The organism is Brevundimonas sp. (genome assembly GCF_036400995.1).
Classification (GTDB): Bacteria; Pseudomonadota; Alphaproteobacteria; order Caulobacterales; family Caulobacteraceae; genus Brevundimonas.
The window spans coordinates 1-115,343 of sequence record NZ_DASWWG010000055.1; the positions used below are offsets into that span (position 1 = coordinate 1).

Consider the following 115,343-nt stretch of genomic DNA (forward strand, 5'->3'; position numbering starts at 1 on the left):
GCAGGCGGCGGCTGATGTCCAGGTTCTCGCGCCCGGTCAGGTTGCCGTAGAAGCCGTGCGCCTCCAACAAGGCCCCGACCTTGCGCGCCGCGCCGATGCGGTCGCGCGCCACGTCGACGCCGCCGACGCGCGCGGCGCCCGCCGACGGCCGGATCAGGCCCAACAGCATCTTCAACGTCGTCGTCTTGCCCGCGCCGTTCCGGCCCAGAAAGCCATAGACCGCCTGATCCGGCACGATCATCGACACCCCGTCCACCGCCGTTCGCGCGCCGAAGCGCCGCGACAGCCCCTCCGTCTCCACCATTCCGGCCATCGCCGCCTCCGTTTAACTCTTAGATAAAGTTGCGAAGCGCGGATCTTTAAGTCAAGATTAAAGAAACGTCAGAATCGGAACCCGTCATGACCCGAGACCTCGACCGCTTCCGCCGCCTGTGCGGCCAGTACCGCTGGCTGGCGATCTTCATGGTGGCCAGCGTTGGGCTGCTGTTGGCCCTGGCCAACCTGATCGCCCCGCTCGCCCTTTGGGCGCGCGCCCCGGCGTTGGTCAGCGGGCGCGAGGTCGCCGCCTCCGTGATCTGGATCACCCCGGCGCTTTGCTATCTGTTCGGCGTCTGGTCGATCGGCGCCGGCATGGGGCAACTGGCCAAGGGGCGGTTGATCCAACCCACCCTGGCCGCGACCCTGCGCCGGGTCGGGCTGGCCCTCGGCTTCGGCGGCGTCATCAGCGTCTTCGTCGTCACCAACCTGCTGCGCCTGATCGGCTCCACCAAGGGCGGCTATCTGCATTTCGACGTCGCGGGGATGACCCTGGGCATGATCGGCGGCGCCCTTTTCCTGCTGGGTCGGGTCGTGGATCAGGCCGGCGCCGTCCAGGCTGAACTGGACGAAATGATCTGATGGCCGTCCGCGTAACCCTCGACGCCCTGATCGTGGCCAAGGGCATCAAGGCCCGCGACCTGGCCGCCCAGGTCGGACTCAGCGAAACCCAACTGTCCCTGTTCCGGTCCGGCAAGGTGAAGGGCATCCGCTTCCGGACCCTGGCCAAGCTGTGCGCGGCGCTGGAGTGCAGGCCGGGCGACCTGCTGGACTACGACTTCGACGCGGCGGACCTGCTGGGGGATGAGGAGGAGTAGGGCGCTAGACCCACCCCAGCCTCTGCCCCCACCGCAGCACCAGTTCCGGCCAGACCGCCGCCGGCTTGCCCGCGATCAGCCGTATCCCGAACCCGTGGCCGCCCTCCTGGAACAGGTGCGCTTCCACCGGCACGCCCGCGGCACGGATCGCCGGCAGCAGTTGCAGGCTGTTGTCCACCGGCACGGCCTCGTCATCCATGGCGTGCAGCAGGAAAACCGGCGGGCGGCCGGTCCAGTCCATCCGCTCCAGCGAATAGCGCGTGATCGCCTCCGCCGACGGCGTCTCGCCCAGCATCTCCTTGCGTGAGCCCGCGTGGACGTGCGGGTCGGCCATGGTCGCCACCGGATAGAGCAGGATCGACAGGTCGGGCCGCATGGAGACGGTGTCGATCTCGTCGACCGCCGCGTAGGTCTGGTCCGTCCGTGCCGTCAGCATCCCGGCCAGATGTCCGCCCGCCGAGGCGCCCAGCACCGCCACCCGTGCCGGGTCGAGGCCGTCTGCGGCGGCGCGGGCGCGTACGATCCGCAAGGCGCGCTGCGCATCCTGCAGGGGCGCGTCCGGCCCCGCCGCCCAGCCGTCGGCGGGCAGGCGGTAGCGCAGTACGAAACAGGTGATCCCCGCCGCCGCGAACACCCGCGCGCAGTCCAGCCCCTCCTTGTCCACCACCGCCCATTTGTAGCCCCCGCCGGGGATCAGCAGCAGGCTGGCCCCGTTCGGCCGCTCGGGCCGCAGGACGGTCAGGATCGGATCGGTGGTGTAGCGGGCGAACCGGTCATGGAAGCCCGGATCGGTCGAGCGCTCGGTCACCACCGGCGTGACCGTCACCCGCTCCCCGCCCGGCGCCGCGCCGGGCCACAGACGGATCGTCTCGGTCGGATCCGGCGGCGCGAGCGCCTGAGATACGGATTGCGACACCGGTGTCATGGCGAGCGCCGGAAGGGGCGTCGCGGCGGCTGCGGCGAGGCCCAGCGCGCCTCTGCGAGTGGTGATCATGAGGGTGCCTCCGGGAGGGGAGGCTAGGGCGGATGGGGGTGAAGGTACAGGCGTTCTCCCTCCCCGGGACGGGGAGGGTGGCTGAGCCGAAGGCGAAGCCGGGTGGGGAGGGCTAGGCAAGACAGCGCCTGTCTCGCCGAAGCGTCCCCACCCTGTCGTCGCTTCGCGCCGACATCCCTCCCCGGGACGGGGAGGGAGAGGCCGAGCTCAACTCAAGCCAGCTCCACCGCCATCGCCACGGCTTCGCCGCCGCCAATGCACAGGCTGGCCACGCCCTTCGTCCCGCCCCGCGTCTTCAGCGCCGCCAGCAGGGTCGCCAGCACCCGCGCGCCCGAGGCGCCGATCGGGTGGCCCAGCGCCGTCGCGCCGCCGTTGACGTTCAGCTTGTCGTGCGGGATGCCCAGCTCGCGCATGGCGATCATCGGCACCACGGCGAAGGCCTCGTTGACCTCCCACAGGTCCACGTCCTCGACCGACCAGCCCGCTTTCGCCAGCGCCTTCTGCATCGCGGGCACCGGGGCGGTGGTGAACCTGGCCGGCTCATGGGCGTGGGCGGCCTGGCCGACGATGCGGGCCAGAACCGGCAGGCCCAGCGCCTTGGCGACGCTCTCGCGCGTCACGACCACGGCGGCCGCGCCGTCCGAGATCGAGGCCGAGGAGGCGGCGGTGATGGTGCCGTCCCTGGCGAAGGCGGGCTTCAGGTTCGGGATCTTCGACGGATCGGCCTTGGCGGGCTGTTCGTCCTCGCTGACCGTGACCGGCCCCTTGCGGGTCTGGACCTCGACCGGAACCACCTCGCCGCCGAAGGCGCCGCCGCTGACCGCCGCATTGGCGCGGCTCAGGCTCTCGATCGCGTAGGCGTCCTGGTCCTCGCGGGTGAACTGGTACTCATTGGCCGTGTCCTGGGCGAAGCTGCCCATCGGCTTGCCGGGCGAATAGGCGTCTTCCAGCCCGTCCATCATCATCGAGTCGATGATGACGTCGTGGCCGATGCGGGCGCCGCCGCGGTGCTTGTTCATCAGGTAGGGGGCGCCGGTCATCGACTCCATGCCGCCCGCCACGATGATGTCGGCCGACCCGGCCTTGATCGCGTCGGCGGCCATCATCACGGCCTGCAGGCCCGAGCCGCACATCTTGTTCACGGTCGTCGCCTCGACGTGCTGGCCGAGGCCGGCGCCCAGCGCCGCCTGACGGGCCGGGGCCTGACCCAGGCCGGCGGGCAGGACGCAGCCCATGTAGATCTGCTCGACCTTCTCCGGCGCGACGCCCGCGCGCGCGACGGCGGCCTTGACCGCGACGGCGCCCAGTTCGGTGGCCTTCACGCCCGACAGCGCGCCCTGGAAGCCGCCCATGGGCGTGCGGGCGAAGGAACAGATGACGACGGGATCGGACATCGAGAGCATCCTCTAAAAAAACTTACGACGGCTAGATCGGCGCTTTCGTCGCTGGACGCAAGTCCGGTCCCTAGCCTTCGGACGGCGCCCACTCGGGCAGCCAGTCGGGGCGGCGCACCCGTACAGCACGCCCGTCCACGGTCAACTCTCCGTCCAGCCGGTCGACCCGCACCAGCGCCATGGCGATCCCGTCGCGTCCGCTCAGCACCTCGCCGGCGCGCAGTTCGCCGTTCAGCACCTCCGCGCCGAACGCCGGGGCGGGGCCGTCGAATTCCAGCGGCATCATCCGGTTCTTGATGGTCCCGCGCCGCTTCATGCGCGAGGTTGTCTCCTGGCCGACGAAACAGCCCTTCCGGAAGTCGATGCCGTTCAGCACGTCGAAATTGGCCTCGATCGGATAGGTCTTGTCGGCGGGCGCGTCGGCCGTCGGATCCGGTGCCCCGACCTGCAGGCGATGGGCCTGCCAGTCATCCTCGGTCGCATTGACCTCGACCTCGCCGCCATAGCGCCGCCCGCCCAGCGCCGGTTCGCGCGGATCGACCGCGAACCCCTCGACGGCGCCGTTCCAGCCGACGAGGACCGGGCGCTCGTCGGCCTCGACGGCGACATCGGCCCTGAGTTTGTACATCGACAGCCGCTGGATCAGGGCGTCCCGCCGGTCGGCCGCCACGTCCAGCAGCACGCCGTCGGCCTCGCCGAGGAGGAACAGGTCGAACAACAGCCGCCCGGGCGGAGAGAGCAGGGCGCCGAACCGCAGTTCGCCCTCGGCCAGCGTCTCCACATCCTGCGTCAGCAGATTGTGCAGGAAGGGCTTGGCGTCCGGCCCGCTGACCCGGATCAGGGCGCGGGAAGTCAGGCGGGCGATACGGGTGGTCATGGGTGGTAGATAGGTAATTCCCTCTCCCTTGGGGAGAGGGAGGGGCCCGCCGACGCAGTCGGTGGGAGGGTGTGGGGCTTGGGGGTGTGAAGGATTGAAGCGGAGTCAGGCGCGGCCAGCCGCGTGACCCCACTCCCTCCCACGCCTTGCGGCGTGGGCCCCTCCCTCTCCCGACGGGAGAGGGCTAAACCTCCCCCACCGCATACCGCGCCGTGATCCCGTCCGGCTGCCAGTCGTGCTGGTCCAGCTTGTCCAGCGACCGCACCACCCGCCCGACGAACCCTTCAAAATCCCCTGCCTCGACCGCCGGCCTCAACCACTCGGTCACCACCGCCCGCGCGGGATAGGTCCCGACCGGTCCCGGCACGCTCAGCGCCACCTCGATGCCCTCGGCCAGCCAGCCGGCGACCACGGCGAAGAAGTCCTCCGACGCCAAGAACTCGCTGCGCCGGATGACGAACAGGGTGATCACCCCCTCGTCGATCCCGTCGGGGCGGACGATCACGCCGCTGCGGTCCGGCCGCCAGCCGTCGTCCAGCTCGATGACCCGCCACAGGCAGAACCACACCCGGCAGGTCTGAGGCCGGATGGCGTGCACCGAGCAGCCCGCGCCGTTGACGCAGTAGCCGCACAGCTCGCCCGTCGGCTTGGCCAGTTCGGGCAGGTCCAGCGGGATGACGCGGCAGCACTCGACGCAGCCGCCGCACTCGCGGCCGGGCAGAAGGGGAAGGCTCATGCGGACCTCCTCGCCGGAAAACGCCCGTCCGTCCACAACTTGCTGACATCACACGCCGATGTCCCGATGACGTGACGAGAATCCGTATACAACCGGCTCATGGCGGGCCGTTTCCCCATTCTCTACATCGCTGAAGCCGGCGCGGAAGACGCCGTGATGTCGTCGGGCGTCCTGGCCTATCTGGTCGACGCCATGCCGCAGGCGACCTTCACCATCGTCGGCTCGCCCAAGAGCGCGCCCCTGTTTGCGGACACTCCCCGGCTCGACAAGCTGATCGTGCTGGAGAAGGAGGGCCGCCTGGACTGGCTGGGCCTGTGGAACCAGGTCCGCGCCATCAAGTGGGGGCTGGTCGTCGACATGCGCGGCACCACCTTCTCGGGCAAGCTCAGCCGCCAGAAGCGGGCCGTGCGCGGCAAGGACGAGGCGGGCTTTCACAAGGTCGAGCTGGCCGCCCGGGTTCTGCATCTGGATGAGGTTCCGCCGCCGCGTCTGTTCGTCTCCGACGCCACCCGCGCCTCGGTCGACGCCCTGCTGCCGAGCGACGGCGCGCCCCTGCTGGTCATCGCGCCCGGCGCGGAGTGGATGGGCCGCGAGTGGCCGTCCGAACGCTATGCGACCCTGGCCTCGACCCTGACCAATGACGGCCCCCTGGCCGGCGGCCGGGTGGTCGTCCTCGGCGGCGAGACCGACAAGGACGCCAGCCACACCATCCGTCTGGCCATGCCGCGCAATCGCACCTCGGAATTGCCGGGCAAGCTGACGCCGGTGCAGGCGCTGGCGGTGCTGGAGCGCGCGAAGCTCTATCTGGGCGGCGACTCCCTGTGGACCCAGCTGGCCGTGGCGGCGGGCGCGCCGGTCGTGGCGGCCTACGGCCCCTCGGACGAGACGGTGCGGGGCCCGTGGGGCGGCGTCGTGGTGCGCGGCCCGCGCTCGGTCGACGAGTTCCGCAAGATCGACCCCGGCCTTAACCAGGCCATCCTGCACATGAACGAGGTCCCCGCCGACCGCATGCTGAAGGCCGCGAAGAAGGTGCTGGCGGAGCGGGCGGGGTAGCTTTTTTCCGGCGCGCCCCCTGCCTTCCGTCGCGTTTGCGACTATTCAGGCAGCCCATGACCTACGACCTGATCGTTCGCGGCGGCGAAGTCGCCAATCACGCCGGACGCGGCCTCGCCGACGTCGGCATCATCGACGGCAAGATCGCCTTCATCGGGGACCTGTCGCAGGCCTCGGCGGGCGAGGTGTTCGACGCCACGGGACTGACGGTCCTGCCGGGCGTGATCGACACCCAGGTCCATTTCCGCGAGCCCGGCCTCGAGTGGAAGGAAGATCTGGAGACCGGTTCACGCGCCGCGGCCCTGGGCGGGGTCACCGCCGTGTTCGAGATGCCGAACACCGAGCCGAACACCACCGATCCGGTCACGCTGGAAGACAAGCTGGCCCGCGCCCGCGACCGCATGTGGACCGACCACGCCTTCTACATCGGCGGCACCCACGAGAACGCGAAGTTCCTCGGCGATCTGGAGCGCCTGCCGGGCTGCTGCGGGGTCAAAGTCTTCATGGGCGCCTCGACCGGCACGCTTCTGGTCGCCGACGATGACGGCGTGCGCGAGGTGCTGCGCCATGTGAAGCGCCGCGCCACCTTCCACTCCGAGGACGAATACCGTCTGGTCGAGCGCCGTCCGCTGGCCCGCACCGGCGACTGGACCAGCCACCCGGAGGTCCGCGACCCCGAGAGCGCCATCATGTCCACCCGCCGCCTCGTCGGGCTGGCGAAGGAGACCGGCGCCCGCATCCACGTGCTGCACGTCACCACGGCGGAGGAGATCGAGTTCCTGGCGGGCCACAAGGACGTCGCCACCGTCGAGGTCACGCCCCAGCACCTGACGCTGGACGGGGACGAGGCCTATGACCGCCTCAAGGGTCTGGCGCAGATGAACCCGCCGATCCGCAACAACTATCACATCGCCGGCCTGTGGCGCGGGGTGGGGCAGGGCGTCGCCGACGTGCTGGGCTCGGACCACGCCCCCCATACGCTGGAGGAGAAGGCCCGTCCGTATCCGGCCTCGCCCTCGGGCATGCCGGGTGTGCAGACCCTGGTGCCGGTCATGCTGACCCACGTCGCCAACGGCCGCCTGACGCTGGACCGCTTCATCGACCTGACCAGCCACGGCGCCAACCGCGTCTTCGGCATCGCCGGCAAGGGCCGGATGGCCGAGGGCTATGACGGCGACCTCACCATCGTCGACCTGAAGGCGAAGCATGTGTTGAAGCACGCGGACATGGCCACCCGCTCGGGCTGGACCCCGTTCGACGGCTTCGAGGCCACCGGCAAGGCCGTGGCCACCATCGTGCGCGGCCGCATCGTCATGCGCGACAGCGAGCTGCAGGGGACCGCCCACGGCCGCCCGGTCCGCTTCCAGGAGACCCTCGCCTGATGCAACTGTCGGAACAGATCGTCCTCGTCACCGGCGGGGCGCGCGGCGTCGGCGCCGCCGTGATCCGGGCCTTCGCGGCGCAGGGCGCGCGGGTGGTCATCAATTTCCGCGCCAGCGAGGACGCTGCCCGCGAGCTGGTCGATGAGTTCCCTGAACAGGCCGTCGCCTTCCGCGCCGACGTCACCGACCGCGAGGCGGTGTACGAAATGGTCGCCATGGCCGAGGACGTGTTCGGCGCGCCGGTGACCACCGTGGTCAACAATGCGCTGGACTACAGCTTCAACGGCGACGCCCGCTCGAAGTTCGAGGACCTCGACTGGTCCGAGATCGACGACCAGTTCGCCACCGTCGTGCGCGGCGCCCTGAACGTCATCCAGGCCGCGACGCCGGCCATGGCCGCCAACGGCTTCGGCCGGGTGATCAACATCGGCACCAACCTGTTCCAGAACCCGGTGGTGCCCTACCACGACTACACCGCCGCCAAGGCCGCCCTGCTCAGCCTGACCCGCACGGCCTCGGCCGACCTCGGCCCGCAGGGGATCACGGTCAACATGGTCTCCGGCGGCCTGCTGCGCACCACCGACGCCAGCAAGGCGACCCCGGAAGCGGTCTTCGACCTGATCGCCGGCATGACCCCGCTGCGCTCGGTCACGACGCCGCAGGAGTTCGCCGACGCCGTCCTCTTCTTCGCCTCGCCCTGGAGCCGGGCGGTGACCGGCCAGAACCTCGTCGTCGACGGCGGGCTGGTCAGGGACTGAGCCTCCGGCCCCTTGTCATCCCGGACAGCGCGCAGCGCTGATCCGGGACGGGCGGAGCGCTAAAGAGAAAGGCCCGGAGACTGCGCATGCAGTCATCCGGGCCTCGGGTCGCTTTAGTCTGTCGTGTTGGAAATTATTGTTTAGTTTCCAGAGTTTGTTTTGACCGATCAGGCCGCCCGCGCCATCGCCTGACGGGGCGAGCCGCCGGCGATGCGGAAGCGCTGGATCAGGCCGGCCAGCTGTTCGGCCTCGTAGCTCAGGGCCTGGTTGGCGGCGGTGGTCTGTTCGACCATCGCGGCGTTCTGCTGGGTGGTCTGGTCCATCTGGTTGACGGCGGTGTTGATCTCGACCAGCCCCACGGCCTGCTCGTTGGCCGAGGCGGCGATCTCGCCGGCCAGCTGGTTGATCTTCGCCACCTGCCCGATCAGGGCGGTCAGGGCGCCGCCGGTGCGGGCGACCAACTGGGCGCCTTCGCCGACGCTGGCGCTGGAGGCGGCGATCAGCTCCTTGATCTCCTTGGCCGCGTCGGCCGAGCGCTGGGCCAGGGCCCGGACCTCCGAGGCGACGACGGCGAAGCCGCGACCGGCCTCGCCGGCGCGGGCGGCCTCAACCCCGGCGTTCAGGGCCAGAAGATTGGTCTGGAAGGCGATCTCGTCGATGACGCCGATGATCTCGCCGATCCGGCCCGAGGTGCTCTCGATCTGCGCCATGGCGGCGGTGGTGTCGGCGATGATCTGCTCGCGCTCCGCGGCCCCCTTCTGGGCGCCGTTGGTGATGTCGGCGGCGGCGCGCGCGCCCTCGGCGGTCTTCTTCACCGTGACGGTGATCTCGTCCAGGGCGGCGGCGGTCTCCTCCAGGGCGGCGGCCTGACGCTCGGTGCGGCGCGACAGGTCGTCGGTGGCGGTGCTGACCTCGGCCGTGCCCGAGCGCATGGCGCCGGTCAGGGTGATGATCTCGCCCATGGTGTCGGACAGGGCGTCCATGGCGGCGTTGTAGTCGTCCTTCAGCTGGCGGCTGCGCTCGGCGAAGGTCACGTCGATGCGATGGGTCAGGTCGCCTTGCGCCAGGGCCGACAGGCCCTTGCCCAGGGCGTCGACGACCACGGCGTCCTCCTCGGCCAGACGGGCGCGCTCGGCTTCGGAGGCGATGCGGGACGCCCGGGCCGTCTCGCGCATGCCTTCGGCCTCGCCCTCGACCTCGCGCTGGCGGACGGCGGCGTCGCGGAAGGCCAGCACGGCGCGGGCGATGTGGCCGATGTCGTCGCCCCGGGCCGCCCACGGCGCCTCGAAATCGGTGTCGCCCTGGCGCAGGCTCTCCATGCGGTCGCACAGGGCCTTCAGCGGCGAGAACATCCGGCGCGACAGCAGCAGGGCGACGCCGAGGATCAGCAGGGCCACAACCGTGCCGCTGATGAACAGGGCGATCATGACCTGGTTCACCGAGGCCATGAAGTCGGCCTTGGGGACCCCGACATACAGCACGCCGATGGTCTCGCCGGCGGCGTTCTTGATCGGGTCGTAGGCGACGAAATAGGGCTTGCCGAGGATGTCGGCGCTGCCGCGATACGGCTTGCCGTCGCGCAGGACGGCGTCGTGCACCGGGCCGGCCTTCAGTTTGGTTCCGACGGCGCGGGAGCCGTCATCCTTCACGACATTGGTCGTGACCCGCATGTCGCCCATGAAGACCGTCGCGGTGCCCCCGACCAGCGCCTTGATGCGGTCCACCGGCTCGACGAAGTCGTTCAGCGGAAACTCGCCGACCATCAGGGTGTCGCCCTGGACGCTGAAGTCCTCGCCGTAGTCGGCCAGCACGTCCCAGGCGACGCGCATGTTGGTTTCCTGCCGCTCGGCGGCCCGTTCGGCCGCGTCCCGCGACAGCAGGATCGAGGCGACGCCCATCAGGGAGAGGGTCAGCACGCCGAGGGCGGCGATGACCATCAGGGCCGTCTTCGTGGAGAGCGACAGGGAGCTGATCTTCATTGTCGTACCGGGAACAAGGCCAGGAAAGCGGCGCTTGTGACCCCTCAAGCACGACAGGCCTGACCGTGAGGTTCACGGGCGTTTACGGTGAATCACGTAACTGCGGTCGATCGCCGCAGAGCTTTGTTTCAGATGGAGAAGCTGACGCCGCAGCCGCAGCTGGAGGCCGCGTTCGGGTTGCGCACCACGAACTGCGCGCCGGCCAGATCATCGACGAAGGCGATCTCGGAGCCCTTGAGGAAGGGCAGGGAGACGGGGTCGACGACCGCCGCCTGACCGTCGGTCTCGATGCGGATGTCGTCGGCGTCGCCCGCCTCGATCAGCTCGAAACGGTACTGGAAGCCCGAGCAGCCGCCGCCGTCGACGGCGACCCGCAGCACCACCGCGCGCCCTTCGGCCTCGCCCAGTTTCGCCAACCGGCGGGCGGCGCTTTCGGACAGGGTCAGGCCATGCCCGCCCGTGGGGGCGGAGACGGTGAAGGTCGGGGCGGATTGGACGGTGCTCACGCGGGCCTATATGAGGCGCGGACGGTCGTTCGCAAAGGGCGCACGAGCGAATGAGCAGCCGAACTTGATCCCTGACCGCGCGCCTTACGCCGAATATCCCGAGCACAGCCGTGGCCGGCTGTCGCCCGAGCCCATCAGCCGCACCCGCAACGCCTTCGCCCGCGACCGGGACCGCATCATCCATGCGACCGCCTTCCGCCGCCTGAAGGAAAAGACCCAGGTCTTCGTCGCGCACGAGGGCGACCACTACCGCACCCGGCTGACCCACAGCCTCGAGGTGGCGCAGATCGCCCGGTCGCTGGCCCATGCCCTGCGGCTGGATACCGATCTGGCCGAGACGGTGGCCCTGGCCCACGATCTGGGCCATCCGCCCTTCGGTCACGCGGGCGAGGACGAGCTCCAGGCCTGCATGGCCGCGTGGGGCGGGTTCGACCACAACGTCCAGACCTTCCGCGTGGTGACCAAGCTGGAGCACCGCTATCCGCAGTTCGACGGCCTCAACCTGAGCTGGGAAACCGTCGAGGGGGTGGTCAAGCACAACGGCCCCGTCAGCCACCGCCTGGATGAGCCGGCGTGGAAGGCCATCGCCGACTATGCCCCGGGCTGGGACCTGCGGCTGGACAGCTTCGCCTCGCTGGAGGCGCAGGCGGCGGCGATCGCGGACGACATCGCCTACAACAACCACGACGTCGACGACGGGGTACAGGCCGGCCTGTTCACCCTGGCCGATTTGATGGAGGTGCCGCTGATCGGACCGGTCCTGCACGGCGTTCGCGCCGACTGGCCCGATATCGACGAGCGCATGGTCCGCATCGAGGCCGTGCGCCGGATGATCGGCGTCATGGTCGAGGACGTGCTGGCCGAGACGGGGCGTCGGATCGAGGCGGACAACATCCGCTCGACCGAAGACGTGCGCACCGCCTCGCGGACGCTGGTCGCCTTCTCGCCGGCCATGCTGGCCGATCTCGGCGTGCTGCGGAAATTCCTGTTCGAGCGGATGTACCGCCACTACCGGGTCAACCGCACCCGCAGCCAGGCGCGGCGCATCCTGTCCGAGATGTTCCACCTGTTCATGGCCGAGCCGGAGACCATGCCCCCGGAGTGGTCGAAACCGGCTCGCGGCGGCGACGAGACGCGGCGCGCCCGCGCCGTCTGCGACTACATCGCCGGCATGACCGACCGCTATGCGATCGAGGAGCACAGGAAGCTGTTCAGCCTCGACCTCGCGCTGGATCTGTGATTCGTAAGGTCCGCTGGGACGGGTAGAGTAGTTGGCCGACGCGGGCGATTCGCTGTCGGCGAGGTTCCTGAGGCGCGGCCATGTCCCACGAAGATCCCTATCGTCCCAACCCGGGTCGCGACCGCGGCGCCTATACGCCGCCGACCGAGGATGATCTGCCGTTCGATCGCGGCGGCTACGACGCGCGCCGGGGCGGCGGGCACGGCCCCGTGGGCGGAGGCGGCAAGACGCCGCCGCTGACCCTGATCATCAGCATCGCCGTCCTGCTGGCCATCATCGTCGCGGTGCTGGTGCTGCGGCCGTGGGATTCGGCCAATCCCGACAAGGCGCCGCCTGCCGTCGGCACGCCGGTCGGCGAGATGAAGGGCGATGTGCCGGTCGACGCCCAGCCGGTCGATCCGGAAGCGGGCATCGACGTCTATTCGGACGCCGAAAACCCGACCACGCCCCCGACCTTCGTGCCGCCGCCCGAGACGGTCCAGCCGCGCCCGCTGCCGCAGCCGGTCGAGACCCCGACGGCGCCGCCCGCCGCGACCACGCCGCCGCCCGCGAAGACCGAGCCCGCCCCGACGCCCGCGCCCGCCGCCGGCGGAACCTCGGGCGTCCAGATCGGCGCCTTCTCGACCCCTGCCATCGCCGAGCGCGAGTACAACCAGGTCGTCGGCCGCTACCCCTCGCTGACCCGTGGAGGCAGCCGCCGGGTTCAGGAAGTGACCTCGTCGTCGGGCTCCACCCTGTACCGCACCACCGTGACCGGCCTGAGCCGTGAACAGGCGACCAGCCTGTGCACCGCCATCAAGTCGGGCGGCGGCGACTGCATCGTGCGCTGACGCCCGGTGACGTCCGCGGCGATCTACGGCTGTCACGGCCATCGGCTGACGGCGGAGGAGAAGGCCTTCTTCGCCGACACCCGGCCGTGGGGCTTCATCCTGTTCCGCCGCAACGTGGACAGCCCGGACCAGCTGCGCGCCCTGACCGATGAGCTGCGCGACTGCATCGGCGGTGACGACAAGACCCCGATCCTGATCGATCAGGAGGGCGGCCGGGTCCAGCGGATGGGGCCGCCGCACTGGCCGAAATATCCGCCCGCCGAAGCCTATCTGAAGGCGACCAATGATCCGCTGGCGGCCCGCGAACTGGTCCGGCTGGGCGGCCGCCTGATGGCGCACGAGCTGAAGGCGGTCGGGATCAACATCGACTGCGCCCCGGTGCTGGACGTGCCGGTGCCCGGCGCCCACGACATCATCGGCGACCGCGCCTGGGCCCGCGGCCCGGAGACGGTGGCCCAGCTGGGCCGCGCGGCGGCCGAGGGGCTGCTGGCGGGCGGGGTCCTGCCGGTGATCAAGCACATGCCCGGCCACGGCCGCGCCTTCGCCGACACCCACAAGGAACTGCCGACGGTCCACGCCGATCTGGAGACGCTGGACGCGTGGGACTTCGCGCCGTTCAGGGCGCTGTCCGACATGCCGATCGGCATGACGGCCCACATCGTCTTCACCGCCATCGACCGGAAGCATCCGGCGACCCAGTCGAGGAAGGCGATCAGGCTGATCCGCGAGCGACTGGGCTTCAACGGCCTGCTGCTGTCGGACGATCTGGTCATGAACGCCCTGTCGGGCACCCTGACCGAACGGGCCGAGAAGTCGCTGAAGGCCGGATGCGATCTGGTGATCCACTGGAACGGCGTTCTGGACGAGATGCGTCAGGTCGCCGAGGGGACCGGCAAGCTGAAGGGCGGCGCCAAGCGCCGCGCCGACGCGGCCCTGGCCCGGATCGTCCATACGCCCGAGCCGCTGGACTATCGCGAGGCCCGCGACCGCTTCGACGCGGCGCTGACCGGACGGCTGGATGCGGCCAAGGGGCCGGATGTGGCGGAGGCCTGACGGGTGACGGACGCCTTCCAGCCCAACCTCGACTTCGCGGCGGCCGAGCAGGTCGACACCCGCGACGCCTTCGTGGTCGATCTGGAGGGCTATGAAGGTCCGCTGCACGTCCTGCTGGCGCTGGCCCGGACGCAGAAGGTGGACCTGCTGAAGCTGTCCATCACCCGTCTGGCGGAACAGTATCTGGCCTTCGTGCACGAGGCCCGCCGTCGCAACTTCTCGCTGGCCGCCGACTATCTCGTGATGGCGTCCTGGCTGGCCTACCTGAAGTCGCGGCTGCTGCTGCCCCGCAACGAGAAGGGCAAGGCGGACGAGGTCCCGGCGGAGGAAATGGCGGCGGCGCTGGCCTTCCGGCTGCAGAAGCTGGAGGCCATGCGGCGGGCGGTGGAGGCGATCCAGTCGCGCCCCCAACTGAAGCGCGATGTCTTCACCCGCGGCGACCCCGAGGCCACCGTCATCATCCCGTCCGACCGTATCGACGCCAGCCTGTACGAGCTGATGGCCGCCTATGTGACCCAGCGGCGGCGCGAGGAACTGCGGCGCTACAATCCCGGCCAGCGGGTCGAGGCCTTCCAGCTGGAGGCCGCGCGCGACTGGCTGCGCGAGATCCTGCCGCGCATGGAGGAGTGGACCCCGCTCCATCGCGTCGCGCCCGAGAAGTACGAGGACGAGGAGGGGCCGACACAGGCCAGCTATACAGCCTCGACCCTGTCGGCCAGTCTGGAGCTGGTGAAGGAGGGGGCCATGGATGTGAAACAGGCCGAGGCCTTCGCTGAAATCTTCCTCAAGCGCCGTGGCAAGGGATTGCCGCTGGAACTGACCCCGAACTGATCCGATGAGCCTGACCTTCGCCCCTGACGATCTGGAGATCGAACGCCGCGTCGAGGCGCTTCTGTTCGCCGCCGCCGGACCGCTGTCGGCGGCCGAGATCGCGCGCCGCCTGCCCGAGGGCGCGGATGTGGGCGGGGCCATCTCGGCGCTGCGCGAGCGGTATCAGAACCGGGGCGTGGAGCTGGAGTGCGTGGCCGACCGCTGGCGCTTCCGCACCGCCGCCGACCTCAGCTTCATGATGACCGAGGAGCGCGAGGAGCCGCGCCGCCTGTCCAAGGCCGCGCTCGAGACCCTCGCCATCATCGCCTACCACCAGCCCTGCACCCGCGCCGAGATCGAGAGCGTGCGCGGCGTCTCCCTGTCCAAGGGGACGCTGGACCTGCTGCTGGAGATGGGCTTCGTGAAGCTGAAGGGTCGGCGCCGCACGCCGGGTCGTCCGGTGACCTATGCGACCGCCGACAGGTTCCTGGAGCACTTCAGCCTGGCCAGCCTCTACGACCTGCCGGGCGTGCAGGAGATGAAGGCCGCGGGCCTGCTGGACCTGTCCATCCCCGTCGGCTTCGAGGTGCCCGATCCGACCCGCTCGGGCGACGGCGACGACGAAACGCCCCTGCTGCCGGGGGACGAGGACTCGCCGGAGTTCGCGCAGGACTTCGTGTCGGAGGACTGAGGGCGGGATTGGCGGCGGCGCTTGGCTATTCGGCGTCGGCGCGGCCAAGTGGCTAGTGGCTAGTGGCTAGTGGCTAGTGGCTAGTGGCTAGTGGCTAGTGATTAGTGATTAGTGGGTGGCGGCGTCACGCACGGCTGTGGTCTCGCAACGCTGGTGGCGGCATCGAACCACCAATCACTAACCACTAGCCACTTTCCCGGCTCGCCGTCCGAAGGTGATGCATTCCGCCCAAACCCCTGCTAACCCGCTTCGATGATCGCTCGCCTTCGCCCCGTTCCGTTCGACCTCGGTCCTGTCCACTTCGTCGGTATCGGCGGCATCGGCATGAGCGGCATCGCCGAGATCATGCTGAAGATCGGCTATTCGGTGCAGGGCTCGGACGCCAAGGCCTCGGCCAATACCGAGCGGCTGGAGAAGCTGGGCGCCAAGATCTTCATCGGCCATGACGCCGCCCATGTGGGCGAGGGCGTGTCGGCGGTGGTCTATTCGACGGCGGTGAAGGCCTCGAACCCGGAGATGATGGCCGCCCGCGAGCGCCGCATCCCGCTGGTCCGCCGGGCCGAGATGCTGGCCGAGCTGATGCGGCTGCAGTTCTCGATCGCGGTCGGGGGCACCCACGGCAAGACGACGACGACCTCGATGGTCGCGGCCCTGCTGGACGCCGCCGGTCTGGACCCGACGGTGGTCAACGGCGGGATCATCAACGCCTACGGCACCAACGCCAAGGTCGGCGACGGCGACTGGATCGTGGTCGAGGCCGACGAGAGCGACGGCAGCTTCCTGCGCCTGAAGTCGACGGTGGCCATCGTAACCAACATCGATCCCGAGCATCTGGATCACTACGGCGACTTCGACGGCGTCCGGAAGGCCTTCGTGGACTTCGTCGAGAACATCCCCTTCTACGGCTTCGCGGCGGTCTGTCTGGACCACCCCGAGGTCCAGCGCCTCGTGGCCTCCATCGATAACCGGCGTCTGGTCACCTACGGCCTGAACCCGCAGGCCATGGTCCGCGCCGAGAACTGCGACATGGGCCCGGACGGCTGCCGCTTCGACGTGGTGATCCAGCAGCAGGGCCTGGCCGCGCTGGACGAGCCCGTCCGTATCGAGGGCCTGCACCTGCCGATGGCCGGCTGGCACAATGTCTCCAACGCCCTGGCCGCCATCGCCGTGGCGCGCGAGCTGGACGTGTCGGACGAGGCGATCAAGGCCGGTCTGGCCGGGTTCGGCGGGGTGAAGCGCCGCTTCACCACCACGGGCGTGGCCGGCGGCGTGCGGGTCATCGACGACTACGGTCACCACCCGGTCGAGATCGCCGCCGTGCTGAAGGCCGCCCGTCAGGTGGCCGAGGGCCGGGTCATCGCGGTGGTCCAGCCGCACCGCTACACCCGCCTCCGCGACCTGATGGAGGAGTTCTCCACCTGCTTCTCGGACGCGGACGCCGTCATCGTCGCCGACGTCTATCCGGCGGGCGAAAGCCCCATCGAGGGCGTGGATAAGCATGCGCTGGTCGACGGCATCCGCCGCTTCGGGCATCGGCATGTCCAGCCGCTGGAGAACGCCGCCGTCCTGCCGCGCGCCATCAAGGAAGAGGCGAAGCCGGGCGACCTGGTTGTCCTGCTGGGCGCCGGCGACATCACCAGCTGGGCCTACGCCCTGCCGGCGCAGCTGGAGGCGCTGTCTTGAGCCAGTACCCCGAAGTCCGCGGCAAGCTGCTGCTGAACGAGCCGCTGGGGCCGTACACCTGGTTCCGGGTCGGCGGGACGGCGGATGCGCTGTTCATCCCGGCGGACGCCGATGATCTGGCCGACTTCCTGAAAGCGCTGGACCCGGCTGTGCCGGTGACCGTTCTCGGCGTCGGCTCCAACGTCATCGTGCGGGACGGCGGGGTCGAGGGCGTGGTGATCCGGCTGGCGGGGCGTCCGTGGGCCCAGATCACGACCGAGGGCGACACCATCACGGCGGGCGCGGGCGCGCTGGACAGCATGGTCGCCAAGGCCAGCGCGAAAGCGGGCATCGGCGGGCTGGAGTTCTATGCGGGCATTCCGGGCACCATCGGCGGCGCCCTGACCATGAACGCGGGCTGCTACGGCGCGGAGACCAAGGATGTGCTGGTCTCGGCCTGGGGCCTGACCCGGTCGGGCGAGCGCGTGGACTATGCGTTGGCCGACTTCGGCTACACCTATCGGCACTCGGTCGTGCCGGAGAACGAGATCATCTGGGTCGAGGCCGTCTATCGCGGGACGCCCGCCGATCCCGAGGCCGTCACGGCGAAGATCAACGAGATCACCAGCCGCCGCGAGACCACCCAGCCGATCCGCGAGAAGACCGGCGGCTCGACCTTCAAGAATCCCGAAGGCCACTCCTCGTGGAAGCTGGTCGATGAAGCGGGCTGGCGCGGCAAGCTGCACGTCGTGAACGGCGGCGGGGCCATGTTCAGCGACCTGCACTCCAACTTCATGATCAACCCCGGCGAGGCGACCGCCGCCGACATCGAGGGGCTGGGCGAGGCCGTCCGCGCCGACGTGAAGGCCAAGACCGGCGTCCAGCTGGACTGGGAGATCAAGCGGATCGGCCGGAAGGCCTGACGCCGCTCACCCCCAATTTATCTCGCACAGGCCGGGTTCTGGTTAAGGCTTCTTAACCGTCCTCGCGGCAATCGGTTGGAGGGCGCTGAAGATGCCCGGAGCCGATCATGACCCGTCCCCTTTCCGACCTTCACGTCGCCGTCCTGATGGGTGGTCTGTCGTCAGAGCGGGAGGTGTCGCTCAGTTCCGGCAAGGGTTGCGCCGACGCCCTGGAAGGGCAGGTGGCCAGGGTCAGCCGCGTGGATGCGGGGCGCGATCTGGCCCAGGTGCTGACCGAGCTGAAGCCCGACGTGGTCCTGAACGCCCTGCACGGCGAATGGGGCGAGGACGGCTGCGTCCAGGGCATCCTCGAGACCCTGCAGATCCCTTACACCCACTCCGGCCTGCTGGCCTCGGCCCTGACCATGGACAAGGACAAGACCAAGTCCGTCCTGCGCGCCGCGGGCGTCGAGGTTCCCGGCGGCGGCCTGTACGACCGGCACGAGGTGGCCAGCCGCCACGTCATCCCGCCCCCCTATGTGATCAAGCCGAACGCCGAGGGCTCGTCCGTCGGGGTCTATCTGGTGCCGGAAGGCGCCAACGGCCCTCAGACGGAGGTCGGGGCGCCCGACTGGACCTATGGCGAGGAGGTGATGGTCGAGCCCTACATCCCCGGCAAGGAACTGTGCGTCACCGTCCTGGGCGAGGCCGCGGGCCCGCGCGCCCTGACCGTGACCGACATCACGCCGGTGAAGGGCTTCTATGACTACGAAGCCAAGTACGCGCCCGGCGGATCGGTCCACAAGCTGCCGGCCGAGCTGCCCGCCCATGTGTTCGAGGCGGCGATGCGCGAGGCGGAACTCGCCCACAAGGCGCTTGGTTGCCGGGGCGTTAGCCGATCCGACTTCCGTTATGACGATGTTAAGGACGTTCTGGTCCTCTTGGAGGTCAACACCCAGCCCGGCATGACGCCGACTTCGCTCGTCCCCGAGCAGGCCGCGTACTGCGGGCTGGAATACAAAGACCTTGTCCGGTGGATGGTGGAGGACGCCTCATGCCCGCGGTAGTTCGCGGCGGTCGGCGACAGAATTCGAGCCAGACCGCAAAACGCGGCGCGGCGCCCCGGAACGGAGGGCGCGGTCGCGCGCCCCGCAACGCTTCGCCCATCCCGGGCAAGGTGGCGGCCATCGGTCGTCTGGACCTGTCGCCCCGCGCGGTCATCATCTCCATCACGGCGGGCGTCCTGCTGCTCGGCGGCGTTCTGGCGACCGGCGCCCGCGCCGAGCGCATCGGCGCGTCGTTCGGACGGGGAATTGACGGCGTCACCGTCGGCATGGGCTTCAAGCTGGAGAAGGTCTTCATCGAGGGCGAGAGCGCCGAGGCCACGGCCTCGATCCAGCGCGCCGTCCAACTGCAGTCCGGCCAGCCGATCACCTCCATCGACCTGGACGCCGTGCGCGAGCGGGTCGAGGGCGTGGGCTGGGTCAAGTCGGCCCGCGTCGTGCGCCTGCTTCCCAACACCCTGATCGTGCACGTGGTCGAGCATGACCGGATGGCGATCTGGCAGGTCGCCGGGCGCAACCAGGTGATCGACGGGCAGGGGCGGGTGATCCCGGGCGCTGATCCGGGCCGCTATCCCGCCCTGCCGCTGGTCGTCGGCGTGGGCGCCGAACAGGCCGCCGCCGAAATCCTGCCTCTGGTCGCCCAGCGCCCCCGGCTGATGAGCCGCCTCGACGCGCTGGTCCGTGTCGACGAGCGGCGCTGGGACCTGCGCCTCAAGGACGGCAGCCTGATCCAGCTGCCGGCCACCAACCAGGACGCCGCCCTGATCCAGCTCGACGAGATGGACCAGCGCCGCCGCCTGCTGGAACTGGGCTTCGCCCGGATCGACCTGAGAACTCCGGAAGAGGTCGCCGTCCGGCCCTCGTCCGGCGACGCCTGAGTGATGAGAGGACGACGCATGGCCGGACGGTCTGTGGACAAAACTGTGGATGGTCGCGGCGGCGCGGGACGGGTTCCCGTGGTGGCGGCGCTCGATCTCGGCCAGTCCAAGGTCGGCTGCTTCATCATGAAGCCGGAAGGCGTGCGCCACGCGGACCGCACTGTGCGGGTCGCCGGGGCCGGGCACGTCCAGTCGCGCGGCGTGAAGGGCGGCGGCATCATCAGCATGGAAGAGGCCGCCCAGGCCATCGGCCACGCGGTCGAGCGCGCCGAGCGCGCCGCCGGCTCGCCGGTCTCGGGCGTGGTCGTGACCACGGCCATCGGCCAGATGGCCAGCCATCGCGTCCAGTCGCGGGTTTCGCTGGGACAGCACCCGGTCGGCGATTCCGACCTGGCGCGCGCGATCGCCCTCGCCCTGGCCCAGATCCGCCTGCCGAACCGTCGCCCGATCCACGTCCTGCCGATCAGCTGGTCGGTGGACGGCGCGCGCGGCGTGCACGATCCGCGCTCGATGCGGGGACAGTCGCTCGGGCTCGACCTGCTGGTCGTGTCCATGGCCGAAAGCGCCTTCAACGCCCTAAGCCACTGTCTGGAGCTGGCCCACCTCGACCTGCAGGGCGTGGTGGCCGCGCCGGTGGCGTCGTCTCTGGCCGCGCTGGAAGACGACGAGATGGACCTCGGCTGCGTCTGCATCGACATGGGCGGCGGCGCGACCTCGGCCGCGGTCTGGGGCGGCCGCAGCCTGCTGCACATCGAATCCCTGAACATCGGCGGCGATCACGTCACCGCGGACATCGCCCGGGGGCTGTCGACCTCGCGCGCCGGCGCCGAGCGGCTCAAGACCCTGCACGGATCGGCGATGGCCAGCGCCAACGAGGACCGCGAGATGCTGGAGGCCCCGCCGCGCGGCGAGGACGCCTCGGCAGGTCCGGTCATCGTGCCGCGCGCCATGCTGAAGACCGTCATCGCGCCGCGGGTCGAGGAGACCCTCGAGCTGCTGCGCGACCGCCTGCGCAACGCCGGCGTCGGGCTCGAGCCCGGGGCGGGCCTGGTGCTGACCGGCGGCGCCAGCCAGCTGAATGGTGTCCGTGAACTGGCGGTTCGGGTGTTCGACCGCCCGGTGCGCCTGGGCAAGCCGCAACGCGCGCCTCACCTCGCCGACGCCGCTTCCGGCCCCGCATTCTGCTCGGCGGCGGGCGTGCTTCTGCGCGCCGCCTACGGTCCGCGCGAGGCGGTTTCGGCCCGGAAACTGATGAGTCGCCAGATCACCGCGGCGGACGCGCCGCGCGCCCACGCGGGCGGCCTTCTGGGCCGCGCGGCGGGCTGGCTGCGCGAAAATCTCTAGCCTTCAGGGCCGCGCCAGCGCCCCAATTTCGCGGAGATAACGGCGAGAGTTTTGCCGTTATCCGGCCTCAAGGGGCCGTTTTTCTCGCCTGCGTGGCGAGACTGTGTCCGGATTGTAACAACCCGGGTCTCGATTGGTCGCCAAGCGGCCACAATCCCTTGTGGCAGCCGCCTTTGCTGCTAGCGTGCAATCCGAAACAGTGTTCCCCCTCCGGGTGGAGCGCTGCGTCTTGCATCCTTTATCGGTTGGGGCCCAACACATGCTAATCAAGCGCAAGTATCTCTTTGGCACTACGATCCTGGCCGGGGTCATGGCTGTGGCGGCTCCGGCCTTCGCTCAGAGCCAGCTCCCGGGCGTGACCGTTCAGGGCCAGGCTGCTCAGGACGAAACCGACCTGGGCGAAGTCGTCGTCACCGGTTCGCGTATCCGTCGTGACCCGACCAACTCGCCGACCCCGCTGATCACCGTCTCGGGGGAAGAGCTGCAGCAAACCGGTCAGTCGACCATCATCGACTACCTGGCCACCATCCCGGCCCTGTCGAACTCGGTCGTCCCGTCGGACACCACCGGTTCGAACCTGGGTGACGGCGGTCTGTCGCTGGCCAACCTGCGCTCGCTGGGCTCGGGCCGCACCCTGACCCTGATCGACGGCCGTCGTCAGGTCGGTTCGAACGGCGGCTCGCTGGCCGTCGACGTCGACACCATCCCGCGCCTGCTGATCGAGAACGTCGAAATCGTCACCGGCGGCGCCTCGTCGGTTTACGGCGCTGACGCCGTCTCGGGCGTGCTGAACTTCGTCCTGCGCAAGGACTTCGAAGGTCTGGAAATCGACGCCAACTACGGCCAGATCAACCAGGGCGGTGAAGCCAACAAGCGCGTTTCGGCGCTGATCGGCACCAACCTGCTGGACGACCGTCTGAACCTGTGGGCCTTCGCTGAATACGAAGACATCGACGACGTCGACGTCCTCGACATCGACTGGCTGGCCGCCGCGTCGGTCCTGACGACCACCGACGTCGATCCGAGCACGTCGCCGAACGACGGCATCATCGACTCGACGCTCTTCATGAACCGTCGCACGCTGCAGCTCATCAGCTGGGGTCAAACCACCCTGGCCAACGCCCAGCAGCCCAGCGCCCTGAACGATCCGGACATCCCGTACGGCCAGTGCACCAGCTTCACCTCGGCGAACTGCTACGGCGTGACCCCGGGCAAGACCTGGATCTACGAAGGCTCGACCGCCCGTCTGGCCGACTTCGGCACCCGCATCGGCACCGGCGCCATCAACCGCCCGAACAACATCGGCGGCGACGGTGAAAACGCCGCCACGTTCGGTCAGAAGTCGCGCGTTCCGTCGTCGGAGTCGCAGCGCTTCGCCGCCGGCCTGAACTTCGCGATCACGCCGCACATCAACCTGTCGCTGGAAGCGAAGTATATCGACGAGAACACCTTCGATATCTCGCAGCCGACCTTCTTCGACATCAACCTGGTCAACTCGTACGCGGCGACCAGCACCAACATCGCCCGCAGCGGTTCGCAGTTCGACATCCGTTGGTCGGACAACGCCTATCTGCCGGCGGTCGTGAAGACGGCCATCCAGAACAACACCGTCACCAACTTCCTGGCTCCGACGACGACCGCTCCGGGCGCGCCGGGCGCCACCTCGGTGGCCCAGTACGCCCGTCACTCCATGTGGGGTCCGGACCGTACCCAGGACAACAACCGCCAGCTGCAGCGCTACCTGTTCGACATCAACGGTGACCTGGGCGACATCTTCTTCCTGAAGAACGTGGCCTGGGATCTGTCGTACGTCTACGGCGTCGCCGAGATGGACAACACCGAGCGCGGCATCGACACCCACCGCTTCACCCTGGCCGCCGACGCCGTGGTCGACACCGCCGGTCTGGTCAACGGCCGTCCGGGCGAAGTCGTCTGCCGCGCCAAGCTGCTGCAAGCGCAAGGCCTGCCGGTCTTCGACAACAACTGGGGTGGCAACATTGGGCCGACGTCGGCGGGCGGCAACGGCCGCGCCTCGTCGATCGCCGCCCTGAACGAGTGCGTTCCGATCAACGTCTTCGGCGCCGGCAACCAGAGCCAAGCGGCCCTGGACTACATCGACGCCGCGATCACCGTGCACGAGCGCAACGAGCAGGAGCAGGCGATCGCCTTCGTCTCCGGCGAGCTGTGGGACTTCTTCGGCGCCGGCCCGATCGGCGTCGCGGTGGGTGCTGAATACCGCCGTGAATACACCGAAGCGATCGGCCGTGACGCCGACACCGGCGACCGCTGGCTGTTCCTGAACACCGGTCCGGACTTCCCGGGCGCCGAGTATGAGTCGGAAGAACTGTTCGCCGAACTGTCGATCCCGCTGTTCCGCGACACCTGGCTAGGCAAGTACGCCGAAATCAGCGGTTCGTACCGCTACTTCGACTACACCACGGCCGGCACCGGCGACGTGTACGGCGTGAACTTCGTGTACCGTCCGATCCAGGACATCGCGTTCAAGGCCTCGTACAACACCTCGTTCCGGGCCCCGAACCTCGGCGAAAACTTCTCGCCGAACACGGAAACCTTCGCCAACGCGTTCACCGATCCGTGCGCGACCAACCAGATCATCAACCAGTCGGCTGATGTCCGCGCCAACCGCGTGGCCAACTGTAACGCTCTGCTGGTGCTGCAAGGTCGTCCGGTCGGCTTCTACGACTTCAACGGCAACACCGCGACCAACGTCGACGACTATGCTCCGAACTACTCCTCGGGCATCAGCGGCGTGGCCGGCGGCAACCCGCTGCTCCGTCCGGAAACCTCGGAATCGTTCACCTTCTCGACGGTGATCGAGCCGCGCTTCTTCCCGAACTTCTCGCTGGTCCTCGACTACTACGAGATCACCATCAACGACGTGATCGCGACCCCGACCCTGAACTCGCTGGCCAACCAGTGCGTCGACGGCACCACGCTGTCGAACATCTGCGACGGCTCGGGCGTCGAGCTGATCTGGCGTGACGCGACGGACAGCTGGGACGGCGTCACCATGGACCCGACCTCGCGTTCGACGGGCTTCATGGTCGGCGGCGCCGGCGGCGCTCCGGGCTTCGTCCTGGCTTCGCTGAACTACGCCAAGCTGCAAACCCGCGGCCTGGACTTCACCGCGCGCTACTCGCTCGACACCGAAGAAATGTTCGGCAAGGCCTGGGGCCGCTTCGACTACTCGATCCGCGGCCTGTGGCTGATCGAGCAGAAGCAGTTCGTCGATCCGCTGAGCCCGACCGTGTTCAACGACCTGACCACCGGTCTGGTTTACCCGCGCGTTCGCTTCAGCTCGTCGCTGACCTGGACCCCGAACGACACCTTCAGCGTCAACTGGACCGCTGACTGGCAAGCGGGTCAGGACTCGTCGATGATCCGTGACCTGGTTCAGTCGGGCAACGTCGACGCCCGTCTGCCGGAGTACATGAACACGGGTGACTTCACCCGCCATGACTTCACGGTCCGCATCAACGTGAACGACCAGCTGAGCCTGCGTACCGGCGTGGTCAACGCGTTCGACGCCGAACAGCCGGCCTACCTGGGTCAAACCCTGGTGGACAGCATGGACCCGTACGGCACCCGCTTCTTCATCGGCCTGAACTACCGTCCCTGGTAAGTTCCGGTTCGATCCAGAACAGGGAAAGGGCGGCTCGAAAGAGCCGCCCTTTTTCGTTGTCCGGAGGGGGCAGGCAGCAGGCAGCAGGCAGCAGGCAGCAGGGGGCGTTAGCTCGGAGGAGGGCAGGGCCGCGTGTCGGCCGGACGCCGTGATTCCACCTTCCTTGGCTCCATTGCGTTGCGAGGCCCCGGCGCCGACCTGCTGCCTACTGCCTGCTGCCTTCGCGCCCGCAGCCGGTCAGATCCCGCATCCGCCCGTCATGGTTAACGGCCAAGCTGGAGCGGACCCCGCAAAACGGGGACTTTCTGTGGTGCAGGTTAACGAAAATGATGGCCGGCGCTCCGACTCAGCCTATCCGGTAACACTCCCTTAAGCAGTTCGGGCGCTTCCTTAACGCGCTCATAACCAATGCGATTCGGCGGGGATCTCGCATTGGGACTGGTTGGGCAGGGTCGGAATTAGGGTCGGAAAAATGTCTCTCTCGCTGGTGCGTCCGCAAGCCACGGAACTGAAGCCCCGGATCGTCGTCTTCGGCGTCGGCGGCGCAGGCGGCAACGCCGTCAACAACATGATCGACGCCGGCCTTGAAGGGGTCGAGTTCGTCGTCGCCAACACCGACGCCCAGCATCTCAGCTTCGCCAAGACGGATCGCCGCATCCAGCTGGGCGAGACCATCACCCAGGGTCTGGGCGCCGGCGCGCACCCGGAAGTCGGCATGAACGCCGCCGAGGAATCGGCCGAGGAGATCTTCGGCCATCTGGACGGCGCCCACATGGTCTTCATCACCTGCGGCATGGGCGGCGGCACCGGCACCGGCGCCGCGCCGGTCATCGCCAAATGCGCCCGTGATCGCGGCATCCTGACCGTCGGCGTCGTCACCAAGCCCTTCACCTTCGAAGGCCGTCACCGCATGCGCCTGGCCGAGGCCGGCATCGCGGAGCTGCAACGCTACGTCGACACCCTGATCGTCATCCCGAACCAGAACCTGTTCCGCGTCGCCAACGAGCGCACGACCTTCGCCGACGCCTTCGGCATGGCCGACCAGGTCCTGCACTCGGGCGTGCGCTCGATCACCGACCTGATGATCCTGCCGGGCCTGATCAACCTCGACTTCGCCGACGTCCGCGCCGTGATGAGCGAGATGGGCAAGGCGATGATGGGCACCGGCGAAGCCACGGGCGACGACCGCGCCCTGCTGGCCGCCCAGAACGCCATCGCCAACCCGCTGCTGGACGAGACCTCGCTGAAGGGCGCCAAGGCCGTGCTGGTGAACATCACCGGCGGCATGGACATGACCCTGCTGGAAGTCGACGAGGCCGCCAACGCCATCGCCGGCGAAGTGGACGCCGACGCCAACATCATCTTCGGCGCCGCCTTCGACCCGGCCCTGGACGGCAAGATCCGCGTCTCGGTCGTGGCCACCGGCATGGAAGACATGTCGGCCGCCAAGGCTCCGCCGTCGACCGGCGCCTCGACCTTCGACACCCGCCGTCCGACCCCGGCGTTCGCGCCGCGCGCTTCGGAGCCGGTGCGTTCGGAGCCGGTCCGCGCCGCTGAGCCGGTGCGCGCCCGCGTCGAGGAAGCCCCCATCGTCCCCTCCTTTCAGCCCGCTCAACCGGCGTACGGTGCGGTAGCCGAGGCTCCCGAGCCGAAGCCCGAGCCGGTCATCCACGTCGCCGAGGAGCGCACGCTGGAGCCGATCGTCGACCCGTGGGTCGAGGAGTTCGAGTCCCGTCCGCGTCCGGCCGCCGCCGAGGCTGCCCCGCAGGCCCAGGGCGAGCTGTATCTGGACCGCCAGCCGGAGCCGCAGCCGCGCCCCGAGCCGGCCTATGACGACGGCTACGACGACCGCGACCACCGCAAGAGCGGCTGGAGCCTGTTCGGCAAGAAGCGCCAGCAGCAACCGACCTATCCGTCCGGCAACCCGCGCCAGACGGAAATGCGCCACACCAGCCAGGTCCAGCCGAGCCTCGAGCCGGAACTCGGACAGGCCGAGGACGATCTGGAAATCCCGTCCTTCCTGCGCCGGCTGGCCAACTAGGGTCGAGGTTCGAGGGTAGAGGTTCGAGGGGGCGGTCCGCAGGGGCCGCCCCTTCTGCTTTTGCCTCGACCCTCGCCCCTCAGGCCTCGACCCTTCCCTGTTTCAGACCGAAACAATCCGAAACCCGACTTTCATTTCGCGCTTGCGAAGACATCGCTAACCAACACGTGGGGCGAACTCCGCACGCAGAGGCGGGGCGCAATTGAGAAGAGAGTTCGAGTTTGTCGGTCCGTAACGACCATCTGCAGAAGACGACCGTCGCGCCCGCGATCATCGCCGGCGTGGGCGTGCACACGGGCGACCGCGTGCGTCTGGCCGTGCGCCCGGCGCCGGTCGGCACGGGCATCGTCTTCGTCCGCACCGACATCACCGACCGCGACAACCGTATTCCGGTCTCGGGCGAGGCCGTCGTCGACGCCCGCCTGAACACCATGATCGAGAACGCGGCGGGCGTGCGCCTGTCGACGATCGAGCACCTGATGGCCGCCTTCGCCGCGCTCGGCGTGTCGAACGCCGTGGTCGAGGTGGACGGCCCCGAGCTGCCGATCCTGGACGGCTCGGCCCTGCAGTTCGTCCAGCTGCTGGACCGCGCCGGCTTCCGCAAGCAGGAGGCCCCGGTCGAGTACATCGAGATCCTGGAGCCGATCCGCGTGCAGGAAGGCGACAAGAGCGCCGTCCTGCTGCCCTGCGACCGCTATGAGATGCGGTTCGAGATCGACTTCCCGACGCCGGTCATCGGCAATCAGGTCGTGGACTTCGTCGTCGACGAGAAGACCTTCCGCGACGAGATCATGGCCGCCCGCACCTTCGGCTTCGCCCATGAGGTCGAGGCGCTGCGCAAGGCCGGTCTGGCCCGCGGCGGCAGCCTCGAGAACGCCGTGGTCATCGACGGCGACCAGATCCTGAACCCGGGCGGGCTGCGCATGGAGCGCGAGTTCGTGAAGCACAAGGCGCTGGACGCCATCGGCGACCTGTACGTCCTCGGCGCGCCCCTGCTGGGCCGCTACGAGGGCGTGAAGGCCGGTCACGCGATCAACAACCTGCTGGTCCGCGAACTGCTGGCCAACCCGCAGGCCTGGCGCGTGGTCACCCGCGTGCCGCAAATGGCGATGGCGGGCTGAAGCCCCAGTATCAGCCCAGGCTGATCGCGCTCATCAGCCGCCCGAAGTCCGGCTCTCCATTCAGGAACGCGCGGCGGTTCGAAAAGAACTGCGCCTCGTCCGCCCGCGTGTCATGGCCGGTCCACGCCGCCTGACCCACGTTCGCCTGTTCCAGGCGCCAAAGGACAAAACCGGGCAGGTCGAACAGCCTCTTGTCCGGGGCGGAGCCGGGGACGAAGAAGCGCTCGCTGCCCGGATCATGGTGGGCGAAACGTTCCTCGAAGTCGGCGCCGACCTCATAGGACGCCTGCGCGATGCAGGGGCCGACGACGGCGACGATGCGCGAGGGGTCGGCGCCCAGAGCCTGCATTGAGGCGACGGTGGAGTGGACCACGCCGCCCAGCGCGCCCTTCCAGCCCGCATGGGCCGCGCCGACGATGCCGGCCTCGGGGTCCGCCAGCAGGACCGGGGCGCAGTCGGCGGTCAGGACGCCGCAGACGACGCCGGGCGCGGCGGTGGCGACGGCGTCGCCCTCGGGCCGCTCCCCCTTCCAGCCCGCCTCGGCGACGCGGCAGACGGCGGAGTGGATCTGGTAGCAAGCGGCGATGTCGTCCGGCGTCCCGCCCATGTGGGCGGCGATGCGACGGCGGTTCTCGGCCACGGCGGCGGGATCGTCGGTGGAGCCCAGGCCGGTGTTCAGGCTGTCATAGAGGCCGCCCGATACGCCGCCGCGGCGGGTGAAGAAGCCGTGGCGGACGCCCGCGCGCTCCAGCAGGGGGTGGGTGATCGGCTCCAGCGACATGGCTATTCCTCGAAGCCCGGCACGACCAGGGTGTGCGGAGAGAAGATCGCGCAGGCCTTGAACAGGGTTCCCATCTGGTCGTCGTCGGTCAGGCGCGCCAGTTGCCGGTCGATGACGGGGGCGGCGTCGGGGCGGCCGGACTTCAGCCGGTCGGCCCGGGCCTCGATGCCCAGCCGCGTCAGGAACTCGCCCTGGCCGAGACAGCCGGTGACGCCGGCGCCGGCGTGGACCGCCGCCTCCTGCACGGTGGGGAAGTCGGCCCACTGGGTCAGGTCGGCCTCGCCGGGTTCGGCCAGCGGATCGACCTTCTGATGGCGTTTCAGGGCCTGCAGGGTGTCTCCGGCCTCCGGCTTCGACCGGCCGTAGTCGATCATCAGGGCGGCGCCGCCCGAGGCTGTGAGCAGGGTCGCCAGATCGCGGCCGAAGACGGCCTGCTGGTCGGAAATCTCGACCGTCTGGCCCGGCTCGACCTCGTAGTCCGGGCGGCGGAAGCCGCCGGTGATCCGCACCAGACCGAACTGCAGCTCGCCGCCGCCGCTGTCGGCGTCGCTGACGCCCACGCAGCGCTCGGCCCAGCCGTCCTCGGTCTTCACGAACTGACGGGCGGGCAGGCAGTCCAGCACCTCATTGGCGATCAGGATCACCGGGGCGTCGGTCTCGATCTGCTGCAGGGACGACACCCAGCGGGGGTGGACGTCGCTGTCGGCGAGCATACGGGCCTGGGCCGCGCGCAGGGGGGCGCTGGGCTCGATCAGGATCAGGTCGACCGCCTGCAGGAAGTCCGGCGCCAGCCGGGCGGCGCGCAGGGCGTCGGCCATCAGGGTGCCGTCGCCGGGGCCGACCTCGACCAGCCGGACCCGCTCGGGCGCGCCCAGCCGATGCCAAAGCTCGACCGCCCACAGGCCGATCAGTTCGCCGAACATCTGGCTGATCATCGGCGCGGTGATGAAGTCGCCGGTCGCGCCGAGGGCGGGGCGGGTCGCATAGTAGCCGTCCTGCGGATCGTGCAGGCAGCGGGTCATGAAATCGGCGACCGTCATCGGTCCCGTCAGGGCGATCTCACGCGCCAGCCGGTCCTTCAGGCTCATGACGTCAGGCCGAGACCGGCGGGCGGCTCCAGGCGCGCCAGATCAGCCACAGGCCGATCAGCATCATCGGCGTGGACAGGATCATGCCCATGGTGAGGCCGAAGGGCAGGTGGTCGAGGCCGACGTCAGGCTGGCGCACCGTCTCCAGCAGGGCCCGGATCAGGCCGTAGCCGAGCAGGAACAGGCCGGTGACGTAGCCCGGCTTGCGCAGCAGGCCGCATTTCCAGACGGCGAAAGCCAGAAGACCCAGCAGGAAGACGCCCTCGAGGCCCGCCTCATACAGCTGGCTGGGGTGGCGCACGACGTCGCCCGGACCCTGGCCCAGGTATTCGCAGGTCGCGCCGTAGATGTCGCGGGCCCGCTGGTTGCAGAAGTTCACGCCCCACGGGACGGTTGTCTCGCGGCCCCACAGCTCGCCGTTGATGAAGTTGGCCAGGCGGCCGAACATCAGGCCGAAGGGGGCGGCGGCCAGGGCGATGTCGCCGATGGTCAGGATGCGCACCTTCGAGCGCAGGGCGAACAGCACGACCGCCAGGGTGCAGCCCAGCAAGCCGCCGTGGAAGGACATGCCGCCGTCCCACAGACGGAAGAGGGCGAAGTTGTCCGGCCCCGCGAACAACTGGGCGTACAGGTGCGGCTGGTAGAACAGGGCGAAGCCGAGACGGCCGCCCAGGATGATGCCCAGGGTGACCCACAGCACCAGGTCGTCCAACTGCTGGGTAGAGATCGGCGGCTTGCCCGGCGCCCACAGGCGCTCGGTCTTGATGATCCGGGCGGCGTACCACCAGCCCAGGACGATGCCCGCGACATAGGCGAGGGCGTACCAGCGGATGTCCAGCGGACCGATGCTGAACCACACCGGATTGAACTCGGGAAATTGCACGGGCGCTCCTGACGGCGTTTCCTCGGAGGCGAGGTTTAGCAAGCGTCGCCGATCCCGTCCCCGAATTTTCGGTAACGCCGTCGCGGCGCTTTCGCCGCATCCATGACAAGGTTTCGTTCACCATATCGGGTCAACCTTCGTTAACCCTGCTCACCTGTCCGAGTCGGAGCGTCAGAGACCCATGCAAAGCCGCAATCCCTTCCTCGACGAGTTCTCGAAACTGGCCACCGGCGCCATGGGCCTGGCCCAGACGGCGGGGGAGGAAGCCAGGACCGCCATGCGCGCCCAGGCGGACCGCTTCGTCGCCGAAATGGACCTGGTCCGGCGCGACGAGTTCGATGCCCTGAAGGCGGAAGTGTCGGCTTTGCGTGAGGAAATCGCCGCGCTGAAGGCCGCCAAGACGCCTCGCAAGGGAACGTCCACAGCGACTGTTCCCCCTCAGGACGCAGCCGGTTGAGCCGAATCTGCGAACCCGCCTACGGTTCCTTAACAGGGCGTGAGTCGCGCCCGAGGAAGAGTTGATGGACGCCGTTCGGCCCGAAGAAATCGATACCCCCTTCGATCCGCTGGACGTGGTCGAGCATGTGCTGGTGGCGGAAAACCTTCCGTTCGACCGCACTGACGAAGGCGACCTGGCCTTCTCGCTGGCCGGGGACTGGAAGGACTACGAACTGTGGTTCGCCTGGCGTCCCGAGGGCGACTGCCTGCAGCTGTGCTGCGCGCTGGACCTGCAGGCCTCCAAGGCCCGTCGCGGCGCCGCCTATGAACTGGTCGGCCTGATCAACCAGCGCACCTGGATGGGCCATTTCGAGGTCTGGGCCGAGGACGGCGAGATCGTCTTCCGCCATTCACTGGCCCTGCCGCTGGGCGAGCGTCCGACCCTGGCGCAGGCCGCGTCGATGATCGACGCCGCCGTCGAGGCCGCCGACCGCTACTACCCGGCGTTCGACTTCATGATCCGCGGATCGAAGAAGCCGCAGGAGGCGATCGACGCCTGCCTGTTCGAGACCGTCGGCACCGCCTGATCCGATGACCGGCTATGCCGACAGGCCCGTGGTTCTGGTGGGCTGCGGGCGGCTGGGGTCGGCCCTCGTCGAGGGCTGGCTGGCCACCGGCGCGGTCGATCCGAAGGACCTGATCATCCTGACCCCGTCGGAGAAGCCCGTGGCGGAAGCCGCGCGGGCGCGCGGCGCGCGGGTCAATCCGCCGATGGAGGCCCTGCACAGGCCGCGGGCCGTGGTGCTGGCGGTCAAGCCGGCCATCTGGCGGGCGGCGGTGCAGCCGCTGATCGCTGCGTTCGATCATCCGGGCGTGACCGTCTCCCTGATGGCGGGGGTTCGGGCGGCGGATATCGGCGGCGTCATGCCGGGCGTGATCACCCGGGTCATGCCGACCACGGGGATCGCCCAGGCGCGCGGCGTGGCCGCCCTGTGGGCCGACGCGGATCAATGGCGGGACGAGGTGCGGCCGCTGTTCGCCCCGATCGCCGACGTCGTCGAGCTGGAGCATGAGGCGTTGATGGACGCGGCGACGGCCGTGGCCGGATCGGCGCCGGCCTTCATCTACGCCTTCGTCCAGGCGATGGCGGAGGCCGGCGTGGGGCAGGGGCTGTCAGAGGAAGCCGCGATGCGGCTGGCGCGCGGCGCCCTGCGGTCCGCGGGCGCGGGGCTGGAGACAGGGGAGGGGCTGGACGCCCTCATCGCCCGCATCGCCTCTCCGGGCGGCACGACGCGGGCGGGGCTGGACGCCATGAGCGAGGGGGGCGACGCCGCCCGCGCGGCCGAAGCCGCCGTCAGCGCCGCCGTGGCCCGCGCGCGGGCGCTCAGCGGCTGACGTAGCGTCCGGCGGCCAGGTTCGAGCCCAGACGGCGATAGGCGCGATCAGCGTCCTGCCAGACCGAATAGCCGCGCACGTCGCCCAGATTGGTCGAGAACCAGCGGTAACGGACCGGCTGCACCGTGCCGTCGGCCAGGGTGATCTGTCCCTCGATCTCGGCGCCGCCGATGGAGATGCTGCGGATCGGGTCGAGGCCCGGACGGTCCAGCGCCTGCTGGAAGGTGGGGCGGTTGGGCTTCAGGTCGGTCAGGACCAGATCGATGCGGGCGCCGGCCAGCTCGGCGTCGCCTGCAATGGCGCGCGACACCACCTCGGCCAGGCGATCAACCTGGGCCCGCACCTCGCGGTCGCCGAGCCCGGCGGTCTTTTCCTGAAGCTCGCTGCCGAGAGTGACGTTGACGGTCGGCTGGGCCGCCGCGACGCCGGCGAGGGCCGCCGTGACGGCGAAGGGCACGAGAAAGGCGAGTTTGCGCATGACAGTCTCCGGATCTACCCCGATCTGACCGGAAAGATGGGCGCTCCGGTGGGGCTTGGCAACGGCTAGCCCGGCATGCGGATCAGGGCGCGCAGGCCGCCCAGATCGCTGCGCTCCAGCAGGATGTCGCCGCCGTGGCCGCGGGCGACGTCGCGGGCGATGGCCAGGCCCAGCCCGACGCCCTTGCGGTTCTGGTTGCGGCTCTCGTCCAGCCGCGAGAAGGGCCGGAAGGCCTCCTCATGCATGTCGTCCGGAATGCCGGGGCCATCGTCCTCGATGGCGATCTCGAAGCCCCCGGAGGGCAGGGGGCGGGCGGTCAGGCGGACGTGCTCGCCGTGGGCGGCGGCGTTGCCGGCCAGATTGATCACCGCCCGCTTGAAGGCCAGCGGCCGGACGGCGGCGGTCAGGGTTTCGGGCGCGACGACCTCGACCTCGGCCCCGGCGCGGCGGGCGTCTTCCGCGGCGGCGGCCAGCAATTCGGGGATGGAGACGTCCTGCGCCGCCTCTCCGGCCTCGCCGCGGGCGAAGGCCAGATACTCGTCGATCATGTGCTCCATCTCGTCCATGTCGCCGCTCATGGCCTCGGCGCGCTTGAACGGCGGGGCGAGGGCCAGCTCCAGACGCAGGCGCGTCAGGGGCGTGCGCAGATCATGGCTGACCGAGGCCAGCAGGGCGGTGCGCTGGTCGATGTGGCGCTGGATGCGGTCGCGCATATCCATGAAGGCGCGGGCGGCGGCGCGGACTTCGCGGGCGCCCGAGGGCTTGAACCGCTCGCGCGGCTCACCCCGGCCGAAGGCCTCGGCCGCCTCGGCCAGCCGCTCGATGGCGCGGACCTGATTGCGGATGAACAGGATGGCCACGCCCATCAGCAGGACGGTGGCGATCAGCAGCCACAGCACGAAGATGTGGGCCTGGGTCGCCACGGCGCGCTCGCGCGGGGCGATGATGCGCAGCACGCCCTGCGGCTGCTGCACGCGGATGTCGACGTAGGCGGGGTAGCGGGTGGTGTCGAACCAGACCGGCTGGTCCACCCGGGCCTTCAGCGCGCGTTCCAGCGTGCGGTCCACCACGCCCAGCGCGCCGCGACGGGTCTCGCTGGGCAGGGTCTCGCCCTCCTGCAGGGCGATGGACAGGGACATGGAGCGCTGGGCCCGCTCGGCGATCACCTCGAGGTTCCGGGGCGTCGGGTCGTCGGCATAGCTTTCGGCCGCCCAGGCGATGTCGCCCGCCAGCCCGTCGGACAGGCGCGCGGTCACCGTCTGCCAGTGCATGTCGAAGAAGGCCCAGGTGACGGCCACCTGCATGACCAGAACCGGCAGGACGATGATCAGCAGCGACCGGCCCCACAGCGAGGTCGGCAGACGCCGCTTCAGGAAGCGCGGCCAGAGGGCGGCGGGCAGAAGCCTCAATGTCCTTCCCCCCTTGCGGGGGAAGGTGGCAGGCGGAGCCTGGCGGATGGGGGGTGAAACACCGCCCTGTCCTGTTTCCCGGAGACCGCCGAGCGGTGTCGGCCAGCCCCCCCATCCGAGCCGCTCCGCGGCCCACCTTCCCCCGCGAGGGGGGAAGGAAGATGGAGCGCGGCCGTCATCAATCCGGCGCCAGCATGTAGCCCACGCCGCGCACCGTCTGCAGGTAGCGCGGGTTCTTGGGGTCGGCCTCCAGCTTGCGGCGCAGGCGGGTGACCTGGACGTCGACCGCGCGGCCGGTGATGTCGGCGGTGTCCGGCGACAGGCTCATGCGCTCGACCGGGGCGTGGGCGTGGATGGCCAGGGTCTTCAGCAACTGGGCCTCGGCCTCGGTCAGGCGCTGGGGCTTGCCGTCCTTCAGCAGTTCCAGCCGCTCCATGTCGAACACCGCCGGCCCCAGCTTGATCTCGCGCGGGGTCAGGGGCTTGCCGCCGGTGCGACGCAGGATGGCGTCGATGCGCAGCGCCAGCTCGCGCGGGTCGAAAGGCTTGGACATGTAGTCGTCGGCGCCGCGGGACAGGCCCTCGATGCGGTCGTCCGGATCGCCCTTGGCGGTCAGCAGCAGGACCGGGGTCCTGGACGTCTCGGCCTTGGAGCGGATCCAGGTCGTCAGGTCGAAGCCGCTTTCGCCCGGCATCATCACGTCCAGCACGATCAGGTCGAACTCGATCAGCTCGACAAGGCGTTTGGCGGCGGCCGCGTGGGCGGCGCCGGTGACGCGATAGCCCTCGCGGGTCAGGAATTCCTTGAGCAGTTCACGGATGCGGTCGTCGTCGTCGACGACCAGCAGGTGACGACCCGCGCCGGGGCCCGCGATAGGGCCTGAACGGCCGTAAGGACGCACGTCCGTCATGCGGATGCGACCTTGTACGCGCGACAGGCGTTGACCTGAGCGATTCCGGCGGGTCTAACCCGGGGAGTTTCGCGGGAGACGTTATTCAATGGCCTTCGTTCCTTTCGACGATCGTGACGGCTGGATCTGGATGGACGGGCATTTCGTGCCCTGGCGGGACGCGAAAACGCACGTTTTGACCCATGCCCTCCACTACGGCTCGTCGGTGTTCGAGGGTGAGCGTATGTATGGCGGCGAAATCTTCAAGCTGACGCCGCATTCGGAGCGTCTGAAGCGCTCCGCGAACCTGCTGGATTTTGATCTTCCCTACAGCGTGGCCGAGATTGACGCCGCCTGCAAGGAAACCTGTGAAAAGATGGGGCTTTCGGACTGCTATGTGCGTCCGGTGGCCTACCGCGGTCCGGAGCAGGTCAGCGTCTCGACCATCAACAACAAGACCCACGTCGCCATCGCCGTGTGGGACTGGCCCAGCTATTTCGATCCGGAGACCAAGGCGAAGGGGATTCGCCTGGAGTGGGCCAAGTGGCGCCGGCCGGACCCGATGACCGCCCCGTCGGCGGCCAAGGCCGCGGGCCTGTACATGATCTGCACCATGTCCAAGACCGCCGCCGAGAAGCGCGGCTACTCGGACGCGATGATGCTGGACTGGCGCGGCTATGTGGCCGAGGCCACCGGCGCCAACGTCTTCTTCGTGCAGGACGGCGTGCTGCACACCCCGCCGGTCGACGCGATCCTGGACGGCATCACCCGCCAGACCGTGATCGAAATGGCCAAGGCCAAGGGCATCGAGGTCGTGGTGCGTCACATCCGTCCGGAAGAGCTGGCCACGTTCAGCGAGTGCTTCCTGACCGGCACGGCCGCCGAGGTGACCCCGGTCAGCGAGATCGGCGAGTACCGCTTCACCCCGGGCGCGCTGAGCCTCGGCCTGATGGAAGACTACGGCCGGCTGGTCCGCGGCCAGCTCTGATCAGGGCGTCGGGGCGGTCTCCGGTTCGGGGGCGGGTTCGGCCTCCAGCCGGCTGGCCATGCCTTCGGCGACACGACCGGACGTGCCGCCCGCGACGACGGTGCTGACGGCGTACAGGCTTTCCAGATAGGCGCGGTCCCAGCGGGTCAGGGACGGCTCCTGCGCGCGCGTCGTGTCGAACAGATGCAGGATCGACGGCGTCGGCGGCGAGGTCTCGGGATCGATCTGGGCCAGGGCCGCCATCGAGACGTAGTCCGACACCTGATTGAAGTTCGCTTCGTCGAAGGCGGCCATCTCCACGATGATGATGACCTGCATCAGGTCGTCGCGAGATCGCTCATTGATGCGTGACGGCTCCACCTGGTTGCCGTAAGCCCCGAGGTCCGCAGGGCTTCGAATTGGACGACCGGCGGAAAACGGGAACTGTCCGGGCAGTCGGATGATCGGCATGCCGGTGTCGGAGTTCACCGGCAGGCTGATATGCCACCAGCGGATGCGGGCGCCGGAGCTTTGGAAGGCCTCCAATGCCGTTTCACCGGCATCGACGCCACTGGCTCCGATACGAAACTCCCTTGAGCGTGACCGAACCAACGCGCGCGCCGTGGCGTCGCCGTCATCGGTGGCGATGACGAAAATGTTGGGCGCGCAACCGGGGTTGCCGGTCTGGAGGCCGAGACTGTGGCCCCAATCCAGCACGCGGTCGGCCATGGCCTGCGCGGCGTCGGGCCGGATGCCGCTGACGCCCACGCAGATCGGGTCGCGCCAAGCCGCCGCCTTGCGGCCCGGCGCGGGGGCCGAGACCGATTCCACGAAGGCGCGGCTGGTGCGCTGCAACGGCGTGGCCGCGACGGTCACGTCCTCCAGCTGCGTCGGCTCCTGCGCCTGAGGCGTCGAGGGCGGAGTCTGGGCGTAGGCGGAGGCGCCGGCGAGAAGGATGGACGCCACAAGGAGGGGAAGGCGGAGGCCGGAAAACGTCACTGACATCGACTGCGTACTCCAAGGGTGCGTCCACTATGGAGAGCAATCCAGCGTTGTGGCAAGGCCGAGCTTGGCGGCGCGCGTCGTCGTCGAAGGAGGGCGCCTCCGGCCGCCCATGCGTGCGCCCCGCTTGCCAGATGCGACAACCTGTCGTTCAAGGGCTGCGGTGACCGGCGACGCGCCGGTCGGGGAAGCGTTGATGTTCAGCCTGTTGAATCTGCAGAGCCTGCTGGGGCTCCTTGTCATCCTCGGCGCCTGTTGGGGCCTGTCGGAGAACCGTCGCGCCTTTCCGTGGAAGCTGGCCATCGGCGCGGTGGTCGTGCAGGCCGCTCTGGTGCTGGTGCTGTTCAACCCGGCCTCGCGCGGGGTGCTGGAAGCGATCAACGGCGCCGTCGACGGCCTGGCCGAGGCGACGGCCAAGGGCACCAACTTCGTCTTCGGCTATCTGGCGGGCAAGCAGTTCGACCAGCCGTACGCCGTGCAGAACGAACAGGGGCTGTTCACCTTCGCCTTCAACGTCCTGCCGCTGATCCTGGTGATCTCGGCCCTGTCGGCCCTGCTGTGGCACTGGAAGGTGCTGAAGTGGATCACCTACGGCTTCGGCATCCTGTTCCAGAAGACGATGGGGCTGGGCGGCGCCTCGGCCCTGGCGGTGGCGGCCAACATCTTCCTGGGCATGATCGAAAGCCCGATCGTGATCCGCGCCTACCTGGACAAGCTGACCCGGTCCGAGCTGTTCCTGATGATGGTGGTCGGTCTGGCCACCGTGGCGGGCTCCACCATGGTCGCCTACGCCCTGATGCTGGAGGCGACCCTGCCGAACGCGGCCGGGCACGTGCTGGTGGCTTCGATCATCTCGGCCCCGGCGGGCATCCTGCTGGCCCGGGTGATGATCCCCGAGAAGCCGGGCGAGGGCGGCGCCTACGCCGAGTATGACTCGGCCCTGAAATACGACAGCGCCATCGACGCCATCGTGAAGGGCACGTCGGACGGCCTGATGGTGGTGCTGAACATCTCGGCCGTGCTGATCGTCTTCGTGGCGCTGGTGGCGCTGGTGAACATCATGATCGGGGCGGTCTTCCCCGGCATCAGCGTGGAATGGCTGTTGAGCTGGGCCTTCGCCCCGGTCGCCTGGCTGACGGGGGTGGAGTGGGCCGATGCGCGCGAGGCGGGCCTGCTGCTGGGCACCAAGCTGACCCAGACCGAGTTCAAGGCCTTCATGGATCTGGGCGCCGTGCCCGCGGCCGAACTGAGCCAGCGGTCGCGGATGCTGATGACCTACGCCCTGTGCGGCTTCGCCAACATCGGTTCGGTGGGCATCACCGTCACCGGCCTGTCGGTGCTGATCCCCGAACGGCGCGAGGAGGTGCTGGGCATGGTCTGGAAGGCCCTGTTCGCAGGCTTCCTGTCGACCCTGATGACGGCGGCCATTGTCGGAGCCATGCCGGGCTCCATATTCGGCTGAACCGAAGGGCCGACCTGATGAAGCTGTACACCTCGCACCGCGCGCCCAATCCCCGCCGGGTCCGCTGGGTCCTGGCCGAGAAGGGCGTCGAGGACGTCGAACTGGTCGAGCTGGACATCATGGTCGGCGAGCACCGGACGGCGGAGTACCGGGCGAAGGTCGGGGTGCCGCACGTGCCGGCGCTCGAACTGGCCGACGGCACGACCATCTCGGAGTCCGTCGCCATCTGTCGCTATCTGGAGTCCGTCTATCCGGAGCCCAACCTGTTCGGTCGCGACGCGGCGGAGCAGGCGGTGATCGAGATGTGGACACGCCGCTGCGAGTTCTATCTGGCCAATCCGATCATGCTGAACGTGCGCCATTCCCACCCGGCTCTCGCCGCGCTGGAGGCGACCCAGCTGCCGCAGGTGGCCGAGTACAACCGGCTCTCGGCCGAGAAATTCATGAAGACCTTGGACCGCCGTCTGGCCGACCATGAGTTCATCGCCGCCGACCGTTTCACCATCGCCGACGTGGTGGCGGTGGTCGGGCTCGATTTCGCGCGCCTGATCAAATACCGGCCGCCCGAGGAGTTCACCCATCTGGCCCGCTGGCTGGACGCCGGTCGCGCCCGCCCGGCGGCAAAGGCGGGCGTCTAGTTCCGCGCCGCCAGCAACGGCGCGACCTCAAGCGCCGTCTGGACCGCGTCGTACTCGGGCTCATAGCCGATCAGCCGCTTCGCGCCGCTGAGGTCGAAGGTCTGGGACCAGGCCAGGGTCGCCAGCGTATAGGGCGTCAGCACCGGCTCGGGCTGCCCCGGCAGCAGGCGGTTGAGGTTCTCGGACACTACGGACAGGGTCTGACCGAGGATCAGGGGCAGGGGAACGATCCTCACCGGGGTCCCCAGCGTGTCCGCCAGCTTGCGGACCAGTTCATTCAGCGGGATGGCCCGGCCGGAGGTCACGTTGACCACCTGTCCACCGGCCGTCTGGCGGTGCGCGTCGGCCAGCAGGAAGGCGCGGGCGGCGTCGCGGTGGTCGGTCATCTCCACCAGCGCCCGGCCCTTGCGGAACAGGGGGAAGCGCCCCTGTTTCACCAGCCTGAGCAGGCGCGGCAGCAGGACCGCATCGTCCGGCCCGACGATGGCGCGGGGGCGCAGGGACACGGTGCGGAAGCCCGGCGCGTCGGCGGCGCGCACCAGCCGCTCGGCCTCGCCCTTGGTGCGGGCGTAGGCGTTCAGCGGGCGCGGATTGGGCAGGCTGGCCTCGGTCAGGTCGGTCTGGTCGCCCCAGCGGGCGAAGATCGAGGGCGAGGAGACGAAGATGAAGCCGTCGGCCCCGCCGCGCCGGGCGGCGCCCAGCAGGCGGCGGGTCAGCTCGACATTGGCGCGGTCGAAGTCGGCGTCGGGGCCCCAGGGGCTGGACAGGCCCGCGGCGTGGAAGACCACGTCGATGTCGCGACAGGCCGCGTCCGTCTGCTCCAGCAGATCGCCGCCGAACGGCTCGGCGCCCATGGCCCGCAACCGCTCCAGCGCCTCCGGTTTGCGGCCCGAGCCGCGCACCGCATAGCCGGCGTCCAGCAGGGCGCGGACCAGCGACAGGCCGAGACCTCCGGTGGCTCCGGTGACCAGCGCCCGCCGGGTCACGGCTTCGTCGCCCGCGCCGTCAGCACGTCCAGCACGTCCTGCAGTTTCAGCCCCCGCGCATGCAGCAGGACCAGCAGGTGGTAGATCAGGTCGGCGGCCTCGGACGCGACTTCCTCGTCCGGACCGGCGGCGCCCGCCAGTGCGGTCTCGACCCCTTCCTCGCCCACCTTCTGGGCCACCCGCTTGGGCCCCTCGGCCAGAAGGCGGGCGGTCCAGCTCTCGGTCGGATCGGCGGCGGCGCGGACGGCGATGGTCTGTTCCAGACGCGCAAGACGGCCCAAGCCGGGCGCATCCTCGTCACCGAAGCAGCTGACGCGGTTCAGGTGGCAGGCGTTGCCGACGGGGCGGACCTTCAGCACCAGGGCGTCGCTGTCGCAGTCGGGAGTGATCGAGACGACGTGCAGCCGGTCACCCGAGGTCTCGCCCTTGCGCCAGCGCCCGCCCCGCGAGCGCGAGAAGAAGGTCGCCTCGCCGCTGTCCACCGTCTCGTCGAAGGCGGCGCGGTCCATATAGGCTAGGGTCAGCACCTGCAGGGTCGCGGCGTCCTGCACCACGACCGGGATCAGGCCGTCGCCCTTGGCGAAGTCGAGGGTGTTCGGATCGATCATGGTCTCACCTCGATCCCTGACCGGATCAGGAAACTCTTGAGCTCGGGGATGGGCAGGGTCCCGGTGTGGAAGACGCTGGCGGCCAGCGCCCCGGACACGTCGGCCTGTTCGAACACGTCGCGGAAATGCCCGGCGGCCCCCGCGCCGCCCGAGGCGACCAGCGGGATGGTCAGGCGAGACCGGGCCTCGGCCAACTGGGCCACGTCGTAGCCCTTGCGGACCCCGTCCTCGTCCATGCAGTTCAGCACGATCTCGCCGGCGCCGAGCCTTTGCGCCTCGACGATCCAGTCCAGGGTCCGGCGGCCCGAGCCCCGGCTGGCGGCGGCGTCGCCGGTGTACTGGTGCACCACCCAGTCGTCGCCCGAGCGCTTGGAATCCACGCCGACCACCACGCATTGCGAGCCCAGCCGGTCGGCCATCTCGGCGATCAGTTCGGGGCGCTCCAACGCCGGGGAGTTGATCGACACCTTGTCCGCGCCGTGATCGAGGCATAGCGCCGCCTGTTCGACCGAACGAATGCCGCCCGCGACGCAGAAGGGGATGTCCAGCAGCCGGGCGATGTCGCGCACCCAGCCGTAGTCCAGCGTCCGGCCCTGCGGGCTGGCGGTGATGTCGTAGAAGACCAGCTCGTCGGCGCCCTGATCCCGATAGCGGGCGGCCAGTTCGGCGGCGTCGCCCATGTCGCGGTGCCCCTCGAAGCGCACGCCCTTCACAACCCGGCCGTCCTTCACGTCCAGGCAGGGGATAATACGGCGGGCCGTCATGCGCGGGCGGTCTCCAGCGCCTGCTCCAGCGTGAAGCGACCCTCGTACAGCGCCCGGCCGATGATGGCGCCGGACGAGCCGACCGAGCGGGCGCCGGTCAGGTCGGTCAGGTCGGCGACCCCGCCCGAGGCCTGCAGCCACAGGTCGGGCCGGCGCTGGTGGATCTCGGCCAGCAGGTCGAGGTTCGGCCCGGTCAGGGCGCCGTCGCGGCCGACGTCTGTGACCAGCAGGTGTTTGGCGCTGCCGGCCGGATAGCGATCCAGCGCTGCCCACAGGTCCACGTCCGCCGCCTCGGTCCAGCCCTTCAGGGCCGGGATGTAACGGTCGCCGTCCGCCTTCACGTCGATGGCCAGGGTGATGCGGTCGGCGCCGAACCGCTCCAGCCAGCCCAGCACCTCGTCCGGCTTCGTCACCGCGAGCGATCCCACCACCACCCGGCTGACCCCGGCGTCCAGCAGGCGGGCGACGTCGTCTGCGCTGCGCACCCCGCCGCCGGACTGGATGCGGATGTCGATGGCGGAGGCCAGTTCGCCGATCAGCTCATGCTGCATGGCCCGACCCGCCTCGGCGCCGTCCAGATCGACGATGTGCGCCCAGGTCGCGCCCGCCGCGCGGAAGGCGGCCAGCCGCTTGGCCGGGGCGTCATCGTAGTGGGTCACCTGATCGAACTTGCCGTGCATCAGTCGGACGCAGACGCCGTCCCGCAGGTCGATGGCCGGATAGACGATCATGCGTCCAGCTCCAGGAAGTTCTTGAGAATACGGGCGCCGGCCTTGGCCGATCGCTCGGGGTGGAACTGGCAGCCCCAGCGGTTGGCCTGTCGCACGACCGCCGGGACCACGCCGCCGTAGTCGGCCCGCGCAAGGGTCGCCGGACCGTCGGGGCAGACGAAGCCGTGGACGAAATAGGCCCAATCGTCCTCGCCCAGCCCCTCCAGCAATGGATCGGGCTGAACGACGTCGAGCCGCGACCAGCCCATGTGCGGGACAGGCAGGGCCGGCCCGGGCTCAAGCGCGCGGACGCGACCGGGGATGAAGTCGAGCAGGGGCGTGCCCCCGCCCTCGTCACTGTCTGCGAACAGTAACTGCTGCCCCAGACAGACGCCCAGCAGGGGGCGAGGGAAGGCGCGGATCGCGTCCGTCAGGCCGAGTGTGTCCAGACGGCTCATCGCATAGCCCGCCTGACCGACGCCGGGCAGGATCAGCCGCTCGGCTTCGGCGACATCGACCGGATCGCTGGTCAGGCGCACGGCGGCGCCCAGTCGCTCCAGCGCGAACTGGACCGAGGCGACATTGCCCGCGCCGTAGGTGAGGACGGTGACCGACTTCACAGCACCCCCTTGGTCGACGGCACGGCTTCGCCCTCGACGCGGATGGCCTGTCGCAGGGCCCGGCCGAAGCCCTTGTAGGCGGCCTCGGTCTTGTGGTGGTCGTCGTCGCCCGTGACCTTGATGTGGACCGCCGCGCCCATGGCCTCGGCCAGCGAGCGGAAGACGTGGGCGGTCAGATCGGTGCGGTACTCGCCGATGAAGGGGGTGGCGAAGGTTCCCTCGAACAGGGGATAGGGGCGCCCCGACAGGTCGATGGCGACATGGGCCTCGGCCTCGTCCATCGCCAGGACGAAGCCGTAGCGGGCGATGCCGCGCCGTTCACCCAGCGCCTGCTTCAGCGCCTGACCGAGCGCGATGGCGCTGTCCTCAATCGTGTGGTGCGGGTCGGTGTGCAGGTCGCCCTCGCACGACAGGGTCAGCGAGAAGCCGCCGTGGGCCGCGATCTGCTCCAGCATGTGATCGAAGAAGCCGACGCCGGTCGAGATGATCACGGGGCCGGTCGCATCTAGATCGACCGCGCAGACAATGCGGGTCTCCTTGGTGTCGCGCACGGCCTGACCGGTGCGGTTGGCGCGCGCCTTGGCGGGGGCGAGGTCCAGCGCGATCAGCAGCCGGTCGTTGATTTCCGCCTTGGCCGAGACCGGCAGGCGCAGCCGCTCTCCCGCCTTCTCGGCGACGACGCCGTAGCGGGTCAGGGCGGTCAGGACGGCCTCGGGGTCTGAGGGGCGGGCCATCAGCACCGGGCCGAAGCCGGGCTCGATGGTCATCTCACGCGACAGGGCCTTGGCCAGCCGCTCGCGTTCACGACGCACGGCGGCCAGCCGTTCCCTCGTCTCGATCAGGCGCGACGGATCGAGCGCCTGCAGGGCCAGCCGCACCGACACTTCCGGCAGGGCGTAGGGCTCCAGCACGGAGGCCAGCCGTGCCAGCGCCTCCGGCTGTCCCAGCGCCGCGCCGACGCGGGCGCCGGCCAGACCATAGGCCATGGACAGGCTGCGCAGGACGATCAGGTTCGGCTGGCCGGCAATGGCTTCGACGGCCGAGGCGGCGTCGGCGTACTCGGCCATGCCCTCGTCCACGACCAGCAGGGCCGGAGCGACCCGCGCGGCCATCTCGGCCACCGCTTCCGGCGACCCGAGCGCGCGCAGGATGACCGCGCCGGTCTCACCGTCTCCCGAACGATAGAGGGCGGCCAGGGCGCGGTATGGCTCGGCGTCCGGCGCCTCGACGGTCAGGCCGTCACGGGCGGCCAGCCGGAAGACCAGCTCCAGCCCGTGGGTCAGGCCGCGCACCGGCAGCACCTGATCGGTGGGCAGGCCATAGACCTCGCCCATGCGGGCCGCGAGGACGGCGGGCGCGGCGGGATAGCGGTCCAGACCCTCACCGCCCGCGACCAGCGGAGGGAAAGGCGCGGGAAGGTTCTTCATTGGCCCGACCTCAGGTCCGCCGCGCGGGCGTGGGCCTCAAGCCCCTCCATCCGCGCCAGTTGGGCGGCCACCGGGGCCAGGGCGGCGGCGCCCGCGGCGGTGACGCACTGCACCGACATCGAGGTCATGAAGCTGGCGGTGGTGATCCCGCCCACGGTCCGGGCCGCGCCGTCGGTCGGCAGGACGTGGCTGGGTCCGGCGGCGTAGTCGCCCAGGGTCTCGGCGGCGAAGGGGCCGACGAAGACGGCGCCGGCGGCGTTGATCCGGGGAACCCACTGGTCGGCGTCCAGAGTCTGGATGGCCAGGTGTTCGGGGCCGTAGAGGTTCGACACCTCGCAGGCCTCGGCGATGGTCTTCACGCGGATGACGCGGCCCTCGGCCAGGGCGGCGCGGGCGATGTCGGCGCGCGGGAGGGTCTCCAGCTGAAGCTCGATCTCCTCCAGCACGCCGTCGATCAGGCCCCGGCTCTCCGAGACGAGAACCACCTGGGCGTCGGCGTCGTGCTCGGCCTGGCTCAGCAGGTCGGCGGCCGCGGCCACCACGTCGGCGTCGCGGTCGGCGATGACCAGCAGCTCCGACGGACCCGCGGGCATGTCGACGGCCGGGCCGCCGGGCAGGGCGGCCGCCTGCTTCTTGGCCTCGGCCACCCAGGCGTTGCCGGGACCGAACAGCTTGGCGACAGGCTCGATCTCGCCGTCGTCGAAGGTCGCGCCGAAGGTCAGGGCCGCGATGGCCTGGGCCCCGCCGATCAGCCACAGGTCTTCGAGGCCCGCCTCGGCGGCGGCGACGATCATGGCGGGGTGCGGCCGGCCGTCCTTCGACGGCGGGGTGACGGCCACGCGCCGTCCGACCCCCGCCACCTCCGCCGGAATGGCCAGCATCAGCAGGGACGAGAACAGGGGCGCGGTCCCGCCCGGCACATAGAGGCCCGCCGAGCCCAGCGGCCGCCAGGCGATGCGCGAGCGGACGCCGGGCCGGGTCTCGACCCAGTCGCTGTCCTCGGGGCGGGTGGCCTGATGGAAGATGCGCACATTCTCCGCCGCGATCTTCAGCGCGCGGGTGGCGGCGGGAGGCAGGGCGGCGCGGGCGTCGGCCACCCCCTGATCGGTGATGGCGATCCGGCGGGGCGCGGCGCCGTCCAGCTTAAGGCTCCACTCCGTGACGGCGGCGCCGCCGCGCGCCTGCACGTCCTCGAAGATGGCGCGCACGCCGTTGGTGACCTGCGCGTCGTTGCGCCGGGCCGGGCGAGCCAGGGCCTCGCGGCGTCCGGCGGCGTCGAGGGAAGACCAGTCGATGAGGCGCATCACATCATCTTCTCGATGGGGAGGACCAGAATGGCCGAGGCGCCGGCGCCCTTCAGCCTCTCCAGCGTTTCCCAGAACACGGCTTCCTGACAGACAGCGTGCACGGCGACGGCGTCGTCGCGGCCGGACAGCGGCATGACCGTCGGCGCGCCCGCGCCCGGCAGGATGGCGGTGATCTCATCCAGCGCGGCGCGCGGGGCGTTCAGCATCACGTATTTGGCGCCCTGCGAGGCGACGACGCCGCTCATCCGCTCGATGATGCTGTCCAGCAGTTCGGCCAGTTGCGGCTCGGGCGCGACGGGCGAGCGGATCAGCACCGCCTGCGATTCCAGCACCGTGTCGCGGGCGGCCAGTCCGTTGGCCTCGATGGTCGCTCCGGTGGACACCAGATCGCAGATGGCGTGCGCCAGCTTCAGGCGGGGGGCCACCTCGACCGCGCCGCGCATGGTGACGATGTCCGCGCTGACGCCCTGCGCCTCCAGATAGCGGCGCAGCACGCGCGGATAGGAGGTTGCGATCCGCTTGCCGTCCAGCGAGGCCGGTCCGGCGTAGTCCAGCGTCGGCGGCACGGCGATCTTCAGCGTGCAGCGGCCGAAGCCCAGCGGCATGACCACTTCGGCCGTCGGGCCGCCGTTGCGGCCTTCCTCCAGCACGTTCTCGCCGACGATGCCCAGATCGCAGACGCCGTCGGCGACGAAGGTGGGGATGTCATCGTCACGCACCCGCAGAAGGTCGATGGGATAGTTCTCGACCCGGTAGAGCAGGTCGTTGTTGCCCTTCACGACGCGCAGGCCGGCGTCACGCACCAGATCGAGGCTGCGTTCGGACAGGCGGCCGGATTTCTGGACGGCGATGCGAAGCCGTCCCTCGACAGTACTCATGATCTCAACTCAGGCTTTCAGTCTGTCCAACACCAGGCGGTAGCCCTGATGCGGCATCTCTTTGAGGAAACGGGCGACCCGCACGACGGTGGTCGGGCTGGCCTGGGCTTCGGCGGCGATCTCGCGGTACGACTTGCCCCCGGCGTCCAGCAGGCGGGCCACGGCCCAACGCTCCGTGAAGGCCCGCAGTTCGGCAGGGGTGCAGAGGTCCGCCAGGAAAGCCGCCACTTCCTCACGCGTTTCCAGCGTCAGGAGGGCGTCATGGAGGGCGTCACGGTTCGCGGGAGCGGTCATCCGCGTTCCAATATGATGTAACAGTGAAACAGGCAAGGCCATTTTGTCACGGACGGGATCGATGCTGTGACTTGCCAACACAGCCTTTCGTCGCCGATAGTTAGCGCTAACATTCGCCCGGCTTCGGGACGGATAACGCGGCCGCTATGGTCGCGACAAACAAGAAAGTTCCGGGGAGGAACCCAATGCTGCGCACCGTTTCCGTTCTCGCGCTGACGCTCGCCATCGCTCAGCCGGCCTACGCCCAGGACCATCGTCCGGACGTTCCCGCGGCCGCCCGCGCCAATCCGGCGAACTGGCCGCACGCCTCGTCGCCCGACGCGATGAGCGACGCCCGGACCGAGGCCTTCGTCGCCGAGCTGCTGGCCCGGATGACGGTTGAGGAAAAGGTGGGGCAGACGATCCAGGCCGACATCGCCTCGATCAGGCCCGAGGACCTGCTGACCTATCCGCTGGGCTCGATCCTGGCGGGCGGCAACTCGTCGCCGGGCGGAGATGAGCGCGCCTCGCCGCAGGCCTGGGTCGATCTGGCCCGCTCGTTCCGCGCCGCCGCCGCCGCCCGTCCGGGCGCGCGCGTGCCTCTGATCTACGGCATCGACGCCGTGCACGGGCACAACAACGTCGTCGGCGCCACCATCTTCCCGCACAACATCGGCCTCGGCGCCGCGCGGAATCCGGAGCTGATCCGCCAGATCGGCGAGGCGACCGCGCTGGAAGTCGCCGTCACCGGCGCTGACTGGACCTTCGGCCCGACGCTGGCGGTGCCGCGCGATGACCGTTGGGGCCGCGCCTATGAAGGCTATGCCGAGGACCCGGAAGTCCAGCGCAGCTACGCCGGCCCGATGACCCTGGGCCTGCAGGGCGAACTGTCGCCGGATCATCCGCTGGCCCCGGGCCGCATCGCCGGTTCGGCCAAGCACTTCCTCGCCGACGGCGGCACCCATAACGGCAAGGACCAGGGCGACTTCATCGGCTCCGAGCAGGAACTGGTCGACATCCATCTGGGCGGCTACGTCCAGGCGATCGACGCGGGCGTGCTGTCGGTCATGGCCAGCTTCTCGAGCTGGAACGGCTTCAAGCACTCGGGCAATCCGACCATCCTGCAGGACGTTCTGCACGGCCCGCTGGGCTTCGACGGCTTCGTGGTCTCGGACTGGAACGCCCACGGCCAGCTGCCGGGCTGCTCGAACGAGAGCTGCGCCGCCGCCTTCAACGCCGGCATCGACATGTTCATGGCGCCGGACAGCTGGAAGCCGCTGTACGAGAACACCCTGGCCCAGGTCCGCTCGGGCGAGATCAGCATGGCCCGTCTGGACGAGGCCGTGACCCGCATCCTGCGCGCCAAGGTCAAGGCGGGCCTGTTCGGGTCGACCTACGAGGTGGAAGGTCATTTCGAGCACCTCGGCTCGCCGGCCCACCGCGCCCTGGCCCGTCAGGCCGTGCGCGAGTCGCTGGTGCTGCTGAAGAACGAGGGCTCGGTCCTGCCGATCCGCTCGGGCGCGCGCGTGCTGGTCGCCGGGACGGCCGCCGATGACATCGGTCAGGCCTCGGGCGGCTGGACCCTGACCTGGCAGGGCACGGGCAACGCCAACAGCGACTTCCCCAACGGCCAGTCGATCTGGAGCGGCATCAACGAGGCCGTCACCGAGGGAGGCGGCACGGCGGTGCTGAGCGCCGACGGCGCCTTCACCGACAAGCCGGACGTGGCCATCGTGGTCTTCGGCGAGACGCCCTATGCCGAGTTCCAGGGCGACGTGGACACGCTGGACTTCGTCCCGACCGAACCGCTCGAGACCCTGCGCCGCCTGAAGGCCGCGGGCATTCCGACCGTGGCGGTCTTCCTGTCGGGCCGTCCGATGTGGGTGAACCCGGAGCTGAACCAGTCGGACGCCTTCGTCGCCGCCTGGCTGCCGGGCACCGAGGGCGCGGGCGTCGCCGATGTTCTGGTCGGCGACCGGGACGGCAAGCCGCGCCACGACTTCCGCGGGACCCTGTCGTTCTCCTGGCCGAAGGACGCTACCGGCGCGACCCTGAACCGCGGCCAGCCCGGCTATGATCCGCAGTTCGCCTACGGCTACGGCCTGACCTACGCGCGCGGCGGCGCCGTCCCGACCCTGTCGGAGAACTCCGGCGTGACCGGCGAAACCTCGGTGGTCGATCGCTACTTCGTCGGCGGTCAGTTCGTCTCGCCCTGGGCCCTGCTGCTGAACGACGCCGGTGGTCAGGCGAAGCCGACCCTGGGTATGGGCGGCGTCAGCCCGCGCGGCGCCATCGAAGCCTTCGTGGTCGATGACCGCGCCCAGGAAAGCGCCCGCCAGTTCCGCTGGAACGGCTCGGGCCACGGCGACGCCCAGGTCTGGGGCAGCGCCGTCGATCTGACCCGCCAGTCCAACGGCGAAATGGCGCTGAGCTTCCGCTACCGCGTCGATGCGCGTCCGTCCTCGGCGGTGTCGCTGAACCTGCAGGGCGGTTCGGTCGACATGACTTCGATCTTCAACGGCGCGCCGGTCGGGGAATGGCAGTCGGTGAAGATCCGCCTGTCCTGCTTCGGCGAGGCCGGCGCCAATCTGGGCGGCGTCGAGACCCCGTTCCAGTTGGGCACCTCGGGGACCTTCACCGTCTCGGTGTCGGAGATCCGTCTGGCCTCGAACGAGGGCGACACGGTCTGTCCGGCCCGATGACGTTTGAGCGCGTTGCAGGGGGCGGTTCAAACCGCCGCCCTTTGCTGCTCTGGTGATTGGTCACTAGATAGCGGGCATGGCGAAGAAGCCCGCTGCTCCGAAGAAATCCCTGACCGCGCCCAACCTGTCCGCCCTCGGCGCGGACCGGCTGGCGGGGCTGTTGATGGAGGTCGCGGGCGGCGACGCCCTGTGGAAGCGGCGCCTGCGCATGGAGCTGGCCGGCGAGGTCGGTGCGCCGGATCTGGCGCTGGAGCTGGACAAGCGGTTGACCACCCTGGGCGACAGCCGGGTGCGGGTGTCCTGGCGAAAGCGGCCCGAGCTCATCCGTGACCTGCAGAGCCTGCGGCGGATGATCGTCGACCGGCTGGCCCCGCTGGACGCCCGGCTGGCCTTTGACCGGATGGTGGCGTGGTTCGACCTCTACCCCGGCCTGACGGCGCGGGTGAAGGACCCGAAGGGCGAACTGGGCCTGCTGTTCGACGGCGCGACGGATGAGCTGGCCGCCCTGGCCTCGGCGCTGGGGCCGCAGGGCGCCGCGACGATCCTGTCGGACGCGCTGGCGACCCGGCTGTCCGAATGGGCGTCGTGGATCGGGCGAGGTGTCGGCGGTCTCAGCCCCGCGGTCGCTTCCGCAGTTCTGGCCGATCTGACGCAGGGCAAACCGCGCCCGACCGGAAGGCTGGCTCTTGTGGTCCGCAAGCTGGCCGAACGCAGCGGCGATCTGGACGCCTGGATCAGCGCCATTCCCGACGATGACCGCAAACGGCCCGAGGTCGGCGCGGTCATGGCCGCCCGGCTGGCCGGGGCGGGGCGGGTTTCGGAAGCGCGGACGGCGCTGGACGCGTCGCGGCCCGCTACGCCGGAGGAGCGCTGGTTCGAGGCCGAGATCACGGTGCTGGACGCCGAAGGGCGAACGGTCGAGGCCGACGACGCCCGTTGGGCCCTGTTCGAGCGCAGCCTGTCGCCCGACGCCCTGCGCGCCATCATCGCCCGGCTCCCGGACTTCGAGGACGTGGTCGCGCTGGACCGGGCCTTCGCCCACGCCGCGGGCTATTTCGACCCCGTGAAGGGGTTGGCCTTCCTGATGACCTGGCCCGCCCTGCGCGAGGCCGCGGAGATGATCGAGACCCGGGGCGGGGAGCTGCGCGGCGGGCATGAGGACACGGCCCTGTGGGCGTCGCGCCTGTCGGCCCGCTATCCGAAGGCGGCCCTGATCCTGCTGCGCGCGCGGGCGCGGACCCTCGTGCGTCTGGGCAGCGGCATGAGCGAGGAAGTCGAGGCGCTGGTCCACGAGGCGGAAAGCCTCGCCCCGCTGGCGGGGGACGACGGACATGCCGCCTTCGTCGCCGGCCTGCGCACCGATGTCGGGACAGGCCGGCTCCTGCGCCGCTAGCAGCCCGGCGCGGCGGCGGGCATGGGCGGGGACGCCAGCCCCGTGTTCCAGTTCCAGCCGAGACTTCCGGTCGCCCGGCGGCGGCACATGGTCTGTTCGTGCAGTTCGAACATGCCGGGGAAGACGGCCCGCTCGAGCGCGGGCTGGTCGCGGAAGATCATCCAGTTGCGCGCCTCGCCGTAGGGCGTCCAGTCCGGGGCCCCGGCGGCGACCGGCTGACCCGTGCGGGCGAAGCTGGTCCAGTAGCCGACCATGGCGTCCGACAGGCGGCGCTCATCGGGCGTATCGGGGATCGCGGGCCAGCGCGGCGGCGTCCGCTCCAGCGTGCCGAACATGTAGGGCAGCTCGCTGGCGTGGAAGCCGTGCAGGTTCGCCGCCTCCGTCGCCGGATAGCCGTGGTCGAACAGATACAGGAACGACGGATGGCCCGCGGCCGTCTGGGATCGCGCCAGCCGCTCGGAGGTCCAGCCGTACAGGGCGTCGCGGCTGGCCGCGAGGACGCTTTCGCCGACATCGGCGGAGGGATAGAGCGTCAGGAAGGCGTCGGCCATGTCGCCGTAGCGGTCGCGGATCATCCGCTCATAGTCGGCGGCGCTGCCGGGCGCGGCCGGGGCCAGCATGCGCAGAGAGCGGATTTCGCCGCTGTTGAAGCCCGTCAGCACCGGGACCTGGGCCTGCTCGCCCTGGTCGAAGACGTCGACGATCTGGCGGGGCAGGACCTTGCCGTCCACGGCGCCGAAGGTGGCGAAGCCGCTGAGCGCCGCCCGGTCGGTCAGGGTCTGGGCGTCCATGCCCCGCAGGGCGCGCAGGCCGGGCGCCTGCAGGGTCCGGGACAGGGCCGCGCCCGCATCCTGCGCTGACGGCGCGCCGAACCGGGCCTCAGTCAGTGCGGGCGTCGAGATCATGTAGGCGCTCTGGGCGATGGCCCGGTCAAACAGGCCGTGCGCCAGCGGGCTGCTCATCAGGTAGAGCACGCTCAGCCCGCCGGCGGACTCGCCCGCGATGGTGACGTTCTCCGGATCGCCGCCGAAGGCCGCGATGTTCCGCTTCACCCATTCCAGCGCGGCGACCTGGTCCATCAGGCCGTAGTTGCCGGAGATGCCCAGAGGGCTTTCGGCGCTCAGGTCCGGATGCGCCAGCCAGCCCAGCACGCCGAGGCGGTAGTTGATCGACACCACCACCACCCCCTCGCGGGCCAGCCGGGCGCCGTCATAAAGGGTCTCCTTGCTGGAGCCCGACACCAGGGCCCCGCCGTGGATCCAGACCAGAACCGGCGCCCGGCCTTCGGTCGCGGGCGTCCAGACGTTCAGCGTCAGGCAGTCCTCGCTCGTGGCGCCGATGTCGGATGAGTAGATGGTCTGGAAGACCGGCGTCGGCTGGATGCAGGCCGCGCCGTAGCGGGTGGCGTCGCGCACGCCGTCCCAGCGCGCGGGCGGCGCGGGCGGCCGCCAACGCATCTCTCCCACCGGCGGAGCGGCGTAGGGGATGCCCCTGAAGCCGGCGATCCCGTTTTCGGTCGTCCCCCGGAGCGCACCTGCGGGGGCGGTGACGGTCTGGGCGTCAGCGGTCGCCGCGCACGCGCCCAGGGCGAGGGCGCTCACCGCGATGGAGAGGAGGCGTCTCATCAGGCGGCGTCCTTCTTCAGCTCGCGACGGATCACCCGCGACAGCCACAGGAACAGGCCGATGGCCGCCAGATAGACGGGGATCAGGGTGTACAGGGCGATCTGCAGCGAGTTCTCCGGGTGGGTCGCGCGGAAGAAGTCACTGGCCGCGCCGACATAGGTGGGCCCGAAGCCCATGCCGATGAAGTTCATCACCAGCAGCAGCAGGGCGCCCGACATCACCCGCTGGTTCGGCTTCACCTCTTCCTGCACCAGCGCCACCGAGGACGACAGGTAGAAGTAGTTCAGGAAGTTCGGCCCGAGCATGAGAACCAGCGCCAGCGGCCACGACGGCGCCCAGACGAAGGCGATGTACAGCGGCAGGGCGAGGCTCAGCGAGAGGGCGGGCAGCAGGGCGTAGGCCGTCTTCGACCGCTTCGTATATTTGTCGAGCAGCCAGCCCGAGGCGAAGATGCCGCCCCCCATGCCGACGGCGACGACGAGGGCGTACCAGACGGCCACGTCGCCCAACTGCATGCCCTTCTCGCGCATCAGGAACAGGACGGCGAAATTGCCCAGGCCGTAGGTGACGATCTGGGTCACGCCGCTGCCCAGCGAAGCCAGCACCAGCACCGGGTTGGAGAAGAACATCCGGCAGGTGGCCCAGAACCCGGCCTTGGCGGGGATGGGAGCGGCTTCGCCGGCGACCGCCGCCGCCGAAGCGTCCAGACCGCCGCGTTTCGGTTCCTTCAGCAGGACCGGGGTGATCAGGGCGACCAGCACCCCCACCGCGCCGATGGCGATGAAGGCGTCGCGCCAGCTGAACGCCGCGGCGATCGAGGCGCCGAAGGCGATGCCCAGCGCCGCGCCGACGGGCGGGCCGAGGTTGTAGATGCCCAGCGCCATGCCGCGACGGCCCGGCGGGAAGTAGTCGGTGATGATCGCATAGGACGGCGGCACGCCCCCGGCCTCGCCGAAGGCCACGGTCATCCGCGACGCCGCCAGCTGGCCGAAGTTCTTCGACAGGCCGAAGGCGATGGTGGCGGCGCTCCAGATGCCGCAGGCGATGGAGACGACCCACACCCGGTTCGTCCGGTCCGCCAGCCAGCCCACAGGGATGGCGATGAAGCAGTAGAAGAATGCGAAATACAGCCCGCCCAGCAGGCCCAGCTGACCGTCCGTGACGTGCAGGGCGTCCTGGATCGGCTTGGCGAGGATCGACAGCAACTGGCGGTCTAGGAAGTTCAGCACATAGATGAACCACAGCACGCCCAGCGCGACCCAGGCGTTGCGCCCCACGCCGGGACGGACGTCGGGCGGACCTCCGGATTCAATCGGTGTGGCGCTCATGGGTCGTTTCCTCGATGCGGGTCTTGCGCCCGTCTGTCTCTTGGTGGCCGCCGGTCAGGCGGAGGTCATTCGTTCCGCTTGCGCCGCGCCTCGGCCCGGTCCCGGCAGACGCCGGTGAAGCCGTGGGCCATGAAGGCGGCCATGCGTTCCTTGATCGCGTCGAAGTCGTCCGACCGGCATTTGCCGCCGGACAGGTGATCGATCCGGCCCGTCCGGGCCAGGCTGAGGGTCAGGGCGCCGGTCACGAAGTGATAGCCCCAGAAGATGTCCTCTTCCGCGGCCTCGGGCATGGCCTGTTTCAGCAGGCCGATCAGGCGCAGCACGACGGGGTCGTAGAGCCGGTCCATGACCTCGGCGCCCCAGGCGGGGGTGTTGTTGATCTGGGCGCTCAGGGCGCCGAAATGCCGCCAGCCGTCGCCGCCGTTCGAATAGGTGTCCAGATCGGTGTCCAGGAAGGCGCGCAGGGCGCCCTCGACCGTCGGCTTGCCGTTCGCCGCCTTCTCATAGGCGTCCAGCGCCTCCATCCGGCGTCCGCTGGTCACCGGCGCCCGACGGGCCATGACCTTGTCGAACACCTCCTGCTTGTCCGTGAAGTAGTAGTGGACCAGCGACTTGTGGACCCCGACCTTGTCGGCGATGTCCTTGATCGTCACCCCGTAGAAGCCGTGCTGCGAGAACAGCTCCTCGGCCGCGTCCAGCAACTGCTCCAGGCTTTCGGCGCGTTGTTCGGCCTTCCGGCGGGGCTTGCGGGGCGGGGTGGTCATGGGCTGAACCTCACGGCGGTCCGGCGCGCCCGTCTGATGGAACGCCGACTCGTTGGGGGAGACGGCGCCCATCCTATGCGCCCCCATAGGTGGCGCGAAGCAGGGTCTTGTTGATCTTGCCGGTAGCCGCCAGCGGCATGGCCTCGACCCGGACGATGCGCTCGGGGATCCACCAGTCGGCGACCTGGCCCTTCAGCGTCGCCTTCAGGGCGGCGTCGTCCGGATCCTGCCCGCGCGCCGGTTCGATGATCATCAGCGGGCGCTCGCCCCATCGCGGATCGGCCCGGCCGATCACCGCCACCAGCCCGACGGAGGGCAGGGCGCCGATGATTTCCTCGATCTCCACCGGATTGATCCATTCGCCTCCGGACTTGATCAGGTCCTTGGAGCGTCCCGCCAGCGTCAGGTTCCCGGCATCGTCCAGCGAGGCGAGATCGCCGGTGTCGAACCAGCCTTCCGCATCGACGGCCGGGGCGTCGGCGCCGAAATAGCGGTTCACCACGCTCTGGCCCTTCACCTTCAGGTGGCCGACGGCGTTGCGTTGATCGGGCAGGGGGATGTTGTCGGCGTCGGTCAGCAGCAGGTCCAGCCCCAGCGGCGGCCGTCCCGATCCGCGCGCGGCGCCCGGCTTGTCGGTGCGGGGCGAGATGGCGCCCAAGGGCGACAGCTCGGTCATGCCCCAGCTGGTCTGGACGGTGGCGCCGAGCCGGCTCTCCATCCGCTTCAGCAGGCTGTCGGGGCAGGTCGAGCCGCCGATGATGATGCGTTGCAGGCTGGGGGTCTGGCCGCCGGTCGCGTCGAGATGGTCCAGCAGGCCCAGCCACACTGTCGGCACTCCGACGGCCACGGTCACCTGATGCCGCTCGATCAGTCGCGCCAGACTGGCGCCGTCGGTCACCCGCCCTGGCAGGACCAGTTGCGCTCCGACCGCCGGCGCCGCGAACGGCAGGCCCCAGGCGTTGGCGTGGAACATCGGCACCGCCACCAGCACCGTGTCGTCGGCGGTCAGGGCGATGGAGTCCGCCTGCAGGGCGCGCAGGGTGTGCAGATAGTTGGAGCGATGGGTGTAGGCGACGCCCTTGGGCGCGCCGGTGGTGCCGGAGGTGAAGCACAGCCCCGCCAGCGACTGCTCGTCGAAATCGCCCCATGTCGCCGGCCGCCCGCGTTCGGCCAGCAGGGGCTCCAGCTCCAGAATCTCGGGGCGTCCCGCCTCGGGCGTCTCGCCGTCCAGAAGGATCAGCCGTTCCAGCGACGGGCAGGCGTCCAGCAGGGCCTCGGCCATGTCGCGCAGGCCTGATCCGACGGCGAGGACGCGATCGTCCGCCTTGGCCACCATGGCGGCCAGATGCGCCACCGTCAGCCGGGGGTTGAGGGTATGGCAGACGATGCCCGCGCCCATGGCGGCGTACCAGACCTCGACATGGTGCTGCGTGTTCCAGGCGAGGGTGGCGATCCGGTCCCCGGGCTTCAGACCGAGGTCCAGCAAGGCGCCTGACAGCCGGTTGGCGCGCTCACGCAGGTCGGCGTAGCCGAGGCTGACGTCGCCGTCCTCGCCCGCGGCGGTGATCACCCGGGCGGCGCCGTGCCAGCGGGCGCCGTGCTCGAGGAAACGATCCACGGTCAGGGCGTAGTCCTGCATGAAGCCGGGGTTGGGGGCGGTCATCCTTGACGGTGGTCCGGGCGATTACTGGGAAGGGAAGGGGAAAGGGGGGACGACAGCCGGGGCCGTCGTCCCCGGCCGGTCAGAACGTGCGTGTCAGGTTCACGCCGAACTGACGCGGCGGTCCGGCGTAACGCAGGCCCGCGTTGATCGAGGCGATGTAGGTCTGGTCGGTCGCGTTCAGCGCATAGGCCGCCAGGGTCCAGTCGTCGGTCTTGTAGCTGAGCAGCAGGTTGACCAGGTTCCGGGCCTCGAGCTCGTCGCCCAGCGCCTCGTTATTGAAGATGGTCGTGTAGGACTCGCCGATGTGGGCGTAGTCCATTCGGGGCGACAGCACCGCGCCGTTCGGCAGATGGAAGTCGTACTGGACGCCGATGTTGAAGGTCAGCTCCGGCGCATAGCTCTGCCGGTTGCCGCTCAGGTTCTGGCAGTTGGCGCTGGTCGGGCCGGTGTTGGCGTCGCAGACGCCGGTGCGGGTCAGGCGCGGGTCGGCGGCGTAGAAGGTGCCGAGTTCCGAGTTCGAGACGGCGGCGCCGACATCGACGGTCCAGTCATCGACACGGATCTGGGCCGAGCCCTCGATGCCCATCAGGACGGTCTCGTCCTCGACGTTCATGATCGACGAGAACAGCGGATACTCCGGGTCCCCGATGGCGACCTGGAAGCCCTCATAGACCATGTAGTAGGCGCCCAGCTGGGTGCGGACGCGGCCGTCGAACATCGTCGACTTCCAGCCGATCTCGTAGTCGATGACGTCTTCCGGGCCGAAGTCGCGCGGCGGCACATAGAAGTTCGGCGCGTTCAGCCCGCCCATCTTGAAGCCCGTCGCGACGAAGCCGTAGACGAAGTTGTTGTCGTCGACCTTGTAGTTGATCGACAGCTTGCCGGTGGTCTTTTCGGCGGTGACCTCGGAGTCCTGGAACAGGACCAGGCCGAAGGCCGGATAGGTCGTGTAGACGTCGTCGTTGGTCGAGGTGGACTCCGACCAGCGGGCGCCCAGCTGGATCTGCAGCCGGTCCGAGACGTCGTAGCTGATCTGGCCGAAGACGGCCCTGGTCTCCTTCGGCGTCTCGCCGAAGATGTAGTAGTCGATCACGCCCTCGGGGAAGCCGACGTGATAGGCGCCCTGCGGGAAGGTGGTGACCGGGAAGACCACGTCGTCATGCTGCCAGAAGGCGCCCAGCAGCCAGGTCAGGCGCTGGTTGTCCGGCGAGACGATGTTGAACTCCTGAGACCAGACCTCTTCCTCGACGCGGTCGTAGAAGGTGTTGTTCAGCGCGCTGGTGCCGTCCAGATCGGTCGAGAACTCGCTGATGCCGTCCTGGTAGCCGGTGATCGACCGCAGGGTGACGCCGTTGTCCAGCACATAGCTGACGTTCAGCGAGACCCGCGCCGTCTCGTCCTTGCCCGAGTGCGGGCCGTTGGCGGTGATCTCGAACGGATCGTTGGTCGCGCGCGACGGGTCAGCCGGATAGCCGCCGAAGTCGAGGCTGTTGTAGTCCGCCTTCACCAGCACGCGCAGGGCGTCGGTCGGCGTCCACAGGACGCTGGCGCGGACGCTGTTCATGTCGACCTCGCCGGGGCTGCCGCTGTAGGCGCCGGTGATGTCGTGGAAGCTCGAGCGCTGCTCGCTGTTCACGGCGAAGCGGGCGGCGAGATTGTCCGTCAGGGGCACGTTGACCGCGCCCTGGAACTTCAGGTGATCGTAGTTGCCGATCTGCCCCATCACATAGCCGTTCACGCCCGAGAAGTCGGGGTTGCGCGAGGTGATGAAGACCGCGCCGCCGGTCGCGTTGGTGCCGGCGAAGGTGCCCTGCGGGCCGCGCAGCAGTTCGACGCTGCCGATGTCGTAATAGGGTTCGGTCTGGAAGTAGCCGGGGAAGGCCGGAACGCCGTCGCGATACGTGGTGACGCCCACGCCGATAGCCGTGGTGGGCTCGGACTTGCCGATGCCGCGGACGTTGAAATAGTTGCCCTGGCCGAAGTTCTGCACCGTCGTGGACGGGGCCACGAACTGCAGTTGCTCCAGCGAGAAGACGCCGCGGTCGTCCAGGCTCTCGCCCGACAGGACGGTGGCGGCGACGGCGGTTTCCTGAAGATTGGTCGTGCGGCGCTCGGCCGTGACGACGACCTCGCCCAGGGACGTGGCGTCCTGGTCGTCAGTGGTCTGCGGCGCAGCGTCCTGGGCCTGCGCGGCTCCGGTCCACAGCAGGACGGCGGCGGATGTGGTCAGCCAGAGCTTGCGCCCCATGGTCTTCCTCCCTCGATGTTTCCTCGGACGCTCTGACGGCGTCATCGCAGCGAACGTCTCACCGATTCCGGACATCGTCAATCCTCACTCGTCGGCTAGTGAACATTGACCTTTCGGTCAGGATCATCAGAGTGCGGCCCCCGAAACGGGAAGCGCGGCAAGGTCCGCGACAGGGAGAGAAGCAACCATGTCCATCGATCTCAGCGGCCGCGTGGCCATCGTCACCGGCGCCGGCGGCGGACTGGGCCGCAGCCATGCGCTGGCGCTGGCCCGGTACGGCGCGAAGGTGGTCGTCAATGATCTCCAGCCCGCCGCCTGCGAGGCCGTGGCGGCCGAGATCACGGCCGCGGGCGGCGAGGCCCTGCCGTGGACCTGCAGCGTGACGGACCGCGAGGGCGTCTTCGCCATGGTCGCCGGGGTGATGGACCACTGGGGGCGGATCGACATCCTGGTCGCCAACGCGGGCATCCTGCGCGACCGCACCTTCGCCAACATGGATCTGGATGACTTCGCGCTGGTCCTGGACGTGCACCTGATGGGCTCGGTCAATCTGACCAAGGCGGCCTGGCCCCACATGCGCGAGCAGGGTTATGGCCGGGTGATCTTCACCACCTCTTCGTCAGGCCTGTACGGGAACTTCGGCCAGGCCAACTACGGCGCCGCCAAGATGGCGCTGGTCGGCCTGATGCAGACCCTGGCGCTGGAGGGCCGCAAATTCGATATCCGCGTGAACTGCCTGGCGCCCAGCGCGGCGACGCAGATGACCGAGAGCCTCTACTCCGAGGACGATCTGAAGGGGCTGTCGACCGATTTGGTCAGCCCCGGCGTGGTGGCGCTGGCGTCGGAGAACGCCCCGACGCGGGCGATCCTGCTGGCGGGCGCGGGCGCGTTCGAGCAGGCGCACATCACCATGACGCAGGGCATCCACCTCGGCGCCGCGCCGGATGCGGCGGACCGGATCGAGGCGCAATGGTCGCGGATCAGCGACCGCGCCGCCGAACAGGTCCCGGAGTCCGGGGCGGCCCAGTACACCCATGAGGTCAACCATCCCGACCGTGTTCGCGGCGATGCGCTGACGGCGGCCTGAGGATCAGGTCATTGGGGCGGCGGTCGTCCGGTCGCTGTCTTCGGCCGGTGCGCCCAGCCGGTCGGGGTCGTGCCGGTCAGGCGGCGGAACAGCTTGTAGAAGCGCGAGCTGCTCAGGCCGGTCAGGGCCGTCGCCTCGGCGCGGGTGAGGGGGCGGCCCAGCGTATCGATCTTCAGGCAGGCGGCGTGGATCAGTCGCGCATGGCGATCCGCCAGCGGCGGTTCTTCCGGACGACAGCGCGCGCATGGCCGGAAGCCGGTCGCCCGGGCCTCGGCCAGGGTGTCGTGCAGCCGGATATTCTCCGGACGGGCGTGGCGCGCTGGACAGGTCGGGCGGCAGTAGACCCCGGTGGTCACGACCGAAGACCAGAACCGACCCTCGGCCGCCGGGTCGCGTCGGTACAGCTGATCGAGACGGAGGTCGCGCGACGTGCGGGGCGGCGGGGCCGCGAAGGCTGATGTCGAGGGCATCAGGAGAGGGGAGAATGGGCGCGCCGATCGGGGGCGAATGACGCGCCCATCCCTTCCATCAGAAGCGGCGGATGTAGCTCACCGACCAGACGTCGGCTTCGCCGGTGTCGTCGGTGAAGTCACGGCGGGTCCAGTCAACCCGCAGACCGTCGTTTCTGAAGAAGGCGGTGGCCCCGAGGCCGTAGTTGAAGCTCTCGCCGTCGCCCTCGACGCTGACCCCGCCCGAGGTGGCCTCGATGGCGGTGGTGCCGTAGCCGACGCGGGCGAAGACTTCGAAATTCTCACCCACCGGAAGCAGGGCCACGGCGTAGGCGGCGGCGTCATGCTTCAGTTCGATCGAACCGGACGAGCCGCCGATGGAGACGTCATAGTCCTCGTCCTGCACGCCGAAGCCGGCTTCGCCCTCGACGGCGATCCACGGCAGGATCTTGTAGCCGAGGCGGCCGGTGACGGCGCCCAGTTCGGCCTGGCCGGTGTCCACGGCGCTGTAGCCGAGGCCGCCGTAGAAGCGGGTTTCGTCCTGCGCGAAGGCGACGCCCGGCAGGGAAAGGAGAAGGAAGGCGGAGGCCGCGATCGCGGTCTTGGACATGGGAAGGCTCGTCTTTTCAGAAGGTCGGGAGAAGTGCGGGGCCGTGATCCCGGCCCTGTTTTCAGGACGCCGTCCGAACGGCGGCGCCTTACGCTTCCCTGCCGATTTTCGTCAGAAGGCGGCCTCGAAGGTCAGGCGGACCGTCAAGGGGCGCACGGGCGCGGCCTGCGGCTCGGACAACTGGTACGGCGAGCCGATGCCGTAGCGGATGCCGCGGGTGTCGAACGGATTGGAGATGCGCAGCACCGCGGCGCGCCGCTCGTCCCCGAGCCGTGCCGTCAGCTCCGCGCGCAGATAACCCCCTTGCGGCACGTCGAGCATAGGCCCGACGCCGAGGCGCGACTGGCCCACATAGCGGAAGTCCGCCCCGAGGCTCAGCGGCAGGCCGGCGATCTCGCCGGGCGCCCAGTCTAGACTCATCTGCGCGCCGACCGGGGCGACGTTGGGAATGTCGGTCGTGCCGCCGCCGATGGTGCTGTAGCGGGTGCGGGTCAGGCTGCTTTCGTTCAGGAATACCCCGGCGGAGACATCCAGGTTTTCCAGCGGGTGCCAGCCGGCCTTCACCGAGATGAAGTGGATGACGCCGTCGCCCACATTGTCGGTGACCAGATCGCCGCCCTCGGTGACGACGTCGGCCTGGACATCGCGCCAGTCCATCCAGCCGGCGGACATTTCGGCGGAGACGCCGCCCCAGAGCTCGCGGGTGCGCGCGCCGAACTCCAGCAGGGTGACTCGGTCGCCCTGGTATCGGGCGAAGGCGCCGCCGGCCTCGTTCACGCCCGCCGGACGGACCGCCTGTTCGAAACGGCCGAACAGGGTCAGGGCGGGCGTCGCGTCCCAGCGCGCCGACAGGCTGGGGGTCAGCCGCCAGCTCACGCCCCGGCGGTCGTCGGCGACGCGCAGCCCCACCGCCACGTCTTCAAGATTGCTGTCGATACTGACGGCCGACAGGCGGGCGCCGATGGCGACGCGCCAGTTCGGGGCCGGCGACAGGGCGGCCTCGCCGAAGGCGGCGACCTCGGCGAAGCTGCGGGTCAGGTCCACGCCCTGCTGCAGGGCGGGCGTGATGACCAGGCCGAGCCGACGGCGTTCGACCAGCACCTCGCCCAGTCCCACCGTTGCGCCGCCCGACCAGCTCCAGCCGTCGCCCGCGTTCATCTCGATGCGGGTTTCCGAGGAGACGGCGAACAGGCTCTGCCGCCGGTCGACGGCGCTCGGGAAAGGATCGCCCGGCTGGGTGGCGTCGAACCGTTCGGTCAGTCGCTGCTGCGACAGACTGGTCGCCGAGGTCAGGGTGGCGCGGCCGATCCTGCGACGGGCGGTCAGGCCGACAATGGCGATGCTGCTCTCATAGGGCTCCAGCACCCGTCCCGAACGACTGAAGCCGGTCTCGCCCGCCGGAACGGTCTGGGCGTCGTCGGCCGACACCTTTTGCATCATGCCCGTCAGGTCGATGCTCCACGCATCGTCCGTCCAGCGCAGGGCCAGCCGCCCGCCGACCGTATCAATGCCGTCCATGGGCCCGAGCGCCTGCCCGGGATTGTCCAGGAAACCGCCGTCGTGGCGGCCGTAGGCGACCAGACGAGCGGCCGCCCGGTCGCCGAAAGCCCGGTTCACGACGACGGCGGCCTCACGGCTGTCCTCTCCGCCCGAGGTCATGCCGCCGCCGATGATGAAGCGGGCGGTGTCTTCGGCAAGGACCGGCGCCTCGGGCTGGATGCGCAGCACCCCGCCGATCGACCCGGCGCCGAAACGCGTCCCTTGCGGTCCCTCGAAGACCTCGATCCGGCGGATGTCGATCAGGGCCACGTCCGGGTCCGGCGCGCCGTAGCCCAGCCGCAGGTCGCCCAGATACTGGCCGACGGTCGCCTGCAGGGGGCCGTTCATCGCCGAGTCCGACAGGCCGCGCACGAACAGCTTGTTGCGGCCGGTGCCCTGCCGGGTGGAGTCGACCGTGGCGGACAGGTCCGCGACCGCCTCGCTGGCCGGGGCGCCCTCGATCCGCTCCAGCGCACCGGGCGTGATCAGGCTGCGGCCCGAGGCGTCGCGCAGGCCCACGGGCGGGACTGCGGTGACGATCACCTCGGTCAGCGTCGTGGGCTCCGCAACCACGGGAGGGAGCGCAGGCGGCGGGGCGGTCGGGCGACGCGGCGGGGGAGGGGCCGCCTCGATCCGGTAGACCCCGTCGCCGATCCGGACCGCGCGGGCGCCGAGCGGGCGCAGGAGCCGGTCCAGCGCGGCCTCCGGCGTCATCCGTCCACGCAGGGCGGGCGTCCGGCGGCCGGCCAGATCCGCCGTGATCACCACGTCGATCCCTGCCTGCGCGGCCAGGCGGTTGATCGTCGGCACCGCCGCGCCCGACCTCAGGTCAAAGGTCTGCGGAGCGCCGGCCTGAAGGGTCAGCAGGCCCGCGGCCAGCCATGCGGCGGCCGTCACGGCGCCGGACGCGGTTCCAGCCGCCAGCCCTGCGCGTCCTCGACCACGGTCACGCCCAGCAGCAGTTCCAGTCGCGCCTTCTGGTCGCGGGGCGAGGCGGTCGTCGTCAGGCTGCCGCTGAAGCGGCGATCGGCCAGCCCCGGCGCCAGACGGACCGGACGGTTTAGGGCGCGGGACAGGTCCTCGGCGACCACGTCCAGTCGCTCGTTGTTCCAGGACAGCCGACCTTCGCGCCAGCCGTCGACGGCCTCGACGTCCACCGGACGATGCTCCAGCCCGCGGGAGGAGGCGATCACGCTGTCGCCCGGGTTCAGCACCGCGCTGCCGTTGGTCGCGTCGACGCGGACCGCGCCCTCGGACACCGCGACGCGGACGCCGTCCTGCAGGCGGGTCACGTCGAACACCGTGCCCAGGTCGGTCAGTGTCGTGTCGCCGACGGTGACGAGGAAGGGACGGGTCTCGTCGTGGGTGACCTCGAACAGGGCGCGCCCGGCTTCCAGCTTCACTTCACGCGGCTTGCGCCGGTCCATCGCCAGTCGCGCGCCGCCGTCCATGATCACCTGCGAGCCGTCGGCCAGGGTCAGGGTGCGTTGCTGGCCCGGCACGGTCTCGACCGACCAGGGCTGGGGCCGCTGGCTCCACCCGATCCAGCCGACGCCGAGCGCCAGCACGGCGACCGCGGCCGCCAGGGCGGCCCGTCGCGACATCGGGAAGGTCACGCCGCGACGCGCCACGGGCCGGGCGCGGACCGGCGCGCTCTCCAGGGCCTCGACGGCGTCGCCTTCGCGCTCGGCCAGACGCCAGTAAGTCTCGGCACGACGCGGATCGGCGGCCAGCCAGGCGTCCCAGGCGTCCCACTGGTCGAACTCGGGATCATTGACCCGGACCAACCAGTCCAGGGCCTCCCGTTCGATCTGAATGTCCGTGGCGCTCATCCCCATGCCTCCAGGACGCCGCCGAAAAGCATTTGCCTCATGCCTGGTCCCCCCCGAGATCCAGAATTGCGGCATAGACCCGCCGCAGGTGTTTCTCCACCGTGCTCAGCCCCATGCCGAATTCCTCGGCCAGGCGCCGCTGGGTGACCCCGTCGATGCGGTGGCGGCGGAACAGGGCGGCGGCCGGATCGCCGATCGCCGCCAGTCGCGCCTCGACCTCGGCCAGTGTCTGGGCGGCGATCAGACGGCGCTCGGCGTTCGCCGCCTCCACGCTGTCCTCCGGCAGGTTGGCGGGGCTGGACCAGGCCGCGTCCCGCGCCGCCGAGCGTCGGGAGCCGCGTCTGCGGTCCAGAACGGCGGTGTAGACCATCCGCAGCAGATAGGCCTGCGGATTGGCGATCGGGCCTTCGGCGTTGCGGATTTTCAGCCAGACGTCCTGGACTACATCCTCGGCGTCGCCGGCCGCGCCCATGGCGGCGGCGCGCCGGACCAGGGCCGGGCGCATCTCGGCGAACACCGCCTCAAGCCCGGCGACCGGATTGTCGGAGGATGGTTCCATCAGCGCGGCCCTTAGACCTGCAACTGAGGCGAAATCTCGACCAAGCGCTAGAGGACGGAATGCAGCACCGCGCCGCCGGTCACCGCGGCTTCAAAATCCGCGTGGCAGGCGGGGTCCGGCGCCCAGGCGACGAAGCCGCCCGCAGCCGTCTGCCGCGCCTGCACCGCGGCGACCAGGTCGGCCGCGATCCGGTGCGGATCGATCAGGTCGAAGGCCGTGACCCACCGGACCACCAGAATCTCCAGATCGGCGGAGGTCAGGGCGACGTCATAGGACAGCAGCGCCCGGGGCATCGCGCCGGCGAACCCCCCGAACACGCCGCCCTCGCTTCGGGATCGGGCCAGCCGGGCCGCCCAGGTCTCCGGGGTCAGCGTCGATTCATACAGCCGCGCCAACGCGAAGGTCGGCATGGCGTCGTCCGGGCTCAGCAGGCGCACATCCAGCAGCATGGACCCCTGATGCCCGGATACGGCGTCGAGGGCTTTGATTTCGGTCAATCCGGTTTGCGTCGTCCGCAACCCTCGACATAGACTGCCAGTCGCCCATGCTAGAGCTTCGTTCCCTCCCGAATGATTGCGCCAATCGGCGTAGCGAGGCGGCCTGTGTCGGCTGCGGCGCGCGGGCGTTCAGCGTCTGCGGAAACCTTGCGCCGGCGGATCTGGCGCGGCTGGACGCCATCGTGGAGCGTACGGCGCTGAAGGCGGGCGAAAGCCTGACCCGCGAGGGCGATCCGGCGACCCACGTGTTCAACATCACCTCCGGCTCGGTGCGCGTCTACAAGCTGCTGCCGGACGGCCGTCGCCAGATCACCGGCTTCCTGTTCGCGGGGGATTTCGTCGGACTGGCCAGCGGGTCCGACTACGCCTTCGCCGCCGAGGCGATCGAGGACGTCACCCTGTGCCGGTTCCGGAAGACCGAGTACCGGGCCCTGATCCGGGAAACGCCGTCGCTGGAGGAGGCGCTGCTGGACCGCGCCACCCACGAACTCGCCGCCGCCCAGAACCAGATGCTGCTGCTGGGCCGCAAGCGGGCGCAGGAGCGGATCGCCTCCTTCCTGCTCGATCTTCCCGCGCGTGACCCGATCCGTCCGCCGGTCGAAGGGCATGTGCACCTGCCGATGACCCGGTCCGAGATCGCCGACTACCTGGGGTTGACCATCGAGACCGTCAGCCGGGAGCTCAGCAAGCTGAAGGCCGCGGGCGTGATCCGCCTGATCTCCCTGCATGAGCTGCTGGTGCTCCAGCCGGGTCGCCTGCGCGATATCGCGGAAGGCCTCGACTAGGCCGCGGCGGACCGGTCGACGGCCCCCAGCCTGACGCCGCCGTCCGGCTCCAGACCCAGCACCTCGGTCCGGGTGTCGCACAGGGCCATCGGCGCGACGCGGTGGCTGACCATGATCAGGCCCTGCCCCCGCGCGGTCAGGCGGCGATCAAGCGCCTCCAGAACCCGGGCCTCGGTTTCGGCGTCCAGCCCCTCGGTCGGTTCGTCCAGCAGCAGCCAGGGCGCGTCGCGCAACAGGGCGCGGGCCAGTCCCAGCCGCCGCCGTTCCCCGCCGGAGAGTCGCTCGCCGTTCGGGCCCACACGCGCGGCCAATCCCGCCGGATCGGCGCGAACCCGGTCGGCCAGACCGGCGTCTTCCAGCGCCGCCCACAGCGCCGCTTCGTCAGCCGGGCCCGCCAGCAGCAGATTGCCGCGCACTGTGTCGTCCAGCAACCGGAGGTCCTGCGCCGCATAGGCGAACAGGCGGCGCCGGACGTCCGGGGCGAGGTCTGCGACGTCGACGCCGCCCAGCAGGAGTTCTCGCGGTCGGGCCTCGCGCAGGCCGCAGAGGCGTTCAATCAGGCTGGTCTTTCCCGCGCCCGACGGACCGTAGAGGCCCAGTCGCGCGGGCGGGGCGAGCGTCTGGCCCGTCCCCGGGATCGTCACATCCGTTCCGACAGGTCGTCCGCCGTGTGTGTGGGTCGGCTCTGACAGGGTGCGGTCCAGCCGCTCCAGCGCCTCTTCCGCCCGCCCGTTCTGGTGGAAGGCCCCGGCCAGACCGGCGGCGGCCTCGACGCCCATCACCGCGGCCAGCAGGGCCAGGGCGACCATCGGCTGCGCCGCGTCCCGCACGGCGATGGCGACCCCGGTCAGGGTCATCGCCGTGGCCGTCGCCTGCCAGGCGCTGATCCAGCCTCCGGCGCGGGTCAGGGCGATCTGGGCGCGGTCCGATCCGGCGGCGGCGGCGGCGACCTCGCGCGCGGCCCAGCCGTCCAGTCCATAGGCCTTCAGCTCCGGCGCGGCGGCCTCCAGCGCGGCCAGCCGGTCCTTCAGTTCGCCCGCGGCCACCTGCGCGCGCCGCCCCGCGGGCGCCGACAGCCGCCGGGCGATCCACAGGCTGCCGACGCAGGCGACGCCCACCCCCGCCAGCAGGGCGACGACCGCCCAGGGCGCGGCGATCGCGGCGAGCAGCAGGGCAGAGGCCAGCCCGGCGCCGAGGCTCCAGGGCGCGGAGCGCCGGACGAACACCGTCTGCACCGCGTCCACATCCTGAACCAGACGGGCCGACAGTTCGCCGCTCGACAGGCCGAGGGCGCGTTCAACGGGACCGGAGGCGACGGCGTCGAACAGCTGCGGACGCAGCCGGGCCAGGGCCTTCAGGGCCGCATCATGGCCCGCGATCCGCTCCACATACCGGGCGCCGGTGCGCAGGATGGCCAGCAGGCGGATGATGGCGCTCGGCATCATGTAGTTGAACGCCTGCGCCGCCGCGGCTCCGGCCCCCCCGGCCAGCGCCGCGCCCGTGATGAACCAGCCGGACAGGCCCAGCAGACAGACCGCGGCGACCGACACCACCGCGCCCGCGGCGGCGGCCAGCCTCAGCCGGTCACGCTGGGCCCGGTACTGATCGGCGACCAGGTCATGGATGCGCGTCGCGGTCCTCACAGCCGCACCACCCGGTTCGCCAAGGCGGCGACCGCTTCGGAATGGGTCGCGATCAGGGTGGTCCGCCCCTGCGCCGCGGCGTGGATGACGGACAGCATGGCCTGCTCCGAGACCGGGTCCAGATTGGCGGTAGGCTCGTCCAGCAAGAGGATCGGGGCGCGCTTCAGAATGGCGCGCGCCAGCCCCAGCCGTCGGCGCTCGCCGCCGGACAGGCCGCCGCCACGCTCATCGATCAGCCGGTCCAGGTCGGGCGTCAGGCCCGCGGTCCGGGCCGCCATGGCCAGTCGGCCGGGGCAGGCGGCGGGGTCCGCGAGGGCGATGTTGGCGCCCAGGGTTCCCGGGACCACGACCGGCGACTGCCCCGCCCAGGTGATGCGTCCGGCGAAGCCATCGCCCAGGGCGGCGCCGCCGACCTCGACCGCACCCGCTGAAAGCGGCGCCATCCCCAGCAGAAGGTGAAGGAGGCTGGATTTCCCGGCGCCGCTGGCGCCCAGCAGGGCGACGATCTCGCCGGGCGCGACGTCCAGGGTGAAGCCGGATACCGCGGGCGCGGTCGCCGGATCATAGGCGATGGCGACCTGCCGGAACCGGATCGCCGGAGGCAGGTCGCCGAGCGCGGCGGGCGACGGAGCGGCGGCGTCCGCCGTGGCCAGAGACGGAGCGGCGGCCTCGGCCGCCTGCCGGTCGTGATAAGCCGCGGCCAGGCGGCGAAGGGGCTGATAGACCTCGGGCGCCAGCGCCAGCACGAAGAAGGCGCGGGCGAGGTCCAGCTTCTCCGGCGCGGGGAAGGGCAGGAGGCCGAGCAGGTTGAACCCGCAGTAGACCGCGATCAGGGCGACCGCGAGGGCCGAGAAGAACTCCAGCACGCCGGATGACACGAAGGCGATCCGCATGACTCGGCTGGTCCGCACCTCCAGCTCCGCGGCGTCGCGGGCGATCTCCGCGGTGGTGCGATCAACGGCGTTGAAGGCGAGGACCGCGGGCAGCGCGCGGATGCGGTCGATGAACAGGCCGGAAAGGCGTTCCAGGGCCTCGAACTGCCGTCGGCTCTCGCGCGTCGCGGCGGTCCCGGCCAGGGCCATGCCGCAGATGAAGGGGAACAGGGTGAAGACCAGCACGCCCGCCGCGACGGGACTGGCGCAGGCCGCGGCCGCGATGATCAGCAGGGGCGACAGGGCGGCGGCGAGCTTCAGGGGGGCGAAGCGGGAGAAGTAGCCGTCCAGGGCGTCGACGCCCTCGACCACCGCCGTCAGCCGGCCGGTGTCCCGGCGTCCCCGTCCGAAAAGGTCCGTGAGCAGGCGGTCCCGCACGTCCGCCTTCACGGCCCGGCCCATCCGCGCGCCGACCGAGGTCGCCGCCTGCCCCAGCAGGCCGCGGACCAGCAGGCTGCCGACGGCCAGCGCCAGCCACGGCGCGGCGGAGACGGGGTCCGCGCCGAAGCGGACCACGCTCATCGACAGGCCCGCGGCGAACCCGATCGCGGGCGCCACATCCAGGATCGTCAGGACCGCCGCCAGTCCGGCCAGCCGCCGCCACGGCCGACCGGCTTTCCCGAGCCAGGCGGCCGGCGTCTCATCGGTGATCGGCGCGGCGGTCATCATCCTACTCCAGGCCCGGCCGCCGTCCGACACCAGCGGACAAAGCGTCGCTGGACGAAACGTCCGAGGGCAATGCGTCCAGTTAAATTACGCCCTCGGCGCGCGCTTTGATCGAAATCAAGGCGGCGCCCTCGCCGGACTTCTAGGGCACGATCTAACGCCGGTCGTCGTGCCCGGTGCGCTGGAGCAATGCCATGATCGACCTGGCGGTCGTCGACCTCTCCCGGCTGCAGTTCGCGCTGACAGCCCTTTATCACTTCCTGTTCGTGCCCCTGACCCTGGGGCTGTCGTTCATGCTGGTCATCATGGAGTCGATCTACGTGATGACCCGCCGGCCGATCTGGCGGACCATCACCCGCTTCTGGGGCGTGCTGTTCGGCATCAATTTCGTGCTCGGCGTGGCCACCGGCATCACCATGGAATTCCAGTTCGGCATGAACTGGAGCTATTACAGCCACTACGTCGGCGACATCTTCGGGGCCCCGCTGGCCATCGAGGGACTGATGGCCTTCTTCCTCGAGGCCACCTTCGTCGGGCTGATGTTCTTCGGCTGGGACAAGCTGAAGCCACACGCGCACCTGTTCGTCACTTTCATGGTCGCGCTGGGCACCAATCTGTCGGCCCTGTGGATCCTCATCGCCAACGGCTGGATGCAGAACCCGGTCGGCGCGGCGTTCAATCCGGACACGATGCGGATGGAAGTCACGGACTTCATGGCCGTGCTGTTCAACCCGGTGGCCCAGGCCAAGTTCGTGCACACCGTCAGCGCCGGCTATGTCTGCGCCTCGGTCTTCGTGCTGGGCGTCTCGGCCTTCTACCTGCTGAAGGGCAAGCACGTCGGTTTCGCCAAGCGCTCGATGACCGTCGCCGCCGCCTTCGGCCTGGCCTCCTCCCTCTCCGTCGTCGTGCTGGGCGACCAGTCCGGCTATGCCCTGACCGACAACCAGAAAATGAAGCTGGCGGCCCTCGAGGCCATGTGGCGCACCGAACCCGCGCCGGCCGGCCTGACCCTGATCGGCATCCCCAGCATGAAGGACCGCGAGACCCACTATGGCGTCCACGTGCCGTGGGTCATGGGGCTGATCGCCACCCGCACCATCGACAAGCCGGTCGAGGGCATCTTCGAGCTGGTCGCCACCGCCGAGACGCGGATCGAGTCCGGCGTGATCGCCTATGACGCCCTGCAGAAGGTGAAGGCCAATCCGCAGGACAAGGCCGCGCGCGGCGTGTTCGAGACCCACCGTCGCGACCTGGGCTACGGCCTGCTGCTCAAGCGACATGTCGCCGACCCTCGTCAGGCCTCGCCCGAGCTGATCCGGCAGACCGCCTGGGAGACCGTGCCGAACGTGCCGGTCCTGTTCTGGAGCTTCCGCGTGATGGCGGGTGTCGGGATGTTCCTGATCGCCATGTTCGCCACGGCCTTCGTGCTGTGCACCCTGCGCAAGCACCAGACGAAGTGGTTCCTCCGGCTCGCGGTTCTGGCCATCCCCCTCCCGTGGGTCGCCATCGAGTTCGGCTGGATCCTGGCCGAGTTCGGTCGCCAGCCGTGGGCGGTGGAAGGCGTCCTGCCGACCTTCCTCGGCGCGTCCAGCCTGACCGTCCCGCAACTGTGGGCCACCATTGTCGGCTTCACCGTCCTGTACGGCGCCCTCGCCGTCGTCGAGGTGCGGCTGATGCTCCACGCCATCAAGAAGGGGCCGTTCCACGAACAGGAGACGTTCGGCGAAGCCGACCCCGATCAGCCCGGCGACCGCGCTCCCGCGCCGGCCGTGGCCTGACCCAGACCTTCAGGACATCCGATCATGGAACTTCCTATCGACTTCGCCACGCTCCGCCTGATCTGGTGGGGACTGCTGGGCGTGCTGCTGATTGCCTTCGCCCTGACGGACGGGTTCGATCTCGGCGTCGGCGCCCTTCTGCCCTTCGTCGCCAAGACCGATGAAGAGCGCCGCATGGTGATCAACACCGTCGGCGCCACCTGGGAGGGCAACCAGGTGTGGTTCATCCTCGGCGGCGGCGCGATCTTCGCCGCCTGGCCCTTCGTCTACGCCGTCAGCTTCTCCGGCTTCTACCTGGCCATGTTCCTGGTGCTGTCGGCCCTGATCCTGCGGCCTGTCTCGTTCAAATACCGCTCGAAGCGGGCCTCGAAGGGCTGGCGCACGATGTGGGACTGGGGCCTGTTCATCGGCGGCTTCGTCCCCGCGCTGGTCTTCGGCGTGGCGGTCGGCAACGTCCTGCTGGGCGCGCCCTTCCACCTCGATGCCGACCTGCGCAGCTTCTATGACGGCAGCCTGCTGGGCCTGTTCACCCCGTTCAGCCTGGTCGCCGGCCTGCTGTCGGTCTGCATGCTGGTCCTGCACGGCGCCGCCTGGTTGTCGGTCAAGGCCGAGCCGGGACCCGTGCTGGAGCGCGCCCGCCTGTACGGCACGATCGCCGGCGTCCTGGCGCTGGTGCTGTTCGCGGTCGGCGGCCTGTTCATCGCCTTCGGCGACATGGGCTACCGCATCAGCGGCGCGCTGGACCCCAACGGCTTCTCCAACCCGCTGCGCACGACGGTCGAGGCCGCGCCGGGCGCCTGGCTGGACAACTACGGCCGCTATCCGTGGATGCTGATCGCCCCGGCGTTGGGCTTCCTCGGCGCGCTGGCCGGTCTGGCCGGGATGTGGCGCCGGTCCGCGCCGCTGGCCTTCGGCGGATCGTCGGCCTCGGCGGTCGGGATCATCTCGACCGTGGGCCTGTCGATGTTCCCCTTCATCCTGCCCAGCTCGATCCACCCGCAATCCAGCCTGACAGTCTGGAACGCGTCGTCCAGCCACCTGACGCTGTTCATCATGCTGATCTGCACGGTGATCTTCCTGCCGCTCGTCCTCGCCTACACCGCCTGGGTCTACAAGGTGCTGTGGGGGCGGAGCACGACCACGGCGCTCAAGACCAACCCTGACCTTTACTGAGACCGGAGGAGTTCTGACCCATGTGGTATTTTGCCTGGATCCTTGGCCTCGGTCTGGCGGTGGCGTTCGGCGTGCTGAACGGCCTGTGGCATGAGTTCCACCTGTTCGATGAGGGCGACAGCGGCCTGTCCACTCCAGATGCGTCGAAAGAGGGCGATGTTCCCCTCTAGTCCGACGGGCCTGACCACGCGGGAGCTGATCGAGCGCTACGACGCCCACGCCCCGCGCTACACCTCCTATCCGACGGCGGCGCAGTTCACGCCCGCCGTCGGCGCCGGGGACTGGGGCCGCTGGCTGGACGCCGCCGACCCCGGACGCGCGGTCTCCCTCTATCTGCACATCCCCTTCTGCAAGCGGCTGTGCTGGTACTGCGGCTGCAACACCCGGGCGGTGAACCGCGAAAGCGTCATCACCAGCTACGTCGACCTGCTGCTGCGCGAGGCCGATCTGGTGGTGGCGCGGATGGGGCGGCGCCCGCGCGTCGGCTCCATCCATTTCGGCGGCGGGACGCCCAATATGTTGCCGCCGGCCGATCTGGAGCGGCTGTACGCCGGTCTGGCCGCCCGTTTCGACCTGAGCGACTGCTTCGAGGTCGCGGCCGAGCTGGACCCCGAGGTCCTGACGCAGGACTGGATCGAGGCCGCCGGACGCATCGGCCTCAGCCGCGCCAGCCTCGGGGTCCAGGATCTGTCGCCCGAGGTGCAGGCGGCCGTGAACCGCCCGGAGCGGTTCGAGACCATCCAGTGGGCGTTAGAAGCCCTGCGGGCGCAGGGCGTCGCGTCGGTCAATCTGGACCTGATGTACGGCCTGCCCCGGCAGACCATCGAACATGTCGTCAGCACCCTCGGGCTCGTCACGACGCTGAGGCCCGAGCGCATCGCCCTGTTCGGCTACGCTCATGTCCCGTGGATGAAGCCCCATCAGAAGCTGATCCATGACGGGGACCTGCCGGATGCGGAGACCCGTTTCGCCCAGAGCCAGGCCGCGGCCCGGTATCTGACCGCAAAGGGCTGGCGGGCCGTGGGTCTGGACCATTTCGCCCTGCCGCATGACGCGCTGGCCGCGGCGGATCGGGCCGGAAGGCTGCGTCGCAACTTCCAGGGCTACACGACCGACGAGGCCGAGGTGCTGATCGGTCTGGGCGCGTCCGCGATCAGCCACGCGCCGGGCGGCTACGCCCAGAACCACACGCTTGAGCGAGAATGGCGCGCGGCGGTCGAGCGGGGCGAGCTGCCGGTCGCGCGCGGCGTCGCCCTGACCGGGCGGGACGCCTTCATCGGCGAGATCATCGAGCGGCTCATGTGCGACTTCGCCGTCGATGTGCCGGGCGTCGCCGAACAGTGCGGCCGCGATCTGGCCGAGGTCGCGGGAGCCTGGCCGCTGCTGCGCCGGTTCCGACGGGATGGCCTGGTCGAGGTGAGCGAGGGCAGGGTGGTCGTCACTCCCGCGGGGCGCCCGTTCGTGCGCGCGGTTTGCGCCACCTTCGATCCCGACGCGGCGCGGATCCAGCAGCGGCACGCCAAGGTCATCTGACTGGACAGATTGTCCTACCCTTCAAGGGTTTGCGCTGGATCAAGGCCGCGCCGGTCAAGGTGGCTCATCCCTCTTTCAAGACGCTCGCAACCGGTCGCATGAGGCGGCCCCGGGCGTCGGGGATGACTGAGATGAACACCCGCACCCTGATCCTCGCCGCCGCTGCGGCGACCGCCTTCGCTGTCCCGGCGATGGCCCAGACCGCAACCGCCTGGGAAGCCCCGCGCAAGGGCGACTGGCTGGTCACCGGCCGCGTCACGGATGTCTTCAGCGGCGCCGACGACGCCATCATGACCAGCGCCGGCGCCGACAGCGGCCTGCATGTGGACGTCGGCGACAGCGTGATGCCGACCCTCGGCTTTACTTACTTCCTGACCGACCATCTGGCGGTCGAGGCCATTCTCGGCACGACCCAGCACGAGATCCGCGCCAAGGGCGCCGGAACCGATGTCGCCGTGCACGAGACCTGGGTCCTGCCGCCGGTGGTCACCCTGCAGTACCGGCCCCTGACCGGCGGCCGGGTCAGCCCCTATGTCGGCGCGGGCGTCAACTACATGCTGTTCTACAGCGGCGATGACCGGAACGGCTTCACCGTCGATCTGGACGACGGCTTCGGCTACGCCCTGCAGGCGGGTGCGGACATCGGCATCCAGGGGCCGTGGAGCCTCAACGTCGACGTCAAGAAGGTCTGGTTCAACACCGACGCCGAGATCAACGGCGGGGCGCTGGAGAGCGACGTCAATCTCGACCCGTGGGTGGTGTCGGTCGGGGTCAGCCGGAAGTTCTGACATGACCGGGCCGGGCCTGCGTCGTGCGGGCCCGGCTTTCCTTTGGCCTGTCCGTCTCGCGGCTGGAGATTGCGAGTGATTATCGGTATTGAGGCGAGATGCTCGACCGCGCCGCCCTCCGACCCGTCCGCCCCGCGCCAGCCGCGAGATAGGCATGACGGCGATCCCCTTCACGACACCGCCTCCGGAGCGACCGGAGACACGCCGGCCTCGCGCGGCGTCGGCGGGGCGTGTTGCGGCCTATGCGCTCGCGGCGGCGGCGCATGCGGGGGTGATGGCGCTGGTAGGACTGCAGGCGACCCCGACGCCTGACGGCGGCGCGGCCCCGGTCATCAACCTGACCCTGGAGCCGTCGCCTCGCTTCGATTCCGAGACGCCGCCCGCCGCGGCCTCGACCGCAGAATCCGCCGCGCGGGCGCAGGCGCAGTCGGCGCCGGTGGTGTCTCCGCTGCGCCTGCGTGAAACGCCGGCGCCCCTCCCGTCCGACCTGACCCTGCCGCTACCGAGCCGCGTGGCCGAGCCCACGCCCCGGGCGAGGGATGCGCGGGAGCCGGGAGAACAGCAGGGCGCGGCCCAGGCGCCGGACGGCGCGGGCTCCGGCCGGGCCTCGACCGACAACTCGGTCGCCGGCGCGACCCAGGGCGGGGGCGGGCAGGCGCTGGGCGCCGCCGCCGCGGCCGACACCGATCTCTACGCCGCGCAGGTCCTGGCCTGGATCGAACGCCACAAGCGCCACCCCGGCGGCGCGCAGGGCGTGGTCACCGTCACCTTCCGGCTGGACCGTCAGGGGCGGGTGCACGGCCTGCGGCTGGCCCGGTCCAGCGGCGTCCGCGCGCTCGATCGCTCGGCCATGGACCAGATCCTGGCCACCCAGCCGTTCCCGCGTCCCGGCGCGGGCGTCCGCTGGGTCCGCCGCGAGTTCACGGTGAACATCGACTACCGGGCCCGGCCGGGCGGCTAGAGCGCCTCGAGGAAGGCGACGAGGTCGTCGATCTCGTCATTGGTCAGGTTCAGCGGCTCCAGCATCGGGTCCGTCTTCGGGAACAGGGGATCGTTCTCCTGTCCGGGTTGCGGACGCGGATGGGCGCCCCCGGCGTTGTAGAAGCGGACCACCCCCTCCATCAGCGGGAACAGGCCGTTGTGCATCCACGGTCCGGTGCGTGACGCACCCAGCAGGCTGGGGGTCCGGAACGCGCCGACATCGCCCGCCAGCCCGGTCACCTCATAGCGGCCCAGATCCTCACGCTCGCGGCCGTAGAAGGTCAGGCCGAGGTTGTGGAAGCGGCCGTCGCTGAACACCGGCCCGCTGTGACAGCTGGCGCAGGCGGCCTTGGTGCGGAAGATGTGCAGGCCGCGCAGCTGCTGGTCGTTCAATGCCCGGCGGTCGCCGCCGATGAAACGCCGCCAGCGCGCCTGACCGGGCCGCAGGCTGCGTTGGAACGCCGCCAGCGCCTTGGCGATGCGATCGACGGTGACCGTCCCGTCTCCGAAGGCCGCGCGGAAGCCCTCTGCATATGAGGGATCGGCGGCGATGCGCGCCTCGATCTCGGGCAGGGCTCCGGCCATTTCCAGCGGATCGACGATCGGGTGCAGGCTCTGGGCCTCCAGCGTCCCGGCGCGACCGTCCCAGAACAGGGTCGGCAGCCAGGCGGCCGGCGCCACCGACGGCGAGTTGCGGCGTCCCCTCTGGCGGTCATGGCCGAAGGAGGTGCGCAGGCCGTCGGCGAAGCCCAGCTCCTGCGCGTGGCACGAGGCGCAGGCGATCTGGCCCGAGGCCGACAGGCGCGGATCGTCGAACAGGCGACGGCCCAGGGCGGCCTTCTCGGGCGTGGTCGGATTGTCCGCCGGCGCGGGCGCCGGGGGCAGGGCGCCGAATTCGGTGAATTCGGCGCCGGTTCTCAGCACCGGCGCGGGCCAGGTCTCCGGCGCCCCGGCGTAGGCCGCGCGCAGGTCCTCGTCCGTCGGGTTCGCCGGCAGGACGACGCGCACCGGCGCGGCGCTGTCCTGCGCGCGCACGCCGTCGAACGCCCAAGCCCCCGCGATCAGGCCGACCGCGAGGACGAGGGCGGCCGGAACGGCGCGCCGGGAGATGTGTCTCAGTAGCGGAATTTCACCGACACCCATGCATTGCGGCCCAGCTGATAGGGCTGCGTCGTGGAGAGGTAGTCCTCGTTCAGGACCGTGTTGAACACATTGTTGATCCGCGCGTCCACGCTGACCGTGCCGTAGCTGGTGCGCACCACCTCGGCCTCGACGCCCAGGTTCACGTCCACCGAGTCCGACAGGTCGACCTTGTCATAGACGTCGTAGCTCGTGCCGCCGACGTTGATGTTCACGCCGGTGTCGGTGACCAGCTCCACACCCTGGCGATAGCGGGCGTTGACGTTGGTGCGGACCCGCCCGTCCAGCCAGCGCGCGCTCCAGTCGGCGTTGACGATGAACGGCGAGGCGTAGTCCTCGAGCTGGTTGTCCGACAGCGCCTGCAGCATGTCGACGACCTCGCCCTGGTAGTAGACCATGCGGCCGGACAGCTCGACCTCGTCCGCCATGTCGAACAGGCCGATGTTGGTCGCGTCGGTGTGCGAGAAATTGGTGCTCAGGGTCACGGTGTGATCGGCGCCGATCGGGCGGCTGTATTCCAGCGACAGGCCCTGGTAGCTGCGCTCGCCGTCATTGGTGGCGTAGTAGACGGTGCGCGTCGCGGTCGTCCCGGTTTCGCGGTCATAGATCTCGGTGAAGCGGGCCGAGCGGGAGATCTGGTCGCGGCCCTCGCGCAGCACGCCCTTGATCCGGTACTCGCCGCCGATCCACGCCATCGGGCCCGTCAGCGCCAGCGTCGCCTCGTCCGAATAGGGGGTGTCCAGATCCAGCCCCGAGTAGCGGGTGCTGTCGGTGTGGTTGGTCAGGACCCAGTTGTCGCTCCAGCGGCGCTCGGTCCCGACGATGGTCGGGGTGCGGCTGTAGGTGCGGGTCACGCCCGAGCCCTCGCGCAGGGCGTAACCGACGAAGCTGCGGTTGTAGTAGCGGTTGATCCCCGCCGTGACATTGATCCCGGCCCACGGCAGGTCGCGCGACACCGACAGGCGCGGCGAGATGTTGTGGTTGTCCAGGAAGCTCTCGTGGTCGTAGCGCAGGCCCGCGCGGACATCGAAGCCGGCCAGCTGGAACTCGTACTCCCCCCACAGGGCGTAGGACTCGATCCCGGCGTTGGCGTCGAAGGCGCCGTAGCGCAGCTGGGTGGTCAGGGCGTAGGCGCCGTTGCGGCAGGCCAGGCTCTCGCCCGTGGTGCAGACCGTGTTGACGTTGCTGTTGGTGGTCAGGTGCGAGATCAGCTCCTGCGGGCGCTCGCGGTGCGCTTCGATGTGCGAGACCTCGAACCCGGCGGCCAGGTTGCCGAAGCCCAGCGGCTGCTCCCACTGGCCCTTCAGGGTGGTGACCTGCTGGTCCTGGTAGAAGTCGCCGGCGGCGCCGATGGTGCAGCTCGAACCGGTCGAGCAGCCGGTCATGCCGGGCGCCGAGCTGGAGATGTTGTAGGTGCCCCAGGGGGCGTCGCGGTCGTTGTCGGTGTCGGCGTGGCTCAGGTCCAGGCTCCAGGCCGCATTGCCCCGCTCGCCGTCCAGACCGATCCGGGCGGTCACGCCGCCGCCGTTCGAGGTGATCAGGTTGTCGTAGGCGGTGTTGGTCTGGCGCGCCTCGCTCTCATAGGGGCTGTAGGCGATCTGGCCGGTCAGCTGGATCGCGTCGGTGAGGTCGTACTCGCCCTTCAGCAGGTAGTTCTCCGACCGGCTGCGCTGCCCCCACGAGCCCCAGGCCGTGTAGTTGTTGCCCGGGAAGTTGGTGACCGTGGCGTTGGTCTGGTTGTAGCCCGCCAGCAGGCGCAGGCGTTCGTTGACCGGCAGGTCGACGTTGAAGCCGAACCGCTCCTTCTCGAACTGCGGCGTCGCGGGCGGGGCGGTCGAACCGAGTTCCTCGCGGGCCAGGTCCGACATCCGGTATTCGGCCATGCCGTCGCTGGTCAGGCCGTAGTAGCTCTGGAAGCCGAAGGTGTGGGCCGGCGCCCGGGTGGTGATCTCCACCACCCCGCCCTGGAAGTCGCCGTAGCGGGCCGAGATGTTCGAATCCCGCACCGTCAGCTCGCCGACCAGGCTGGAGTCGACCCAGTGGGTCTGGGCCGAGGCGGCGGCCACGCCCGCGCCGGTGAAGTCGCCGGGGTTGGCGTCCTCGTCATAGGCGTAGGAATTCACCCCGACGCCGTCGAGCACGAACAGGTTGTCGTTGATGGACCCGCCCGAGATGGACAGGGTCTCAGGCCGCAGGTCCTGCAGGTCATCGCGCGTCGCATTGCCGGCCGAGTTGCTGAACTGGGCGGTCGGCAGGATGCGCAGCAGGCTGTTCACATCGCCCGAGCCCGGGGCGCGGTCCTGCACCGCCTCACGGTTCAGTGAGGTCGTCCCCGACTCGCCGCCGCGGCCATAGACCGGCGCGGGGGGCGGGGCGTTGGTGCTGTCATCCACGACCACGGTCGGAACCGGTTGGGTCGCCTGTTGCGCGTCCTGCGCCGCGGCGAACCCGGCATGGGCCAGCAGGGCGGTCGCCGCCGCTGACGAAAGAAGATGACGCATGGACATGGCACTGCACCCCGTTTGATCCGAAGGGCGCTGCGTTATCCCTGTTCAGTTGCTTGTGCAACTCGTTATCAATATCAAACTTGGCGACAGCATCGTCGCACCCCCGGTGAACCGACGGGAAGGGGTCAGACCGACCTGAGCCAGGTCCAGACGTCGTCCGGTCGCTCGATGACGCTGATGCCGGCGGGCGCCGGTCCGCCCCGGCCGCGAAGACGGCCCGGCGGCACGCCGAAGCGGGCGCGGAAGACGCGGTTGAAATGGGCGTCCGACCGGAAGCCGTGGGCATAGCCGATCTCGCCCAGGGTGCGGCGTTCCTCGGGGTCGCCGACAATGGCGTCGAAGGCGCGGTCGAGCCGCCGGGTCTGGATGAAGCTCGCCACGCCGCCGGCCGGGGTCAGGGCCCGGTACAGCTGTCCGCGAGACACCTTCAGCCGCGCCAGCAGGATCGCCGGCGTCAGGTCCGGATCGTCCAGATGGTCATCGACGAGCGCTCTCGCGGCGGCCAGCAGGGACCGTTCCGACAGCGGCGCGGCGGGGCCGGCCTGGACGGCGTGGGCGGCGATCGTCGAGGCGATCAGGCCCGCCGCGGCCGTGACGATGCCCGCCGCCTCGGCCGCCGTCACCGTGTCGGAATACTCCCACATCTTGCGCAGATGGGCGCCCAGCAGATGGCCGGACGCGCTGTCCTCGCTGATGATCAGCCCGTGCAGGTCGCGACGTCCGGCGTCGCCCAGCAACGTGCGGGGCAGCATGATGTTCAGTGTACGGAAGGCGCCGGTCGTCAGGTCAAACGGACGCGCCATGTCGACCAGGCGGATCGAGCCCATCCCGTCATCGGCCAGGCGTCCGTCGTAGTCGGCGCGCCAGCCCTCGCTCTCCAGCACCAGCACGGCCTGGATCGCGTCGCTGCCGTCCGCCGAGATGTGGCGTTGATCCCTCCTGAACCTCTGGGCGACGCCCTCGCAGGAGCCGAACACCACGCCGTCGAGGTTGTAGCCCTCCAGCCGGTTGCGGAAGCGATCGACGGGGGAGAGCAGGGTGATCTCGAACAGGTGCGCGCAGGCGCGACGATACAGGGCGGCGGCGTCCGCCTGTTCGGCGGCGTCCAGCACCCAGACATCCCTCGGAAGGCGCGTCGTCCCGTGAATGTCGCCCTCCCTCGCTCGTCCCGTCCGGCCGCTCGCGTCCCGATCCTTTCGGGAAACGGCGGTTTCTTGCTGCGCATTGCTCGCAATAGGCGAACAAACAGTCAAGTTTGCTGAACACCCAGACAATGACTCGCCGGGACGGTGCGACGATAATGTCAAGGTGCGGCGTGGGAGCCGCGGGGGTGAGACCTATGCTGAATCTGGTGCGTGCCGTCGCCGGTCGCGGGCTGTCTGCTGCGCAAGCGGTGCAGGGAGGCCTGGCCGTCTTGTGGGCGCTGACGGTCGGGCGTCGCGGCCTGAAGACGGCGGCGGTCGGCCTGCTGGTCGCGCTCCTGAGCCCGGGCCTCGCGCTCGCCTCGCCCCTGTGCGACGCCGTCAACGCCGGCGCCTTCAACCAGACCGCGACCTATCTGAACGGCGCGGTGACCGCGACCGACTCCCGGGAGACCATCGGCAGCAGCAACTTCAACGGCATTATCACCCCCTCCTGGACCGGTCCGGCGGCGGCGCGGTGGTACGGCGGGGGCGCGACCTACGCGCATACGGCGGGTGAGACGATCACCATCTCGGTGACCGTCAACGCCTCGGCCGGCGTGCTGCGGGGCTCGTTCTATCGTGGCCTCACCTCCAGTACGGTGGGCAGCCAGATCCAGTACGTCGAGAGCACCGGCTCCTTCTCCTACACGCTCCCGGCCACGGAATATGCGCTCGACGCCCGTCTGCAGCAGACCGGCAGCGCGACCGGCACGATCTCGATGACGGCGACCTGCGCTTCGGCGGCGCCCACGATCAGCAGCATCAGCCCGGACGAAGGGCCGACGGCGGGCGGGACGAGCGTGACCCTGACCGGCACGAACTTCACCGGCGGGACCATCACCGTCGACGGCTCGACGGTGACGCCGTCCGCGCTGAGCGCTACTTCGGCCACCTTCACGACGCCGGCCCACGCGGCGGGCGCGATCGTCGTGGCGCTGACCACGCCCGGCGGCACGGCCACGACCGGCTATACCTTTATCGACCCGCCGATGGTGACCGCCGTGTCGCCGACCGCCGGGCCGACCGGCGGGGGCCAGACGGTCATCATCACCGGCACGAACTTCTCCAACGCCACGGCCGTGACATTCGGCGGCACGGCGGCGACGGGCTACACCGTCAACGGCGCCACCCAGATCACCGCGACGGCTCCGGCCGGGGCGCCGGGCACGGTGGATATCCGCGTCACCACGGCGGGCGGGACCAGCGCGACCAGCGCCGCGGACCAGTACACCTATGTCGTGGCCCCGACGGTGAACGCGGTCTCGCCGAACGCGGGCCCCACGGCCGGCGGCACGACGGTGGTCATCACCGGCACGGGCTTCGCCGCGGCGCCGGGCACGGGCGCGGTCAGGTTCGGCGCGTCGAACGCGACCTACACCATCAACAGCAACACCCAGATCACCGCGACCTCCCCGGCCAATTCGGCGGGCACCTACGACATCACCGTCACCACGCCCGGCGGGACCAGCGCCACCTCGGCGCAGGACCAGTTCACCTATGTGGGGTCGCCGACGGTGACGGCTCTGTCGCCGACCTCGGGACCGACGTCGGGCGGGCAGACGGTGGTGATCACCGGCACGAACCTGGCGACCGCCTCCGCGGTGACCTTCGGCGGCACGGCGGCGACGGGCTTCACGGTCAACAGCAGCACCCAGATCACGGCGACCTCGCCGGCCATGGCCGCCGGCACGACGAACGTGCGCGTGACGACCGTGGGCGGGACCAGCGCCACCGGCGCGGCCAACCAGTACACCGCCGTCTCGGCGCCGGTCTCCAGCTCGCAGACCTACGGCTCGATCGTCGCCTATAACGACGGCTCGAACCTGACGACGAACATCGACGTGGGCCTGTACCTGACCGGCGGCGACGCCCCGACCAGCTTCGCGGTCGGCTCGGCCACGACGGCCCAGGGCGGCTCGGTCAGCGTCAACTCCAGCGGCATCGCGACCTATACGCCGCCGGTCGGATACCGGAACGCCAACGACAGCTTCACCTGGACGGCGACCAACCAGGGCGGCACGTCCGCTCCGGCGACGGTCACCATCACCCTGGGCAATCCGACGATCTCGGTGACCCTGCCGTCGGGCTCCGCGATCGTCGAGCGCGTCTACAACGCGGGCGGATCGCCGGTGACCTTCAACGGCGGCCGGGCGACCTATACGGTCAACAGCATCAGTGGCCTGCCCTCGGGCCTGACCGATGCGGGCGGCGGCGTCATCAGCGGTTCCCCGCAGGTCAACGGCGTCTTCACCGTCACCGTCAATGTGACCGACAGCTCGCTGGGCGCCGGGCCCTACAACGCCAACACCACCGCGATCCTGAGCATCAACCTGCCGCCGGCCCCGGTGGCCTCGTCCTTCTCCATCAGCGGCCTGACCTACAACTCGGGCGCGGCCACGGCGACGACCTTCAGCGCGGCCCCGCACACGACCGAAAGCCCGACCGGCTACCAGGTCGGCGCCTCGTCCTACGGCGGCTCGGTCAGCGTCGATAGCGCCGGCCTGATGAGCTACACCCCGCCGGTCGGCTTCCGCGGCACCGACGTCTTCAACTGGGTCGCCACCAACGCGGGCGGCACGTCCAACGTCGGCCAGGTCTTCCTCACCGTGGACGATCCGGTCTTCGCGGTCAGCCTGCCGGCCGCCACCGGCACCGTGGGCGAGGCCTACAACACCGGCGCCTCAACCGTGACGATGAGCGGCGGCAACGGGCCCTACAACAACTTCTCGGCCACCGGCCTGCCGCCGGGCCTGTCGATGGACAGCTCGGGCGTGATCACCGGCACGCCGACGACCGCGACCAGCAACACCATCGTGGTCACGGCCACCGACAGCTCGGGCGGCAACGGCAGCTACACCAGCACCGCCTCGGCCACCCTGACCATTGCGGCTCCGACCATCATCCTGTCCCCGGGCGCCGGCGCCCTGCCGGGCGCGCAGGCAGGCAGCTACTACGGCCAGACCTTCACCACCACCGGCGGTGTCGGCCCGATGAGCCATTCGGTGACGGCGGGCGCCCTTCCGCCGGGCCTGGGCCTGGACACGAACGGCGTCCTCTCCGGCACGCCGACCGCGACCGGAACCTACAACTTCACGGTCACGGCCACGGACAGCAGCGGCAACAGCTACACCGGCTCCGCGGCCTACAGCATCACCGTGCTGGCGCCGACGATCACCGTCAGCCCCGGATCGCTTCCGGGCGCGACGGTCGGCGCGGCCTACAGCCAGACCTTCACCGCCTCGGGCGGCACGGGGACCTACAGCTACAGCGTCTCCGCAGGGACGCTGCCGAACGGGTTGACGCTGACCGCCGCCGGCGTCCTCTCGGGCACGCCGACGGCGGGCGGCAACTTCAGCTTCACGGTCGAGGCCACCGATTCCACCAGCGGCGGAACCTACACGGGCGCGCAGGCCTACACCCTGTCGGTCGGCAGCCCGAACATCGTCGTCTCCGGTTCGCCCGCGGGCGGCACGGCGGGCAACGCCTACAGCACCAGCCTGTCGGCTTCGGGCGGCACCGCCGGCTACACCTTCAGCCTCCTCGCGGGATCGCTCCCGCCGGGGCTGACGCTGGCCACGGACGGGACCATCTCCGGCACGCCGACCGGCGGCGGGACCTATAATTTCACCGTCACGGCCACCGACAGTTCGGGCGGCGCGGGCCCCTACGCGGGCAGCGCGGCCTTCGCGATCACCATCGGCGCGCCGACGATCACCGTGAACCCGGCCACGATGCCCAGCTTCCAGATCGGGGCGGACGGCGCGCGGACGGTCACCGCCTCGGGCGGCGTGGGTCCCTACACCTTCGCCGTCACCACGGGCGCGCTGCCCGCGGGCGTGAGCCTGGCCGCTGACGGCCAGATCACCGGCACGCCGACCTCGGCGGGCGCGTTCAACTTCACCATCACGGCCACGGACAGCACGACCGGCGCCGGTCCCTACACGGGCTCGCGCGCCTACACCGTCAACGTCACCGCCCCGGCCCTGACGATGACGCCGTCCAGCCTGACCGGCATGAGCGTCGGTTCGCCCTTCACCGCCAGCATCACGGCCGGCGGCGCGACGGCGCCGTTCAGCTACTTCCTGTACGGCGGCACGGTTCTGCCGCCGGGGCTGAGCCTGGCTTCCGACGGGACGATCACCGGCACGCCGACGGCGGGCGGTGCCTTCAGCTTCACCATCGCCGCCACCGACAGCTCGACGGGGACGGGCGCGCCCTTCACCGTCGCGCGGGCCTTCAACGTCACGGTCGCCGCCCCGGTGGTGACCCTGGCGCCCACGACCCTGGTCGATGGCCGGATGGGGACCGCCTATGACGCCGATCTGACGGCGTCGGGCGGAACGGCTCCCTATATCTACAGCGTCACCGCCGGCGCCCTGCCGGCGGGGATCACCCTGTCGACCGCCGGCGAGCTGACCGGAACGCCGACGGTGCACGGGACCTTCAACTTCACCGTCCAGGCGCGGGATTCCTCGACCGGCGCCGGTCCCTACACCGGCAGCCGGGCCTACAGCCTGGTGATCGCCGTGCCCAACCCGCCGGTGGCGGGGGCGGTCAACGCCACGGTCGGCTACAATGCTTCGGCCACGTCGATCGCCGCGGCCCTGTCGGGCGGGACGGCGGACAGCGTCGCGATCGGAACCGGACCCTCGCACGGCGCGGTGTCGGTCAGCGGCCTGGGCTTCGTCTACACCCCGGACACCGGCTATTTCGGCGCCGACAGCTTCACCTACACGGCGACCAACGACGGCGGGACCTCGGCCCCGGCGACGGTGTCGGTGACCGTCAGCACGCCTCCGGCCCCGGTGGTCTCCGACCGGTCGGGGGTCGCGGTGGGCTATAACAGCAGCGGGACGGCCATCGACCTGACCGCCTCGGTCAGCGGCGTGTCCGGCAGCCTCGCCGTCGCCTCGGCTCCGGCCCACGGCACGACCAGCGTCTCGGGCAATGTGGTCACCTACACCCCGACCGCCGGCTACTTCGGTCCGGACAGCTTCACCTTCACGGCGACGGGCCCCGGCGGGACCTCGGCTCCGGCGACGGTGTCGCTGACGGTGGCGACCCCGCCGCCGCCGGTGGTCACGCCGCCGACCGATCCGGTCGTCGTGACCCCGCCCTCGGGCGGCGGCAGCAACACCGTGACGGTCAACCTCGGCGCCAGCACCTCGGGCGTCACCGACGACATCCGTATCGGAACCGACGGCCAGAACGGCACGGCCTCCATCTCCGGCGACGGCTCGGCCGGCAACCCCTGGACCCTGAACTACACCCCCGCGGCCAACTTCATGGGCACGGACACGGTGTCGGTCATCGCCTCGGGCCCCGGCGGGGACTCGGCTCCGGCCACCTTCACCTTCCAGGTGCCGGGCAAGGCGCCGGACCTGTCGGCCTCGGTCCTGTCCAACGCCTCGGTGACGATCTCGCCGACGGCGGGGCTGGTCGGCGGTCCGTTCAGCGCCGTGCGCATCACCCGCGCTCCGGCCTTCGGTTCGGCGACGGTCAGCGGACTGGACATCATCTTCACCCCGGGCGCCTCGAACGGCGGCTCGACCTCGCTCGACTATGTCATCGACCTGCCGTTCGGCACGTCGGCGGCCGGGCGGATCGACCTGACCTCGAACCTCGTGCCCGGCGTACAGGCCCTGACGGCGGAAACCCTGCAGGGCGTGCCGGTGACGGTGCGGATCAGCAATACGACCGGCGGGCCCTTCACCGGCGCCGCCGTGGTGTCGGTCGGCCCGACCACCGCGGGCACGGCGACCGTCGCCGGCGCCGGCGGCGCCTGGGACCTGACCTTCACCCCGGCGTCGGCCTTCAGCGGCCAGGCCGTGGTGACCTTCAGCCTGACCAACAGCTTCGGGACGACCAACGGCGCCGCGACCATCACGGTCCAGGCCCGTCCGGACCCGTCGCTGGACCCGGAAGTCACCGGCCTGGCCACCAGCCAGGTCACCTCGGCCCGTCGTTTCGCCGACGCCCAGATCAACAACTTCCAGCGTCGCCTGCAGGACCTGCATGACGGCGTGAACGGTTCGTCGAACGGGCTCAGCTTCAACGTCGGCTTCGGCGGACAGGCGGATCTGGACAATGATCCCCGCGAGGCCCTGCGTCGCGAACTGGGCCAGCGTGAACGGGTCGACCCGGGCGCGCTCGCCGATGATCGCTCGCGCGAGATGCTGGGACTGGACCTCTGGGCCGGTCGTGACGTCTCGACCGACCGTACCGGCGTCGCCGGTGACCGCCTCGGCGTGCTCCCGACCTCGGGCGGCGAAGGCCGCGGGTCCGACGTCGGCTTCTGGACCGCCGGTTCGGTGGACTGGGGCCGTCAGGACGCCCAGGGGCAGCGCGACTACCGCTTCACCACGCAAGGGGTGACCGCGGGCGTCGACATGCGCCTGAACGACCAGCTGATCGTCGGCGGCGGCCTCGGCTACGGCGAGGACAAGACCAAGATCGGCAATGAGGGCTCGGTCTCGAACGCCCATGCCTTCACCGGCGCCCTGTACGCCAGCTGGCGTCCGGCCGAGGCCTTCTACATCGACGGCGTGATCGGCTGGTCCGACCTCGACTTCTCGTCGCGGCGCTGGACCACCGGGATCGGCGGCGATCCGGACGCCTTCGCCGAGGGCGATCGCTCGGGCGACTCCCGCTTCCTGTCGGCCGCCTTCGGCCGGATCGTGAAGCGGGACACCGTGACCAGCGAGTTCTACGCCCGCCTCGATGCGCGCTCGATCACGCTGGACGCCTTCACCGAGACCGGGGCGGGCCTGTCCTCCCTGGCCTGGGATGAGGTCGAGCAGGACAGCGTGTCCGCCAACATCGGCGCCGTCTGGCGCTGGGTGATCGAGGACCGCGCCCTGGGCCTGATGCGGCCGACGGCCCGCATCGAGTGGTCGCATGAGTTCGAGGACCTGGGCGACCAGGGCGTGCGTTACGCCGACTGGGCCGCCAGCCCGACCTATCTGGTCCCGCTGGACGCCTGGTCGCGCAACACGATCCGTCTGGATCTCGGGGGCGACTGGACCCTGAGCGAGCGGATGACCCTCGGACTGGGCTACCGCGGCGCCTTCGGTGACGCGGGCACAAGCCACGGCGGAGAAATCCGGCTCAAGTTCGGATGGTGAGGACAGGGGGCCGCGGACACATCGTCCGCGGCCCCTGATCTTTTCGGGGCCACGCCGCCGCCTGCCGGAGCCGTCGAACCCGCCCCCTCCGTGGACGGCGCAAGCCGCAGCCCCGGGCGGCGCGCAACGGGCCCGGTTGCGGCTGACCGGTCGACTATCGACCGGGGCGGATCACTTTTTTTGCTGCACTACCCGTCTGGATTGTGTGTCGGGAATTGGCATCATCTATCCGGAAGTCGCTGTTCCGGGGTCGTTTTGTTCCTGTCGACGGATTTCATCGGACGATGAATCTTCTGTCCTCCGGGGGCGCCGGGATGCTCTTTCGGCGCGTGCCGGGCAGCCCCCCTGACCGGTCAGGAATCGTCGCTTTGCCGGTTGCGATATCGTTGCTACGCAACACCCCTTAACGCTTGGGTAAGATTTGGCCGCCGCCGTCGGCCGAAGGGGAACGCATGGTCGATATCGTTGGCGACGACTGGGGCGACTATCTCGAGGGCGGGGACGGCGCGGACACCCTGACCGGCCTCGGCGGCGCCGACTACCTCTACGGCTACGCCGGCGATGACGTCCTGGACGGCGGGGATGACACCGACTCCCTCTACGGCGGCGTCGGTCGCGACACCCTGCTCGGCGGGGCGGGTGACGACTACATCTACATTCATTCAGGCGAGGAGACGGCCGGGTTCGACCTGCTGATCGACGGCGGCGACGGGATCGACTACCTGCTGTTCGCCCGCAACGGCTCGACGCTGAACTTCACCTTCAGCCTGGCGGTCACCGGCGACCAGAATGTCCAGGGGACGGTGATCCGCAACATCGAGCGGATCGACTGGTACGGCGGCAACGGGATCGACACCGTGACCGGCGGCGCGCTGACGGACTGGCTGTTCGGCAACGGCGCCAATGACGTGCTGAACGGCGCGGGCGGCAACGACCTGATCGACGGCGGCACGGGCAACGACTCGCTGTCGGGCGGCGACGGCGACGATGAAATCCGCAGCTACAGCTACACCGGCTACACCGACCGGGACACGCTGATCGACGGCGGCGCGGGCATCGACTTCGCCATCATCGGCAAGCACTACAGCACCGCCAACCTGACGCTGAACATCACCGACCCGTCCGTCAGCCAGACGGTGGACGGCACGGTCATCCGCGGCATCGAGCGGATCAACTACGGCGGCGGCTCGGGCATCGACACCATCACCGGCGGCGCCCTCAACGACATCATCTGGGGCTACAACGGCAACGACGTGCTGGTCGGCGCCGCCGGCGACGACGAGCTCACGGGCGGCGAAGGCAATGACAATCTGTCCGGCGGCGACGGGCAGGACACCCTGTACGGCGAGGCCGGGAACGACATCATCGCCGGCGGGGCGGGATCGGACGTCATCTCCGCCGGCCTGGGCAACGACACGGTCACCGGCGGCGACGGCGACGATTCCATCTCCGGGCACGAGGGGATCGACTCCCTGTCAGGCGGCGACGGCGCGGACCAGCTGTATGACTCGGGCGGAACCGCGACCACCAACGACACCCTGATCGACGGCCGCGCGGGCGACGACTACGCCTTCATCGACCGCCGCTACAACACCGGCGGCATGACGCTGGACGCGACCGTCACGACGGATCAGGTCACGGGCGGAACCACCTTCCGCAGCATCGAAATCCTCGACTTCCGGGGCGGCAGCGGCGTCGACCGGATCACCGGCGGCGGCTTTAACGACTATATCGCCGGCGGCGTCGGCAACGACGTTCTGGTCGGCAACGCCGGCGATGACACCCTGTTCGGCGAGGCGGGCAACGACGTCCTGACCGGCGGCGCGGGCGCCGACCAGATGATCGGCGACGCGGGCGACGACACCGTGTCCGGCGAAGACGGCGACGACCTGGTGTTCGGCGGCGACGGCGTCGATGCGATCACCGGCGGCGAGGGCAATGACGAACTGCAGGGCGGCCTGGGCAACGACACCCTGACCGGCGGCGGCGGCGACGACCGCCTGTTCGGCGACGAGGGCTCGGACTCCCTGAGCGGCGGGGACGGCTCCGACGTCATCAGTTCGCTGAACTATGCGTCGATGACCAACGACACCCTGGTCGACGGCGGCGCCGGGATCGACCGCGTGGTCCTGAACCGCACCCTGACGACGACGGCCATCACCCTGGACTTCACCCTGGCCGAGGCCGGGACCGCGGGCGGCACGGTGATCCGCAACATCGAGGCGGTGAACTACGACGGCGGGTCGGGCGTCGACACCATCACCGGCGGCGCCTACGACGACATCCTGTACGGCTATGACGGCGCGGACGTGCTCGCGGGCGGCGGCGGCGCCGACAACCTTCAGGGCATGGGCGGCGCCGATGTCGTCACCGGCGGCGACGGCGACGACTTCATCGCCGACACCCAGGGCGCCGACAGCCTGTCCGGCGGCGACGGCAATGACGTCATCTACAGTCTGCGGTTCGAGGGCGACACGGCCCGTGACACCCTGCTGGACGGCGGCGCGGGCATCGATCTGCTGCAGATCGACAACCTGATCGTCACCACGGCCATCACCTTCAACGTCAACCTGACCGCCGACCAGACCGTGGGCGGCACGGTGATCCGGGGCTTCGAGGCGATCCAGTTCTATGCCGGATCGGGCGCGGACACCCTGACCGGAGGGCTCTACAACGACCAGCTCTACGGCAACGGCGGCAACGACATCCTGACCGGCGGCGCCGGGGACGACATGCTGTTCGGCGCCCTTGGCGACGATGTGCTGTACGACGGCGCGGGCAACGATGCGATCGACGGCGGGGAGGGCGCGGACCGCCTCGTGCTGACCGGGGCGCGGGCCGACTACAGCTTCACCGAAATCGACGGCGTGGTCACCATCGTCGACCTGCGCGCCGGCAGCGCGGACGGCACGAACACCGCCGTCGGCATCGAGACCGTCACCTTCACCGACGGCACGTTCGCCATGGTGGACCTGGCCGTGCGCTTCGTGGAGGGCTCGGCGAACAACGACTATCTGAACGGCTCCAACGCCTCGGACTCGATCAACGGCCAGGGCGGCAGCGACACCCTCGACGGCGGGCTGGGCGCGGACATCCTGTACGGCGGCGACGGCGACGACACCCTGCGGGGCGGGATCGACTCCAGCAACATCCGGGACCGCCTGCTGGACGGCGGTTCGGGCTCTGATTACGGCGACCTCGACTTCACCCGCAGCACCATCGCCAACACCCTCGACCTGACCGCGCCGGAGATCGTGCAGACCGTCGACGGCGTCCAGATCGTCAACATCGAGCGCATCGCCTACGACGGCGGCTCGGGCGTCGACACCATCACCGGCGGCGCGCTGAACGACACCCTGAACGGCTACGCCGGCAACGATATCCTGAACGGCGGCGCCGGGATCGACTACCTGACCGGCGGGGTCGGCGCGGACCAGCTGCTGGGCGGGGAAGGCAACGACAGCGTCTACGGCGAACTGGGCGACACCCTGCTGGACGGCGGCGCGGGCACGGACCGGCTGGTTCTGACGTCCGCCCTGACGACCGCCGTCACCTTCAACATCAGCGACCCGAACGCCACGGTGACGGCCGGCGGGACCAGCATCCGCGGGTTCGAAACGCTGGACTACCAGGGCGGGTCGGGCGTCGACACCGTCACGGGCGGCCTCGGCGGCGACGAGCTGTCCGGCGGCGCCGGCAACGACGTCCTGACCGGCGGCGCCGGCTACGACTACCTGTACGGCGAGGACGGCAACGACACCCTGAACGGCGGCGCCGACGCCGACGTCCTCAGCGGCGGCGCCGGAACGGACACGCTGAACGGCGGGGATGCGGGCGACACCCTTCGCGGCGACGCCGGAAACGACGTCATCAACGGCGACGCCGGTGATGACTACATCGACGGCGGGCTGGGGGCGGACCAGCTCTCGGGCGGCGACGGTGACGACAACATCGTGAGCCTGGTCTCCTTCTACGACTGGTGGACGGGCGAGACCACGGTCGACACCGTGCGCGACAGCCTGATCGACGGCGGAGCGGGCACGGACTTCGCGGAGATCGATCGTCAGACGGCGACCGGCAATATCACCTTCTCCATCGCCAATCCGGCGACCCAGCAGGTGTTCGACGGCCTGACCCTGCGCAACGTCGAACAGATCAGCTACATCGGCGGGTCGGCGATCGACACCGTCACCGGCGGGGCGCTCGATGACACCCTCAGCGGCCGTAACGGCAATGACGTCCTCAACGGCGGCGACGGCAATGACACGCTCAGCGGCGACCTGGGGAATGACACCCTCAACGGCGGGGCCGGACGGGACAGTGTGGTCGGCGGGCGCGGCGCGGATTCCCTCAGCGGCGGCGACGGCGACGACACCATCGACAGCCGCCAGACCTATACCGACCCGACCACCTATGAAGACCTGACGGATACCGGGAAGGACACCCTGGTCGACGGCGGCGCGGGGACCGACCTGGCCTACATCGACCGCCTCAACTCCACGGCGGCGATCACCTTCTCCATCGCCGACCCCTCGGTGCAGCAGACCGCCGACGGCCTGACCATCCGGGGCGTCGAGCAGATCCAGTATCGCGGCGGTTCGGGCATCGACACCGTGACCGGCGGGGCGCTGGACGATGTTCTGGAAGGGCGCTCGGGCAACGACGTCCTGAGCGGCGGCGGCGGCTGGGACACCCTGTACGGCGGTCTGGGCAACGACACCCTGAACGGAGGGGGGGACCGCGACTATCTGTACGGCGAGGACGGCAATGACACCCTGAACGGGGACGTCGGAACCGACATCCTCTACGGCGGAATCGGCGACGACATCCTGCGCGGCGGCGCGGATGACGACAGCCTGCGCGGGGATGCCGGTATTGATCGACTGGAGGGCGGCGACGGTGACGATTCCGTCTACGCCGACGTCGACGACACGCTGATGGACGGCGGCGCCGGGACCGACATTCTGGGCCTCACCCGGACCAGCGCCACGACGGCCTTCACGCTCGACCTCACCCTGACGGGCGATCAGGCGACCGGAACCTCGGTCGTGCGGGGCTTTGAACAGGTCAGCTACAGCGGCGGCAGCGGCGTCGACACCATCACGGGCGGGGCGCTCACGGATGGGCTGGACGGCGGCGCGGGCGACGATGTCCTGCGGGGCGGAGCGGGCAACGACTCGCTGAACGGCGGCGCGGGCGCCGACACCCTCGAGGGCGGCGCGGACGTTGACAGCCTGACCTTCGATCACGCCGACTTGCTGGCGGACGGCGGCGCCGGCGAGGACTCCGCCAGCATCGACGCCTCCGCGGCGACGGGGCCGCTGACGCTCGATATCTCCAACAGCGCCGTGAGCCAGACGCTGGGCAGCACGACCGTGCGGAATATCGAGCGCCTGTCCAACTATCGCGGCAGTTCGGGCGTCGACACCGTCACGGGCGGCGCCCTCAACGACGTGATGCAGGGGCTGGCCGGCGACGACGTCCTGCGTGGCCTCGGCGGCCAGGATCAGCTTCAGGGCGGGCAGGGCAATGACCAGCTGGAAGGCGGTTCAGGCAGTGACTTCCTGTACGGCGAGGCCGGCAACGACATCCTGCTGGGCGGCGCGGACAACGACATCCTCAACGGCGACGAAGGCGATGACGTCCTGCGCGGCGAGGCCGGGAACGACACCCTTCAGGGCGGCAACGGCGTCGACAGCCTCGAAGGCGGCGACGGTGACGACAACCTGACCAGCGAAAGCGTCTCGACCGGGTTGCACGACGCCCTGATCGACGGTGGCGCGGGCGTGGACTACGCCAGCATCCAGCGCAACCAGATGACCACGGGCGTCACCTTCAGCATCGCCGACCCGTCGGTGGACCAGACCGTCGGCGGCACCGTCGTGCGCGGGATCGAGCGCGTCCAGTTCACGGCGGGCTCCGGCAATGACGACCTGACCGGGGGCGCGCTGGACGACGTGCTCGCCGGCAACGGGGGCGACGACGTCCTGCGGGGCGGTGCGGGCCTGGACAATCTCCAGGGCGGGGACGGCGCCGACCAACTGGACGGGGGCGCCGACAGCGACAACCTGACCGGCGGCAACGGCGACGACACCCTGCTGGGCGGGGCCGGCGCCGACAACCTGTGGGGCAGCGCGGGCAACGACGCCCTCGACGGCGGCGACGGCGCGGACGTCCTGCGCGGCGAGGCGGGGATCGACTCGCTCAGCGGCGGAGCCGGCGATGACGCCATCACCTCCGACGCCGATGATGTGCTGGTGGACGGCGGGGCGGGGACGGACTTCGCCATCATCAGCCGGGCCTCGGCGACCGGCGCGGTCACCCTCAGCATCGCTGACCCGACGGCGCAGCAGGTGTCCGGCGGCCTGACGCTGCGGGGCGTCGAGCGGATGGACTACACCGGCGGCTCGGGCGTCGACACCATCACGGGCGGGGCCCTGAACGACGTCCTGAACGGTGCGGCCGGGGACGACATCCTGACGGGCGGGGCGGGGCTCGACGCCCTGACCGGCGGGTCCGGCCGGGACACGCTGGACGGCGGCGTGGGGGCGGACGTCCTGACCGGCGGCGACGGCGACGACACCATCGGCGGCGGCGCGGACAACGATGTGCTGAACGGGGACGCCGGCGCGGACGTGCTGACCGGCGGGACCGGCGCCGACGTGCTGGACGGCGGTTCGGGCGCGGACAGCCTGGACGGCGGCGACGGGGATGACGTGCTCTACAGCCGGGGGAATACCGGCGCGGCGCGCGACACGCTGATCGCCGGCGGCGCGGGCTACGACTACGCCGTGATTGAACGGACCGGCCTGACGACGGCGGCGACGTTCGACTTCGGCGCGGCGTCCACCACCTCCGACGGGATGACGGTCTCGGGTGTGGAGCGCGTGGACTACTACGGCGGCTCGGGCGTCGACACCATCACGGGCTCGATCGGCGGCGATGTCCTTAGCGGCGGCGAGGGGGCGGATGTGCTCTCGGGCGCGGCCGGGGACGACATTCTCCAGGGCGGCGTGGGCGCTGATGCGCTGGTCGGCGGCGCCGGAAATGACACCGTCGAGGGCGGCGCGGGCGTCGACAGCCTGGACGGCGGGGATGGCGATGACATCCTGATCAGCCGGGACTCCGGCGACGGCACGCGCGACAGCCTGATCGATGGCGGCGCGGGCGTGGATTTCGCCACCATCGAGCGGACCGGCACGACGGCCGCGATCACCTTCACCCTCGCCAATCCGGCGACCAGCCAGACCTTCGACGGGACCACCCTGCGCAATGTCGAGCGGATCGACTACGCCGGCGGCTCGGGGATCGACACCATCACCGGCGGCGCCCTGTCCGACACCCTCCGTGGCGCGGCGGGCAATGACGTCCTGCGCGGCGGCGGCGGCGGCGACATGGTCGAAGGCGGGGACGGCAACGACCAGCTGTTCGGCGACGCAGGCTCTGACACCCTGAACGGCGGCGCCGGAACGGACACCATCGACGGCGGTGACGACGCCGACACCATCGACGGGGGGCTGGGCGCCGATTCCCTGTCCGGCGGGGCAGGGGACGACGTCATCACCAGCATCACCGGCCAGGACGGTCTGCGCGACACCCTGATCGACGGCGGCGCGGGCATCGACTTCGCCGAGGTGGCGCGGGAAACCTCGACGGTCGCGATCACCCTCTCGATCGCCAACCCGGCGACCAGCCAGACCTTCGACGGCACGACCTTGCGCAACATCGAACGTCTCGAGTACCGGGGCGGCAGCGCGATCGACACGATCACGGGCGGCGCGCTGAACGACACCCTCTACGGCAACGCCGGCAACGACGTCCTGAACGGGGGCGCGGGCACTGATATGTTGGACGGGGGGCTCGGCAACGACGCGCTGAGCGGCGGCGCGGATGCCGATACCCTGTACGGGCTCGACGGCGACGACACCCTGAACGGCGACGACGGCGACGACCAGGTCTGGGGCGGCCAGGGCGTCGATACGGTCAACGGCGGCCTCGGAGCCGACCAACTGAACGGGGAAACGGGCAACGACGTCCTGACGGGCGGCGCAGGCAACGATGTTCTCAGCGGCGGCGCGGACTCCGACTCCCTGTCGGGGGGCGATGGGGACGACCGTCTGATTTCCGAGTTCGGGGGTGTCGCCGACACCCTGATCGACGGTGGCGCGGGCGTGGATTCCGCCGAACTGGACTGGGACACGGCGACCGCGAACATCACGATCAACCTGACCAATCCGGCCACCTCTCAGGTCGCCAACGGCACGACCCTGGTCGGCGTCGAGCGCCTGCAGCTCTATTTCGGCGGTTCCGGCATCGACACGATCACCGGCGGCGCGCTGGACGACAATCTCTACGGCTACAACGGCAATGACGTCCTGTCCGGCGCGGCGGGAATCGACACCCTGAACGGCGGTTCCGGGGATGACGTGCTCGACGGCGGCGCGGACAACGACAGCCTGAACGGCGGGCTGGGCGCAGACACAATGCGCGGCGGCGACGGCGACGACTCCCTCAGGTCCGAGGACATCGACGACCTGCTGCTCGACGGCGGCGCGGGTGTGGACTTCGCCTACATCGACATGGATCAGTTCACCGGCGCCCTGACGCTGGACCTGTCCGGCACGGCCGACCAGACGCTGGACGGCATGATCGTCCGCGGCATCGAGCGGCTGCAGTACGTCGGCGGTCTGGGGATCGACACGATCACCGGGGGCGCCCTGAACGATATCATCGGCGGCGGCACGGGCGACGACATCCTGCGCGGCGGGGCCGGGATCGATGATCTTCGCGGCGACGCGGGCGCCGACAGCCTGTTCGGCGGGGACGGGGATGATCGCCTTCAGGCGGACCGCTTCGACCTGCTCCTCGATGGCGGCGCGGGCCTGGACTACCTGACGCTCAGCTTCTCGGGCACGAGCACCCAGGTCACGCTGAACCTGTCGACGCCGTCGGTGGATCAGACCGTCGGCGGCGTCCTGATCCGCAACATCGAAGGCGGGCAGGTCCTCGGCGGAACGGCCAACGACCTCATCACCGGCGGTGTGATGAACGACAGCCTCTACGGCTACGAGGGTATGGACCAGCTGTCTGGCGGCGACGGCGCGGATACGCTCTACGGCGGGCTCGGCGACGACATTCTGGTCGGCGGCGCCGGAGCGGACAGGCTGTACGGCGAGGCCGGGGCGGATCGCTTCTCCGGCGGCGCGGGCGATGACCTCATCACCGCGGACACCACCGATCTGGAGGCCGACGGCGGTCTCGGCGCCGATCATCTGGTTCTGACGGTGTCCAGCGCCCCGTCGGGCGAGATCGACCTCTCGTCGGGGTCCGGTCAGGTCGGGGCCCTCGTCATCTCGAGCATCGAGCGCATCACCTACAACGGCTGGTCCACCTCCGACGTGATGACGGCCACGGCCGGTGACGACGTCGTCAACGGTAACGGCGGCGACGACCTGCTTCGCGGCTACAACGGCAATGACACGCTTTCCGGCGGCGACGGCGCCGACCGGCTGGAGGGTGGTCTCGGCGCTGACAACCTGCGGGGCGACAACGGCGAGGACCTCGTCGACGGCGGGGAAGGCAATGACAACCTGTTCGGCGGCGTCGGGCGCGACAGCCTGATCGGCGGCGCCGGGGCGGACACCCTCTACGGCGAGAATGACGACGATCTGCTTCAGGGCGGCGCCGACAACGATCGCCTGATCGGCGGCCTCGGCAACGATGTGCTGGACGGCGGCGACGGGATCGACACGGTCCAGCTCAACTTCTCATCCATGACCACCGGGGTGAACTTCGCCCTGATCGGCAACCAGACGGTCCAGACCGGCGAGGGGCTGGACACCCTCATCTCGATCGAGGCCGTGCAGATCACGGGCGGGCAGGCCAACGACAGCTTCACCGGCGGCGCCGAAGCGGACAACATCAGCGGCAACGCCGGCGATGACCTGCTGCGCGGCGGGGCCGGCGGCGACACCCTGTCCGGATCCTCGGGCAATGACCGTCTCTATGGCGAGGCGGGCGACGACGTCCTTTCGGACAGTGACGGTGTCGACACCCTGGATGGCGGCGACGGCGTCGATACCGCGATCCTGTATTTCTACGGCTCGGCGTCCGGCATCAACTTTGCGCTCGCCGAGGGCGTGACGGTGGTGAGTTCCTTCGGCTCGGTCACGCTGAATTCGATCGAGCGGGTCACAGTGAACGGCTCGGTGTTCAACGACACCCTGACTGGCGGCGGCCTGTCCGACACGCTGATCGGCAATGACGGCGACGACGTGCTGAGCGGCGGGGCGGGTGACGACACCCTGACCGGTTACGCCGGCCGGGACACGCTGAACGGCGGCGATGGAGCCGATGTCCTGAATGCGACCTCTGACGACCTGCTGATCGACGGCGGGGCCGGGATCGATACCCTCAACCTGTCCTTCAACAGCAACTCCGGCCTGACGATCACCTTCGACGACACCCTGGCCGAGCAGACCCTCGCCGGCGTGGTGGTGCGCAATGTCGAGCGGCTGATCACCTATGGTGGGTCGGGCAATGACCAGATCACCGGCGGCGGCTACGCCGACACCCTGAACGGCGCCGCCGGCGACGACGTGCTGCGCGGAAACGGCGGGGACGACAGCCTGAGGGACGACACGGGCCTGAACGACCGCATGGAAGGCGGCGCGGGCAACGACACCCTGTTCAGCTATCGGGGCCAGAACCTGGCCACCACCGTCTATATGGACGGCGGAGACGGCGACGACCGGATCGACCTCAGCTTCCAGGCCGTTTCGCTCCCGGGGCGGACGACGGCGACCCTTCTGGGCGGAGCCGGTGCGGACATCGTTCGCGTCGGGGCCATGGCGGCCGGAACCATCGACCTGGGCGCCGGCGACGACAGCCTCGAGTTCAGCGGCGGCGACGTCGTTACCGCGGACATCACCCTGGGTGACGGTTCCGACCGGATCATCCTCGGCGCGGACCACAGCGGCGTGCGGACGGTGACCGACTTCCGCGTCGGGGCCGGTGGCGACATCATCGACATCGGTCGCCTGATCAGCGCGGACGGCTCCAGCCCGTTCGCCAGCGGTGTCGCCGACCTGATCCAGCAGGGCGCGGACACCCATCTGATCGTCAACGGCCAGACGGCGCTGATCCTGCGCAACGTGAACCGGATCGACCTGATCGCGGCCAATCTCGGCGGCATCACCTCGCCCTATGCGGGCCGCAACATCAGCGGCACCGACGGTGGGGATGTCCTGTCCGGCGGGATCGGCCCCGACGTGATCAGCGGCGGCGCCGGCGCCGACACGCTCAACGGCGGCGACGGCAACGACAACCTCAACGGCGGCGCGGGCGCGGACGTCCTGACCGGCGGCCTGGGCGACGATCTCTACTTCGTCGACAGCGGCGACGACGTGATCCGCGAGTTCGCCGGCGAGGGGCGCGACTTCGTCTACGCCTCGGCGACCTATCGCCTGAGACCCGCCGACGACGTCGAGGCCCTGATCGCCGAGAACCCGTCCTCGACCCTGGCGATCAACCTGGCGGGCAACGACATCGCCAACATCATCCGCGGCAATAACGGCGCCAACATCATCGAGGGCGGCGGCGGGGCGGATATCCTGTTCGGCTACCTGGGCAATGACACGCTGAACGGCGGCGCCGGAGCCGACATCCTGAACGGCGGGCTCGGCGACGACATCTACTTCGTCGACAGCGCCGACGACTTCATCCAGGAGGTCGCCGGTGAAGGGCGCGACTTCGTCTACACCAGCGTGAATTTCCGCCTGCGCCCGACCGATGACATCGAGGCGCTGATCGCGGAGTCCCAGACGTCCACGACCGCCCTCAATCTGGCGGGCAATGACATCGCCAACATCATCCGCGGCAACAACGGCGCCAACATCATCGAGGGCGGCGGCGGGGCGGACGTCCTGTTCGGCTATCTGGGCAATGACACGCTGAACGGCGGCGCGGGCGCCGACATCCTGAACGGGGGGCTCGGCGACGATATCTACTTCGTCGACAGCGCCGACGACTTCATCCAGGAGGTCGCCGGCGAAGGGCGCGACTTCGTCTACACCAGCGTCAATTTCCGCCTGCGTCCGACCGACGATATCGAGGCCCTGATCGCGGACGACCAGTCGGCGACGACGGCCCTGAACCTGGCGGGCAACGACATCGCCAACATCATCCGCGGCAACAACGGCGCCAACATCCTGGAAGGCGGCGGCGGCGCGGACGTCCTGTTCGGCTACCTCGGCAACGACAGCCTGAACGGCGGCGCGGGCGCCGACATCCTGAACGGCGGCCTCGGCGACGACATCTACTTCGTCGACAGCGCCGACGACCTGATCCAGGAAGTGGCGGGCGAAGGCCGCGACTTCATCTACACGACGGTGAACTACCGCCTGCGGGCCAATGAGGACATCGAGGCCCTGATCGCCGATCCGCAGAGCGGCACGGCCGCGCTGAACCTGGCGGGCAACGACATCGCCAACATCATCCGGGGCAACAACGGCGCCAACATCCTGGAAGGCGGCGGCGGGGCGGATATCCTGTTCGGCTATCTGGGCGCCGACAGCCTGAACGGCGGCACGGGAGCCGACGTCCTGACCGGGGGGCTGGGCGACGACACCTACTTCGTCGACACCCAGGATGACGTGCTGCAGGAGGTGGCCGGCGAAGGGCGCGACGTCGTCTACGCCTCGGCCAGCTACCGTCTGCGGGCCGCCGACGACATCGAGGTGCTGATCGCCGATCCGCGGGCCTCGACCCTGGCGATCAACCTGACCGGCAACGATCTGGCCAACATCATCTACGGCAACGCCGGGGCCAACATCCTCGACGGCAAGGGCGGCTCGGACACCCTGATCGGGTACGAGGGCGCGGACTCCTTCGCCTTCACCGCCGCCCTGAACGGCAGCACCAACGTCGACACCATCCTCGGCTTCACCGCCGCGGAAGACTTCATCCTGCTGGGCGCGGCGGGCGGTCAGCCGTTCGCCGCACTGGCGGCGGGCGCCCTGTCCGCCTCGGCATTCACCACGGGCGCGGCGGCGACGACGGCGGAGCACCGGATCATCTACAACGCGGCGACCGGCAATCTCTTCTACGACGCCGACGGCTCCGGCGCCGGCGCGGCCGTCCAGTTCGCCAGACTGGACGCCGGGCTGACCCTGACGGCGATGAATTTCGTGGTCACGGCAGGGTTGGCCTCGCCCGCGCCGACCGCCGACAAGTCGGGCGGCGACGCCCTGGTTCAGCCCGCCCTGCCGGACGGCAAGTCGTCCGGTCCGGAACCGCTGGTTCAGCCGGACCTGCCGGTCTCCGGCGCCGGCAAGGGCGGGGTGGAGCCTCTGGTGCAGCCCGCCCTGCCGGGGACCAAGGAGGGAAGCGACGCCCTGGTCCTGCCGCCGTTGATGGACGACGGTTTCGTCCTCCCGCCGCTGCTCGACGACGGTCCGCTGGTCCGCCCCGGTCTGGGTCCGCAGAAGACGTTCGACCTCGTCGACCTGCCGGACACCGACGGTCTGTTCGATCCCCGCGGCGAGGGTCATGCGGGCGATCACTTCGGTCTGTACCTGGTCCCGGACGACGCGGACCTCGGGGCGGGCGGCCCGCCGCGGCCGGACGACTGGCTGCTGTAAGCCGGCGGCGGAGCCTGGCGCGGGGGTCAGGTTTCGCCGTTCTCGCAGCGGGATGACGGATCGAACCGGCGGCTTCGGCGTTTCCGGGCCTCAGTAAGGTGTCATGCGTTCCACGGCGTCTCTCCAGGGACCGGGCGAACCGGGCTTTGCAAGAGGCGGATCCGATGAAGACCCCCGCGCCGAAATCGGCCTATCTGGGCTGGCTGTCCCGGGCTCTGGCGCGGCCCGTCACGCCGCGTCCGGCGCAGGCTCCCGACGACCTCGTGCTGGGCTACGCCACCGGCTACGACGCGGCGATGATCGCCCCCTTCGTGCGCTCGCTGCGGGCGGTGTTCCACGGCCATGTCGCGCTGGTCGTCGATGACCGGCCCGATGTCCTGGACCTGCTGGCCACGCACGGGATCGAGGCTGTCCATCCGGAGCCGGTCACGGGCTGGGAACCGCATCCGGTGGTGTCCCGCTTCGCCGCCTACGCCCGCGTGATCGAGCGCTATCCCGACGCCGCCGACGTTCTGGTCACGGATGTGCGCGACGTGGTCTTCCAGGGCGAACCGTTCGGCCCGCCGCCGCGCCGGCTCGAGGTCTTCGTCGAGAACGAGGACGGTCGTCTCGGCGATCACGCCTTCAACATGAAGTACATGACGGCGCTGGTCGGGCGCGAGATGGCCGCGACCCTGGCGGATCGCCCGTGCATCTGCGTCGGCACCGTCATGGGCCCGCGCGACGAGGTCGCCCGTTTCTGCCGCCTGCTGCTGATGCTGGCCGCCATTCCCCGGTCGGGCATCGGCGGCGCCTTCGGGGTCGATCAGGCGGCCTGCAATCTGGCGGTTCACATGGACCTGATCCGGGCGCAGGTGCAGCCCAATTTCCGGCGCATCGCCACCATCGGGATGACGCCCGGCGATCGGCTGTCCTTCGTCGACGGCAAGGTGGTCAATCCGGACGGCAGCGTCAGCCCGGTCGTGCACCAGCATGACCGGCATCCGCATCTCGCCGGGCCGCTTCACGCCCTCTGGGGCCGCGACATGCGCGTCTGCGACCGTGTGCAGCCCAAGTCGGCGGGCGAGCGGGGGAGAAGACTCCGGCAGTCGCTCATGCGGCGCCTGCCGGAGCTGCGCTGAGGTTCCGGGCCGCCCCCCGACGGCCCGGTTCCCGCGCTACCGATTGTTCCAGCACCGCACCGTCAGGTCGCCCGGTCCGATGGGCGAGGTCGCCGTCACCCGGATCGAGCGGCTTTCACCGGCGGCCAGGTCAAAGTGGTTGTCGCTGAACCTCAGGTCAGCCCGGGGCGAGGTCAGGTGCACGAAGGCCAGCCAGTCGTCGGCGCTCAGGGTGACGTCCAGCTCGGTCGCCGAGCGCCGCCGGATCGTCGTGCGGGGTCGGGCTCCGGCGGTCAGCGCCAGATCGCGGATCGGCGTGAAGTAGTGGCGCGCGGCCTCGAAGCGCCCGTTCGCCGATACCGCCCGCAGCACCCGGTCCGGGCCGCCCTCCACCGTTCCGCGCCAGACGATCGCGTGCCCGCCCGGCGGGGCGGAGACGGCTTCGATCCAGCGTTGCTCGACCGTGCCGTCCAACCGCTCCAGGGTGACGACCACCTCGTCGCCGGCGGTCGTCGGCGCGTCGTTGCTGATCCACAGTTCCAGTCCGTCGCCGTCCTCGCGGAAGGAGGCCAGCACCGGGGCGAAGGCCCGGCGGACCGCGTGGTACGAGGCCTTCTCCACGCCATCCCAGTCGATCAGGCTCCAGCTCACGCAGGGCCAGCAGTCGTTCAGCTGCCACAGCACCGCGCCCGAACAGTGGGGGCGCCGGCGCCGGAAATGCTCGATGCCGAACTTCAGCCCCTCGGCCTGGCACCACTGGGTGAAGTCCACATAGTCGCGCAGGCTGGTCGGCAGTCCGGTGACGGGGATCATCATGGCGTCGGCCTTGCGGGCCTCGTCCTTGATCCGCGCCAGGAAACCCTCGCTGTCGGGGGTCAGGTCGGCCGGGTCCATCCAGCGCTCAAGAGTCTCCAGAGCCGGCGCAGCTTGCAGCCCGAACTCGCTGACAAACCTGGACATATCTTCCGCGTAGCGGGTGTAGGCGACGCCCTCCGGATCGGCGCGGAATTCGTCGACCATCGCGTCGTCGGGGATCGGCGGCACCCCGTGCCAGACCGTCCAGTCGTGCACATCGCCGGCCTTCATGCCGTTCGGATTGGCGCCGCCCCACGGGCTGCCGGGACGGTAGACCACGCCCGGCGACAGGCGCTCGACCACCTCGGGCAGGACCTCGTCGTACAGTCTCAGGCCTGACAGGACGCCGTCCTCGTCGGACTTGTCGTTGTTGATCCGGTGCATGGCCTGGCTTTCATTGTTGCCGCACCAGAGGGCCAGGCCGGGGTGGTGACGCAGGCGACGCACCTGGTCCTCGGCCTCGGCCTTCACCGAAGCCGCGAAGGCGTCGTCCTCCGGATAGTGGGCGCAGGCGAACATGAAGTCCTGCCAGACCAGAACCCCGCGCCGGTCGCACAGGTCGTAGAACAGGTCAGGCTCATAGACGCCGCCGCCCCAGACCCGGATCATGTTCATATTGGCGCGGACGGTCTGGTCGATCAGCCGCGCATAGGCCGCTTCGTCCACCTCGGCGACGAAGGAGGTGGCGGGCACCCAGCAGGCGCCCTTGGCGAAGATCGGGACGCCGTTCAACACGAAGCGGAAGAAGGTCGCGCCCGGTTCGTCGGGGTCCGGCGACTCGTCCAGCGTCAGGGTGCGCAGGCCGATCGAACGCGCCGACCGGTCCAGCGTCCGGCCGTCGTCGGACAGGATCACATCGAGGGCATACAGGGGCTGTTCGCCGAGGTCGGCGGTCCACCACAGGCGGGGATGGTCGATGCTGACCGGCAGGGTCAATGACGCCTCCGCCGCGCCTTCATGCCGGAAAGCGATCGCGCCGTCCGGGTCGGTCAGCGTGACCTCGATGCGGGCGGCTGACGGGACCTGCAGGGCCAGGGCGATTTCAGCCGCGGCCCGGCCATCGCTGACCGACAGGGTGGTGAAGCGGACATCGGTGATCCGCGCCGGACGCCGGACCTCCAGCCGTGCCGCCTGCCAGACGCCGACGGTCGGCAGGTCGGGACCCCAGTCCCAGCCCCAGCCGAACTGGGCCTTGCGCATGGCGTTCCGCCGCGAGCGGCTGATACGGTCGGTGAAGGCGCTCCAGATCGGCAGCGGCCGGTGCGGGGCCGTTGAGGGCGGGTCGAAGCGAACCGCGACGGCGTGCCGGACGCCGGGCCTCACCCGGTCGGTGACGTCGAACGACCAGCGCCGGAACATGTTGTCGGCCCGGCCGATCTCGACCCCGTCCAGAAAGACGGTGGCGAAGGTGTCCAGCCCGTCGAAAACCAGCTCGGCGCGGTCGCCGGGGGCGAGGGCAGGGGCCTCGAAGGTCGTGCGCTGCCACCACTCCCTGTCGCGCACCCAGGCGGCCTCGGCCTCGTTGCGCCCTTCGAACGGGTGGGCCAGCCGCCCGGCCTCGACCAGCGCCTGATAGACGTCGCCGGGAGCCCGGATCGGGATCCAGTCGTCGGCTTCAGCCGTGGGTCCGCCCTCTCCGGACGCGCAGTCCCGGAGGTCCCAGTGTTCCAGCAGGATCATGGTCAGGCGCCCGCTCGCGTCGCCTCGACCTCGGCGATGAAGGCCTCGACCTCGGCGGTCGCGCGTTCGCCGGCGCCGATGAAATAGTTGTGGCCGATGTCCGGGAAGGTCACCAGCCGGGCGCCCGGGATCATCTCGGCCAGCGCCTTGCCCGCTTCATACGGCACGGCCAGATCCTGCGTGCCGTGCAGCACCAGCGTCGGCAGCTTCAAGGCCCGAACCTCGGCCGGATCGACGCTGTAGTGCGAGATGGCCAGCGCCTGGGCGATGACGCCGTTCAGGACGTACGGGTCCTTGTCGAGAACCGCCATGTCGCGGGCGATCGCATCGTCCGGCGCGGCGTCGCCGTAGCCGTTCTTGAACTTCGGCTTCGCCAGCAGTTTCAGCACCGGCAGGCTGCGATAGACCAGCTTGATCAGCCAGTCGGGCCGCCGTTTGACGTCCGGGGTTTTGGCCATGGTGCAGCCCAGGATCAGCGACCGCACCCGCTCCGGGTGACGCAGGCCGAACTCCAGCGCGATGCCGCCGCCCATCGAGACGCCGTAGACGTGCGCCGTCTCGATCCCCGCCGCGTCCAGCACCGCAAGGGCGTCCGCGGTCATCTCCCCGACGCTCGTCCGCGCCGGGGCGTCGCTCTGGCCGGTGCCACGATTGTCGAACGAAATCAGATGGTAGCGGTCGCCCATCGCCTCGCGCAGCGGGTACCACATGCCCGAGCTGTAGCGGTGCCCCATGATCAGCAGGATCGGGACGCCCGCCCCCGATTCATCCCACGCCAGACGCACGCCGCCGCGATCCAGAAAACGCATGATCCTCTCCCTCGTGCGGCTTGTTCCGCCTCAACGGGCGACCGCTTCGATCCTCACACTCAAACGGCGCGGCGTCGAAATCAAGATGTTCATTCGCGATTGAATGAGTGTTGACGAAGCGGGCGTTCGGTGAAACTCATTCGGTCATGGCGACGCAAGATCGCCGAGGAAACACACAGGATAGGGGGACCCGTCATGGGCCGTAACATCTGGATTTCGACGTCCATGGTCGCGCTGCTGTGGTGCGGCGCCGCCCAGGCCCAGCAGGCCGAAACGCCGGCGCAGGACGAGGCCGCGACCGCGCTGGACGAGGTGGTCGTCACCGCCGAGCGACGCACCCGCAACCTTCAGACCACGCCCATCGCCGCGGCGGTCCTGACCGGCGAACAGCTGCAGGACAAGGGCGTGGTCACCATCGACCAGCTCCAGTTCTCCATGCCGTCGGTGACGGTCCAGAACTCGGGGCAGGGCAACAGCTTCAACGTCCGCGGCATTGGCAAGACCGAGAACAGCTCTTCGATCGGCGTCGGCGTGATCACCTACCGCGACGGCGTCGCGGTCTTCCCCGCCTATTTCCAGAACGAGCCCTTCTACGACATCCAGGGGCTGGAGCTGCTGCGCGGACCGCAGGGCACCTTCGCCGGCCAGAACGCGACCGGCGGCGCGGTCTTCATCACCGAGCGCAATCCCGACCTGTCCGGCGTGAACGGCTACGTCACCGGCCAGTTCGGCAGCTATGACAACGTTCGCCTGCAAGGCGCGGTCAACCTGCCGCTCAGCGACACCTTCGCCGTGCGTCTGGCCTTCAATCGCGAGGAGCGCGACAGCTTCTACGATGTGATCCAGGGCGCGCCGTCGACCGGCAACACCCCGGGCGAGTACGAGGGCGAGAGCTATCGCGCCAGCGTCCTGTGGCAACCGTCCGAGGCGCTGCGCGTCCTCTGGAAGAACGACTACAACCGTATCGATCTGGGCGGCTATCCGACCACGCCGCTGGCGGCGACCGACGGCCTGTTCAACCTGCGTTGGAACGGCCCGGCGCTGGCCGAGGACGAGACCTTCCGGTCCGTCCTGAACATCAGCTACCAGTTCGACAACGGCCTGACCTTCCGGTCGGTCACCGGCTATCAGGAAGGCACGACCGCCGTTCGCGCCGACCTGGACGGCACCGCCACCCTGCCGTTCGAATCCCGCATCAAGGCCGAGCAGCGCCTCTGGTCGCAGGAGTTCAACCTGATCTCGCCGGACACCGGCCGTCTCAGCTGGATCCTGGGCGCCTACTACCAGGACGACCTGATCACCTTCCCGCCGGGCCAGTTCAGCACCAGCCAGTATCTGTCGCCGACCCTGCCGCTGCTGATCCACATCACCCTGCAGGGCGAGAACCCCAAGACGACCGCCGCCGCCTTCGGCCAGATCAGCTACGATCTGACGGACTCGCTGGAGCTTCAGGTCGGCGCCCGCTACTCGCGCTCGACGGTCGAGAATGACGCAGTCAGCGCCATTCCGGAGCTGGCCCTCGCCATCAGCCAGAACGACCGCGTCGAGGAAGACAAGGTCACCGGCAAGATCGCCCTGAACTGGACGCTGGATTCGGACAACTTCCTCTACGGCTTCGTCGCGACCGGCTACAAGGCCGGCGGCCTGAACGGTCCGAACATCCTCGGCGCCCCTCCCGGGCCGTTCGAGGGCGAGGAGGTCACCGACTTCGAACTCGGCTGGAAATCGACCCTGTTCGATGGTCGCGTCCGCACCCAACTCGGCGCGTACTACAACATCTACAAGAACTTCCAGGTCATCGTCGGTGACCCGGTGGTGCCGACCATCACGACCATCTCGAACGTCGCGGGCGACACCTACATCTACGGTCTGGAGGCCTCGGCCCAGGGCCGCTTCGGGGCGCTGGCCTTCGACGCCGGCCTGTCGCTCTCGCAGTCCGAGCTGGGGGACTTCTTCGCCGTCGACCCGCGCGGCCCGCTGACCGGCGGCTGCAACCCGGAAACCGGACCGGCCTCGACCAACTGCGTCAACGTGGGCGGCAACTCGCAGACCTATGCGCCGGAAATGACCCTCAGCCTGGGCGTGGAGTACGACTTCATGGTCGGCGGCGGTCGCCTGACCCCGCGCGTGGACTACAGCCACATCTCGGAGACCTGGGGCACCATCTTCGCCAACCCGGCCCGTGGCGACCGTCTGGAGCCGCGTGACATCGTCAACGCCCAGCTGACCTGGGAGCCGTCCGACGGCGCCTGGCGCGTCCAGGCCTACGGGACCAACGTCTTCGACGAGGAATACATCGGCGCCGTGAAGTCGGGCCAGCGCTACGCCGCGCCGCCCCGCCAGTACGGCGTCCGTCTCACCCGTACCTTCTAACGACAGGGGGCGGGTCTCCGGACCCGCCCGGCTGCCCCGAGTTCATGTCCCTTTCCTCCCCGATGACCGCTTCCCGACCTCTCGACCCGTCCCCGGCGGACCCCGGCGCCCCGCGCGTCCGCCCGCTGGCGGCCATGGTCGACGGGATGCAGCCCTACGAGCTGACGGTCGACAAATTCCTGACCCACGCCGCCCGCTGGCATGCGGACGTCGAAGTGGTCTCCTGCGATATCGAGGGCGACGTCAGCCGCATGGGCTATGCCGACGTCCTCGCCCGCAGCGTCCGCCTGTCCGGCGCCCTGCTGGATCTGGGACTGGAGCGCGGCGACGTGGTCGCCACCCTGGCCTGGAACACCCGTCCGCACATGGAGATCTGGTACGCCGTGATGGGCGTCGGCATGGTCTGCCATACGCTCAATCCGCGACTGACCGCCGTCCAGCTGGCCTCCATGCTGGAGCAGTCCGGCGCGACGGTGATGGCCTACGGCGCCGGTCTCGCGCCGCTGGCCGCCGACATCGCCGCCCGTCGGCCCGGCCTGCGCCTGATCGCGCTGGACGAACGCCCGTCCGACGTCGCGACGATCGACCATGAGGCCCTGATCGAGGCCGGTCGGCCGGTCGCGTGGGGCGGCTTCGACGAACGCACCCCCGCCGGCCTCTGCTTCACCTCCGGCACCACCGGCGCGCCCAAGGGCGTCGTCTACAGCCATCGCTCGAACTATCTGGTCACCCTGCGCTCCATCCTGCCGGACTCGCTGGGCCTGAACCGGAGCGACGCGGTGCTGGTCGCCGTGCCCATGTTCCACGCCAACGCCTGGGGCTTCCCGTTCTCGGCGCCCGCGGTCGGCGCCAAATTGGTCCTGCCCGGACGGGTGACCGACGGCGCGCGTCTGGCCCGTCTGATCCGGGAGGAGGGGGTGACCGTCACCGCCGGGGTCCCGACGGTCTGGCTGGGTCTGGTCGACCACGTCGACGCCAGCGGCGAGGGCGTGCCCTCCCTGCAACGCATCGTCCTGGGCGGCTCCGGCTGCCCGGATGCCCTGATGAACCGGCTGGAGCAGACCCTGGGCGTCCGCGTCCAGACCAGCTGGGGCATGACCGAGCTGTCGCCGACCGGCACCCTCTCGCCGCCTTCCGATCCCGCCTGTGCGTCGGGCGTGACCTCGGTCGGCCTGGACATGAAGCTGACCGACGCGGACGGGATCGACCTGCCGCAACAGCGCGGCGAGGTCGGCCATCTGAAGGTGCGCGGCGCCAGCGTCGTGAACCGCTACCTCGGCGCCGAGACCCCTGCGGTCGACGCCGACGGCTGGTTCGACACCGGCGATCTGGCCCGGATCGGCGCGGACGGGGCCCTGACCATCGCCGGTCGCTCCAAGGACCTGATCAAGTCGGGCGGGGAGTGGATCAATCCGGCCGAGATCGAGGAGATCGTCGGCGCCCTCGACGCCGTGACCCTGGCCGCGGTGGTCGCCCGTCCCGACCCCAAATGGGGCGAGCGGCCGGTGCTGGTGGTCGAACTGCGCGCCGCCGTCGAGGACGACGCCTTCCGCTCGGCCCTGAAAGGCCGCGTCGCCGACTGGTGGATCCCGGACCGCATCGAGCGGGTCGCCGCCATGCCGCTGGCGGCCACGGGCAAGATCGACAAGAACCGCCTGCGCGCCGAGTTCGGACGCGACTGATGGCGGCTTCCAAGTCCACCGCCGCCGTCCGATCCTCCACGGAACTGATTCCGCCGGAGGCCGCCGTGACCGTCAAATCTCCCACGACCCGTCGCAAGGCGTCCCCGGGCAAGGCCACGGCGAAGCCGAAGGGGCGGTCCAAGGCCGAACAACGCGCCGAAAGCCTCGAACAGATGCTCGACGCCGCCGAGGAGCTGTTCTCCAGGCACGGCATGTACGGGGTCACCCTGAAGGACGTGGCGCAGAAGATCGGGGTGCACACCTCGCTGATGCACTACTATTTCAAGGACAAGCAGGACCTGTTCGAACAGGTCGTGAAGCGCCGGGCCCCGATCACCATCGGCCGCCGCGTCGAGGCGATGAAGCGCTACGCCGAGGAAACCGGCGACCATCCGACGGTCGAGGGCGCCCTGCGCGCCTTCCTGGACACCGATCTGGATCTCTACATCGAGGGCGGCGAGGGCTGGCGGAACTACGGCGCCCTCGGCGGCCAGCTGAACAACACCCCGGTCTGGGGCGCCGAGCTCATGTGGGCCAATTTCGATCCGGTCGTCCTGCAGCTCATCGACCTGCTGAAGAAGGCCATGCCGGACGCGGCCGAGGAGGATGTCTTCTGGGGCTATCACTTCGTGACCGGCGCCCTGACCCTCAGCCTGGCCCGGACGGGCCGGATCGACCACCTGTCCGGCGGCCTGTGCCAGTCCGAGGATTTCGAGGCGATCAAGGCGCGCATGGCCAAATTCATGGCCGGCGGCTTCATCGCGATCTGCCGGCAGCGCGCCGCCGAACGAGGGACCGCCGATGACTGATTTCGCGGGCTTTCCCGTTGCGCGCAGCCCGGAGGATCTGGGCTTCGACAGCGGCCGTCTGGCGCGTCTGGACGGCTATATGTCCGGCATGGTCGAGGCCGGACGGGTGGCGGGTGTCTCCACCCTGATCCTGCGGCACGGCAAGGTCGTCGCCCACCGGACCCACGGCTCGGCCGATCTGGGCGGCGTGGCGCCGCTCAGCCCTGACGCGATCTTCCGCATCTATTCGATGACCAAGCCGATCGCGGCGACGGCCATGATGATCCTGTTCGAGGAGGGCCATTGGGTCCTCGACGATCCGGTGACCAAATTCATCCCGGAGTTCGCCGACCTCAAGGTCTTCGCGGGCGTCGGTCCTGACGGCGGGATGCTGCTTGAGGACGCGAAACGCCCGCCGACGATGCGGGAGGTGATGAGCCACACCGCCGGCTTCGCCTACGGCCTGTTCCCCGACTTCCATCCGCTCGAGAAAGCCTATCTCGAGAACCGCATCGCCCGTCCGGCGGGCGAGACGGCCTTTATCGACAGCCTCGCCGCCCAGCCCCTGATGTTCCAGCCGGGCACGGAGTGGTTCTACTCGGTCGCCTCCGGGCTCCTCGGCGTGATCGTCAGCCGCATCTCGGGCCAGTCGTTCGGCGACTTCATCCGGCAACGCATCTTCGCTCCGCTGGGCATGGTCGACACCGGGTTCCACACCCGCGCCGCCAATGCGCATCGTCTGGTCCCCTTCTACCAGGACGACGGGCAGGGCGGGCTGAAGGAGGTTTCCGAGGTTCTCGGCGCCCCGATCAATCCCTTCACAGCCCCGCCGGAGTTCGAGGACGGCGGCGGCGGGCTGGTCTCGACCATCAGCGACTACGCCCGCTTCGCCCAGATGATCCTCAACAAGGGTCAGTTGGACGGCGTGCGCATCCTGGCGCCGGTCACCGTCGAGCTGATGGCCACCAACGTCATCCCCGACGCGGTGCTGGCCACCACCAATCCGCTTCGCCTGCTGCCGTTCAACCCGGCCTTCGGCTTCGGTCTCGGCTTCTCGGTCATGAAGGACCCGCGCCGTCTGGGCTCGGTCGAGGGGCGCGGCACCCTGGCCTGGGGCGGGATGGGCGGCACCTGGTTCTGGATCGATCCCGAGAACGATCTGGTCTTCGTCGGCCTGATCCAGCGGCTCGCCGACCCGATCTCGGGCGAGTTCCGCGCCAGGGCCCGGACCTTCACCTACGCGGCCCTGACCCGGCCCGACCTCTGACTTCCACGAACGACAGACGGGCCTGAAGGCCCGCATTGCGAGGAAACGACGATGAGCCCTGTGGATGCCGCCGGCGATGTCGCCGGGACCGACGCGCCGCCCGACACCCTGATCCGCAAGACCAGATGGGGCGTGGTCTGGCTGCTGACCCTGACCCTGTTCTCGGCCCTGACCGTCGGCGGCCTGTTGGCTCCGATCCAGGAAGCGGCCAAGCTGGAGCTGGGCCTCAGCGACATGCAGCTGGCCCTGATCGTCGGCACCGCCACGGCCATTCCCGTCGCCGTCCTGGCCCTGCCCATCGCCTGGTACGTCGACCACGGCGTCCGCGTCCGGCTGCTGACCATCCTCGCCGCCCTGTGGGCCGTGGGGACCGTCGGAACCGCCTTCGTCCAGGATTTCTACGGCCTGTTCGTGGCCCGCTTCGTGGCGGGCGTCGGCGCGGGCACGGCCTTCCCGGTGCTGATCTCCATCCTCGCCGACGTCTGCCTGCCGCAGAAGCGCGGACGGGTGATGGTGCTGGTGTCGATGGGCGCCTGGGCGGGCGCCGCGGCGGCCTATTTCGTCGGGGCCGGCCTGTTCGGCTATTTCGAGGCCCATCCCCTGTCGATCTTCCCCGGCATGGCCGCCTGGCGGGCCTCCCACCTCGTCGTCGGCGTCGCCGCCGCCGTTCTGGTCCTGCCGCTGTTCCTGCTGCGCGAGCCGAAGCGCTACGAGATCGAACAGACCAGCGTCGCCATCGGCCCGACCCTGCGCGCCTTCTGGAACCGCAAGAGCTTCCTCGGCCCTCTGCTGATCGGAAACTTCGCCGGGGGGCTCGCCGAAGGGGCGGCGGCGCTGTGGATCGGCTCGGTGCTGGTGCGCCAGTACGGCCAGACCCCGGCCCAGACCGGCTGGGTCGGGCTGGTCATCCTGGTCTCCGGCATCGTCGGCTCCCTGATCGGCGGCTTCAGCGCCGACGCGGGCCAGAAGCTGAAGGTGCGCGGCGGCATTCTCGTCCCCGCGGTGATCGCCACCGCCCTCAGCATTCCGGCCAGCGCCTATCCGATGATGCCGACGCTGCCGGGCTTCGCGCTGGTGCTGTTCGTGCTGCTGGTCGGCGGCACCATCGTGAACCTTGTGAACTCGGCGGCCATCGCCGTGCTCATCCCGAACGAGGAGCGCGCTCTCAGCCTCGCGGGGCTGAAGCTGGTCGCCACCATCGTCGGCGGGCCGATCACCGCGGCGATCATCGTCGCCATGACCGCCCGGATGGAGGGGCCGGGCTCGCTGGGCGTGATCCTGACCTGGCTGGGCGTGATCACCGGCATCATCTCGCTGATCGGCTACTGGTTCGCCATGGTCAACGCGCCGCGTCCGGTCGGCGAGACCCTGCCGGACACGCCGGGCGAAGCGGCCGGGGCGGAGTGAGCCGTGGCCGCCTCCGGTCTGCATGCGCTGGTCGGCATCGCGCGCCTGTCGCAGATGACCGGCACCACGCCCCGGGCGTTGCGTCACTATGAGCACATGGGGCTGATCCGGCCGCACCGGGCCGCCCACGGCGTGCGCCTGTTCACCCCCGACCAGTGCGAGCAGGCGGCCCTGATCGTCCTCCTGCGCCGGTGCGAGGTGCCGTTGGAGGCCATCCGCGAGGTTCTGGCCGAGCCGCCCGCGCAGCGCGCGGTCCGCGTCCGCCGGACCCTGCAGGGCAAGGCCGATGAGCTCAGCGACCGGCTGGCGGGCGTGAACGCCGCCCTCGCGGCCACCCGCTCCGATCCCCGTCGCGACGCCGCCTGATCCTGTTCCGGAGGCTAGGCGAGCGCCTTCGACAGCGCCGCGTCCAGCACCGGCCGCATCAGGGCGTAGCCCTCCGCCCCCGGGTGCACGCCGTCGCGGGTCAGGTCAGCGCGCAGGGCCCCCTCGGCGTCCACCAGCACCGGGCGGTAGTCGGCGTGGACCAGCCCGCGCTCGGCCGCCAGTTCGCCCAGCCAGCGGTTCAGCTCGGCCGACCGTCCGCGCGGGTCCCGCACCTCGGGCGACCAGGGCAGGGCGGTGATCGGCGTCAGCCCCGCCAGCACCACGGTGATCCCGTGCGCCTTCGCCAGATCCAGCATGGCCCGCACAGTGTTCCGATAGTCGTCCGGTGTGGTCGGGCCGGTGTTCCCCGCGATATCGTTGACCCCGCACATCAGGTGCACCACGCGCGGCTTCAGGGCGACCACATCGGCCATGAACCGCACCAGCATCTGCGGGCTCGTCTGGCCGCTGATGCCGCGATTGACCACGCCGCCGGTGAACAGCTCCGGCTGGGCGATGCGCCACATCTCGGTGATCGAGTCGCCCATGAAGACGACCTGCGTCGCCTGACCGGCCAGGGCGGCGTTGTCGTCACGGTAGTAGCCCAGGTTGGCCCAGTCGCGCTCGCGCTGGGCGGCCTTGGTGCGCTCCCGCTCGGCCAGATAGGCCGGGTCGGTCAGCCGGGCCATCAGGGCCGGGTCCATCTCGCCCCCGGTCATGTAGGCGGTGGCGAAGGCGACGGCGTCGGCGGGCGGGCCGCCGTTTCCCGGCAGGGCGTCGACCATGCCCTTGGGCGCGGATGCGTCTGTCATCGGGCGGCCTCCGGCGCGGCGTGATCCAGCGCCTGTTGCAGGGTGGTGGTCCAGACCAGATCGCGGTTCGCCGCCAGCCAGTCCAGAAGCTCGGCGTGGGCCTCGGCGGGCACCGGCAGATGCTCGCCGCCCACGCCGTGGAACAACAGCACCGTCAGGCCGCCGCCGCGCACCGCCTCCTGCACCCAGGCGATCAGCTCCGCCCCCGTGACGTCGGCGTCGAAGGCCTTGGCGGGGACGTGCATCCGGTCCATCGCGGCCACCTCGGCCGACAGGTCCGCCGGTTCGACCGAGACGCCGCGCACATAGGTCACCAGACCGGAGGCGCGCAGGGCCTCCAGGTAATCCTCCCCGCCGGCCGTGCTCTGCCCGCAGGGGGTGGCGAAGCCGTGCCGGTCGCGCCCGTCGATGGCCGCCAGCATGACGTTGGCCTGCTCGATCTCGCGCAGCAGGCTTCCGATCGTATAGGCCTCGGTCACATAGCGGGGATCAGCCTCGAAGGTCGCCGCCGCGCAGGCGTGGAACAGGGTGTGGTTGGCCAGTTCGTGCCCGTCCGCCGCCGCCGCCCGCCAGCGCGGCACATCCGCCTGCCGCACCTGCGACAGGAAGAAGGTCGCCGTCAGCCCGCGCGCGTCCAGCGCCGGAATGGCGACCTCCAGCTGCGATGGCATGGCGTCGTCATAGGTTAGGACCACCGCCGCCCGGGCTCCGCCGGGCCAATCGTTCGCCGCGGCGGGCGTGGCGCACAGGGCCAGCCCGAACAGGGCGGTCAGGACGGCGATTCTCACGGGCGGCTCCCTCGACTCCGGCCTCGCCACACTAGGGGTTCGCCGGACGCTGTCGATGGCGGATCGTCAGCCGTGGTCGCGGGCGACGCGGGCCGGCCCCGGCGGGGAGTTTCGCAATGTCGGGAAACGCTCGTGGCGGACAGAGGGGGATT

At 69.9% G+C, this 115,343-nt stretch carries 86 protein-coding genes and 1 tRNA gene (1 of these 87 running past the window's edge); 43 read left to right on the forward strand and 44 right to left on the reverse strand.

Annotated features, from left to right (window positions below):
* Positions 1-313, reverse strand: a 313-nt coding sequence (locus VGE03_RS07440) for an ATP-binding cassette domain-containing protein (RefSeq protein WP_331045843.1), incomplete at its 3' end; no start/stop codon positions are given.
* 86 nt (positions 314-399) lie between these two features.
* On the opposite strand from VGE03_RS07440, the gene VGE03_RS07445 reads away from it, so the two are divergent.
* Together VGE03_RS07445 and VGE03_RS07450 are read left to right on the forward strand one after the other, a co-directional pair.
* Positions 400-897, forward strand: a complete 498-nt coding sequence (locus tag VGE03_RS07445) for a DUF2975 domain-containing protein (protein WP_331045844.1) — start codon at positions 400-402, stop codon at positions 895-897.
* Positions 897-1,133: a helix-turn-helix transcriptional regulator gene (locus VGE03_RS07450; protein WP_331045845.1), complete on the forward strand. Its 237-nt coding sequence runs from the start codon at positions 897-899 to the stop codon at positions 1,131-1,133. Before VGE03_RS07445 ends, VGE03_RS07450 begins: the two co-directional genes overlap by 1 nt.
* Positions 1,134-1,137: 4 nt before the next feature.
* Here the strand turns inward: VGE03_RS07450 and VGE03_RS07455 are convergent, their stop codons facing one another.
* The 4 genes from VGE03_RS07455 to VGE03_RS07470 form a co-directional block, all read right to left on the reverse strand.
* A complete protein-coding gene (locus VGE03_RS07455) occupies positions 1,138-2,127 on the reverse strand; it encodes an alpha/beta hydrolase (protein WP_331045846.1) in 990 nt (329 codons plus the stop codon).
* A 212-nt stretch (positions 2,128-2,339) separates the two neighbouring features.
* A complete protein-coding gene (locus VGE03_RS07460; RefSeq protein ID WP_331045847.1) occupies positions 2,340-3,530 on the reverse strand; it encodes an acetyl-CoA C-acyltransferase in 1,191 nt (396 codons plus the stop codon).
* Positions 3,531-3,591: 61 nt separating this feature from the next.
* Positions 3,592-4,398, reverse strand: a complete 807-nt coding sequence (locus VGE03_RS07465) for a folate-binding protein YgfZ (RefSeq protein WP_331045848.1) — start codon at positions 4,396-4,398, stop codon at positions 3,592-3,594.
* Between the two features lie 184 nt (positions 4,399-4,582).
* Positions 4,583-5,134, reverse strand: coding sequence for a hypothetical protein (locus VGE03_RS07470; RefSeq protein ID WP_331045849.1), 552 nt, complete (start codon positions 5,132-5,134; stop codon positions 4,583-4,585).
* A 99-nt stretch (positions 5,135-5,233) separates the two neighbouring features.
* Here VGE03_RS07470 and VGE03_RS07475 point away from each other — a divergent pair, with 99 nt between their 5' ends.
* From VGE03_RS07475 to VGE03_RS07485, 3 genes are read left to right on the forward strand one after another with little or no spacing between them, the layout of a single operon-like run.
* Positions 5,234-6,187, forward strand: a complete 954-nt coding sequence (locus VGE03_RS07475) for a glycosyltransferase family 9 protein (RefSeq protein WP_331045850.1) — start codon at positions 5,234-5,236, stop codon at positions 6,185-6,187.
* Positions 6,188-6,243: 56 nt separating this feature from the next.
* Positions 6,244-7,569: a dihydroorotase gene (locus tag VGE03_RS07480; protein WP_331045851.1), complete on the forward strand. Its 1,326-nt coding sequence runs from the start codon at positions 6,244-6,246 to the stop codon at positions 7,567-7,569.
* Positions 7,569-8,327, forward strand: a complete 759-nt coding sequence (locus tag VGE03_RS07485) for a 3-oxoacyl-ACP reductase (protein ID WP_331045852.1) — start codon at positions 7,569-7,571, stop codon at positions 8,325-8,327. Before VGE03_RS07480 ends, VGE03_RS07485 begins: the two co-directional genes overlap by 1 nt.
* Positions 8,328-8,494: 167 nt before the next feature.
* Here VGE03_RS07485 and VGE03_RS07490 read toward each other — a convergent pair whose 3' ends face one another.
* Together VGE03_RS07490 and erpA are read right to left on the reverse strand one after the other, a co-directional pair.
* A complete protein-coding gene (locus VGE03_RS07490) occupies positions 8,495-10,306 on the reverse strand; it encodes a methyl-accepting chemotaxis protein (RefSeq protein WP_331045853.1) in 1,812 nt (603 codons plus the stop codon).
* A gap of 128 nt (positions 10,307-10,434) precedes the next feature.
* Positions 10,435-10,812 carry an iron-sulfur cluster insertion protein ErpA gene (erpA, locus tag VGE03_RS07495; protein ID WP_331045854.1) on the reverse strand — a complete coding sequence of 126 codons (378 nt, stop codon included), beginning with the start codon at positions 10,810-10,812 and terminating at the stop codon, positions 10,435-10,437.
* Between the two features lie 10 nt (positions 10,813-10,822).
* Between erpA and VGE03_RS07500 the strand changes: the two genes are divergently transcribed.
* The 13 genes from VGE03_RS07500 (at position 10,823) to lpxC (ending at position 28,091) form a co-directional block, all read left to right on the forward strand.
* Positions 10,823-12,052, forward strand: coding sequence for a deoxyguanosinetriphosphate triphosphohydrolase (locus VGE03_RS07500; RefSeq protein ID WP_331045855.1), 1,230 nt, complete (start codon positions 10,823-10,825; stop codon positions 12,050-12,052).
* An 80-nt stretch (positions 12,053-12,132) separates the two neighbouring features.
* Positions 12,133-12,882 carry an SPOR domain-containing protein gene (locus tag VGE03_RS07505; protein ID WP_331045856.1) on the forward strand — a complete coding sequence of 250 codons (750 nt, stop codon included), beginning with the start codon at positions 12,133-12,135 and terminating at the stop codon, positions 12,880-12,882.
* A 6-nt stretch (positions 12,883-12,888) separates the two neighbouring features.
* Positions 12,889-13,935, forward strand: coding sequence for a beta-N-acetylhexosaminidase (gene nagZ / locus VGE03_RS07510; protein ID WP_331045857.1), 1,047 nt, complete (start codon positions 12,889-12,891; stop codon positions 13,933-13,935).
* 3 nt (positions 13,936-13,938) lie between these two features.
* Positions 13,939-14,766, forward strand: coding sequence for a segregation and condensation protein A (locus VGE03_RS07515; RefSeq protein WP_331045858.1), 828 nt, complete (start codon positions 13,939-13,941; stop codon positions 14,764-14,766).
* Between the two features lie 4 nt (positions 14,767-14,770).
* Positions 14,771-15,436 (forward strand): SMC-Scp complex subunit ScpB, encoded by a 666-nt coding sequence (scpB, locus tag VGE03_RS07520; protein ID WP_331045859.1) that lies wholly within the window; start codon positions 14,771-14,773, stop codon positions 15,434-15,436.
* A 252-nt stretch (positions 15,437-15,688) separates the two neighbouring features.
* Complete coding sequence (murC, locus tag VGE03_RS07525; protein WP_331045860.1) at positions 15,689-17,119, forward strand: UDP-N-acetylmuramate--L-alanine ligase; 1,431 nt, start codon at positions 15,689-15,691, stop codon at positions 17,117-17,119.
* Complete coding sequence (gene murB, locus VGE03_RS07530; RefSeq protein WP_331045861.1) at positions 17,116-18,021, forward strand: UDP-N-acetylmuramate dehydrogenase; 906 nt, start codon at positions 17,116-17,118, stop codon at positions 18,019-18,021. The genes murC and murB overlap by 4 nt, the downstream gene beginning before the upstream one ends.
* Positions 18,022-18,128: 107 nt before the next feature.
* Complete coding sequence (locus VGE03_RS07535; RefSeq protein ID WP_331045862.1) at positions 18,129-19,067, forward strand: D-alanine--D-alanine ligase; 939 nt, start codon at positions 18,129-18,131, stop codon at positions 19,065-19,067.
* Entirely contained in the window at positions 19,055-19,942 is an 888-nt protein-coding gene (locus tag VGE03_RS07540) for a cell division protein FtsQ/DivIB (RefSeq protein WP_331045863.1), read from the forward strand. Before VGE03_RS07535 ends, VGE03_RS07540 begins: the two co-directional genes overlap by 13 nt.
* 18 nt (positions 19,943-19,960) lie before the next feature.
* Complete coding sequence (gene ftsA, locus VGE03_RS07545; RefSeq protein WP_331045864.1) at positions 19,961-21,286, forward strand: cell division protein FtsA; 1,326 nt, start codon at positions 19,961-19,963, stop codon at positions 21,284-21,286.
* 259 nt (positions 21,287-21,545) lie between these two features.
* Positions 21,546-24,929 (forward strand): TonB-dependent receptor, encoded by a 3,384-nt coding sequence (locus VGE03_RS07550; RefSeq protein WP_331045865.1) that lies wholly within the window; start codon positions 21,546-21,548, stop codon positions 24,927-24,929.
* A gap of 472 nt (positions 24,930-25,401) precedes the next feature.
* Positions 25,402-26,970 carry a cell division protein FtsZ gene (gene ftsZ, locus VGE03_RS07555; RefSeq protein WP_331045866.1) on the forward strand — a complete coding sequence of 523 codons (1,569 nt, stop codon included), beginning with the start codon at positions 25,402-25,404 and terminating at the stop codon, positions 26,968-26,970.
* A gap of 221 nt (positions 26,971-27,191) precedes the next feature.
* Positions 27,192-28,091, forward strand: coding sequence for a UDP-3-O-acyl-N-acetylglucosamine deacetylase (gene lpxC / locus VGE03_RS07560; RefSeq protein ID WP_331045867.1), 900 nt, complete (start codon positions 27,192-27,194; stop codon positions 28,089-28,091).
* Positions 28,092-28,101: 10 nt separating this feature from the next.
* Here the strand turns inward: lpxC and pgeF are convergent, their stop codons facing one another.
* The 3 genes from pgeF to lgt are packed head-to-tail and all read right to left on the reverse strand — an operon-like array spanning position 28,102 to position 30,843.
* Positions 28,102-28,872, reverse strand: coding sequence for a peptidoglycan editing factor PgeF (gene pgeF, locus VGE03_RS07565; protein ID WP_331045868.1), 771 nt, complete (start codon positions 28,870-28,872; stop codon positions 28,102-28,104).
* A 2-nt stretch (positions 28,873-28,874) separates the two neighbouring features.
* A complete protein-coding gene (locus VGE03_RS07570; protein ID WP_331045869.1) occupies positions 28,875-29,960 on the reverse strand; it encodes a class I SAM-dependent methyltransferase in 1,086 nt (361 codons plus the stop codon).
* Between the two features lie 4 nt (positions 29,961-29,964).
* Entirely contained in the window at positions 29,965-30,843 is an 879-nt protein-coding gene (lgt, locus tag VGE03_RS07575) for a prolipoprotein diacylglyceryl transferase (protein ID WP_331045870.1), read from the reverse strand.
* Positions 30,844-31,024: 181 nt separating this feature from the next.
* Here lgt and VGE03_RS07580 point away from each other — a divergent pair, with 181 nt between their 5' ends.
* The 3 genes from VGE03_RS07580 (at position 31,025) to VGE03_RS07590 (ending at position 32,676) form a co-directional block, all read left to right on the forward strand.
* Positions 31,025-31,300 carry an accessory factor UbiK family protein gene (locus VGE03_RS07580; RefSeq protein WP_331045871.1) on the forward strand — a complete coding sequence of 92 codons (276 nt, stop codon included), beginning with the start codon at positions 31,025-31,027 and terminating at the stop codon, positions 31,298-31,300.
* Between the two features lie 64 nt (positions 31,301-31,364).
* Positions 31,365-31,868: a YbjN domain-containing protein gene (locus VGE03_RS07585; protein WP_331045872.1), complete on the forward strand. Its 504-nt coding sequence runs from the start codon at positions 31,365-31,367 to the stop codon at positions 31,866-31,868.
* A gap of 4 nt (positions 31,869-31,872) precedes the next feature.
* A complete protein-coding gene (locus tag VGE03_RS07590) occupies positions 31,873-32,676 on the forward strand; it encodes a pyrroline-5-carboxylate reductase family protein (RefSeq protein WP_331045873.1) in 804 nt (267 codons plus the stop codon).
* Here the strand turns inward: VGE03_RS07590 and VGE03_RS07595 are convergent.
* From VGE03_RS07595 to VGE03_RS07605, 3 genes are all read right to left on the reverse strand, one after another.
* Positions 32,666-33,154: a hypothetical protein gene (locus VGE03_RS07595; protein WP_331045874.1), complete on the reverse strand. Its 489-nt coding sequence runs from the start codon at positions 33,152-33,154 to the stop codon at positions 32,666-32,668. The two genes, VGE03_RS07590 and VGE03_RS07595, sit on opposite strands and share 11 nt — an antisense overlap.
* 65 nt (positions 33,155-33,219) lie before the next feature.
* Entirely contained in the window at positions 33,220-34,563 is a 1,344-nt protein-coding gene (locus VGE03_RS07600) for an ATP-binding protein (protein WP_331045875.1), read from the reverse strand.
* A gap of 178 nt (positions 34,564-34,741) precedes the next feature.
* Positions 34,742-35,473, reverse strand: a complete 732-nt coding sequence (locus tag VGE03_RS07605; RefSeq protein WP_331045876.1) for a response regulator transcription factor — start codon at positions 35,471-35,473, stop codon at positions 34,742-34,744.
* Between the two features lie 88 nt (positions 35,474-35,561).
* Here VGE03_RS07605 and VGE03_RS07610 point away from each other — a divergent pair, with 88 nt between their 5' ends.
* Entirely contained in the window at positions 35,562-36,440 is an 879-nt protein-coding gene (locus VGE03_RS07610) for a branched-chain amino acid aminotransferase (RefSeq protein WP_331045877.1), read from the forward strand.
* Here the strand turns inward: VGE03_RS07610 and VGE03_RS07615 are convergent, their stop codons facing one another.
* Positions 36,441-37,385 (reverse strand): hypothetical protein, encoded by a 945-nt coding sequence (locus VGE03_RS07615; RefSeq protein WP_331045878.1) that lies wholly within the window; start codon positions 37,383-37,385, stop codon positions 36,441-36,443.
* Between the two features lie 232 nt (positions 37,386-37,617).
* On the opposite strand from VGE03_RS07615, the gene VGE03_RS07620 reads away from it, so the two are divergent.
* Together VGE03_RS07620 and VGE03_RS07625 are read left to right on the forward strand one after the other, a co-directional pair.
* Entirely contained in the window at positions 37,618-38,883 is a 1,266-nt protein-coding gene (locus VGE03_RS07620; RefSeq protein ID WP_331045879.1) for a NupC/NupG family nucleoside CNT transporter, read from the forward strand.
* Positions 38,884-38,900: 17 nt separating this feature from the next.
* On the forward strand, positions 38,901-39,521 hold the full coding sequence (locus VGE03_RS07625) for a glutathione S-transferase (protein WP_331045880.1): 621 nt from the start codon (positions 38,901-38,903) through the stop codon (positions 39,519-39,521).
* Here the strand turns inward: VGE03_RS07625 and VGE03_RS07630 are convergent.
* From VGE03_RS07630 to VGE03_RS07670, 9 genes are read right to left on the reverse strand one after another with little or no spacing between them, the layout of a single operon-like run.
* Positions 39,518-40,507: an NAD-dependent epimerase/dehydratase family protein gene (locus VGE03_RS07630; RefSeq protein WP_331045881.1), complete on the reverse strand. Its 990-nt coding sequence runs from the start codon at positions 40,505-40,507 to the stop codon at positions 39,518-39,520. The genes VGE03_RS07625 and VGE03_RS07630 overlap by 4 nt on opposite strands.
* Positions 40,504-41,115, reverse strand: coding sequence for a bifunctional phosphoribosyl-AMP cyclohydrolase/phosphoribosyl-ATP diphosphatase HisIE (hisIE, locus tag VGE03_RS07635; protein WP_331045882.1), 612 nt, complete (start codon positions 41,113-41,115; stop codon positions 40,504-40,506). Before hisIE ends, VGE03_RS07630 begins: the two co-directional genes overlap by 4 nt.
* Entirely contained in the window at positions 41,112-41,879 is a 768-nt protein-coding gene (hisF, locus tag VGE03_RS07640; protein WP_331045883.1) for an imidazole glycerol phosphate synthase subunit HisF, read from the reverse strand. Before hisF ends, hisIE begins: the two co-directional genes overlap by 4 nt.
* Complete coding sequence (gene hisA / locus VGE03_RS07645; protein ID WP_331045884.1) at positions 41,876-42,610, reverse strand: 1-(5-phosphoribosyl)-5-[(5-phosphoribosylamino)methylideneamino]imidazole-4-carboxamide isomerase; 735 nt, start codon at positions 42,608-42,610, stop codon at positions 41,876-41,878. The genes hisF and hisA overlap by 4 nt, the downstream gene beginning before the upstream one ends.
* Positions 42,607-43,209, reverse strand: a complete 603-nt coding sequence (gene hisH, locus VGE03_RS07650) for an imidazole glycerol phosphate synthase subunit HisH (protein WP_331045885.1) — start codon at positions 43,207-43,209, stop codon at positions 42,607-42,609. The genes hisA and hisH overlap by 4 nt, the downstream gene beginning before the upstream one ends.
* Positions 43,206-44,636, reverse strand: coding sequence for an imidazoleglycerol-phosphate dehydratase HisB (gene hisB / locus VGE03_RS07655; RefSeq protein WP_331045886.1), 1,431 nt, complete (start codon positions 44,634-44,636; stop codon positions 43,206-43,208). The genes hisH and hisB overlap by 4 nt, the downstream gene beginning before the upstream one ends.
* A complete protein-coding gene (gene hisD, locus VGE03_RS07660) occupies positions 44,633-45,940 on the reverse strand; it encodes a histidinol dehydrogenase (RefSeq protein ID WP_331045887.1) in 1,308 nt (435 codons plus the stop codon). The genes hisB and hisD overlap by 4 nt, the downstream gene beginning before the upstream one ends.
* A complete protein-coding gene (hisG, locus tag VGE03_RS07665) occupies positions 45,940-46,821 on the reverse strand; it encodes an ATP phosphoribosyltransferase (RefSeq protein WP_331045888.1) in 882 nt (293 codons plus the stop codon). Before hisG ends, hisD begins: the two co-directional genes overlap by 1 nt.
* Positions 46,822-46,830: 9 nt before the next feature.
* Entirely contained in the window at positions 46,831-47,115 is a 285-nt protein-coding gene (locus tag VGE03_RS07670; RefSeq protein WP_331045889.1) for a YerC/YecD family TrpR-related protein, read from the reverse strand.
* A 185-nt stretch (positions 47,116-47,300) separates the two neighbouring features.
* On the opposite strand from VGE03_RS07670, the gene VGE03_RS07675 reads away from it, so the two are divergent.
* Together VGE03_RS07675 and VGE03_RS07680 are read left to right on the forward strand one after the other, a co-directional pair.
* Positions 47,301-49,796: an exo 1,3/1,4-beta-D-glucan glucohydrolase gene (locus VGE03_RS07675; protein WP_331045890.1), complete on the forward strand. Its 2,496-nt coding sequence runs from the start codon at positions 47,301-47,303 to the stop codon at positions 49,794-49,796.
* A gap of 76 nt (positions 49,797-49,872) precedes the next feature.
* On the forward strand, positions 49,873-51,189 hold the full coding sequence (locus VGE03_RS07680) for a DUF6880 family protein (RefSeq protein WP_331045891.1): 1,317 nt from the start codon (positions 49,873-49,875) through the stop codon (positions 51,187-51,189).
* Here the strand turns inward: VGE03_RS07680 and VGE03_RS07685 are convergent.
* The 5 genes from VGE03_RS07685 to VGE03_RS07705 form a co-directional block, all read right to left on the reverse strand.
* A complete protein-coding gene (locus tag VGE03_RS07685) occupies positions 51,186-52,814 on the reverse strand; it encodes a carboxylesterase/lipase family protein (protein ID WP_331045892.1) in 1,629 nt (542 codons plus the stop codon). The two genes, VGE03_RS07680 and VGE03_RS07685, sit on opposite strands and share 4 nt — an antisense overlap.
* Positions 52,814-54,142 carry an MFS transporter gene (locus VGE03_RS07690; protein WP_331045893.1) on the reverse strand — a complete coding sequence of 443 codons (1,329 nt, stop codon included), beginning with the start codon at positions 54,140-54,142 and terminating at the stop codon, positions 52,814-52,816. The genes VGE03_RS07685 and VGE03_RS07690 overlap by 1 nt, the downstream gene beginning before the upstream one ends.
* Before the next feature lie 65 nt (positions 54,143-54,207).
* Positions 54,208-54,906, reverse strand: a complete 699-nt coding sequence (locus tag VGE03_RS07695; protein WP_331045894.1) for a TetR/AcrR family transcriptional regulator — start codon at positions 54,904-54,906, stop codon at positions 54,208-54,210.
* Positions 54,907-54,979: 73 nt separating this feature from the next.
* Positions 54,980-56,569 carry an AMP-binding protein gene (locus VGE03_RS07700; RefSeq protein WP_331045895.1) on the reverse strand — a complete coding sequence of 530 codons (1,590 nt, stop codon included), beginning with the start codon at positions 56,567-56,569 and terminating at the stop codon, positions 54,980-54,982.
* Between the two features lie 79 nt (positions 56,570-56,648).
* Entirely contained in the window at positions 56,649-58,817 is a 2,169-nt protein-coding gene (locus tag VGE03_RS07705) for a TonB-dependent receptor (RefSeq protein ID WP_331045896.1), read from the reverse strand.
* 187 nt (positions 58,818-59,004) lie between these two features.
* On the opposite strand from VGE03_RS07705, the gene VGE03_RS07710 reads away from it, so the two are divergent.
* Positions 59,005-59,904 (forward strand): SDR family NAD(P)-dependent oxidoreductase, encoded by a 900-nt coding sequence (locus VGE03_RS07710; RefSeq protein WP_331045897.1) that lies wholly within the window; start codon positions 59,005-59,007, stop codon positions 59,902-59,904.
* Between the two features lie 8 nt (positions 59,905-59,912).
* On the opposite strand, the gene VGE03_RS07715 is transcribed toward VGE03_RS07710, so the two are convergent.
* The 6 genes from VGE03_RS07715 to VGE03_RS07740 all read right to left on the reverse strand — a co-directional run bounded on the left by VGE03_RS07715 (position 59,913) and on the right by VGE03_RS07740 (position 65,390).
* Positions 59,913-60,374, reverse strand: coding sequence for an Ada metal-binding domain-containing protein (locus tag VGE03_RS07715; RefSeq protein WP_331045898.1), 462 nt, complete (start codon positions 60,372-60,374; stop codon positions 59,913-59,915).
* A gap of 58 nt (positions 60,375-60,432) precedes the next feature.
* Positions 60,433-60,963 (reverse strand): porin family protein, encoded by a 531-nt coding sequence (locus tag VGE03_RS07720; RefSeq protein ID WP_331045899.1) that lies wholly within the window; start codon positions 60,961-60,963, stop codon positions 60,433-60,435.
* Positions 60,964-61,074: 111 nt separating this feature from the next.
* Positions 61,075-63,399: a TonB-dependent receptor gene (locus VGE03_RS07725; protein WP_331045900.1), complete on the reverse strand. Its 2,325-nt coding sequence runs from the start codon at positions 63,397-63,399 to the stop codon at positions 61,075-61,077.
* Positions 63,396-64,334 carry a FecR family protein gene (locus VGE03_RS07730; protein ID WP_331045901.1) on the reverse strand — a complete coding sequence of 313 codons (939 nt, stop codon included), beginning with the start codon at positions 64,332-64,334 and terminating at the stop codon, positions 63,396-63,398. The genes VGE03_RS07725 and VGE03_RS07730 overlap by 4 nt, the downstream gene beginning before the upstream one ends.
* A gap of 37 nt (positions 64,335-64,371) precedes the next feature.
* Positions 64,372-64,893, reverse strand: a complete 522-nt coding sequence (locus VGE03_RS07735) for a sigma-70 family RNA polymerase sigma factor (RefSeq protein ID WP_331045902.1) — start codon at positions 64,891-64,893, stop codon at positions 64,372-64,374.
* Between the two features lie 47 nt (positions 64,894-64,940).
* Positions 64,941-65,390, reverse strand: a complete 450-nt coding sequence (locus VGE03_RS07740) for a hypothetical protein (protein ID WP_331045903.1) — start codon at positions 65,388-65,390, stop codon at positions 64,941-64,943.
* 47 nt (positions 65,391-65,437) lie between these two features.
* Between VGE03_RS07740 and VGE03_RS07745 the strand changes: the two genes are divergently transcribed.
* Positions 65,438-66,175 carry a Crp/Fnr family transcriptional regulator gene (locus VGE03_RS07745; RefSeq protein ID WP_331045904.1) on the forward strand — a complete coding sequence of 246 codons (738 nt, stop codon included), beginning with the start codon at positions 65,438-65,440 and terminating at the stop codon, positions 66,173-66,175.
* Here VGE03_RS07745 and VGE03_RS07750 read toward each other — a convergent pair.
* Together VGE03_RS07750 and cydD are read right to left on the reverse strand one after the other, a co-directional pair.
* Positions 66,172-67,818 (reverse strand): amino acid ABC transporter ATP-binding/permease protein, encoded by a 1,647-nt coding sequence (locus tag VGE03_RS07750; protein ID WP_331045905.1) that lies wholly within the window; start codon positions 67,816-67,818, stop codon positions 66,172-66,174. The genes VGE03_RS07745 and VGE03_RS07750 overlap by 4 nt on opposite strands.
* Positions 67,815-69,416, reverse strand: coding sequence for a thiol reductant ABC exporter subunit CydD (cydD, locus tag VGE03_RS07755; RefSeq protein ID WP_331045906.1), 1,602 nt, complete (start codon positions 69,414-69,416; stop codon positions 67,815-67,817). The genes VGE03_RS07750 and cydD overlap by 4 nt, the downstream gene beginning before the upstream one ends.
* Before the next feature lie 197 nt (positions 69,417-69,613).
* On the opposite strand from cydD, the gene VGE03_RS07760 reads away from it, so the two are divergent.
* From VGE03_RS07760 to VGE03_RS07785, 6 genes are all read left to right on the forward strand, one after another.
* Positions 69,614-71,194: a cytochrome ubiquinol oxidase subunit I gene (locus VGE03_RS07760; protein ID WP_331045937.1), complete on the forward strand. Its 1,581-nt coding sequence runs from the start codon at positions 69,614-69,616 to the stop codon at positions 71,192-71,194.
* 24 nt (positions 71,195-71,218) lie between these two features.
* Positions 71,219-72,367: a cytochrome d ubiquinol oxidase subunit II gene (gene cydB, locus VGE03_RS07765; protein ID WP_331045907.1), complete on the forward strand. Its 1,149-nt coding sequence runs from the start codon at positions 71,219-71,221 to the stop codon at positions 72,365-72,367.
* Between the two features lie 20 nt (positions 72,368-72,387).
* Positions 72,388-72,537, forward strand: a complete 150-nt coding sequence (gene cydX, locus VGE03_RS07770) for a cytochrome bd-I oxidase subunit CydX (RefSeq protein WP_331045908.1) — start codon at positions 72,388-72,390, stop codon at positions 72,535-72,537.
* A complete protein-coding gene (hemN, locus tag VGE03_RS07775; protein ID WP_331045909.1) occupies positions 72,524-73,900 on the forward strand; it encodes an oxygen-independent coproporphyrinogen III oxidase in 1,377 nt (458 codons plus the stop codon). The genes cydX and hemN overlap by 14 nt, the downstream gene beginning before the upstream one ends.
* A gap of 131 nt (positions 73,901-74,031) precedes the next feature.
* On the forward strand, positions 74,032-74,688 hold the full coding sequence (locus VGE03_RS07780; protein WP_414644910.1) for an OmpW/AlkL family protein: 657 nt from the start codon (positions 74,032-74,034) through the stop codon (positions 74,686-74,688).
* A 274-nt stretch (positions 74,689-74,962) separates the two neighbouring features.
* Positions 74,963-75,649: an energy transducer TonB gene (locus VGE03_RS07785; protein WP_331045911.1), complete on the forward strand. Its 687-nt coding sequence runs from the start codon at positions 74,963-74,965 to the stop codon at positions 75,647-75,649.
* Here the strand turns inward: VGE03_RS07785 and VGE03_RS07790 are convergent.
* The 3 genes from VGE03_RS07790 to VGE03_RS07800 form a co-directional block, all read right to left on the reverse strand.
* Positions 75,646-76,812: a cytochrome-c peroxidase gene (locus VGE03_RS07790; protein WP_331045912.1), complete on the reverse strand. Its 1,167-nt coding sequence runs from the start codon at positions 76,810-76,812 to the stop codon at positions 75,646-75,648. The genes VGE03_RS07785 and VGE03_RS07790 overlap by 4 nt on opposite strands.
* Positions 76,785-79,310 (reverse strand): hypothetical protein, encoded by a 2,526-nt coding sequence (locus tag VGE03_RS07795; RefSeq protein WP_331045913.1) that lies wholly within the window; start codon positions 79,308-79,310, stop codon positions 76,785-76,787. Before VGE03_RS07795 ends, VGE03_RS07790 begins: the two co-directional genes overlap by 28 nt.
* Positions 79,311-79,441: 131 nt before the next feature.
* A complete protein-coding gene (locus tag VGE03_RS07800) occupies positions 79,442-80,428 on the reverse strand; it encodes a helix-turn-helix domain-containing protein (protein ID WP_331045914.1) in 987 nt (328 codons plus the stop codon).
* Positions 80,429-80,730: 302 nt separating this feature from the next.
* On the opposite strand from VGE03_RS07800, the gene VGE03_RS07805 reads away from it, so the two are divergent.
* From VGE03_RS07805 to VGE03_RS07815, 3 genes are all read left to right on the forward strand, one after another.
* On the forward strand, positions 80,731-87,624 hold the full coding sequence (locus VGE03_RS07805; protein ID WP_331045915.1) for a putative Ig domain-containing protein: 6,894 nt from the start codon (positions 80,731-80,733) through the stop codon (positions 87,622-87,624).
* 452 nt (positions 87,625-88,076) lie between these two features.
* A complete protein-coding gene (locus VGE03_RS07810; RefSeq protein WP_331045916.1) occupies positions 88,077-101,264 on the forward strand; it encodes a hypothetical protein in 13,188 nt (4,395 codons plus the stop codon).
* Between the two features lie 164 nt (positions 101,265-101,428).
* Positions 101,429-102,385, forward strand: coding sequence for a hypothetical protein (locus tag VGE03_RS07815; RefSeq protein ID WP_331045917.1), 957 nt, complete (start codon positions 101,429-101,431; stop codon positions 102,383-102,385).
* Between the two features lie 36 nt (positions 102,386-102,421).
* On the opposite strand, the gene VGE03_RS07820 is transcribed toward VGE03_RS07815, so the two are convergent.
* The gene (locus VGE03_RS07820) at positions 102,422-104,899 is read right to left on the reverse strand and encodes a glycoside hydrolase family 2 protein (protein WP_331045918.1); all 2,478 of its coding nucleotides are present in this window, start codon (positions 104,897-104,899) and stop codon (positions 102,422-102,424) included.
* A gap of 2 nt (positions 104,900-104,901) precedes the next feature.
* Positions 104,902-105,708, reverse strand: coding sequence for an alpha/beta hydrolase (locus VGE03_RS07825; protein ID WP_331045919.1), 807 nt, complete (start codon positions 105,706-105,708; stop codon positions 104,902-104,904).
* A 195-nt stretch (positions 105,709-105,903) separates the two neighbouring features.
* Between VGE03_RS07825 and VGE03_RS07830 the strand changes: the two genes are divergently transcribed.
* The 6 genes from VGE03_RS07830 to VGE03_RS07855 all read left to right on the forward strand — a co-directional run bounded on the left by VGE03_RS07830 (position 105,904) and on the right by VGE03_RS07855 (position 113,591).
* Entirely contained in the window at positions 105,904-108,081 is a 2,178-nt protein-coding gene (locus VGE03_RS07830; RefSeq protein ID WP_331045920.1) for a TonB-dependent receptor, read from the forward strand.
* 44 nt (positions 108,082-108,125) lie between these two features.
* The gene (locus tag VGE03_RS07835) at positions 108,126-109,763 is read left to right on the forward strand and encodes an AMP-binding protein (protein WP_331045921.1); all 1,638 of its coding nucleotides are present in this window, start codon (positions 108,126-108,128) and stop codon (positions 109,761-109,763) included.
* A 65-nt stretch (positions 109,764-109,828) separates the two neighbouring features.
* Entirely contained in the window at positions 109,829-110,572 is a 744-nt protein-coding gene (locus VGE03_RS07840) for a TetR/AcrR family transcriptional regulator (RefSeq protein ID WP_331045922.1), read from the forward strand.
* Positions 110,565-111,818 carry a serine hydrolase domain-containing protein gene (locus VGE03_RS07845; RefSeq protein WP_331045923.1) on the forward strand — a complete coding sequence of 418 codons (1,254 nt, stop codon included), beginning with the start codon at positions 110,565-110,567 and terminating at the stop codon, positions 111,816-111,818. Before VGE03_RS07840 ends, VGE03_RS07845 begins: the two co-directional genes overlap by 8 nt.
* A gap of 51 nt (positions 111,819-111,869) precedes the next feature.
* Positions 111,870-113,225: an MFS transporter gene (locus VGE03_RS07850; protein ID WP_331045924.1), complete on the forward strand. Its 1,356-nt coding sequence runs from the start codon at positions 111,870-111,872 to the stop codon at positions 113,223-113,225.
* Positions 113,226-113,228: 3 nt separating this feature from the next.
* Positions 113,229-113,591, forward strand: a complete 363-nt coding sequence (locus VGE03_RS07855; RefSeq protein ID WP_331045925.1) for a MerR family transcriptional regulator — start codon at positions 113,229-113,231, stop codon at positions 113,589-113,591.
* 14 nt (positions 113,592-113,605) lie between these two features.
* On the opposite strand, the gene VGE03_RS07860 is transcribed toward VGE03_RS07855, so the two are convergent.
* From VGE03_RS07860 to VGE03_RS07870, 3 genes are all read right to left on the reverse strand, one after another.
* Entirely contained in the window at positions 113,606-114,403 is a 798-nt protein-coding gene (locus VGE03_RS07860) for a GDSL-type esterase/lipase family protein (protein ID WP_331045926.1), read from the reverse strand.
* Positions 114,400-115,191: a polysaccharide deacetylase family protein gene (locus VGE03_RS07865; protein WP_331045927.1), complete on the reverse strand. Its 792-nt coding sequence runs from the start codon at positions 115,189-115,191 to the stop codon at positions 114,400-114,402. The genes VGE03_RS07860 and VGE03_RS07865 overlap by 4 nt, the downstream gene beginning before the upstream one ends.
* A gap of 133 nt (positions 115,192-115,324) precedes the next feature.
* Positions 115,325-115,343: transfer RNA gene (locus VGE03_RS07870), tRNA-Ser, on the reverse strand (it continues 71 nt past the right edge of the window).

Coding starts and splice junctions, on each gene's coding strand:
- VGE03_RS07780 (WP_414644910.1), top strand. CDS start 74,032: ATGAACACCCGCACCCTGATCCTCGCCGCCGCTGCGGCGACCGCCTTC.
- murC (WP_331045860.1), top strand. CDS start 15,689: ATGATCGCTCGCCTTCGCCCCGTTCCGTTCGACCTCGGTCCTGTCCAC.
- scpB (WP_331045859.1), top strand. CDS start 14,771: ATGAGCCTGACCTTCGCCCCTGACGATCTGGAGATCGAACGCCGCGTC.
- ftsZ (WP_331045866.1), top strand. CDS start 25,402: ATGTCTCTCTCGCTGGTGCGTCCGCAAGCCACGGAACTGAAGCCCCGG.
- VGE03_RS07595 (WP_331045874.1), bottom strand. CDS start 33,154: ATGCGCAAACTCGCCTTTCTCGTGCCCTTCGCCGTCACGGCGGCCCTC.
- cydD (WP_331045906.1), bottom strand. CDS start 69,416: ATGACCGCCGCGCCGATCACCGATGAGACGCCGGCCGCCTGGCTCGGG.
- VGE03_RS07810 (WP_331045916.1), top strand. CDS start 88,077: ATGGTCGATATCGTTGGCGACGACTGGGGCGACTATCTCGAGGGCGGG.
- VGE03_RS07735 (WP_331045902.1), bottom strand. CDS start 64,893: ATGGAACCATCCTCCGACAATCCGGTCGCCGGGCTTGAGGCGGTGTTC.
- VGE03_RS07540 (WP_331045863.1), top strand. CDS start 19,055: ATGCCCGCGGTAGTTCGCGGCGGTCGGCGACAGAATTCGAGCCAGACC.
- VGE03_RS07550 (WP_331045865.1), top strand. CDS start 21,546: ATGCTAATCAAGCGCAAGTATCTCTTTGGCACTACGATCCTGGCCGGG.
- VGE03_RS07860 (WP_331045926.1), bottom strand. CDS start 114,403: ATGACAGACGCATCCGCGCCCAAGGGCATGGTCGACGCCCTGCCGGGA.
- VGE03_RS07465 (WP_331045848.1), bottom strand. CDS start 4,398: ATGACCACCCGTATCGCCCGCCTGACTTCCCGCGCCCTGATCCGGGTC.
- VGE03_RS07455 (WP_331045846.1), bottom strand. CDS start 2,127: ATGATCACCACTCGCAGAGGCGCGCTGGGCCTCGCCGCAGCCGCCGCG.
- VGE03_RS07475 (WP_331045850.1), top strand. CDS start 5,234: ATGGCGGGCCGTTTCCCCATTCTCTACATCGCTGAAGCCGGCGCGGAA.
- VGE03_RS07700 (WP_331045895.1), bottom strand. CDS start 56,569: ATGACCGCCCCCAACCCCGGCTTCATGCAGGACTACGCCCTGACCGTG.
- VGE03_RS07845 (WP_331045923.1), top strand. CDS start 110,565: ATGACTGATTTCGCGGGCTTTCCCGTTGCGCGCAGCCCGGAGGATCTG.
- VGE03_RS07830 (WP_331045920.1), top strand. CDS start 105,904: ATGGGCCGTAACATCTGGATTTCGACGTCCATGGTCGCGCTGCTGTGG.
- VGE03_RS07710 (WP_331045897.1), top strand. CDS start 59,005: ATGTCCATCGATCTCAGCGGCCGCGTGGCCATCGTCACCGGCGCCGGC.
- hisB (WP_331045886.1), bottom strand. CDS start 44,636: ATGAAGAACCTTCCCGCGCCTTTCCCTCCGCTGGTCGCGGGCGGTGAG.
- VGE03_RS07715 (WP_331045898.1), bottom strand. CDS start 60,374: ATGCCCTCGACATCAGCCTTCGCGGCCCCGCCGCCCCGCACGTCGCGC.
- VGE03_RS07500 (WP_331045855.1), top strand. CDS start 10,823: ATGAGGCGCGGACGGTCGTTCGCAAAGGGCGCACGAGCGAATGAGCAG.
- VGE03_RS07670 (WP_331045889.1), bottom strand. CDS start 47,115: ATGACCGCTCCCGCGAACCGTGACGCCCTCCATGACGCCCTCCTGACG.
- cydX (WP_331045908.1), top strand. CDS start 72,388: ATGTGGTATTTTGCCTGGATCCTTGGCCTCGGTCTGGCGGTGGCGTTC.
- VGE03_RS07675 (WP_331045890.1), top strand. CDS start 47,301: ATGCTGCGCACCGTTTCCGTTCTCGCGCTGACGCTCGCCATCGCTCAG.
- VGE03_RS07610 (WP_331045877.1), top strand. CDS start 35,562: ATGGCCTTCGTTCCTTTCGACGATCGTGACGGCTGGATCTGGATGGAC.
- VGE03_RS07705 (WP_331045896.1), bottom strand. CDS start 58,817: ATGGGGCGCAAGCTCTGGCTGACCACATCCGCCGCCGTCCTGCTGTGG.
- VGE03_RS07590 (WP_331045873.1), top strand. CDS start 31,873: ATGACCGGCTATGCCGACAGGCCCGTGGTTCTGGTGGGCTGCGGGCGG.
- VGE03_RS07460 (WP_331045847.1), bottom strand. CDS start 3,530: ATGCTCTCGATGTCCGATCCCGTCGTCATCTGTTCCTTCGCCCGCACG.
- VGE03_RS07480 (WP_331045851.1), top strand. CDS start 6,244: ATGACCTACGACCTGATCGTTCGCGGCGGCGAAGTCGCCAATCACGCC.
- VGE03_RS07825 (WP_331045919.1), bottom strand. CDS start 105,708: ATGCGTTTTCTGGATCGCGGCGGCGTGCGTCTGGCGTGGGATGAATCG.
- VGE03_RS07620 (WP_331045879.1), top strand. CDS start 37,618: ATGTTCAGCCTGTTGAATCTGCAGAGCCTGCTGGGGCTCCTTGTCATC.
- VGE03_RS07720 (WP_331045899.1), bottom strand. CDS start 60,963: ATGTCCAAGACCGCGATCGCGGCCTCCGCCTTCCTTCTCCTTTCCCTG.
- VGE03_RS07570 (WP_331045869.1), bottom strand. CDS start 29,960: ATGAGCCTGAAGGACCGGCTGGCGCGTGAGATCGCCCTGACGGGACCG.
- VGE03_RS07625 (WP_331045880.1), top strand. CDS start 38,901: ATGAAGCTGTACACCTCGCACCGCGCGCCCAATCCCCGCCGGGTCCGC.
- hisA (WP_331045884.1), bottom strand. CDS start 42,610: ATGATCGTCTATCCGGCCATCGACCTGCGGGACGGCGTCTGCGTCCGA.
- ftsA (WP_331045864.1), top strand. CDS start 19,961: ATGGCCGGACGGTCTGTGGACAAAACTGTGGATGGTCGCGGCGGCGCG.
- VGE03_RS07685 (WP_331045892.1), bottom strand. CDS start 52,814: ATGAGACGCCTCCTCTCCATCGCGGTGAGCGCCCTCGCCCTGGGCGCG.
- VGE03_RS07470 (WP_331045849.1), bottom strand. CDS start 5,134: ATGAGCCTTCCCCTTCTGCCCGGCCGCGAGTGCGGCGGCTGCGTCGAG.
- VGE03_RS07690 (WP_331045893.1), bottom strand. CDS start 54,142: ATGAGCGCCACACCGATTGAATCCGGAGGTCCGCCCGACGTCCGTCCC.
- VGE03_RS07580 (WP_331045871.1), top strand. CDS start 31,025: ATGCAAAGCCGCAATCCCTTCCTCGACGAGTTCTCGAAACTGGCCACC.
- cydB (WP_331045907.1), top strand. CDS start 71,219: ATGGAACTTCCTATCGACTTCGCCACGCTCCGCCTGATCTGGTGGGGA.
- VGE03_RS07790 (WP_331045912.1), bottom strand. CDS start 76,812: ATGGGTGTCGGTGAAATTCCGCTACTGAGACACATCTCCCGGCGCGCC.
- VGE03_RS07850 (WP_331045924.1), top strand. CDS start 111,870: ATGAGCCCTGTGGATGCCGCCGGCGATGTCGCCGGGACCGACGCGCCG.
- hisIE (WP_331045882.1), bottom strand. CDS start 41,115: ATGATCGATCCGAACACCCTCGACTTCGCCAAGGGCGACGGCCTGATC.
- VGE03_RS07730 (WP_331045901.1), bottom strand. CDS start 64,334: ATGAGCGCCACGGACATTCAGATCGAACGGGAGGCCCTGGACTGGTTG.
- VGE03_RS07445 (WP_331045844.1), top strand. CDS start 400: ATGACCCGAGACCTCGACCGCTTCCGCCGCCTGTGCGGCCAGTACCGC.
- VGE03_RS07535 (WP_331045862.1), top strand. CDS start 18,129: ATGACCCGTCCCCTTTCCGACCTTCACGTCGCCGTCCTGATGGGTGGT.
- VGE03_RS07795 (WP_331045913.1), bottom strand. CDS start 79,310: ATGCGTCATCTTCTTTCGTCAGCGGCGGCGACCGCCCTGCTGGCCCAT.
- hisG (WP_331045888.1), bottom strand. CDS start 46,821: ATGAGTACTGTCGAGGGACGGCTTCGCATCGCCGTCCAGAAATCCGGC.
- VGE03_RS07680 (WP_331045891.1), top strand. CDS start 49,873: ATGGCGAAGAAGCCCGCTGCTCCGAAGAAATCCCTGACCGCGCCCAAC.
- VGE03_RS07785 (WP_331045911.1), top strand. CDS start 74,963: ATGGCGCTGGTAGGACTGCAGGCGACCCCGACGCCTGACGGCGGCGCG.
- VGE03_RS07695 (WP_331045894.1), bottom strand. CDS start 54,906: ATGACCACCCCGCCCCGCAAGCCCCGCCGGAAGGCCGAACAACGCGCC.
- VGE03_RS07605 (WP_331045876.1), bottom strand. CDS start 35,473: ATGACGGACGTGCGTCCTTACGGCCGTTCAGGCCCTATCGCGGGCCCC.
- VGE03_RS07745 (WP_331045904.1), top strand. CDS start 65,438: ATGCTAGAGCTTCGTTCCCTCCCGAATGATTGCGCCAATCGGCGTAGC.
- hemN (WP_331045909.1), top strand. CDS start 72,524: ATGTTCCCCTCTAGTCCGACGGGCCTGACCACGCGGGAGCTGATCGAG.
- VGE03_RS07485 (WP_331045852.1), top strand. CDS start 7,569: ATGCAACTGTCGGAACAGATCGTCCTCGTCACCGGCGGGGCGCGCGGC.
- hisD (WP_331045887.1), bottom strand. CDS start 45,940: ATGCGCCTCATCGACTGGTCTTCCCTCGACGCCGCCGGACGCCGCGAG.
- VGE03_RS07505 (WP_331045856.1), top strand. CDS start 12,133: ATGTCCCACGAAGATCCCTATCGTCCCAACCCGGGTCGCGACCGCGGC.
- hisF (WP_331045883.1), bottom strand. CDS start 41,879: ATGACGGCCCGCCGTATTATCCCCTGCCTGGACGTGAAGGACGGCCGG.
- VGE03_RS07820 (WP_331045918.1), bottom strand. CDS start 104,899: ATGATCCTGCTGGAACACTGGGACCTCCGGGACTGCGCGTCCGGAGAG.
- VGE03_RS07815 (WP_331045917.1), top strand. CDS start 101,429: ATGAAGACCCCCGCGCCGAAATCGGCCTATCTGGGCTGGCTGTCCCGG.
- pgeF (WP_331045868.1), bottom strand. CDS start 28,872: ATGTCGCTGGAGCCGATCACCCACCCCCTGCTGGAGCGCGCGGGCGTC.
- VGE03_RS07585 (WP_331045872.1), top strand. CDS start 31,365: ATGGACGCCGTTCGGCCCGAAGAAATCGATACCCCCTTCGATCCGCTG.
- VGE03_RS07490 (WP_331045853.1), bottom strand. CDS start 10,306: ATGAAGATCAGCTCCCTGTCGCTCTCCACGAAGACGGCCCTGATGGTC.
- VGE03_RS07450 (WP_331045845.1), top strand. CDS start 897: ATGGCCGTCCGCGTAACCCTCGACGCCCTGATCGTGGCCAAGGGCATC.
- VGE03_RS07835 (WP_331045921.1), top strand. CDS start 108,126: ATGTCCCTTTCCTCCCCGATGACCGCTTCCCGACCTCTCGACCCGTCC.